Below are 81,435 nucleotides of genomic sequence, written 5' to 3'. Positions count from 1 at the left end.
TATGCCAATACATTGGTCTGTTATGCCAATACATTGGTCTGTTATGCCAATACATTGGTCTGTTATGCCAATACATCGGTCTGTTATGCCAATACATCGACCTGTAATCTTAAACTATCCTTTTTAAGCTTGCCCGATCTAAAAATTTCATCTTACTGATAAACTTATTTGTTTTAATGGGTACATTAAATGTACAACTTACTAAGTATGCATATATGCCTCCCCAAAATACAACCAACCGTTTGCGTCCTCTACTGATTAGTCAAGATATTGACTCATTCCACGGTTTACAAACCGTCAGCACTTACAATACAACTCGTGCTGATGCCTCATCTGCTAATTTACAGGAAGCTTATCAGGCAATGTTGATTTCTCAACAAACCGAAACTGAGAAACTAGCTTTATACCGTGCGGCTGCTGATGCTGCCCGATTAGCAGAGTGGGAATTTCATAATGCCGTATTAGCGATGAAAGAAGTTGTACGCGGGCAATATGGCTCGGATAGCGATCAAGCTCAAGCTGTGGGATTGAAGAAAAAATCAGACCGCAAGCGTCCTTCGCGGAAAAAGACAGTTGCGATCGCGTAACTGCCTGCTGGAAGCGATCGCATTTGCAGTATTCGGCGTTGTATGCAATTAATCTCTTGCGCTCATATTTTGCATTTGCTGATTGCTCGATCGCTCCAACTCCAAATCTTCCCAAGAAACTGGATCTTCTACAGGTTCCAAATGAGTTGTAACGTGGGTTGAAGGTAGCACTCGAACAATAGCAAGCTCAATTGCTTCGCATAAATCATGCCCTTGTTGCACTGTCCAAGATCCAGGTACAAGAACGTGAAAGGAAACAAAGCGACGGGTTCCAGCAGCGCGGGTTCGCAAGGCATGAAACTTGATGTCTTGACCTTTGTACTCGTTAAGGATGCTCTTGATTGCGTCAATTTCTTTTTTAGGTAAAGCTGCATCCAGTAAGGCGCTACTGGTTTCCCGCAGTATACGAAATCCTGTCCAAGTAATATTTGCTGCTACTATCAGTGCAATAATTGGATCGAACACGAGAGCGCCTGTTAGCTTGACGAGAAAGATTCCAACTACTACACCTGCCGAAGTTACTACATCAGTAAACAGGTGATGAGCATCAGCTCTGAGTGTAATGGAACGCAACCGTCGCCCTGCTCGTAACAAGATAAAGGCAACAACGCCGTTGATTGCGGTTGCAAAGAGGGAGAGCGCCAACCCTAATCCTAGCTGTGTTAATGGTTCTGGATGCAGCAAGCGTCCCCAAGCTTCAACAGCAATGCTGATAGCGGCTATTACAATCAATGCACCTTCTGCACCACTGGAGAAGTATTCGGCTTTAGAATGCCCAAAGGCGTGTTCGGCATCGGCTGGTTTATCAGCATAGGTCAATGCCCATAGAGCAACCAATGCTGCCACGAGATTTACAATTGATTCAATAGCATCTGAGAGCAAACCTACTGACCCGGTTAGCAGGTAAGCGCCAAACTTTAAGGCAATAGTGATGATTGCTGCTGCAATCGATAAGAAAGCGTAGGATCGGGCTGTTCGACTACTCATCTCGGTCGCGGACGTAATTACAGTGATTCCGAGATAAGAGTACCAAATTTTACTTGAGCGGTCATCAGTCCTGAGTCTTCGACTGATTGGTATTTCAAGACGCGATAAATTTAAGACGCGATAAATCGCGTCTCTACAAGTGTTGCGATCGCCATATCTACAGCAGTTTATCTAAGGTAATTGGCAAATCGCGGATGCGCTTACCTGTGGCATGATAGACAGCATTAGCGATCGCTGCCGCAGTGCCGGTAATCCCAATTTCACCAATTCCCTTAACGCCAAGGGGGTTGATATGTGGATCGCGTTCATCGACAAACAACACCTGAATATCGGGAACGTCTGCATTCACTGGTACGTGATACTCAGCTAAATCATGGTTGACAACGCGTCCTAGATTCGGGTCTATGAGCGTGTGTTCCATTAGCGCCATACCAATACCATAGATAATCCCACCAATCAGCTGACTGTTGGCTGTTTTAGCATTGAGGATGCGTCCGACGCCAAAAGTTCCCACCCAACGCGATATTCGCACTTCGCCCAAATCAGGTTCAACGCGCACTTCGGCAAACTGCGCTCCAAATGAGTGCATTGAGAACTTTTTTTGTTCCTCTCCAGGCTTGGCATCTGCACGCGCTTCGAGCATTTTCATCCCATGTCGTGCCAAGATTGCCTGATATGTTTCGCTGGCGGAGGATTTATTTTTTAAGAAAAAGCTGCCATTTTCGGCAATCACATCCTCAGCCTTTGAACTATAAAGGGGAGATTTTCGATCGGCAAGTGCTAGTTGTAAAAGCTGACTGCGTGCTTGATTTCCCGCTAAATGCACGGCTGAACTGACACTGGCGGCAGTTTGCGAACCACCAGAAATGGGGGTTTGTGGCATCTTGGTATCGCCTAATTCAAACCGCACTTTCTCAACTGGTAAACCGAGTGCCTCAGCTGCAACTTGAGTCATCACAGTATAAGTTCCCGTACCAATATCTTGGGAACCGCTTCGCACCACGGCTGTACCGTCTGCCATAATTTGAGCGATCGCTGATGCTGGAGAACGGTTAGTAGGATAAGTAGCTGTCGCCATCCCCCAACCAATTAAATAGTTGCCATCTCGCATCGAACGAGGCTTGGGATTGCGCTTTTGCCAGCCAAACTTTTCTGCTCCCAATTTGTAGCACTGGATAAGTGACTTGCTCGACCAAGGGAGTTTTTTACTGGGATCGACATCAGCATGGTTACGCAGACGCAGTTCCACCGGGTCGATATTAAGCGCATAAGCTAGTTCGTCCATTGCCGATTCTAAGGCAAACGACCCAGATGCTTCACCTGGGGCCCGCATATAAGTTGGTGTTCCTTGATCGAGCTGAACCAGATGATGGCTAGTTTCGATATTCGGGCTAGCGTAAAGCATCCGGGCGCTTTTACCAACAGGTTCGATAAATTCATCGAAAGTTGAAGTTTGCGAAATCCCGGTGTGTCGCAAAGCAGTCAATTTGCCATCGCGGGTTGCACCGAGAGAAACTTGTTGAATTGTCTCCGGTCGAAAGCCCACAGGCCCGTACATCTGTATGCGTCCCAAAACTAATTTCACTGGGCGCTTAACTTGCTTTGCGGCGATCGCCGCTAGCGGCACGTGCGACCAAGCCGACCCTTTGCAACCGAAGCCACCGCCCACATAGTAAGACATAATGCGGACTTTCTCAGGCTCAATTCCCAATACCTCCGCAACTTTTTTTTGAGTCGAAAAAATTCCCTGAGTTGCGTCATACAGCAGCAGTTCATCGCCTTGCCAAACTGCTGTTGTGGCATGAGGCTCCATTGGATTGTGATTTTCCACTGGGGTGGTATAGGTTTGCTCGACGCGGACAGCCGCCGCCGCTAGTCCCTGGCTGACATTTCCATGCGCTAAATCGGGCGGCTCATCTCTAGGGATTTTACCTTTAGGTAAGTATGCCTTTGTGAGATTCTCCCGCATATTAATGGTTGGTTTCTCTTCCTCATAGCGAACTTGTACGAGGGAAGCAGCATACATCGCTCGTTCAAAGGTATCGGCAACCACAACACCAATATGCTGACCGCTATACAGCACAACGTTATCTTGCAGGACTTGCACCTTATGACCGCCGCCCTTTTCTCCAGAAGCTTTGGGCGCGTTCAGGTGGGTAATTACTGCTAATACACCCGGTACTTGTTCCGCCGCCTTGGTATCGATTTGGGCAATTTTACCTTTAGCGATCGCACTTTGAATTGTCACGCCATAAGTCATTTTTGCTACTGGAAACTCAGCCGCGTAACGTGCGCCACCAGTTACCTTCAGGTATCCATCAACTCGATTGAGCGGTTTGCCGACAACTGTATTTTTATCCCCTGTATTCATGCCATCCCTCCCACTGTTGTCAGCGCCTTAACGATTGTGCGTTTAGTCAGTTCGACTTTAAAGCCGTTGTATTTTTGAGGTTTAGCGCCGGCGATCGCAGCGTTTGCAGCTGCTTGAAATGTTGCCTGATTGGCAGGCTTGTTCAAAAGTATTTTTTCCGCTTCCAAGGCACGCCAAGGCTTTGTGCCTACGCCACCAAGGGCAATCCGTGCCGCGCGAATGATGCCATTTTGAATATCTAATGCAGCTGCAACCGATGTCATCGCAAAGGCATAGGAGGCGCGATCGCGGACTTTTAAATAGTGCGATCGCCTTGCGAAGTTTAAAGCAGGTAAATCAACGGCAACAATTAACTCTCCGTGTTCTAGAACGGTTTCCCTTTCTGGAGTTTCGCCAGGTAAAAGATGAAAATCTACCAGCGGAATACTGCGCTCTCCCCTCGGGCCGCGTGTTTGCACAACGGCATCGAGTGCGATCATTGCCACCGCCATATCAGAAGGATGAGTGGCAATACAGCGATCGCTACCGCCAAGAATCGCGTGAATCCGGTTGTAGCCCTCAATTGCCGGACAACCTGAACCAGGAACGCGTTTATTGCAGGGGAAGGCGGTATCGCGGAAGTAGTAACACCGGGTACGTTGCAGCAAATTTCCGCCCACTGTCGCCATGTTTCGCAGTTGCGGTGATGCCCCAGACAGCAATGCCTCTGATAGCACAGGATAACGCTCTTGAATCAGCGGATTATAAGCAACATCGCTATTGCTTGCCGTTGCTCCAATCCGCACACCGTTACCCTGTACTTCTATCTTGCTCAGTGGCAGTGGGTTAATGTCAACCAACTCTCTTGGGTTCTGGACATTCAGCTTCATCAAATCGATAAGGCTAGTACCACCAGCTAGATATGAGGCTTGAGCATCTGGAGTAACCAAAGCCACGGCATTCTCTGCCTGTCCTGCTTTCTTATAGCTAAACGGCTGCATCTTTTTTTCCCTCTAAGACATCGCGGACAGCAGCCACGATATTTGGATAAGCACCGCAACGGCAGATATTGCCGCTCATTAATTCGCGAATATCGGCATCTGACTTGGCGTGTCCCTCGTTCACCAAACCCACCGCCGAACAAATCTGTCCTGGCGTGCAGTAGCCGCACTGAAACGCATCGCGGGCAACAAACGCGGCTTGCATCGGGTGCAGATTATTTCCTTGTTCCAACCCTTCAATAGTTGTAATTTTTGCGTCGGTGTGCATAATTGCAAATGTCAGGCAGGAATTAATTCGTTGCCCATCAACCAGCACCGTGCAAGCACCACACTGACCATGATCGCAACCTTTTTTAGTACCAATTAATCCTATGTATTCCCGAAGTGCATCAAGTAAGGTAACACGCGGTTCAATTTGCAAACTATGAGGTGTTCCATTCACTTGTAGCGTCACCTTCACAGTTTCAGAAGTGGAAGTTGCCAGCATTGGGGTAGTTTTTTTTACTTGAGTTTCTGCTACAGCTTTCTCTACAAAATTAGCGATCGTAGCCGCTACTGTGCTGAAGACCATCAATTGACCCAGCTTGCGGCGTCTTAAGACAAACCTCATTTGTTCGCTCCATTCTGTTTTTGTTAAAAATATTGAGTAATTATCTCTGCTGAAATTATTGATAGAAAACCAGACTTGCCAAAAAGCATTTTCTCTAAAAAGACATTGTTAATAGAATACAATTTCGTCTTGTTCTGTCTCTCTATCAGAAGATTTATGCCATAAGTATTATTTATAATTATCAAAAGAAAATTAATATCAAGTCCGGGTAATTAGTTATGATTTTCCCCAGTCATTGCACCCCACCCTAACCCTCCCCTTGTAAAGGGGAGGGAACTAGATTTGTTTTTCCTCCAATATATCGGGGGGATTAAGGGGGGTAAAAATCACAGCCGAATACTTTTAAAACAACCCCTAAGCTGCAAAGGCACAGTAAAAAGGAGAGCAATATTCTTGTTCCCCTACGAATGCTTTATATTCCATGTCATTGAAAGTGGCTATAGGTTTTTAGCGAGCGATCGCAAATCAGTTTTCGTCTCGCCCGTGAACTTGCGCAGGTGGACTAGTTGCTTCAACAGCAGTAAATGATTCTAAAATTTTATAGGTGTGACTAGCTCCTTTTGGTACTACCCAAGAACTCCCAGGTTCTAGTAAAATCGTTTGCCCTTCAAGATGCAATTCTGCACGACCAGTAATTACATAACCAACAGTTTCATATTCCCGTGCTGTTGGCTCTTTAGGTTCGTTCGGTTCCTCATTTTCCCACAGGCGCATGGAAATGGTTTTGCCAGATGCAAGATATTTCTGACCAAGTTGGCCTTTAGGAGAATTGCTAGAGTCTACTTTGATAACGGTTGTATCAGACATATTTTTTGCCTCTTTTACTTTTAAACTTTGATTGTTTTGCCAGTGCGAGCTGCTTGGTAAATTAGTTGCATCAGCCTGACATCTTGCAAGCCTTCCTCACCGGGAGTTTTGGGCTGTTTATTCGCCATGATGGACTCGGACAAATGATCCATCTCTAGAGCGAATTGGTTCTTTTCCTGAATATTCTGTTCTTCACTACTGTTTTTGCGTTTGATTGTCAAGCGATGTTGGTAGTAGTCGGTAGCTGGATCTAACTCTAAGACTGCATCTGAACCAAAAACTTGGATACGCTTGGTATCTGCATAGCCGTAGCTTGACGTGCAGTTAGCAAGCACACCACTAGGAAAACGCAAAACGAAGTTGACATTTTCCTCAACTTCCCGAAAGCGGGGGTCGCCAGGGGTGCTGTACATCATGGCGCTAATTTCTTGTGGTTCTTCGCCTGTAATGTATCTAGCAGCATTCAAGCTGTAGATGCCTATGTCATAAAGAGAACCGCCGCCAGCTAGTTTTTTTTGTGCCCGCCAACGATCTGCGGGATCTTTGGGGTCGAGGTTGCGTCCGTGGTCAGAGGTTATAGTTTTTAGTTTACCGAGTTTGCCGCTTTGTGCAAGTTCGATCGCAGCCAGGTTGTAAGGTTCATATTGAGCGCGGTAAGCAATCATCAATTTGCGATCGCCTTTTTTGGCAGCAGTAATCATTGCTTGGCATTCCTCGACAGTAATAGCCATTGGCTTTTCGCACATGATATGCTTACCAGCTTGGGCACCACGAATACTGTATTCGGCGTGTAACCCATTAGGTAAAATGATATAAATAACATCAACCTCCGGGTTATTGCGGATGGTATCGTAGTTCTGGTAATTGTAGATATTTTTTGAGTTAACCCCGTATTGCTGGGCTATGCCTTCAGCTTTGGCGCGATCGCCACTGACTAACGCTACCAGCTTTGAACGCTTACATTCACCAAACGACGGAATAATCTGTTGCGTAGCAAATTTTCCCAAGCCAACAATAGCCCATCCTAACTTTTTTTCAGGAGGCATAGATGGTTCTTTGCCTGGTGCTGGCCCAGCTTGGGCTAAGGTACGATTAGGTTTAAAAATAGTACCTGCTACCCCAAAAGTACTGAGTGTAATTAACCCAAAACCTGCTTTGTGTAATATAGTACGACGCGTAAATTGTGATTTTAGTAAATCAAACATGGAAGGTTAAGTGTTAAGTGTTGGGGCACTGGGCATTGGGAAGAGGCACAGGGGTAGGGTGAAGTTTGCAGAGGGGAAAGAAGGTAATTTTGTATTCTCCCCCTTGCTCCTTGCTCCCTGCTTCTTCCCCATTCCCCACTACGGTTTGAGTACTACTTTGATGCAGTTATCTTTCTTGTGTTTAAAAATTTCGTAGCCGTGCGGCGCTTGTTCTAGAGGTAAAGTATGGGTGATAATAAACGTTGGATCGATATCACCGTTTTGGATGTGTTCTAGCAAAGGTTTTAGATACTTGTGGACATTCGTTTGTCCCATTTTGAAGGTTAATCCCTTGTTCATGGCAGCACCCATCGGGATTTTATCTAAAAAGCCACCGTACACACCCGCAAGTGATACGTGACCACCTTTAGCAGCAGATACTATTACTTGCCGTAATGCTGTCGGACGGTCTGTTTCGAGACGTACTGCTTGCTTTACCTGGTCGTACATCGCCATAAAATCTGTACCATGTGCCTCCATTCCCACTGCATCAATGCAAGCATCGGGGCCACGACCGCCAGTCATTTCTTTGAGTGCTTCGCCTATATTCACTTCTTCGTAGTTGAGAACTTCTGCTTTGCCGTATTCTTTAGCCATTTGCAGACGTTCGGGAACCCGGTCAAAGGCAATTACCCGTTCCGCACCTAGCATATATGCGCTTCTGATGGCAAATTGTCCGACTGGACCACAACCCCAAACGGCGACAATATCACCAAGTTTGATGTTGCAGTTCTCGGCTGCCATGTAGCCTGTGGGGAAAATATCTGTTAAAAATAGTACTTGCTCATCCGTTAAACCATCGGGAATTTTGAACAAGCCTACATCGGCAAAAGGTACTCTTGCATACTCTGCTTGACCGCCAGCGTAACCGCCTAATAAATGAGAGTAGCCAAATAGACCTGCTGGCGAATGTCCCATTTGCTTTTCTACTAACCAAGCATTGGGGTTAGAGTTGTCGCACAACGACCATAAATCCCGATTGCAGAAAAAGCAGCTACCGCAAGATATAGTGAAGGGAACAACAACGCGATCGCCTATGTTCACATTTTTAACTGCACTTCCCAGTTCTACGACTTCCCCCATGAATTCATGACCAAGGATATCGCCCTTTTGCATGGTGGGAATGTAGCCATCATAAATATGCAAATCTGAACCGCATATTGCCGTAGAAGTAATTTTAACAATGGCATCGCGTGGGTTAAGAATTTTGGGGTCGGGAACTGTATCAACCCGCACATCGTTTGCTCCATGCCAGCAAACTGCTTTCATAATATTTAGTCCTTAGTTATCATTTCTGGCTCGTTAATATCAAGATAAATCGAGTATTTATCTTAATTTTGAGACGCGATAGTTATCGCGTCTCAATAACTGCTAAAAAGTTATTCAAGCATTCGACTCAAGATTTACTAACTGTTTAGCTGCTATCTCTGAGTTAGTTCTTAGAAGGAGTGCGATAATAACCTTCTCTACTTCCTTCGTATGATGAAGTTTGATCTCCGCTTCTATTTGTACTAGGATCGAAAAACTCTTTTGTAGCTTCAGGAGGTTTTTCATCCAAGTTTAACTTTTCGCGGATATTATCAACAGCACCTTTTATTGGATTTTGTGATTTCTGGGTATTATTGATTTGGGTATCGTTTCTAATTTCACCTTGCTCATTTGGTACTCCTTTGTAATAAGTACCCTCTGGAGTGTTAACATTAGCCAGTGCAATGTTAGTGTAGCTAAAAGCTTGACCTAGTAAGAACATAAATCCTACGAGGAAAACTACAAGGATTTGGGAAATGCGAATATTTCGTAACCAAGAACTTAGTCGATTCATAAAAAACCTCATTTGCATTATGTTGGGTATACAATTCAAAACCTTAAATGACTATTGATCATTCAGGGTTTAAGAACAACTTTGATACAGTTATCCTTTTTTTGTTGAAAGATGTGGTAGGCGTGAGGTGCTTGTTCTAGAGGTAATTGATGGGTGACAACGAAGGAAGGATCGAGTTTTCCATCCAAAACCATCTGCAATAACAAATGCATATACTTCTGTCCATGCATTTGTCCCATTCTGAAGGTTAGGCCTTTATTAAAGGCTGCACCCAATGGTATTTTGTCTACAAAACCACCATAAACACCCATAATTGAAAGAGTCCCGCCTTTACGACAGGCGACCATCATTTCCCGCAGAACGTGAGGACGGTCGGTTTCCAATCTGAGCTTTTGTTTTGTCTGGTCGTAGAAGTCTTCTAAACCAACGCCGTGTGCTTCTAAACCCACTGCATCGATGCAAGCATCAGGCCCACGACCACCAGTCATCTCTTTCAACGCTTCGCCAGCATTAACTTCTTCGTAGTTAATCACTTCTGCTTTGGCAAACTTTTTCGCCATTTCCAGGCGTTCGGGAAAGCGATCTATTGCGATCACTTTTTCGGCTCCCATCATGTAGGCGCTAATCATGGCAAACTGTCCAACAGCACCGCAACCCCAAACGGCTACAGTATCACCCGGTTGGATATCGCATAATTCTGCACCCATATAACCTGTGGGAATAGCGTCGGAGATGAATAACAACATCTCATCCGGCAAATCTGGCGGAACTTTGACGACACCCACATCAGCAAAGGGTACACGGATATATTCGGCTTGTGCGCCTGCATAACCACCCAACATATGGGAGTAGCCATAAATGGCTGAGGTAATATTGCCAAACAATTTTTCTTGAATCCAACCATTGGGATTGGAGTTATCGCACAACGACCACATATCACGTTGGCAATAATTGCAATTACCACAGCCAATTGTGGAAGGAACAACAACGCGATCGCCTATTTTTAAATTGTTGACTCCTCTACCAACTTCCACGACTTCCCCCATGAATTCGTGACCAATAATATCACCCTGTTGCACTGTAGGAATATAGCCGCCATAAATATGTAAATCGGAGCCACAAATCGCCGTGGAAGTAATTTTAATAATCGCGTCGCGGGGGTTAAGAATTGTCGGGTCTGGTACTGTCTCCACCCGCACATCATTAGCACCGTTCCAGCAAACTGCTTTCATAATTATTAGTCCTTAGTCATTGGTCATTAGTCATTGGTCACTTGTACTGAGCAAAACCGAATTATTAGTCATTGGTCATTCGCTTTAGGCAAAGGACAAATGACAAAGGACAAAGAACAAATAACTAGCTGCGTCCAGAAGGTTGACCTTCGGTGGTGGCAATTTCACCTGCTTCCATTAGCATTTTGAAGCGGCGCAATTCATCACCAATTTGCTGTTCTGGTTCTTCGCCAAAAAGTTTAGCTACGGTAGCTGCCAATGCTCCACCTGGTGGGTTATACTCCAAAACAACCTTGACTTCCGTGCCGCGATCGCCTGGTGCTTTTTTAAAGCGAACAAAACCAGAATTATCAACATCTGCACCTTCTACAGAAGCCCAAGAAATAAATTCATTTTCTCGGTCTTCGAGAATATCTGCATCCCATTCTACTGTATTATCCAAAGGTGCATTGGCAATCCAATGAGAACGTTTTTCGTTGTACACCTTGACAGATTTAAGATGTTTCATAAATGTAGGCAAATTTTCAAAGTCGTGCCAAAAGCGATACAATTCTTCTGCCGATTTATTGATAGTTACCGTCTTTTCAACTTTGATAGGCTGGTTTAGACCTATTGCTTCCTGTGCTTTCTGGATTGTGCTTTGCTTGGTTGCACCTTGATAAAGCAAACCGCCACCAGCTAAAGCCGTCAGCGCTCCTCGCAATGAACCTTGCCTTAAACCCATCAGCACCATCGCACCGCCACCGATAAGGGATGCCCAACGCTCTACTTCACTAGCTTCTGGCTGGTTTGTACTTGATTTATCCCCTGATGTTGAAGTCACTTTTTATATCTCCATTACTGTAAATTCACCATAGAGGCGCAAATACCCTCTTCTTTCTTGTGTGTTATTTGCGCCTCTTCGGTAGCCGTCTCAAAAAACCTTACATTGACACAGCAGCCTCTGTAGTCGGCTTAGGAGGCTGTATCTGCCCACCTATGCGCGCCCGATACAACTGTGCCAATCGCTGTTCGTATTTCAATAAATCCTGGTAAATTTCTTTGAAAATAGCTGTTGCTACTGGGTCAGTGTACATTGCACACAAATTGCCAATATCGCCGATACCAGTTTGCACATCCCCCAACGCAGAACGTAACTGATATATATCGTCACTTCCTGTCAAAGCAGTTTTTACCTTGGCATACTGATTAGCAATATTTGCCCCTAAAGACGGTTTTTCACCCAATAGCTGAAGAGAAGTTTCCAGTTTTTGAATGTGGCGCTGTTTATTAGTAATTATTTCTTGAAAGACTGAGTTAACTTCGTTATCTGATTCCTTTTGCAAGTAGTTTTCAAATGCTTCTAGCGAATAACGTTCGCCAGTAAGGGCAGTATTTAAACCTTTGACGATCTCACCTTTAGTTGAGCCACCCCAAGCATCAGCCAGTTTCCACCATTCAGCACTTGTGTCTTTTTCATTTGGTAATGCCGCATCTTTGCCACCATAACCCAAACGGCTTAATATAGCTGTGGTGAAAATTGGCAAGTCTCCAGGTTCGCGGGATGTAATCAAATTCCCATCAACTACCAATGGCTCATCTATATATTTTGCGCCTGCGTTAATCATGTCTTTGGCAATAGCGCTAAAGCCAGTGGCTTGTTTACCTTTGAGCAAGTCGCCTTCAATTAAAACTTGTGGCCCGTGACAAACAGCGGCGACTAATTTTCCTTGTTGGATAGCTTCTTGGACAAAACGTACTGTGTTGATGTTCCGCCGCATTCGATCGGGAGCCATCCCACCGGGAATTATCACCGCGTCAAATTCGGCTGCGATCGCTTCCGTTGTGGTACCGTCGGCTTCTATACTAAGTTTGCCTTGTTTACCCTTATATTTTTCATTCATTCGGGAACCAAGGACTACTACCTCCATTCCTGCTTGTTTTAATCCATTATATGGAACTGTAAATTCTGCATCCTCTACTGCTTGTTCGATTAGGATAGCAACTTTTTTATTACCGGAGTTATTGTTATGTTCAGTCATAAAATGGAATTACGTTTTTATTTCTCTAGTCTTTCAACTAACTACAACAAAAGTTAAATAAGCAGATTATTTATTGAATAAATAATTTTAAATTACTTATCAATCATCCGATCTGCCTTTACTACTCAAATAAGTTTGAGTGTTTAATTGGTTGTTTAGCATTTAGATAAAAAGTATGAATACGAGTGAAAATGCTAAACTTATCATCAAAATTTAATTTTTGTTTGCCTATTTTTGCCAAACAAGAAATAGTTATGAGTGAAAAGCTCGCCAATGAATAATTTCGGTTTAATAACTTTTCACTCATAACTTCAACTACAAGTTCCTTGACCATGAATTCATAGCTACAATCTTATGGTGCGATCGCTAGTTTTGCGTCGTACCCAAGGGATAGATTATTTTCTTAGCTATACACCTCTAGTTAGACAAATTTGTAACAAAAAAACGTTATTGTGAGAATGCAGAAAGGGCTAGTATTATGGCAGAAAAAAATCATAATGACAAAATTAAAAGTAATGATTTGCCACAAGAGATTACCGAATCCTACGGTACTGGTGTGAAAGACTTGCCAGGATACAATATTGGCGGACGCTCTATGCAGGATGAAAGAGACGAGTACACAGAAACTAGTCCCGAACTGACTGGTGGGGATGTCGATGCCTATTGGCAAGATGCAGATGCAGTTGGAGATGAAGCTGTTGGTGGTAGTACTTCCACTCCCGATCAAAATGTCACAGAAGACCTAGAAGCAGCAGTGGGGCTAGAAATGGCTGATTCGGAATTTCTGCATACCAACGATATTTTAGAGGATCGTGATGGCGATCGCTGGGAGTTAGATCCAAAGTCTTCTGAAGATTATCAAGACCGCAGAGAATAATTACCAATGACAAGAAGCAACCAAATTAGCCACTATCTCAACTAGTTCTTCTGGAGCGATCGGTTTAGATATATGAGTGTCAAAACCAGCTTCCAAAGCACGGATACGAGCCTCACTATCAGCAAAGGCTGTTAAAGCAATAGCCGGGATTCGTCCACAACAATTATTTGCTTTAAGCGCCCGGAATTTGGAGATGAAAGTGTAGCCATCCTCCCCAGGCAACCCGATATCACTAATTAAAACATCGGGTTGCAATTCAGACAATACATTGCGTGCATCTGCTGCTGATATCACTGCTATAACTGTTGCTCCATCCATTTCCAAGACAGTAGTGATAAAAAAGCGAGTATCATCATCATCCTCAACGACTAAGATATCTAAACCAGTAAGAGTTCCAGAAGTTTGCATAATAAATGACATTTTATCTATCCTTACTTGCTATATTCGTAATTCGTAATTAAGAGAGTACAGAGCAAGCAGTGATTACAACTACGAATTACGTTAGCGAGTCCGCAAGCGTCATTATCAATTACGAATCATTTTTTACACCCATTAGAGCTTCTTTTAGAGCAGATTTTAGATTTACAAAAGTAGATTGATGTGCTCGGAGTATTGATGAGATACCGAAGCAGGCTCTTTTAACAAGAAATGATTTAACACCATAATTTCAAACATATAGCTTGATGGTTACTACTCCTTTATCTATTTTCCTACTGGAAGACCACTTCGTACAAATGAAATTCAAGCGTCTTTAGAAAGTCTTTACTTATCTCAATTTTCAGCATAATTCAGAATTCAGGAGTCAAAATTCATTCTGAATACTGATTGACAAAATGCGCTTTATCTTATTATACTCTCACCGATGCCCCATACCACAGTCGGTTTGTACCCCAACAAACTGTTTGTCTTCTTTAAGCGAAGATTGGGTTATCAGTCTTCTCGATTCAGCATCAATCGCCTGATAATAATATTTCCTTATTTGATTTTGCGATGCCTTGCATCCGACGATTGTGACCTCCCAGATCCAGCAATTAGGAGAAACCGATTTGTCTTTGTCTTTGGGATATTCAGACCATATCACAAAGCGTTTAGAGATGGTAACAAATGGATATCTGACGCGAGTAACTAAAACTAACTGGTTTATCAGTTCTTCTTTGGATCTGTAACTATTGCCAGGAAAATCATATTGGGGAATAGATGCAAGCGCAGGATAAAATAGTGAGGTTACGATTGATCGGGATAGAACAATTTATTTAAGCATACAAACAAAAAAAGCCAATCATATTGAAGAAGTTTTCAAATATGCTGATACTGTAAAACTACAGCAAAGATTAAAATTGATTCCCAAGCCCAGTTAATTCCGTTTCGATTGAGGATAAAAATGATAGAGGCTGACTCATATTAGCAGCAAAACCTAAAATTCCTGGATCTCGATGTTCGTAAAGTAACTGGCCTTTGGTATCAAACAGAAAAGTTCCACCACGCTGAGTTAAGTAAGCAGAATTAGGTACATAAGTCTGCCAATTGCTGAGAACTTCAACCATATTCCGTAGCCGTAGAGTAGCCAATTCAAAGGGACGTTGAAACCCACTTCCGCCAGCTAATTGAAAAAACGACCCTTTAAAAGCAGGTAGAGGAGTACCTTGAATAATTTCATCATCTTCAATGAGTTGAGGGGCTTGACGATCTCCCCTGTATCCCCGAAAAACTTCTCTTAGCGTTCCAGGACTTCCAAAGCCTGCACACATTAACACTAAATTTAGCCAAGCTTTCTGAGCAGGGGAAAGTCCAGGGAGAGGAAAATTGAGACCTGAATAAAGTTTGAGTTGGTGATGTAGTTCTCCATTAGGTTCAACAAATAAATTTTCCGGTGGAAATCCTGTATATTCACAAAATCTTATTCCAGAGGCGCGATTACCAATTCCCACTGCACGAATAGCGAGTTTTTCATCTGACAATTTTTTAGCTTCGCGCTGTAACCACCACGCATATTCAAGACTATCAAAATCCCCAAGTTGGGGCCAGACTAAAACAAGGATATATGAGGCAGGTTCGCAATTTTCTAGTAGGGGGCGGGTCATGCCATCACTAACACGCTGAAGTCCTGTCTGATTAAGGATAGTGTAAGGATTCATTACAAATGATTACTCGGATATTTGGGGTATCAGTGACACAGGATGTACTAAAGCATTAATATGCGATCGTCTCACGTTTGTAAATATTTTGTTATACTAATTAACATAAGTTCATATTTAGTTTGATACCGCTAAGTAAGGCAATACTCAGTAGGTCGCTTGATGAGTGTATTACTGCTAACAGCAGCTAGGTATGAAAGCTTCTTCTCAAAATTGTCAATATTGACCCTTTAGTTTTCGCCTAGTTGGGCGATTGATCCTGCGATGAATCAACCCATTACATTATCTTTAGAACAAGAATTTCGCCTTAGAGCTTTTGCAGACGTTGTGCAACAGATGTCCCGCGAACAAGCTCAAGAGTTTTTGCTTATGCTCTATAAGCAGATGATAATTCGGGAAAATACTTACCAAGAATTGCTCAAACATCAGTTGGAACTTGATTCAGACTCAATTTTGGGCTAAAGCATACAAGCAAATAAATGTCTTGAATTTTTAGCAGCGACAAAGAAATATTGCTAGAAAAGCTGTGTCGCTGGGAGCTTAGGAAAGTGCTGGAATATACCAGCAGAAGTCCCTTGGGACTCCAATTGACCTGATGTCTGCGTAAAAGTGACTCTACAGCAGTTTTCATGTATTTGAACCACACCTGTACACCTGTCATAGGGGCGCAAGGCCTTGCGCCCCTAGCGCCTGCTCTATTGGCAATCTTTCCAGGACAAGGATCTGAACTGTATCAAGGTTTAGGAATATGCCTTAACCGGAGGTTTAGCATTTTCTACAAGTTAAGGCATTTACCAAGGCTTTCCTGACAATAATTGCTCAGATATCACAGATATGCTAAAAAGTAACTCCAATCTTTACTGCTGTGATTGCGGTGCAAACTGTGCAAATACCTCCGCCCCTGTTAGATTCTTGGTTTCATTGGCAAAACAGTAATATTTGGGCTTTTCATCTATGAATATCTGACGATCGAAAACAAGACCTTCACAGCTATCGAATAGTCCAACGGGTATGAAATGCTGGTTATTTTGTTTGAATTTGTAAAATAGATGGCTACCACACTTCTTACAGAATGCACGCTCTGCCCATTCTGAAGATTGATAAACTTCGATATATTCTTCACCAGAGAAGCTAACATCATTTTCACAGTCAACTACTAACAAAGGTCCTCCACCCCAGTTGCGACACATACTACAATGACATGCTTCTACCCGATCGCTCATACGGGTTGTAGAAACGTTTACTACTCCGCACAGGCAGCTACCTTTTGCAATGTTCACATTAGACATATTGTTTCTCTGCTCCCAAAAATGCGCTTCAATTTGACATTCTTTTTTGTTTTATGCTGGAAGTCTCTGCACTATTGAGTTTAGAGGCTGATACAACTAATTTAGTCGCTTTTTGACGCTGATTTAAATCAACATTGATGTTACATCTCCAATTTAAAAATATGGAGTTTTGCGTCGATCGCGTGGACTGTAACTCAATGGATGGGCTTAGTACCTCAGCCCATCCTACCGTGCTTGAGTGCAAACGTCTTATTTCAGTTTGCAGCTTGCGGTAAGTTCTAGATTGTAGAAAGTCCCTGGTTTGGGATTAATTGAACGCAACTGCTGGACAAAAGCATTAAATGTTGCATTGCTGATCCCGAAGCCAGCTTCAGCACAAGCAGATAAACCTCCTTCGATGGGAATAGATCCAGCCCTGGGACTATATACAATGAATTTATCGACGGTACTAGTGCCGACAGCAGACCCGATAACCTGACGAACTGTTCGCAAAGCAGCATTATCTAAGGAACCACCAATACTGCCAATACTGATATTAACGGCACGACTTTCAGCCACAGCCGGCGCACTAATCGACAATATTGCCCCCACAATCATCAAACAGCTGAACTTCTTCATTTTCCTCTCCTTCAAAAAATTGAAAAACTAATAATTAGGTTTCGATATGGATAAAGTACATCAGAGACTTTACCATGTAAGGTTTTCAGACACTAGAGTGTGTGTAAACTACAAAATCTATGATTCTGAACTTTTGGGTATTACTTCAGCATTAGGTCTTTCCTTTTCTGAAAAATGTTAATCTCTTAAAAATTCTTGATAAAATCGCCTTTGTAGGTCCTAGCTGTCTAATTGGTGTTGGTTACAGGAAAGCTGAAAAAACATCTAGCAACAGCTATCCCAGCGTGAGACTGACTAACTCAATGTAGAACAGACCAGTGCTGTGGAGTCCTTGCCTGATTCGCAACTTCAGCCGCTTATATCCTTCAATAACAATATCAAGTAAACTTGGCAGTGAATTTAGATATCGCAACTAACTGCCATAAATCCTCTTTTCATAACCTATCCATTCTTTTTCTCGTAAAAGATACTTTTGAATTTTACCAGTACTAGTTTTTGGCAGAGTCGTAAATTCAATTGTCGTAGGGCATTTAAAAGCAGCAATTCGATCGCGGCAGAATTGGATTAATTCTTGTGCTGTAACTTGCGCGTTTTCTTTGAGGGTAACAAAAGCTTTTGGCACTTCACCACGCTTGGCATGAGGTACAGCAATGACTGCACATTCTAACACGGCTTCATGGCGGTAAAGACATTGTTCAACTTCAATACTAGAGACATTTTCTCCATTTGTAATGATGATATCTTTCATGCGATCGCGCACCTCAATATAACCGTCAGGGTGCATTACTGCTAAATCACCGCTATGAAACCATCCTCCGCTAAATACCCTTTCAGTTGCTTCTGGGTCATTATAATAGCCTGTCATCACCATATTTCCCCGCATCACCACTTCCCCCATTGTTTCACCGTCCGCCGGGACATCATGCATATTTCGATCTATAACTCGCAAACCATCTGCACCGATATAAGGTACGCCTTGGCGTGCTATAAGTTTTGCTTGTTTTTCAATATTTAAATTATTCCAATCTGATTGATATTCACAAACACTATATGGGCCATAAACTTCTGTTAAACCATAAACGTGAATAATTTTTGCGCCAATTTTAGTAAGTTTTTCAATTAATATTGGTGATGGTGGTGCGCCTGCTGTCGTGATAGTTAGAGGTTTTGCTAATAATTGCGGACAGTCTGGATGATTGAGGAGAGAAATTAAAATTACAGGTGCAGCATTTAAATGAGTTACCCCTTCTTGTTGAATTAACTTCCAGATATTACCAGGGTTAAACTTACGCAAACAAATATGAGTACCACCAATAGCAGTTACCGCCCAAGTAAAACACCAACCATTGCAGTGAAACATCGGCAGAGTCCATAAATAAACCGAGTTAGGTGTTAGTGTTGTTTCAATTATTTCTCCTAAAGAGTTAATATATGCTCCGCGATGAGAATACATTACACCTTTGGGTTTACCAGAAGTTCCACTAGTGTAATTAATAGAAATCGTATCCATTTCATCTGTAATTACCCAAGGCAAAGGAGTAGGATCGCCAGTTTGGATAAATGCTTCATAATCTTCTCCATTTATCGGTTCAAATCCTTGATTATCGCTGATATTGATTATATACTTAACAGTTTTGAGACTATTTTGAATAGGCCGAATTATATTTGCTAACTCTGTATCAATAAAAAGAAATTTAGCACCGCAATCATTTAAAATATAAGCAACTTCTTGGGAAGCCAAACGAGTATTAATAGATACGAGAATTCCACCTATTAAAGGCACAGCAAAATGGGCTTCTAACATGGGTGGAGTATTGAAACAAAAAAAAGCGACGCGATCGCCTTTTTCAAGTCCAGCATGATGCAGTGCTGAGGCTAGACAATTGATCCGCTCTGCAAATTCCCTGTAAGTGAAGCGTTTTTGATTATATATAATAGAAACTTTATGACTATAGACTTTAGCATTACGTTGAATAAAAGTTAGAGGTGTGAGAAAGCTGCGATCAACTGCTTCAGGGTTCATGGCTAATGCTAACAGTAATTATTTACTGCACGAGCATACCATACGGTCATAAACCACTACATGATTTTTACAGTACTTAGTTATTGCGATCGCATTCAATTAGACTAGACTCAGAGTCAGGCTCAGTCTACCTTGAGATTCCGGTTACTTGCAAATGGTACGCACTCAAGGTTTTTTCTCACAGAGATGCCAGTATCATTTTTACGTTCGTGACTGCATTTATTATGGGTTTGTTCCAGTGGTGACGATCGATTAAAAAATTTAAATTATACAATTAATATCCGGAAAACCAAGGTGAAGTTAGGAAAAATAGTGAAGATATGATTGTAAATTTCTTTGATTAAGTTAATATAAAAGGTTTTCACAATGGTTACTACTCCTGTACACTATTTGCAAATTCTGGGCAATCCAAAAATTGAAATTTCTCAAGATGAGTTGCGATCGCTTTTAGGAGAAATAGAAGTGCAACTGCATCGTAGCCGAGTTTATCGACGTGCTTTAGCGATTGTGCAGAAGTTAATAGGTTCAGAAACAGATCGAGCTCAAGATTTATTAAAAGCCGTAGGTAGAGAAGCGATCGGTTTAGCATTTCGACAATTTGCCCAACAAGATCAAAAAGTTGAAACAGCTACAGATACGAAGCAAGCCACGGAAACAGTCAATTCTTCATCAGAGATACAGCAGGAGTATTGCACTCAACAGGAGCAATCCTCTAAAAATGCAGCAGAAAACTCGCTGTGGAAAAAACCACTGCAATTGCTGAATCATCAGAGAATTTCTCAAGCAGAACTTGCCTTGCAAGCAGACCAACAACGTATGGTGTGCCTACGTCAAATCGGGCAACAACTCCAAAAAACCCGTCAGTCTAAAGGGCTTTATTTGGACCACATCCAGCTTTCCACTCATATCCGAACTGAACTGATAGATGCATTAGAAAACGGTAACTCGAAAGAATTGCCAGATGACATTTTTGTACGTGGATTTATACGACGTTATGGAGATGCTTTAGGACTTAATGGTGTTGCTTTAGCTGCTTCTTTGCCTGTACAAGCAGCTATACCAGTAACTCAGCCTCTTTCGTACCAATCTAAAAAAGGAATGGGATTGGAAATTCGTCCGACGCATTTATATGTAGGTTATACAGCTCTTCTTGCTGGTGCAATGGGAGGATTAGCTTTGATGTCCCAGCAACAAGCAAATACCAATATATCAACTGAGCAAGATAGCTCTTCTTCTGTTTTACAATCGTTAAAACAACAATCCCCTACTGTTAAACCGGGGATTAAATCTATTAATAATACTGGTGTGACTGTCGGATCTGATATTTCCCCACCAGAAGGATCGTATTAAGGAACTGTACCACAATCCAATTACATCTTAATGCCGTCCTCGCCACTCCATTCCAATCATGAGTGGTGAGTATAGTCTACGTAGGCAAAAAATATTGTGTAAAAGCTAAAAAACTGTAACTGGGAGTTAATTGATCTGACTTTTCACGGTATCTGAAAAACCTCTCTCTAAATCTCTCTCCTAAAAGGAGAGAGACTTTGAATTTTTCCCCTTCTTGCGTCGGAAAGGAAGTTAGGGGGTTAGGTTTTTGGTAGACTTTTCCACATAACGTGAAAAGTCAGGTTAATTGATATATTGGAACCTTTATGAAAGTCAGGTTAAAATCGCAAGCAAAGTGTAAATCTGAAGTGAAACTATGAAAACTGCTGAAAAATTAGCTGCCGGTTGGCTACTGACACTCGGATTCATGTTTGTAACTCTATCAGCAACAGCGGCACTAGAAAAATTCGCTACACCTAAAGCCATCCCAATACCGGCGGGTGAGTATGACTTTAACGCACCCAATGCCCCTTATGAAGATAATAATGCTGCTGTTGGTGGTCTAATTTTTGGTGTCCCTACCCTAACACTGGGCACGTGGTTAGCATTGGGATTGTACCGTCAAAGTCGGCAGGAGAAAAAGGCAATTAATCAACAAGTTAGCGATCGCCTGCAATCGATTTTTTATGAGATGCTACAAGAAAATCACGGGCGCGTAACTGTTTTAGGCTTTGCCATCCAGTCACAATTACCCGCAGCCCACGCCAGACAATATTTAGATGAAAAAGCTAAAGAATTCAATGCAAATTTTAAGGTAAACGAAGAAGGGGCTGTATCATATCATTTTGATGTCTAATTGTCATTAGTCCTTTGTCATTTGTTATTTACTAATGACCAATGACCAATGACGATCTTTAACTTACGGCTAGGTCTAATGACGCAGATTTTTTTGAGCGTAGCTGCCATTTTAGGCGGTTTGTCGGTTGCTGCTGGTGCTTTTGCTTCCCATGCCCTGCGGGAAAAGATTAGTGAGCGATCGCTAGAAATTTTTGAGACTGGCGCTCGTTACCAAATGTATCATGCTCTGGCACTTTTTCTAGTAGCAATACTAATTAGTCGTACTGAGTTGCCTCAACCCACACTCGTAGCTAGTGGATGGCTATTTATCATTGGCATTGCTATTTTCTCAGGTAGCTTGTACGCCCTTAGCTTAACCGGTATTAAATCCTTGGGAGCGATCGCACCACTAGGCGGCACAGCCTTTCTCGCAGGTTGGGGTGTTTTAGCTTTTGCTGCTTGGAATTTGAAATTGTAAAAAAGTTAGGAGTTAGGAGTTTTTAACTCTTAACTTCATTTTTTAGAGACTCATTTATCTTGTCTTTACAGTATATTTTCAACAAAAATATTTCCAAAAAGTAAAATTGGTCAATTGATAAATCATAATTTTAACAAGGTGCATACAAATAAATTAATCCCGTTACCTATAAATAACGCATAATTTTTAATTTCTAAATTTATTTTTTTTTAAAAGGCTAGTAGTGAGGAGTTCAAAGGTTATTATTTATAGCTCTTTGTTCTCAGGCGTATTAACAAATTATCCAAATCTGCATTAGCTGAAGGTGCTTCAGGTAATGAGCTAGATTGATATGCATCTTGTAACTCATTATGCAGACGTTCGTATTCTCTTTGATAAAAAGCTACATTAGCATCTGATAAAATAGACTTTTCTGTATCTGTTAATTTTTGGGAGATCAAATCAGAAACATAGGGTAAATTAAAAACCTCATTTAGCTTAACTAAATTAGACTCAACTACTCCTGTTTGCATCAGATAAATCCCAGTTAATAGAACTCGGTAAACATAAAGTAATGGTTTAATTCGATGTGTATGTTCTTTCTCAAAAAGTTTCCATTGTGTTGCGGCAAAACCAATATAATGGTAGCTATGATGACGGGTAATACAATTTTTAGCAATAATTTTCAATTCCTCATGCTCAGGTGAGGTTATTAATATTAAAGGAGAATACAATTGTTCCAACACATAACCATTCTTTTTAAGTAGCATCAAAAAGAATTTTTTGACATCATGAGTTACCAGATCAATTTCTAAAGATTCGCGAACTTCTGAAACTTCAATAGTTTCATTTCTAGTCTGTAATCCCACTACTTCTTGAACTGGTAAAATATGCACACCACGCAAGTCATAATCAGAATCTAGTGAGGGAAAGCCATATAAGTGGGAACCACTAATGATGGCGAATAAAAACGGGTAAGGCTGTTGCCTAATAATTGTGTTAAGAGAAGTTGGAATATTCATAATGTGCCGTTTACTTGCTTACCTCGGTTCGCCTATTTATTTAGAACATATTCTATATAAACCAGAACACTCACTCATCGTCCAGAGTTTCATTAGTGTGGGAGCAGACTGTGAGATTCAAATTGAGTAAATTTAGTGTGAAAGAGGCTATTTCTCCAGCTTCCGATGAATATCGCTCGAAAACTTTTGCGCTATTCCAGGATATGACGAAGCCACATTCTTTAGTCAACCTCATTCTGACACGATCTGCTATTTGCTGGTACTTGGGAGATATTGCTGATATCAAAATCTTTATCGCTGCGAGAACATAGTACTTAAGCACTTACTTGCTACTATTTTAATGAGAAAATGCTGAGAAATAGCTTGAAAGCTTGAGCTATATTGCTCAAACATGATTTTATTAACTATGGCTATGTGTTTCACTGATTGGAGTAAAGGTCTGCTATCAAAGTAACCTATTACGCCAAGCAAACGGAGGTTTCATGTCGATATCTAAAGCTGTTAACAGCAAGGTTACTTCTCAAAGCAGCGTTGAAAAACGCTTACAGATAGAGCGTTTGATAGGAGCGACTCAAATAGTTGCACCTAGTGCTGGGAGTGATGTAGTGAAGGGATTAACTCAAACACCTAAATCTTTACCCCCTTGTTACTTTTATGATGACCGTGGTTCCGATCTGTTTGAGCAAATCTGTGATTTACCAGAATATTATCTTACACGCACAGAAACAACGATTTTACAACAGTATGCTGGTGAAATTGCCAAGATAACTGGCGTTTGTGAATTGGTAGAACTTGGCAGTGGTAGTTCTAGTAAAACCCGCATTTTACTAGATGCCTATCAGCAACTAGGCTATCCTCTGCATTACCTACCAATTGATGTGAGTGCAGGTATGTTGGAAAATAGTGCCAAGCAGTTATTGGGAGATTATCCTTTACTCCAAGTTTATGCACTAGCGGGAACCTATGAATTAGCCCTTGCAAAACTCCTACCGACGCAATTACCCAGTCGGATGATTTGTTTTATTGGTAGCAGCTTAGGTAATCTTACCACCGATGAGTGTGATGTGTTTTTCTCTCAAATTACCAATGCTCTACAAGTAGGTGAGTATTTTTTATTGGGGATAGATTTACGAAAGCCAAAAGAGATTTTGGAACCAGCTTATAACGACAGCCAGGGAGTAACAGCTGCATTTAACCTCAATATGCTAGAACATTTAAATCAACGGTTTGAGGGTAACTTTGACACCACCCAGTTTGAACACCGAGCATTTTACAATGAAAGCGAGCATCAAATAGAAATGCATTTACGCAGCTTGCGATCGCAAATTGTAGAATTACGCGCTCTTAATCTTAAGGTTAATTTTGCACAAGGTGAGACTATCCTCACCGAAATTTCCCGCAAATTTGACCTTGATCTTATCAAAGAGCAACTAACTGCACAAGGTTTACTACCTCTTCATGTGTGGAGAGATCCAAATCAATGGTTTGGCTTAATCCTCTGTCAGCTGCAAGCATAAAGCAAATCAGAGTATGCCTCATATATATAGTGGTTCTCAGTGAGTCCAATATATAGCTAACAAAAACAGCCCTTCCCTACAAGCATTAGAGAGTAACAATTCAAAGCCTCTCTCCTTTAAGGAGAGAGGTCAAAATATATGAATGCAAATTTTAATCGACCCAAGCAAGTAAACTAAATGTTTAATCGCTAATTATTGCTGCATCGAAGGTGTAGGAAAAATTCTGCTGAATATAGGAACCCGTGGACGAGGTTTATTTGCTGTTATATTGGTATTAGTAGCAGAAGAGTTATTAGTTACCTCAGAAAGAAGAGATGGTTTGCTATTAGTAGAATTGGTAAAATCACTTAATTGGGTAGCCGAAGGTGAACTTGAAGATATGGAAGTAACATTCTTAAGATTTTGATTGTTGGTTTTTACCGGAGTTTGAGCTTGAGATGGAGTAACAAGGAAAGTTGAACTTGTTCCTAATACCAGTACGAGCAAATGAGAAATATATTGTTGCATAGGGATTGAGATTGATTATATGCGTTGAGAAGTATTCAAAGCTTAAAGAAGTTGTGTTTGTTCTCAGTTAGAAATAAAACTGCAATTTTTCCATAGAGTCATAACGCTGTTGTCCAATAAACTTGAACACAGCGATTTCAAATGAACAGACTATTAATGCTTAGTACATTAATTCGCTAACAACAATCTACTTTTCTCAATCAATAGGAAGCTCAACTCTCTTTTATAAAAGAAAGAGAGCAGTTATTTTAAGACTACTGAATCTGTCTGAAAAAAGTTAGCAAATAGATACACCTGGAATAATTGACGTTTTTTAATCAACTAAGCCAGCACAACTTTTAATATTGTATTTATATTTAACTTTTTAATAAAAGAGGAATGTTACTGAATTTTAAAAAAAAACTGATTTATCTAAAATCAACTCTCACTCGCATATTTAACTAACTAAAGCAAAAAGTATATGAATTTTTAATAAAACTAAGTTTGATAAAGTAGTTTTCAGAACGCTTTGCTGCAATTAAAACAGAAATATAAATAACATCATTAGGAAGATTAAGGGATGCCTACGTAAGAGGAAAGGGGGCAAGAATTAGGGAAATTACAGCATCTTGCTTCCCTTCTCCTTGCTCCCCTATCTCTCTAATCTGAATTATTATCAAAAAGCTTTACAGCTTGGTGCCACACTCAGCGCAAAAATTGTGAGTGGGAGCGTTTTTGGCATTGCAATGACTACAATACACTGGCTCGGCTGCCGCTTTCGGTGGTTGCTTCTGTAAGCCGACCATTTGAGCGTTGCTTTTACCAGGAGCTACCATTGGATAGCAGTTTTCGTCTCTGGTGACGTGGACATTTAAGATTACTGGCCCTTTGTGTGCCAGCATTTCGGCGATCGCATCTTTTAATTGACTGCGATCGCTAATTACCATGCCCTTGATGCCATAAGCTTTTGCCAATAACTCTACGTCTGGCATCCCTATTTCCATGTCGGAGCATGAGTAGCGTTCACCATAGAAAGCTTGCTGCCACTGGCGCACCATCCCTTGCCAGCCGTTGTTGATAATTATTGTCTTGACATTTATGCCATACTGTGCAGCCGTTCCTAGTTCCTGCAAACACATTTGGAAACTAGCATCACCGCTAATACAGATGACTTCTTCATCAGGAAACGCCACTTTCGCGCCAATTGCCGCAGGTAAGCCAAAACCCATAGTTCCCAAACCAGCGCTAGAAATCCAACGCCTTGGGCCATTCTTCAGGAATTGTGCTGCCCACATTTGATGTTGTCCGACATCTGTGGTGTAGAAAGCTTGGGGTGCTTGGTTATTGACTTCTACAATTACTTCTTGGGGTGAAATGCTGTCGGGATGCTGCGGCACTACCAGAGGATACTCATCGCGCCAACGGTTAACTAGATTTAGCCACTCTTGGTTTTGATTTGGTGTAGCCTTAATCCCTGCTTCTTTGCAGCGACGCAACAAGTCTATCAACACATTCCGTACATCGCCGACGATGGGCACTTCGGGAATACGGTTTTTGCCGACTTCTGCGGGATCGATGTCGATATGAATTACTTTGGCGCGGGAAGCGAATTCGTCTAACTTACCTGTAACGCGATCGTCAAATCTAGCGCCGACGCAAATCAGCAAGTCACAATCACTAACAGCGAAGTTAGCGTAAGCAGTGCCGTGCATTCCCAACATTCCCAAAGCGAGGGGATGATGTTCGTCAAAGGCACCGATCCCCATTAAGGTTGTGGTGACAGGGATATCGAATAATTCAGCTAGTTGTTTGATTTCTTCATGGGCACCAGCTGCGATCGCACCACCACCCACATACAATAGCGGACGGCGACTTTCAGTAATCAACTGAATCGCGGCATGAATTTGTCGCGGATTTCCCTTCACCGTGGGACGATAACCGCGTAACTTGACTGAACCTGGTTTTACAGGTACATAGTCAAATTCTTCTAAAGCGACATCTTTGGGGACATCAATTAAAACTGGCCCCGGACGCCCAGTGCTAGCGATGTGGAATGCTTCGGCGACAATTCGCGCCATATCTTTGGGATCGCGCACCACATAGGAGTGCTTGACGATTGGGAGGGTAATCCCGTAAATATCAGTTTCCTGAAACGCATCTGTACCAATCGACGGACGTGCTACCTGTCCCGTGACTACAATCATCGGGATTGAATCCATGTAGGCGGTGGCGATGCCTGTCACCAAGTTAGTTGCTCCTGGGCCAGAAGTACCAAAGCATACTCCTACTTTGCCTGTAGCACGGGCATAACCATCAGCAGCGTGGGCTGCGCCTTGCTCGTGTCTCACGAGAATGTGCTTCATAGCACCAGTTGCTTCCACCTTATATAGGTCATCGTAAATTGGGAGAATTGCCCCACCAGGATAACCAAAAATATAATCAACGCCGTGGCGATGAAGGCTGTCAAGCAGAGCAAAACCGCCAGATGCACGTTTGGGCACGACTGGCGGACTAGAAGCACGAGACTGTTTGTGATTCTCGATTTGTGGGAGACTAATTGGGGAAAGCGATCGCACGGTCAAACCTCAGACTATAGCTAAAGTTAATGCTGAATTCTGTAGTTAAGATTTCATTTTAATGGAAAAGTCCAATTAAATTCTGAGAATTTTATATATTAGATATAAAGCTAGATTATTAGCCTACATTAATTAAATTACGTCTTGCAAGACATTGCGGGTATTTTTCCAAGCCCAAACACCGACAACCACGACAACAATACTGATTCCTACTAGTACAAATCGCAAGCCCAGAGCATCAGTTAATGGCCCAGTAATCGCCAGAGGTAATGCCAGAGCAATGTTGACGGCATGATTTTGAAAGCCAAATACTTTACCGTGCATGGTCGGTGGTGTTTGCTGTTGAATTAAAGTTTGCATGGGGACACCAATTAAAGCAGCACCTATACCCAAAAATGCACAGAGTCCTAGCGCCAGCAACAAGTTGTGCGTAAAAGTGAACACTCCTAAAACTAGTGCCATCATCAAAAATCCAATTAAAGGTAGAGGCTTGCGATGCAATTTATCACCCCAGTGACCTAAAATTGCCGCACCAAAGACCATACCTACGCCTGCTGCTGCCAAGAAAAAGCCAAACTGTTTTTCTTTTAGACCAAACTCCTCGGCTAATCGAATCGTCAGCACTGTTAAGGCTGCAAACACACAATATAAAGTTGTCAGTTGCAGCATAGCGTTCAAGATCAAAGGGTTTTTCTTAAGATAGCGGAGGCTCTCTGTGAATTCAGCCCAAAGGTGATTTGATGCCCGATGTTCCCGGTGAGGTTTGTCTTCTTTAAACTTAATTGGCTGCATAATTGCAGCCGATAATATGTATAATCCACCAACTACAAGCTCTTGACCGTATTCTTCTCCCATCCAGCTTTTCGCCAAACTCAAAATCGGCTCTCCAATGGCAAAACCAACAATTAAAGCTCCCATCATCGTGCTGCTAAACAGCGCATTAGCTGCCAACAAATTTTCTCGCTTCACTAACAAGGGAATTGCTGCTTGCTCGGCTGGTGCAAAAAACTGCGTCACCGTGGAAATAGCAAAAGTCAGGATTAACAAAATCAGGAATTGTCGTGGTAACAAGGGAAGACACAGCGTTAATATTCCTCGCACGACATCTGAGCCGACCATAATCAGCTTTTTTGGCAAACGGTCAACAAAGATGCCACCAGCAGAGCCGAACAAAATTGCTGGGATTGTAAAGGACAGCATCAAGGTTGAGTACATTGAGTTTTGTGCCAACCCAGGAAGCGGTGGGTAGTTCTCCAGCAGAGCAATCAGCAAAACGAAGAAGACCTTATCTGCTAATTGGGACAGAAGTTGCCCAATCCACAGAAGCATAAAACCACGGTTTTTTAGCAGTGCGCTAAACCCGTTATTAACAGCAGCCGGTTCAGTTGGAAACATTAGATACTTTGGGTAGATGGGGTATGGGGTATGGGGCATGGGGCATGGGGCATGGGGCAGAGGGTAGAATAAACGCTAACTCCTCACTCCTAACTCCTAACTCCTCACTTTTAACTCCTGTTTACTTACTTCATTGTCCGGATTAATTTGCTTCATAGTGCTTTAACAGCATAAGCAAAAATTCACTTGCTGTCAGACGACCTTTGGGTGGAATAATCTCGATGGATGAATCTACCCACCAGCCTTGTACAGTTTGGGGAGATTTCCAGATGGACAAATGATCGACTGCTGGTTCTGCATAAAAGTTATTTTGCCCACTACCAAGTAAATATGAACTCCAATGAGTGAAATAATCATGACTTATCCGATGAATCGGGAAATTTCCCTGTAGTGGTACTCCCCATCCATCTATAGCAATAAACGTTTTCACACGACCACCCAAGAGTTGCCACAAATGTGCTGCCCCTATTGCCCCAACTACGCCAGCACTAAAGCTAATGAATATGATTGGTGATTTTAATGAGTTAGTCAAGCAATCGCGCAAAAACTGCAAAATGTGCAATGGTGATAAAACCAAAACATCTTTACCCGGATAAACCAGTATATTTGTGGGGTTGTGTGCGATCGCGCCATTAGAAACCATATCTAATAATTCGATTTTAAAGCTTTCAGTTAAATCTGGCTCATGAATTCCAGGGCAAATAATTATACTCATCTGTCTATTCTGATTGGACGTTGGAAGATAAATTTTTGTGCATACACGGTCTGATGTATATAGTACTAGCAGCTTTTAGTATTAATAACTTAAATCTGCTATGTGGCAATCCTAAATCATTCGTGAAAAGTTAGATTCCCAACTTCTCAAAAAAGTATGGCATCTAGACAACACTAATTTTAATAAAATAAATATCTCCTTATTTTTACTGAGCAAATATAGCTGCTTCACATATTTTTTAGAGAAAATACTATTCTAAGATAATCTTAAATTAAGTTATAAATAATATTAAAATAACTATATCAATTAAATGTTGACTGCTGTAATTATTTTTATAATTCTATCGTTGATTATATTTATTGCTTTATACAATAGCTTGATTTATAAAAAGAATCAAGTTGATAATGCATTTTCTGGTGTTGATGTAATTCTGCAAAAAAGAAGTGATTTGATCCCTAGACTTGTTACTTTAGCTCAAATATATATGCAATTTGAGCAAAAAACATTGATAGAAATTAGCAGGCTCAGAAGTACTATCACTTCAAAAAACTTAAGCAATAATAGCCGAGTTGCCGTAGAAGACCAAATTTCGAGAATGTTAAACAAAATTATCGTAGCAGTAGAAGCATATCCCGAATTAAAAGCAAACGATCATTTTATCCAACTACAATATTCGTTGAGTGAAGTAGAAGAACAACTTTCCGCCGCTAGAAGATTTTATAACTCTGCCGTAACTGAATATAATAATGCTGTAGAAATGTTTCCGACAAACATTATAGCTTGGTGGATGAAATATCAATTAAAATTGCAGTTTCGAGCTAATTTACAAGCAAAAAGTAACGTAATTATTGAAATAAATCATAAATAAATTTAAAAATCATGTCAAAATCAAATTCTGCACAAAATCACCAATTATTACACGGAATAAGTAAACTATTAGAATATAAAAAGTACAACTTAGCACTTCAGGAATTGGAAAACTTTTTTCAAAAAAATACAGAATCCAATACAAAAGAATATTTATATGCACAAGTATTGCTCTTAGACGCCTACCTCTATAATGGACACTTTGATAAAGCAATTAACTTATGCCAAGAATTGAGCAATAGTAAACATCAAACAACTCAGATATTAGCACAGTACTATCTTGCCGAAATATTTCCAGAAGCTAAATCTACAGAACAAAAATCATTACTAAATTCACCTAAAAGTTCACTTACTCCTGCACAAGCGACTGAACTTTTAAACACTGGATATGAAGCTATTACGAAAAAATGCTATCCAGAAGCAATTCAAGCACTAATTTATTTTTTTCAAGCTGCTTCTCCAGATACAAAAGAATATTTAAAAGCACATAAGTTGCTGATAAAAGCATATCAAGGGAATGGGCAAATTAATCATGCGATCGCTCTTTGTCAGCAACTCCTGATTAATGAACACGAACCAACAAGAAAATGGGCAAGGCAACTTTTATTTACAGACTTATTTACAGATAATATTATTGATATTGATGTGTCTGCGACTCTACTAAACCCCACCGAATCACAAGTTAAGTTACAACCACCAAGCGAAAACTTGCCAGAAGAACCCGAACCAGCTATTGAAAAATTTACACCAAAAACATTAAAGGAATTCAAAGTATTTTGTCAGGAAAATCTCTTGAGTGAATTAAAAGTATTTGAATCTCGGAGAAAACAAGTTTTATTATCTATTGTTATTGCTCATTTACTTTTTTTATCTTTGGGAATTGCACTACTCATATTTTTCCCAGTTATCTCTTCTAATATCGAGGTTTCTAATGGAAATACTTTGTTTTTTCAAATTGGGTTTTTGAAAATATTAATACCATTTACTTTTATTATTTTATTCTTTAATTATTTAGTAGTTGTTATGTTAATTACTTGGTTTTGGATCTTGTTTTATACTAGTGCATTTGAAACATTCTCTACAGGCTTTCAATCAAAAATAAAAACAATAATATTTACTTTTATAAATCAAAATAAAAACCTAAAATATGTAACTTTTTCTTCACAAAAACAGGCAAAAAATAGTCTACATTCTTTTCAGCATAGTCAACTATTTAAAGGACTTATCATACCGAACAAAATTGTACAAGATGATTATATTTATGGCAAAGTCAATGGTGTTGATATCTGCTTATCGAATATTTGTGCGGAATTAGAACTAAAGCATTCTTGGACAAATACTTTAGATATTACATTTTTGATGAGTTTAAAAAAGGAAAAAATAATTAATCATGAGTCTCCCATACAATTTATAATTTCAATTATCCGTATTTTTTACTTTTTTACTTTTTTCTTACCGTTTACATTTTATATTTGTTTTTTAATTTTTCGACTAATTAAATTAGTTCCATATATATTTAATAATATTTTACGCGGCAAGGCTGTAGAATATAAAAAAATCGAAGCTGAAATTTTTAGAAATGAAGTCACTCGTACAAGTTTAATATTTAAAGGATTATTCTTTAAAGCTAAATTTAACAAAAATCTGCGGACTGTTACAATTGTTCAACCAAAAGCTATCAACGCTAATATTCATGCTCTCAATCATGCTAAGAAACAGGTAATTAAATTAGAAGACCCAGAATTTGCTAAACTCTTCACTGTTTATGGTGATGACCAAATAGAAGCACGCTATGTCTTATCTACTAATTTAATGGATAAAATAGTTACCTTTCGCAAGAAAACCAATAGAAATATTTATATTTCCTTTGTAGATGACATGATATACATAGCTATTGAAGAAGCAGTAGAAAATAATATAATTGACCCTAATTTATATAAAAGTGTATTAAGCTTTGCTCCTTTAAGAGAATATTTTGAAACTCTCAACTTGATGTTGGGCATTGTTGAAGATTTAAATCTTGATAGACATATTTGAGACAAAGCTGCACCATATTAATTTCACTGAGCAGCTTTTCAGCATCTTCATAGCTTTCGTTATTCCAGCGATATAGCTATTTTCAATTGAATGAGGTACGCAGATAGACCTAACCCCCTTCCCGACGCGGGAAGGGGGAAGTAATTTAAAGCCTCTCTCCTTTTAGGAGAGAGGTTTGGAGAGAGGTCAAAAGTACAGTTTTGATTCAATTTCCCATACCCAATGCCGTACAAAAGTCTTACTTTTGATGTATTATTTGAATTTTATCACCTATCCTATCCCCCTGGATGGGATAATAAGTTACAAGTAGGGAAAATGTGCAAACTGTTCCCTAACGTTATATTTCTCTGCACTCTGGTTATATTGAGGAATTAATTGTGGTTGCCACGCCGGAAAAAGTACAACACACCCACGAGCATCTATCAGGTAAAGACCGTGTAGCCGTATTGCTTATGGGCTACGGCGAAGTCGAAAGCTACGAAGATTTCGCCAACTATAACGAACAGGCTTTAAATCTACTGACAGCAAAATTCGCACCAGTACCAACCTGGATTTATCCGCCTCTGGCAAAGCTTTTGGCTCTATTTGACCGCCATGAGTGGGGACACACACACCACGATTTTATTTCCCCACACAATGCCATCTTTGAACAGCAACGGGCTGGAATTGAGAAGAATTTACAAGAAAAATGGGGCGATAAGGTTCAAGTTTTCAAGGCTTTCAACTTCTGCGCTCCTTTTCTACCCAATCAAGTCTTGGCAGAAATCAAAAACCAAGGCTTCGAGAAGCTGCTGATTTACCCACTGCTGGTTGTTGATTCTATCTTTACTAGTGGGATTGCGATCGAGCAAGTTAACAATGCTCTGGTTGAGTTGACTGATGGTGAGGAACACTGGGTTAAAGCACAGCGCTACATTCCTTCTTTCTTCAACGAACCAGCTTACATCGATTTAATGGCTCATCTGGTTGAAGAGAAAATTGCTGAGTTAGCTGGAGCTTATTTACCTTCTCAAATCGGTATTGTGTTAATGAATCACGGCTGTCCCCATAAAGCTAAAGGCTTTACCTCTGGGATTGCCGAAAGTGAAGCAATGTACGACTTGGTTCGGGATAAATTGATTAACCGCTATCCGTTAATCTCGGTGGGTTGGCTCAATCATGACACACCCCTAATTGATTGGACGCAGCCAAATGCTGAGCAAGCTGCAAATAACCTGATTCAATTGGGTGCGAAAGTAGTGATATTTATGCCAATTGGCTTTGCTACAGAAAACCACGAAACTCTATTGGATGTACACCATATCATCCATGCTTTAGAGAAACAGCATCCTGGTACGAACTACGTGCAAATGGCTTGCGTCAACGATCGCCCAGAATTTTTGGCAATGGCGGCGCAATGGGCTGATGCTCATATAGCAAAGTTGTTGTCAGAGCAACCTTTAGCAGTTAATTCCCAACTAGCTGGCGATCTCCATCATCACCATCATCATCATTAAGTTTTGAGTTTACGAGGGTGGGCAAAGCTAGACCCACCCTAAAATTAATTTACGCCCCGCAGCTTGCGAGTGTTATCAACTAAACTCTGAGCAAATTGATCGAATCTTTGAGAGAGCTTCTCATCTACGAGTTTGCCTTCAGGACTGAAAGCACCCCAAGCTTGTCCGATCGCAATTTGTTCGGGAATCACCCAACCGTGAACCCAACGGATAATTAGCCGTAGGTCATTTAGAGCGTTGCTATTAGACTGACCACCCAAGACACTAATCAATCCCGTCACTTTATCAGACAGTTGGTCAAAACTCATCAAATCTAAGGCATTTTTCAGGACACCACTAACGCCACCATGATACTCAGGTGTCGCTAAAATTAACCCATCAGCCTGACTAACTGTTTCTTGCAACCTTTGAACATCTGGATACTCTGGATACTCCTTTGCGCCAGTGCAAAATGGTAGCTGCAACTGCCGTAAATCAAGAATTTCTACTTCTGCGCCTACAGCTTCAACCCTTTGCGCTGCGACTTCTAAAGCAAGCTGGGTATAAGAGTTAGGTCTTAAACTACCACCAATGCCAATAATTTTCACCATAATTAACCCACAAACTATTAACTAGCTACTATCGTCAGATTTCTTAAAAAACGGAATCGTTATGACTATGTTTATCTTAGCGATTTGTGCCGAAATGTGTCAAATTAATATCTACTGGAGATTGAAGAAGCAGGGGAGCAGGGGAGAAGTAGGAGGAAGTTTTCCCCTATCTGCGCACCTTTGCCTCTTGTACCCAATGTCTAGTCTTAACAACTGCATAAATCTAGATAGCGATCGCTCAACTTTATGTAATAGCCTGAAGAAACTTGGGAATGCTTTTATGTGGAAGTTAGACTAGATAAGAAAAGTGTAATTTCCAGTTATTACAATTTTTGATAGAAGAATAGGCATAAAACCAGCGCTTAACTTGTGCCAGCAGACAAAGGGTAATTATTATGACAAATTCGGGAAAAAAAGCATTGATAAAAAGGCAGTCCTCAAAGCGCGTTGCTTGGGTTAGTGCAATTGCTGCTAGTTTGATTATGTTGCCAGGAATTTTCGGAAGTACTCCTGTCATGGCACAAAAAGCAGAAACCACCTCGCTAAATTATGGTGATTTGATCAAGAAAGTGAAGGCGGGAGAAGTCGAGAAAGTAGAGCTTGACGAAACCGAACAGCTAGCAAAGGTTTATCTCAAGGGGCAAAAAGATAATACACCACCCCAACAAGTGAGACTTTTGGCGCAAAACACAGAGTTAGTCAACATTCTCAAAGATAAAAATGTGGATTTTGGCGAAGTTTCCTCTGCTAACAGTCGAGCTGCTGTTGGACTGTTGATCAACTTGATGTGGATTTTGCCACTGGTGGCTTTAATGCTATTGTTCCTCCGGCGCTCTACTAATGCTTCTAGCCAAGCGATGAATTTCGGCAAATCCAAAGCTCGCTTCCAAATGGAGGCAAAAACTGGAGTTAAATTTGAAGATGTCGCCGGGGTTGAAGAAGCAAAAGAAGAACTCGAAGAAGTTGTGACTTTTCTGAAACAGCCAGAAAGATTTACTGCTGTGGGCGCACGGATTCCCAAAGGAGTGCTTTTAATTGGCCCTCCTGGTACTGGTAAAACTTTACTAGCAAAAGCGATCGCAGGTGAAGCCGGTGTGCCATTCTTCAGTATTTCCGGTTCAGAATTTGTGGAAATGTTTGTAGGTGTGGGTGCATCTCGCGTGCGCGACCTTTTCAAGAAAGCCAAAGATAATGCCCCTTGTCTAATATTTATCGATGAAATTGACGCAGTAGGCAGACAACGGGGTGCTGGGATCGGTGGTGGTAACGACGAGCGCGAACAAACCCTCAACCAACTGCTCACCGAAATGGATGGTTTTGAAGGTAACACAGGTATTATTATTATTGCTGCCACAAACCGCCCAGATGTTTTAGATACAGCATTACTCAGACCGGGACGCTTTGACAGACAAGTGATGGTCGATCCACCCGATCTCAAAGGGCGACTAGAAATTTTGCAAGTCCACGCGCGGAATAAGAAAATCGATCCTAGCGTATCATTAGAAGCGATCGCTCGCCGCACTCCTGGTTTTACTGGCGCAGATTTAGCTAACTTACTCAACGAAGCCGCCATTCTCACCGCTAGAAGACGTAAAGAAGCCGTCACTCTTTTAGAAATTGATGCTGCTGTAGACCGAGTTGTTGCAGGTATGGAAGGTACCGCCTTAGTAGACAGCAAGAGCAAGCGCTTGATTGCCTATCATGAAGTTGGACACGCTTTAGTAGGCACATTGCTCAAAGACCACGATCCTGTGCAGAAAGTTACATTGATTCCACGGGGACAAGCACTGGGATTAACTTGGTTTACTCCTAACGAAGAACAGGGGTTAATTTCCCGTTCCCAACTCAAATCGAGGATTACTGCTACTTTGGGTGGTCGCGCCGCCGAGGAAATTGTTTTTGGGAAGCCAGAAGTGACCACAGGTGCAAGTAATGACTTGCAACACGTAACAGGAATGGCGCGGCAGATGGTGACACGCTTCGGGATGTCAGAATTAGGCCCATTGTCACTAGAAAATCAGAGTGGAGAGGTATTTCTAGGACGCGACTGGATGAATAAATCAGACTATTCTGAAGAAATTGCTGCCAAAATTGATTCACAAGTGCGCGAAATTGTTAGCAATTCCTACATTAAGGCCAAGGAACTTTTGCAAGAAAACCGCGTAGTTTTAGAGCGTTTAGTAGATTTGCTAGCAGAACAGGAAACAATTGAAGGTGATGTATTCCGCAAAATTGTTACCGATCATGTTCAGGTAGCTGATGAACAACTGGCTGTACCTCATTAAAAATATGAGTGGGGAATAATGTAGAGACGTAACACTGCTACCTCTCTACAAGGGTTCTGGATAACGCATCTTTAATTTCACTCCTATGTCTATTAAGGAATAGGCAAAAGCTAATAGTCCATCAACTTCAGGCTACTGAAAATCCAAAGGTTAAGATTCCCAACTTCTAAAAAAAGTTGGGAATTTTGTTGTAAAAAAATTACAATACTACTTCAGCGTTCCGAGAAAGTAGCACATTTAACAATTCAAAATTCAAAATTCAAAATTCAAAATTCAAAATATTTTTAGTTGGGGATTTAAACCCAGACTCAAAATATGCTACGTGTATGGTTGGGGTCTTAAACCCTTGAATGTGCAATAAAGTCTTGTCACTGTAAAGCTTAGGCTATTGTATTATATATACCCAAATAATGTATTACAAGTTAACATAAACATGATGAAATATAGATTTTGGGCAAGTTATCTGCTTGCTGCTTTAGCATTTCTCCCCTTCGAGTCTGTAAGCACTACTCAAGTTTTGGCAACATCAGTTTACCAACTGGCACAAGCAAAATCTGCTTACACTCAATATATGCAGCTTGGTTATAATGAAACCAAACGAAGAAATTATAGAAAAGCTTTATTGAATTTTCAGCAAGCAGAACGGCTACGTCCTGGAGATAGATATGCTACTGCTGCAATTAGAAATGTTACAGGTTATATTCAACGCGGTAACAGTAGAAATCGGATCGCCTTTGTCCCAGGTAGACCTGGTAGGGTAAGGTCGGCAGGAACACGGGGAAGTTGCTTTCAAACTGGACAATATCTTATTCCCTTGACACCAACAGATAAGGAAGCTCAACGAACCACAGCAGAACGTCCGACATTCTTTTTCTACATTCCTCAAACCTCGACAACAGTGCAAGCACTAGAATTTGTTTTGCGGGATGGTGATAGCATTGACCCATTATATAAAGGAACTTTCAAACCTGTTGGGCAGAATGGTATTGTTAGCGTAAATGTACCTGTCGATCGGCCATCTCTACAAATCGGCAAAGAATATAATTGGACTTTTTCGATGATTTGTGATATGAATAACCGCGATAAAGATTCTTATGTAGAAGGTACAATTGTGCGATCGCAAGATGAAAACCTATCTCTTCAGCTAAACCAACCAAACACAGACTTAGATCGGGCAGTTTTATTTGCCACAGCCGGATTTTGGGAAGATGCTCTGAGAACTTTAGCTAATTTGCGCCGCCAGCGTCCTAACGATCCCGAAGTTCAGAAATATTGGGAAGATTTGTTGAATTCAGTAGACATAAAAGATGTTGTAAACAAGCCTTTATTGCCCTGTTGTACTGCTCAGAAATAAATTAATAATTACTTAAAAACCCGGTTTTCATAGAGAAGTTGGGTTTTTTACTCTTTAATTTAAGATTAAGCGATCGCAAATACTTATGGCGTGGACGGTATCAATTTTCGCTAATTACTGCTGTAAGTAAAGCTGTAGAGAGAACAGGAAGTGCGATCGCTAGGCTGCTTTTTTGGGTGAGATTGTCGCAGGTTACAATAACAAATAACTACAATTGATAAATTTTTCTGATAGTGATTTAGCGATAGCAATCGCAAAAGCTTCAATGAGTGCTTTCAGTAAAGGTGTTATACTACTGATTGCTAATCTTGTTGAGCGACTATATCTTCTGAAAGATATAAACATAATATGCAGATGCAGGGTACATCAAATAATAAGCAAAAAATTTTGCTTGAAGAGGCACTTAAAACTGCGCTTAACAAAGGTGATATAAGCGTTTTAAAACAATTGATTCAGAATGGAATTAACATCAATATCCGACTTGATGACGAGCAGACTTCTCTCATGGAAGCAGTACGTGCAGGAGATATTAATATTGTTCGTATCCTTGTTGAAGCTGGAGCAGATGTTAACGCTCAAGATAACAGTGGACTTTCGGCTTTATGGAAAGCTGCTCACTGGGGACTAGAGGAAATTTTTGATTATCTTACACCTCTAACTTCCCTAGACTTAAGGCAGGAAGCTCAAGAGATACTGCCTAAAGGTTTGGTATATCGTCAAAGAGCAGATGATAATTTTACAGAAGATTTCATAGCATCAGCTGCAATCGGAGATAGCAATGCAGTTGAAGCTGCCATCAGGGAAGGAGTAAATGTCAACGCTATTAGTAGTAATGAAACTCCAGCCCTTGTAGCATCAGCTTTCTGGGGTCATATACCTGTAGTTAAGTTATTGCTGAAGCATGGAGCTAATGTAAACTGCAAAAAAGAAGATGAGCAAAAAACTCCATTAATTGCAGCAGCGGAGGGAACGAGCCTTGCACGATATGCAAAATTTACCTTGGTTACAACAGATGAAAATCAGATTACTGTAATTAAACTTTTACTTGAAGTGGGTGCAGATGTTAATGCAAAAACAAATGAAGGTAGAAATGCACTCATGGTAGCTGCTAATGTTGGTAGTATAAACGCTGTTCAATCATTAATTGAAGGTGGCGCAAATATTGATGCCAAGGATAACAGGGGAGATACAGCTTTAAGTTTTGCAAAACTAGCAGGACATACAGATATTGTTCAACTTCTGCTAATAGCAGGAGCAAAAGAAGGTTGAAATATCAACATAGAACATAGAGAACGCAGTTGCTATGATCAAACGCCTACTTGTAGTAGAGTCTCCAGGAAAAGTCAAAAAACTCAGTCAAATTCTGGGTGCAGATTGGAAAGTTCTCGCAAGTTGTGGTCATATCCGAGAACTCAGCAATGAAGGAGACGATTCCTTGGGCTTCGTCATGGATGGCAATAATGTCCGATGCAACTACATCCCGCGTGACCAACGAGCGAAAGAAACAATCCAGAAGCTCAAGTCTGCGGTGAAGCAGGTTGATGAAGTTGTCTTAGCAACTGACCCAGACCGGGAAGGCGAAACAATCGCTTGGCATCTCAAAGAAACGCTGGGTTTAAGGGAACCAAAACGAGTAATTTATACTGAGATTACAGCATCAGCGGTACAGAGTGCGATCGCTAATCCCAGAAAGCTAGACCAAAATTTAATCGGTGCTGGGTTGTGCCGAGATTGCCTAGATAAGTTGGTAGGTTATAAAGGTAGTCCTTTAGTTTGGGCATTGAATAACGGTGCTAAGAGTGTTGGCAGAGTCCAAAGCGCCACATTGCACCTGATTTGTCAGCGAGAAAACGAAATCTTGACTTTTGTCCCCCAAGATTACTGGAGTGTCTGGGTAGATTATGCGGAAGGATTTCGGGCTTTTTACAAAGGTACGGTCGATTCTGCAAAAGATGCAGCAGAACAAGAAACTGAAACTCATGATGATGCGAAAGTGGGTAATAGTCCAGAAACACCAGAATCCAAACGTGTTCTTTCCGAAGCAGAGGCGACACGTTTAGTAGAAGAAGCACAGCGACATCCTCATCAGGTGATTCATTTTGAAGGAAAAATCGTTAACCGCCAGCCACCTCCACCTTTTACAACTTCCAGCCTTCAGCAAGCAGCCGGTTCAAAGCTGAGGTTTGCTCCTGATAAAACTATGGTTGTTGCCCAAAAGCTGTATGAAGCAGGGCTGATCACATATATGCGAACAGACTCAGTAATGCTGAGTCCAGAATTTTGTGCCAGCGCCCGTAAATGGTTAGAGCAAAACGATCCGCCGAATGTACCGCCGCAAGTCGCCAAGCATCGCAGTAGCAAATCGGCTCAAGAAGCACATGAAGCGATTCGTCCCACCGATGTATTTCGTCCCTCAGTTCAGTTGCGTTTAGAACTTCCTGATGATGAGTTTAATTTGTATGTGATGATTTGGAAACGCTCAATTGCTTCTCAGTGTCGTGCTGCCCAATTGCGTAAAACTTTGGTGATTACTCAGTCTGGTTCCCTACTGTGGTCAGCTAGAGGACAAGTGATTGAATTTTATGGTTATGCTCGGTACTGGAACAATCTCAGCAAGGATAGTGTTTTACCTTCACTACAACAGGGACAAGCATTGAAACTAGAGAATGCTGGACATGAAAAGAAGCAGACGCAGCCACCACCCCGTTATAGCGAACCAAAATTGGTGCAATTGATGGAACGTAAAGGAATTGGTCGCCCAAGTACTTATGCTCCTACTGTTGCTACTTTAAAAAAACGAAATTATGTGGAGTTGAAAAAAGACCATCTGCAACCGACAGCGTTAGGGTTAGAAGTTGATGCATTTTTGCTCAAAGCACTGCCGGATTTACTAGAGGCAGAATTCACAGCGAAAATGGAAGATGCCCTTGATGCCATTTCTGAAGGAAAGAATTCTTGGCAGCATTATTTAACTAGTTGGAATCAGAATTACTTTATACCAGCGCTTTCCAAAGCTAAAACTGTAGTTGCGAGTTACCCAAGAGGTAAAGCTAATGTGATAACTGAGTGCAAATATGAAACTTCCAAAACGCGATGCCCTGAATGCAAAAATTTTCTCGCCAAAATTCCGAGTACTAAGGTCAAAAAGAAATATTTCCTCAAATGCACAAAAGGCTGTGAAAATGTCGTGCTATTTTGGAGCGATTTTAACAAAACTTGGCAGCCACCACAAGCAAAAACAGTCCAAGCTGAAAATCAACAAAAGCCTCCCGTGAAAATGACGGAATACCCCTGCCCAGTATGTAAGAAACCTCTAGAGGAGTACAGTTATATCAAAGAGGGGCAGAGTAAGACAATGTTGCGATGTTCTAACCCACAATCCCGTAAGGATACCAAACATAAAGATGTGGCTTATTTCAGTACGCAAAAAGGGTGGTGGAGTCCTAAATTTGGGGAGTTAGGAATTAAAAGTTAGGAGTTTTGAATTAATAACTCATCACTCCTAACTCCTAACTCCTAACTTTATTTACCTTAGCTGCAAGTTCTGCGGGGTTCATCTGCTCGTAATGTTCAAAAGGTTGATGAATCCAGGGGTTATCAGGTAGATAATCAACATAATAATTGGGTGCTATAACTGAACAAGCTTTATACCAAAGAACGGCGGTGCGAATTTCCTCAATGGGGAAATCAGTATTTTGCTTGAGCCAAGGTATAGTTTGCTGGAGTGTTACCCCAGAGTCTACTAAGTCATCCACTAGGAGAATGCGCGAACCTAACTTTTCGGCAGTCATTGTTAAATGACGGGAGAAAATTAAATTACTTCTTTCTTGCTTGCTAGTGCCACTGTAATAAGATGAGGTTGCTAAAATTGCTAGCGGCTGCTGGTATATCCGGGAAATAATATCTCCGACTCTTAGTCCTCCTCTGGCAAGACAGATAATCTGGTTGAATTCCCAACCTGATTGATAAATCTGAATAGCCAGTTGTTCAATTTTTTGGTGATAATCTGACCAAGAAACATAAAGGTCTGGCATAAGTCTAACGGGAGTGGTAGATGGCTAGTATTGAAGGCGATTGCAGATTTTTTATTTTAGTATGAGTGCAAAGTTTTATGAATGATTCTGCTGCTGATGGTGATGTTCAACGAAATCCTCTCAGTGAAAAACTTGACCTGAAAACAAAGCTGGCTTACGGTGCAGGGGATTTAGGCCCAGCAATTACTGCAAATATCTCCGTCTTTTTTCTGCTGGTTTTCTTTACCAACGTCGCTGGTATCCCTGCGGGTTTAGCTGGGAGTATTTTGATGATTGGCAAAATCTGGGATGGGGTAAACGATCCGGTTGTCGGGTTTCTGACTGATAAAACGAAATCTCGTCGTTGGGGTCGTCGTCTTCCTTGGATGTTTTATGGGGCTATTCCCTTTGGAGTTTTCTTCTTCTTGCAGTGGATTGTACCGCGATTTAGTGCAAATCAGAGTGATAATATTTGGCCGCTGTTTTGGTATTACGTAGCGATTGGGGTGATATCTCAGGCGTTTTACACGGTTGTGAATTTGCCTTATACGGCAATGACTCCAGAATTAACTCAAGATTACGACGAACGTACCAGCCTTAACAGCTATCGGTTTACATTTTCCATTGGTGGCAGCATTTTATCGTTGATTTTAACGCAAATTGTTTTTTCTCAAATTAGCGATCGCCAACAACAATATCTCGTTTTAGCAGCCATTTGTACGGTAATTTCGATTTTAGGATTATATTGGTGCGTTTTTGGAGTCCGCGATCGCATCTTAGCTTTTGAGGCTAAACGCATCCAAACCGAGGAACCTGCATCTCTCCCCTTCTTTGAACAGCTAAAAATTGTTTTTAGTAACCGACCTTTTTTATTTGTTATTGGTATATATCTTTGTTCTTGGCTAGGCGTACAGGTAACAGCCAGCATTATTCCCTATTTTGTAGTCGATTGTATGGGACTTAAAGAATCAGATGTGCCCACAGTGATGATTGCAGTCCAAGGAACTGCTTTGGTGATGCTATTTGTCTGGGGAGCGTTGAGTAAAAAAATCGGCAAAAAAGTTGTTTATTTTCTAGGAATGAGTTTGTGGATTATAGCAGCAGCCGGACTATTTTTCTTACAGCCTGGTCAAATAGTTTTGATGTATGTGATGGCTGTGATGGCTGGTATTGGTGTCTCCACGGCTTATCTAATTCCTTGGTCAATGATTCCAGATGTGATTGAATTAGATGAACTGCAAACCGGACAACGCAGAGAAGGCATTTTTTATGGCTTCATGGTTTTGCTGCAAAAATTTGGTTTGGCTTTGGGACTATTTTTGGTGGGAAATGCTTTGCAAGTATCTGGTTTCAAAGAATCTGTAGCCGGAAGTCCACTACCCATCCAACCGGAATCAGCACTGTTTGCTATTCGCGTTGCCGTTGGCCCCATACCGACAGTTTGTTTGATTTTTGGCTTAATATTAACGTATTTTTACCCAATTACCCGCGAGATGCACGCCCAAATTATGCTGAAACTCAAAGAAAGGCAAGAGAACAGGGGGAGTTAAAAAGCGGAAAGTAGGGGGCAGGGGGTTTTAGAAAATCATTTTCCTCATCGCCAAAAGAGTCTGAGAGCAACTTAGCTCAACTCTATCCAAAATTAAGAACTCGGTTCTTTATCCGACAAAAACCCTGGCAATACTTGTCGGGTTTTGGAGAAAAAAGAAAGAAAAAAACCTTTACCCTTTACCCTTTACCCCAAACTCAATTCCGAGTTAAAAATGCACACAACGAGTGATATTAGGCATAATTGTTTCTTGAAGATTTACGCCGCTGAGGTTAGCTCCCCGAATATCGGCTCCTCTAAGGTTAGTTCCTCTAAGATTCGCCCCTGCCAAATTCGCATCTCTAAGGTTAGTCCAACTCAAATCAGCTTGACTCAAATCAGCTTGACTTAGGTTAGCCCGCAACAAGTATGCACCACTTAGGTGAGCCTTGGTCAGATTAGCTTTGTATAGGTCAGCTTTGTATAGATAAGCTCCTAAAACCTCTGCTTCGTACAAACTCGCCTCGCTGAGGTCAGCCGCAATCAAGTTAGCTTCAATCAGGTTGGCAAAAGAGAGGTTAGTCCGCATCAACTTTGCTGCACCTAAATCGGCATCTCTCAAGTTAGCGCTTTTTAAGTCAGTACCAATTAGGTTAGCAGATGCGATCGCAGCACCTCTAAGATCCACCCCGCTTAAGTCAGCTCCAATCAAATTGGCATAACTCAAATCTGCCTGCGTAAGTATAGCACCACTCAAGTTAGCAACACTGAAGTTAGCTGTACTCAGGTTAGCTTCATTCAGGAGGGCTTTATAAAGGTTGGCACTACTGAGGTCAGCACCACTGAGGTTTGCCCGCACAAGTAAAGCATTACCCAAATCAACTCTTCTCAAGTTTACCCCTTGGAGGTTTGCACCTCTGAGGTTATCGCCTTGCAAATTCGCGGCGCTCAAGTCTGGTTCAATCTGGGGATTTTTCTTTCTCCACTCAATCCATTTAACTGCACCTGCTTTGAGTAAAGTTAGATGCTCTCGATTTGCCATTTTCTCTCCTTTACTCCTGACGCCCACCCAGAGAATTTACCCGACCAGCGACACTTTCAATAGCCGTTAATGCTCCTGCTGCTCCTGCTAGGATATCCTGTTCTTGTCCACCTAAGTAAAGCCGTCCAAAACTACCTACAGCTTGAACTTCTAAAATGTTAATCCTCGCTGCTTTTTCCGCTTCATTGGCAGCTAGTGCAGCGTAAGCAGCAGGCTCCACTTCTAATACATACAGCGTTTGACCTGCTAGTAGTAGCTGTCCTCGACGCGTGCGATTAATCAGTTGGGTTTGATAAGCATCGATGTTGCGGATAATCTGACTAGAAATAACCCGCGGTTTCAGACATTCCTCTCTTCGGACTCCCAGTGCCGCCAAAATAGCTTGACCAGCAGCTCTGGTTTCGCCTTGAGAGCTAGAATGAACTTCTAGTAATCCGTATAGTCGTTCCACTACCTGTACTCCCGGACGGACTGAGGCAGATTTCAGTGCTATATCCGTAATTTTATTAATTTCGATACCAGGAGATATTTCAATCCACAGTGATGTATCTCCTGGTAATGGTAAGAACCCTTGGGCTACTGTTCCCATATATGCTGCATGTTGAGGTTGCAGGCTGTCGAGAAATACGAAACTGCGTAATTCTATGCCCAAGATTTTGCTCTCCAGTCGTGAGGGTAAAAGTTATCTATATGCGAGATATAAGTGCCTAATTTGACAATATAGGGTATAAAAAAGCGCAAAATCTGTTAAACGGATCTACACCCGTGTGTCAAATGGCAATTATAGAAGCTAATGCTTATTTAGAAGACCATTGTCGTCTTAGGATAAAATCTACTTTGAGCGGACGACATAATTTTTATTTAACACGATTGCTTTGTAAACATCTTGACTCTTTTACATTACCCCAGTTTTACCCCAAATATTTCCTCAACATCTCCCAACCGGAACTGCAAGGATTAGATACCAATAAATATGGCTCTTTCTAGCTCAAGTTGTTTTTATTTTCATCCCTATCCTCTCAATCAGTTAAGTAAGCACATACAAAGCGCTTAGACACCTTGCCGTGGTTTGGGATTTCGGCGCGATCGCCAATATTCGGCAAAAGGAGCGATCGCGATTTTTCTGGTTAATTTATCAGGTACTGGGCAAGTCCCCTTCTGGTAAGACATTATCTATGCTAAGTACCCACGGTATACCTTTGTCAATTGGAGAACTGACAGTAATTTTAGCTCTATTGGCAAACTGTTTTAAGCGATCGGCAAATTGGGGAACAGTTTTCATGATATTGCGATAACTTTCCATGTTATTACAAATCAGGATCAACGTCAAAACGCCACTATTGATTTGGAAATACCAATGACAACTCGATAACAAAATCCGTGTCATGCGATCGCACGTTAGGAAAAAGCTTTTTTTCGTTGCTTCTTCAAGCTGTCGAAATAGTATTTCACTCAGTTTGATTGTTTGAGATGAAGGCAAATCATCTGGATGTAGGCATGGTTGATTCATAAGGTTTTGGCAAACTTCAAAAGTAACGAAGCTGCGGTGAAGATTGGTAATTTGGATTTTTTGCAGATTGAATATTACAAAAAAATCAGGTTTACTAGGTTATTGCTCTTGAGTGACAATCCACAGCAAGTCTAACCACAACTGGGGATAAGCTTGCTTGATATTTGAGAGTGGATCGCGCATCAAGTTATTGGCATTCAAGCAAACAACTTCAACTAGCCCTAAATATTCTGCTACTTCTTTGAGTAGGTTTTTTTATTCTACGACAGCACCAATTAGTCTATCAGGGCAATAAATACCAATGTATTTTGTATGGCGGATGCATGTTTTTATATTCACTCTTGTTAAATGAGGATGAGGATTGATTATCTTCACATAACATTGGCTTAACAGTTTCCATACACGTGGGTGAGTGTGTTCAATAATTACATTAAATTGCTGGGCTAAGTCTTCTTCGGTAATCATTACTCTCTCCATTGCTTTGTTGCCATCTGCTGCATACTTTGGCAAATACCTAATTGATTGTGCAAAAACTTCAAACAGCAATTATTTGCTGATGCTATGTGCATATTCACTTTAGTCAAATAGGTAATTTTTCGTCAGGGCAAAATTTACCCCAAAAAGCGAAATTGGTTGATATGTTTTCTACTGTTTGTGTTACTTGTCTATCAAGCATCAAAGCTGAAACTAATCCCTAAAACTGTATTGAATACTACTTTTTACCAATTTAGTTGGTAAAAATTTTCTGCAAAATAAATGCTCTGTTTATTGGAGTTTGGGGCTTTTAAGCCAAAAAAGCAGGTAAAAAACAATCACCTGCAAAAATAATTTGCGCTTGGCAAGCAAATTGGCAATTTCTGTGATAGTCTTTTTATATGGGGAATCAAGACAGCGAAAGTACAAAAAGTCTTCCAAGAGAAATGATATAAACTCAAAGACTACACTTTCGCCTTGGCAGATATAAGTTAAATCCGCTACGGCTTTTTGAAACCAAGAGACAAAGCCAATGAAGCAGGATAGTGACCTCCGTAATAACTTGAAGTCAATTAGAACTCGCTTAGGCATGAGCCAACAAGATTTGGCTAACATCGCTAATGTGACTCGTCAGACAATTAGTGGTGTAGAGTCGGGATTATATGCTCCCTCAGTAGCTATAACACTTCGCTTGGCCAAAGCGCTTGGCTGTCAAGTTGAGGATCTATTCTGGTTAGAACGAGATTTACCTGAAATTGAAGCAGTCCTTGCCAAACCGATTCCTAATGATCGGCAACTACGAGTTAGCATGGCTCGTGTGGGCGGACAATGGATAGCTTATCCCTTGATTGGTAAGGATGCTTTTCGCCAAGATATGATTCCGGCTGATGGTGAAAGTACAAGCCTTACAGGTACAAATAAGGTTCGAGTCCGTCTTTTAGACGATAATCTCGACACACTTCACAATACCGTTGTGATTGCTGGTTGTGCCCCTGTGATTTCACTATGGGCAAGAGCCACTGAACGCTGGCATCCCCAACTGCGAGTCCAATATAACTTTGCCAATAGCATGGCTGCATTGCACAGTCTATGCAGAGGTGAGGCACACATCGCTGGGATGCATTTGTACGATCCTGAGACTGGTGAGTATAATACTCCCTTTGTTCGAGATGTTTTGGCTGGCAGGGAAGCAGTTCTGATTACCCTTGGTGTTTGGGAAGAGGGACTTTTGTTAAAGTCTGGGAACCCAATGGGAATTAGAACAGTTAGTGATTTAGTTGCAGGGGCGACTATTGTCAACCGCGAAATCGGTTCTGGTAGTCGGATGCTTTTGGAACAAACACTCCAAAAAGAGCAGATACCGTTCGATGCTGTTCAAGGCTTTGACAATGTACTCAAAACTCACCAAGATGTCGCCCAAGCCGTAGTCAGAGGAGTTGCCGATGCTGGTATGAGTACGGCATCTGTAGCTACCGCCTTTGGACTGGGATTTATCCCTTTACATCGGTCACGATATGATTTGGTGATTCTTAAGGAATATTTGGAAGAAGCACCTGTACAGCAGTTGCTCAGTACTTTGGGACATCGAATGGTTCACTCCCAATTTGAAATTCTTGGCGGTTACGATATCAGCAAAATTGGGGAAATTGTAGCGACTGTTTAGAGTGGATTGCAATGGTTGGTTGTGTGGTTAAAGGAAAACTTGGCGTAAATTGAAATCCTGCTGCAACCACTCTTTAGGTATGAGCAACCTTCAGGAGATTACAATAACTGATAATGCTGAATTCGTAATTCGGGTTGAATTTGAGTTTCCAACTTAGAATCTGTAGCTTTCTTTTTCCAATTGGTATTACTACCGCCAGAGAAATCATTTGAGTGAGCGGATGGTAATACTTGCAATATTCCTTGAGTGATGTCTTATCGCTCTAACCATTAGTCAGAAAAAACAATGACTAATGGCCAATGAAAACTGACTAAAACTTGAATATGTTCTTTCTTTGGACTCTTTTTGGTGTAGAACGAGCACCTCCAACAACGTTCTACATAAGGTCGTTGCTGTAATTTTACAGCACGAGTACCTCCGGCACAATGTGTCAACGCCTCATCAACTGACAGACCCACCAAACAAACAATTGCAGGATAAATTATCATGTCCGACGAAAGAATTAGACAGATTGCTTTTTATGGTAAAGGTGGTATTGGTAAATCCACCACTTCCCAAAATACCCTTGCTGCGATGGCAGAAGTGGGTAAACGCATCTTGATTGTCGGATGTGACCCGAAAGCTGACTCCACTCGTTTGATTTTGCACTGTAAAGCTCAAACTACCGTGTTGCACTTAGCTGCTGAACGGGGCGCTGTAGAAGATATCGAACTCGAAGAAGTGGTAATCACTGGTTTCCGCGATATCAGATGCGTAGAGTCAGGTGGGCCGGAACCTGGTGTAGGTTGCGCTGGTCGGGGTATCATCACCGCTATTAACTTCCTTGAAGAAAACGGCGCTTATTCAGATGTAGATTTTGTATCTTACGACGTATTGGGCGACGTTGTATGCGGTGGTTTTGCGATGCCAATTCGTGAAGGTAAAGCGCAAGAAATTTACATCGTTACCTCTGGTGAAATGATGGCAATGTTTGCAGCTAATAACATTGCTCGTGGCGTTCTCAAATATGCTCACACTGGTGGGGTACGTTTGGGTGGACTAATTTGTAATAGCCGGAAAACTGACCGAGAAGACGAACTGATTAGCACCCTTGCAGCCAGATTAAGTACCCAGATGATTCACTTCGTCCCCCGTGACAATATCGTGCAACACGCCGAATTGCGTCGGATGACGGTGAACGAGTACGCGCCCGACAGTAACCAAGCTAATGAATATCGCACACTAGCAGACAAGATTATCAACAATACAAATCTTGCTGTTCCCACACCCATCGAAATGGATGAGTTAGAAGATTTGTTGATTGAATTCGGTATTCTTGAAAGTGAAGAAAATGCTGCCAAACTAATTAGCCAAGCAGATGCTGCTAAGAAGCAAGAAGATGCTGAAGGTGAAGCATTAGAAGCATTGAAAAAAGGAAACGTAGAAATAGTTTCTGGTAGCGAGAAGAAGTAAGGTTCTTGTTTAGACTTAAGTGCTAAACACAGAGTAAATATCAGGTGGGCAAAAATAGCCCACCTCTCACAGAAACAGTGCTTAGTGTTGAATAACGTTAGCGGATAGCTAAGGTTTAGTCCGTGCTGAGTAAAAAGTAAAATTAGACCGACTAAGCATCAAATTAGTTTTGAGTAGCGAATGTCTCGGCTAACAGTGGTAAGATTAATTAATACTACTTATTCATTACTTTTTACTCAGGACTCAGCACTCATCACTCCTGAAAAATCCTTTAAAATGGAGGTAATTGAATAGCCAATTTTAACTTGTGTTGGTTTCAAGTTCACCGTGCTAACACTAATTTTTCAAGGTCTACACAGCAACATTAATACTTGAATAGTCTAGTTCTTGTTTTTGTTTTTTCCTTCTCTAACCTAGTTGGTGTTTATGTTTTAGGGGATGGGAAATTCTCTTTCTCATTCCCTTTTATTCCATACTTTAAATACACGGTTAATAAATTAAAATTCGCTGAAATTTTAAAATTCACTTAACACCTAATAACTTCTACCTATTGTCACCAAACAAATGAATCCTACCCCAGGAAAAATCAACGATTCACTCAGTAACTCCAATTCTGAAGATGCTCCTCAGCAGAAACTGTATAAAAAGAAGTCCTCCACACAATTACCTCAACCTGGAACTACTCAAGGGAGTTGTGCTTTTGATAGTGCGATGATTACCCTAGTACCAATCACCGATGCTGCTCATGTAGTTCACGGGCCAAGTGGCTGTGCTGCCAGTATTTGGGGAAGTTACAGCAGTCTCTCTTCTGGTTCGATGTTGTACAAAATACGCTTTACCAGCGATATAGATGAGAACGATATCATTTTCGGTGGAGCCAAAAAACTGTACAAAGGCATTTTAGAATTAGCAAGACGCTACAAACCATCGGCGGTATTTGTTTACTCCACTTGCATCACCGCCTTGATTGGAGATGATATCGAGGGAGTTTGCAAAAATGCCAGCGAGAAAACAGGAATACCTACTATCCCTGTACATTGTCCTGGCTTTATTGGGAACCAAAATTTGGGCAACCGTGTTGCTGGTGAAGCAATGCTAGAACACGTTATTGGAACAGCTGAACCAGAGACTAGTACACCATACAACATCAATCTAATTGGTGAACATAACATCGCAGGTGCAATATGGAATGTTCTACCGTTATTGGAGAAATTAGGTATCAGAGTTTTGGCAAAAATTACAGGCGATGCTGTGTACAAAGAAGTTTGCTATGCTCATCGTGCCCAACTTAACGTCATACTCTCCTCCAAAGCACTCATCAATGTAGCAAAAGGGATGGAGAAAAAATATGGCATTCCCTATATTGAAGAGTCTATCTATGGTATAGAGTCAATCAATCAATGTTTAAGGAATATTGCTGCAAAGTTAAGTAATTCTGATTTGCAGGAACGTACAGAAAAGCTAATCGTAGAAGAAACTGTTGCAATAGATGAAAAACTTGCTCTGTATATTACCCGATTGCAAGGTAAGCGTATTATCCTTTCTATTGGAAGTTTCAAGAGTTGGTTGATTATCTTTGCTGCTAAAAAATTGGGGATGGAAGTTATTGCTATTCTTACGAAGAATAATACTGATGAGGATCAAATTAGAGTCACAAGTTTGCTGGGTCAAGATGGCATAATTTTAGAACAAAATAGTCCTGAAGAAATTTTACAGTTAATTAACGAAAATCAAGCTGATATGTTAATTGCTGAGAAACGCCATCAAGACACCTCTCTCACTGCGAGAATTCCATTTCTAGATGTTAATCAAGAACGCAATCATGCCTATGCAGGCTATATAGGAATTTTAGAAGTAGCACGAGAACTGTATGCCGCTTTTTACAACCCTGTGTGGGAGCAAGTATACCAGTTAGCCCCGTGGTCAGCAGGAAATTCTTCTGAGGAGGAAATTTGATGGCGATTATTAGCGTTACGAGTACATCAGTTGCAGTTAATCCCTTGAAGCAAAGCCAAACTGTGGGCGCAGTTTTAGCCTTTTTGGGTTTGAAGGGAATCATGCCTTTATTGCACGGTTCTCAAGGTTGTACTGCTTTGACTAAAGCGGTATTAGTACAACATTTCCGTCAGACGATTCCCCTTTCCAGTACAGCGATGACCGAAGTTGCAACCATTTTGGGTGGCGAGGAAAGAGTTGAACAAGCAATCTTGACTTTAGTGCAGAGATCCAAACCAGAAATTATCGGTCTTTGTAGCACTGGACTGGTGGAAACCAGAGGCGATGACATGGTACGTTTTGTCAAGGAGATTCGCCACCGTCACCCAGAACTAGATTATCTACCAATTGTGTTTGTCTCTACACCAGATTTCAAAGGTACATTACAGGATGGGTTTGCTGGTGCAGTTGAGAGTATAGTCAGGGAAATTCCTCAAAAAAGCTCCAAAAAAGACCCTTATCCCGCACAAATCACTATTTTGGCGAGTTCTGCCTTCACACCAGGGGATGTACAAGAAATCAAAGAGATTGTCACTTCTTTTGGACTCGTACCTATTGTTGTACCCGATCTTTCTGGCGTACTAGATAGTCATATAGAAGATTCCTCTAGTGCCATAACAGCTAATGGCACAAATGCAGCACAGTTGCGCTCAATTGGTAGTTCTGTATTTACTTTGGCACTAGGTGATAGTATGCGGGGTGGAGCGCAAATTTTGGAGCAGAGATTCAATATACCTTATGAGGTATTTGGTGAACTGACTGGACTAGCAGCAGTAGATAAATTTTTGCAAGCTTTGGCGGATATCAGTGGTGTCAGCGTACCAGAGAAATACCGCCGTCAACGCCGTCAGTTACAATATATGATGTTGGAAAATCACTTTTACTTTGGGTGCAAACGAGTTTCTTTGGCGCTAGAACCAGATTTACTATGGTCAACAGTTGCTTTTTTACGATCGCTAGGAGTTGAAATTCACGCAGCAGTGACAACAACACGCTTTCCTTTGCTCGAAAAACTGCCGATCAATAGCGTTACTATCGGCGATTTGGAAGACTTTGAGCAATTGGCGGTTGGGTCTGATTTACTCATTACCAACTCTCATGGAGTGGCGATCGCTCAACGTTTAAAAATTCCTCTCTACCGTCAAGGGATTCCGATTTTTGACCGTTTAGATTGTGGTCAGTTTACCAAAGTTGGCTATCGAGGTACTATGCAACTTTTATTTGATATTGGCAATCTGTTTTTAGAGCAGGAAACAAAGGTTAAGCATTAATATTATTTATCATGCCAATGTTTCCTTCACTGACACAGACATTTTAAATCATGATGAAAAGGTTTGTAGAGTGGTGTGTTGAGTTTTCTTCTTGGTGGAATATTCGCCAGAGTAGAAAGTCTCTTTTGTTTATGGTTATGCTTACCTTGAGTGCGATCGCGACGCTGATTTTGTCGTTCCCTTTGAACGCTCAAATAAATCTGCCGTCAACGCCAAAAGCTGAGTTAAGGGGAGTGTGGTTAACAAATATTGATAGTGATGTGTTATTTGAGCGCGATCGCCTTAAAGGATCTTTGCAACGGCTTGATGAACTCAATTTTAACACCATATATCCGGCGGTTTGGAATTGGGGATATACATTGTATCCTAGCAAAGTTGCCCAAAAAGTGATCGGGCGATCGCTCGATCCCACACCAGGACTTAAAGGGCGAGATATCCTCAAAGAAATTGTCGATGTGGGCCATCAAAAAGGGTTAACAGTAATTCCCTGGTTTGAATTTGGCTTTATGGCACCAGCGGATTCTCTATTAGCTAAAAATCGTCCCCAATGGCTCACCAGTCGCAGCGATGGGACTCGGATTGTCAAAGAAGGTACACATAATCGCGTTTGGCTAAATCCCTTTCGTCCAGAAGTACAACAATTTATTCAAGATTTAATCGTTGAAATTGTTAGAAACTACAATATCGATGGTATTCAATTTGATGACCATTTTGGCTTACCATCAGAATTAGGATACGATGCTTATACAGTAGCACTTTACAAAAAAGAACACGGTGGTAAAGCTCCCTCGAAAAACTTCAAAGATCCAGAATGGGTACGTTGGAGAGCTAATAAAATCACCGAGTTTATGAAGCGGGTATTTACAGCTATCAAAGCTACTAAAAAAAATTGCCTGGTTTCCGTTGCTCCTAATCCTCAGCGTCTTTCCTACGATTTCTTTTTAGCAGACTGGCAGAAGTGGGAACGGCTAGGAATCGTCGAAGACTTAGTTTTGCAGGTATATCGGGATGACTTGAATGTTTTTATCAGCGAATTAGAGTATCCAGAAGTGAAAGCAGCCAAGAGTCATATTCCAGTGAGTGTAGGCATTTTGGCTGGGTTGAAAAACCGATCTATACCAATGCAGCAGATTCAAACACAAGTGCAAAAAGTACGCGATCGCAATTTTGCTGGAGTTTCTTTCTTTTTCTATGAAACCCTCTGGAATATGAGCAAAGAAAAGCCGCAAGACCGTCAAACTGGCTTCCAGAAAATTTTTCCCACACCAACGACTTACCCGAATTTGCTAGCAGGTTGGAAACCGTTTGGTTAATTTTCCTAACAAGCTATCGGTGAACATATCGCTTAATTTTAAGTGAAGGTTCACCGACAATCACTTAAGAATTTGTCTTGAAAGGAACTAAGTTTTTTAGTAAAAAAGCAACTGATTGGAGAATACCTGTATTTTTGAATTTCAGAGTTAGTTAAATTGGTAATACTTGTATTGTGTTAGCGGGGCATTTTACTACACTGTTTATATATTCTGGGTGAGAGGGTAGCGCATAACTTTCTTTGTTTCGACAGACAATACGTATTATTTTCAGTTGCTTGTCCCCATTCATGCGAACAGCAAAGACCGCTCCAGCATACGACCTAATTTCAAAGCCAAACATACCACCGCAGTCGTCTTGAACGGCATAGCTATAAACAGCATCAATAGTTGTTTGAGAGAAAACTTTAGTATCTGTTTCAGTATAGTATCGATAACATCTTTGTGTTCCAAAAATTGGTGGGAACGAGCCATAGTGAGTTGCTGGTTCGTCAGGAGATTTAAAAAAGGTTTTGTGCTTTAAGAAGTAGTTATTTTGAGTCTGAACTTTAGATATAATATTTTTTTCTGCTTCTTTCTCCAGTCTTGATATTTTCTTTTCTTGCACCTTATTTTCATCTTCCTTCTCACACCCACCAATAAGGAAACTTAGCATCATAATGCTAAAAAATAATAATTTTAGAGAAAGATAAATAAATTGATTACTAGAATTACAAATCGGGTTTAATTTTTCTAAGTATCGCATGTGCTTCACTCCTAACTCCTTTACAGAAGAATCTTTCATAGTAATTTAACTAGCTTGCTGTCCAAACCGTCTTTGTAAATCAGCCTCCGCTTCCTCAATTGTCATCGGTATCTGTTTTGGAGATTGAGCGCGTCTTCTGTCGATGTAGACATAGAATGCTTCATCGTCGTTGCGATGCTCCAAAATATAAGTTCTTAGCTGCTCTAAAGGCATTTGTTGAAAGTTAGGTTTTGTCATAACCAAAGAATTTCTCCAGTTAGTAGTACCTTAGCTTCGATTGAATTATTCGCCAAGATATAAACATTTTTAGTGCGCTCGTCTAACCTTACAAGGTCTATTCCTTTATAAACTCTGGTAAGTTGAGCGCACACCCGAATTGCGGATATTGCTTGTTTGGGTGTAGGCTCCATAAACACTAGACCTCTTGCAAAAGTGCTTTTTGCAAGAGGTGGAAAAAGGGACTCATGTTAAAGGGGAAAGGGAAAATACCAAACCTTTCCCCCTTTCTCCTTCCCCTTTTCCCTACTTCTGCAAGAAGTCTACTATCCTATTCCCAAACGCCCAGCCAAGCCAGGAGTTAGGGGTAGAAGCGTGGTAATCATCAAGAAGAGAGCCAAAAGACCCAAAGCGGCTCTAGCATCATCGGGTTCAGTAATTTCATTCAAGCTTGGGCGTTCTTGATCTCGTTGTAAAAAGAAAATTACGATCGCCCAATACATGGCAAGAGTATTACCGAGAGACACTAGCGCTAGTAAAATTAAAGTTGCGATCGTTGCTCGTCCTGCGGTTTTGCGTCCATAAATCGCCTGAATAATTCGCCCACCATCTAGTTGTCCTGCTGGCATCAAATTCAAAGCGTTAATTACTAACCCCAGCCAACCAATTATCACTAAGGGATGAACGCTTACCAGGGATGACTGCAATGCCGAACCAAGGACAACTCGCGCCAAGCTTCCCACCAAAATCGACCCTTGGAAAAACTGATTTGGCAATTGAAATAAACTACCTGGATGAGAAAGCAGCAAGCCCGTCACCAACATTAATAAAGAAACGATGCCACCTGTGGCTGGCCCTGCCAAAGCGATATCAAATAATACCTTGCGGTTAGGCAATAAAGATTCAAAGCGGGTAATTGCACCAAAAGAACCAATTTGCACTGCGGGGAGAAAAAAGGGCCAGCTAAGGCGAATTTGGTGACGCTGGGCAAGTAACCAATGACCAATTTCGTGAGCTACTAAAATCGCAAATATTCCCGCGCCTATGGGCAAAGCTTCTTGAAACCGCCCTGGATTGCCAAAGAAATCAAAATTCAGCAGTAATCCCGCAGCTTCTAAACTTGTGGCAATGGTCGCTATCAACAGAACACCTGCAAAGGCTTTTTGCGATAACAACATCGGTCGGGGATCGTTGCGGCTCGGTAGGACAATCACTACAGGTCTACCGTCTGTATTTTCCACTAAAAACAGACGATATTTATCGCCAAGGCGTTGTTGTAAACTTGTAGTTAGACGGTTGTGAGTCTCTTCTGGTTCTCCTCGTAGATTGCCTTTAAAAATGGCTCCATCTTGGTAGGCGATCGTTTCTGTAGCAAAAAATGTATCGATACCGAAAATACCTTTAACTGCATTCAAGTCTTCTTCTGGTATCGGCAAAATCTCTGGTTTGAGTTCTGCTACTTTTGGTTGTGGGGAATTTGCTTCAAGTGAGGAAGCAGCAGCGAGTCTTTCTGTGGCGCGTTGCTTGAGGATGGTATCTTGCCCAGCTTGGCGTAACTGTCTGCCCAAGTAAACGTATAATCCGGCGGATGTCACCACTAAGAACAATATACCCGCTATATTAATGTAAATCCCTGCGGCAAACAATCCAAAAAACAAAAGCCAGGGAGTCATCAACACCACCGACTGTAACCAGGCTAAGATTCCCAGTTTACCAAAAGGTCTGGCGCGATAAAAGCCCCAGCCCAAAATGCCTAAAGCTACCAGTAGGATTGCCGCCAGGATAGAAGTTTCTGATAAAGTAAACATCTCCAAACCTTTGCTATTGAGACTAAGCCAGAACAAGTCCGGTATTGCAGATACACTTAATAATGTATAACGCCGCCTGTCGTCTGCCCAAATTATCCCGTTTGGCGTAGTGATAAAACTTCATCTCAGCTACGCTGTTGTTGTTATTTATGTAAAACTAGCCCTTTCAAGGTGGGTAATTAACTTTCTATCGAATTTGAAAGGAGGTCAGCATAAACACCAAAAAATCTGGTGTTGCGCCGAGCCAAATCTTCCCAGTCCCCAGTTCAATACATAAGCACAAAGTTTTGTAACAATTATGACTGGTTCGTGTAAAAGTTGCGAGCAATACATGAGATATAGATGAGTTTGCAACTTGGTGCGTTCTGATTCGAGGTCTTTTATGAGTAATGACTGGAGAAAACAACTAGATGGACAACTTAAAGACTTAGCGATCGCAGCCCAACAATATACACACCTAACCAAGGAAAAGCGGATAGCTTTAACACGTTTGATTAATGCTATTTGGCAGTCAGGCAAGCTTGTTCGTCCTTACAAAGGTCAATTTCAACTACTTTATCAAGATATCTATGATGAAGCAGTACAAAATTTATTTTTCTATCTTTGTCAAGATAACAATATTAATAAGTATGACCCAGAACGTGGCGAAGTGATGACTTGGATAAATATGCTATTAACTAAACGTTTTTTTCCAGAGGCTATCCCCAAAATTATCGGCAAAAATGAAATAAATCTCGAAAACTCTCACCTAGAAAATATACCTTCATCTCAAACTATGTCTTTATTTGAACAACTAGTAGAATGTATAGAAACTGACCCAGAATTAATTTTTTGCAAGGAACATATCAAAGGTCATCCAGAGGCAAATTTTCAAGCTATAGCTAAAAGAAGATGTTATGGCATTTCCTGGAAAGAGATTTCGGGCGAATGGGGTATTGGAATCACATCTCTCCATAGTTTTTACCAACGTTGTTTGAAAAAATTTGCTACTAAATTTCATGAATACTTATATATTTAATGTTTAATATCATCTAATCAGCTAGGCAAAAATATGAGCAAAATCATCAAACATTTAACATTTTCAGCCCCGATACCTGTGGATGGAAGGCATCGAGCAGAAGAGTTACGCAGACAACAAGCCACACCAGCCAAAGGCGAACAAGTTTATCTCAATACTTTGTCTGTATCGTTCGTAAATTATTATCTATGTTGCATGGGATTTGAGACAGACTTGCATAAAAGTGATAGTTGGAATGTCATACAACAGACACTTATGGATATTGCTGATTTGTCGCTAAAAAACTTGGGCTTATTAGAATGTCGTCCGGTATTGTCAGATGCACAATTTGTTTATGTGCCGCCAGAAGTACAGTCAAATCGAATTGGCTATGTAGTTGTGCAAATTGGCAAATCATTTAGAGAAGCAACGCTGCTGGGATTTGTCAAGCAAGTACAAACTGATTTATTACCCATTAACCAATTGCAACCTTTAGACAATCTCTTGGAGTATTTAGAAGAACTTTCTCAATTCCAAGTTGCTGAAATAGCTGATAATTCACTTACTTTAAATCAGAGTTTAGTTAATTTGAAGCAATGGTTGGAAAATATTTTTGAAGCTGGTTGGCAAGAAGTTGAGACTCTTTTAGGCACTCAAAGTGCTAATCCAGCTTGGGGTATGAGAAGTAAGGCAGGTGCTTTTCTTAGCAGGGGTAAGTTGATTGATGTAGGAGATTTTTTGAGCAAACGTGCAGTGGTTTTAGTCGTTACCTTACCTTCAGATAACGAGCAAGAAATGGACATTATCGTAGAATTACATCCGACAAATAGACAAGATTATCTGCCACCAAATCTCCATCTAATGGTGCTGGATTTTGAGGGGGCATCTGTGATGGAAGCTCAAACAAGAAGCAGCAATAAGAATATTCAATTGGAATTTAGTTGTGAAGTGGGAGAACGTTTCAGCGTTAAACTTGTTCTGGGAGATATCAGCATCACAGAAAATTTTGTCATTTGTTAAGAACAACAGCAGGGGTGTTGCCAATGAGAAAGTTAGTTGTGCTGAAACTAGATGGCAATTTGCACTTAGGCGTGCAGGTAACGCTGGAGATTGGAGAAGAGGGCAAACGCCCGAATACAGAAATTACTGGCAAGCTACCCTCTAATCCAGATATGGCAACAGCAGTTGCCCAATGGCAGTCCACATATCGCAGCTTGTGGAAATCTACCCGCATCAAAGCCAAAAAAATTATTTACGATGGTTCTATTTCCCAGCGCCGTCAGGAGTGCAATACAAAAGCTAGTGAGGTACGAGAGCATCTGAATAACTGGTTGCTATCAGAGTCTTTTCGTGCCGTGCGGGAAAAATGGCTCAAACACTTGATGCCAGATGAAGAAGTGCGGGTGTTGATTCGCACTCATTGTTTGCAACTCAAAAAACTTCCTTGGCATTTGTGGGATTTGATCGATCGAGATTACCCCAAAGCTGAAGTTGTTCTCAGTGTTCCAGAATCAGAATTAGTAACAGCCACATTGCAGACATCCATAAGCAGAAATAAAATTAGAATTTTGGCAATTTTAGGCAATAGTGACGGTATTGATGTGGAGCAAGACCGCCAGTTACTAGAGAAATTACCTGATGCCACTACAACTTTTTTAGTAGAACCTGAATATTCAGACATCGACGACAATTTGTGGAAACAACCTTGGAATATCTTATTTTTTGCAGGTCATAGCAAAAGTGAGGGTGAAGCTAGTTGCATCTATATTAATAAAACAGATAAATTAACAATTGATGAACTCAGATATGCCCTGAGAAATGCTGTTGCCAACGGGTTACAATTGGCGATTTTCAACTCTTGCGATGGATTAGGATTAGCGCGAGAATTACAAGATTTACAGATTCCGCAAATTATTGTTATGCGGGAACCAGTACCAGATAAAGTAGCGCAAAAATTTTTAAAGCATTTTTTAGAGGTTTTTTCATCAGGAGAATCTATATATGCTGCGGTTCGCACTGCCAGACAAAGGCTTAAAGGAATAGAAAAGGAATATCCAGGTGCAAGTTGGTTGCCAGTAATTAGCGAACATCCTGCTGTAGTCTCAATGACTTGGGCAAAGCCCCGAATTCCCAAGATTCGCCGCCTTGGAACCTTGCTACTGTTGAGTCTGCTGATAACTGTTGGTGTACTGGGGGTAAGACATCAAGGAGGATTGCAAACATCGGAGTTGTTCTTATATGACAAATTTATGCGATCGCGTCCCCAGGAAAAGCAAGATTCGCGCTTATTAATCGTCACTGTAACTGAAGACGATCTTGACCTCCCAGAGCAGAAGCAAAGAAGTGGCTCATTGTCAAATCTGGCACTGGCGCGACTATTAGATAAACTTGCACAGTACCAAGCCCGAACCATTGGCTTGGATATTTATCGTGATGAATCGGTACAACCTAACCAGGCCGCTTTAACTACTCGTTGGAAAACTGATGACAATTTCTTTGCAATTTGCAAAGTTAGCGATCGCACCCAAAACTATCCCGGAGTTTCACCTCCCGAAGGAGTTCCACCAGAACGCCAAGGATTTAGTGATATTGTTCCCGACTCAGATAATGTTTTGCGTCGTCATTTATTAGCAATGCAGCCAGATAACCCTATATCTCCTTGTACTGCACGCTACGCGCTTAATGCCCAACTGGCATTTCACTATTTGGAGAAAAAAGGGATTTTTGCGAAATACACCCCCCAAGGAGATTTACAGCTAGGTAACATCGTTTTTAAACGGTTGCGATCGCGAAATGGCTCTAAAACAGAATCGCAAATGGGCGGCTATCAAAAAGTGGATATAGGGGGCTATCAAATATTGCTTAATTATCGCTCTTACCAAGGTTCTCCTTTAGAAATTGCACCTATTGTCACACTCACAGATGTTCTGAGAGGAAAGGTTAATCCCGAACAAGTCAAAGACCGAATTGTTCTCATTGGTACTACTGCCCAAAGCTTCCGTGATTATAGTCCTACCCCCTACATGACTGAACAGGGTTTTTCTCAGGAAGTACCAGGAGTGATTCTACAAGCGCAAATGGTGAGTCAGCTGGTGAGTGCTGCGATCGATGGCCGACCTTTGATATCAGTTTTGCCTGTTTGGGTTGAAGCGTTATGGATTTGGAGTTGGTCTGTAGTTGGAGGTGCGATCGGCTACGCCGTGTCGCAGACACTCGGCTACGCCGTGTCGCAGACACTCGGCTACGCCGTGTCGCAAACAGTTACTTGGCGCTATCAATCGAGACTATATCTATTAGTAACGGGAGGAGGCGTACTGGGGGGCTTATACATTCTTTGCTTAATTCTCTTTTACCAGGGCATTTGGGTTCCCCTGGTTCCGTCAATGTTAGTTTTAGTGCTTACTGGTGGCACAGTAGCGATTTACCTATCTACACAACAAAGTCAACCCCTTTGGGGAATTCAAAATTCAAAATTCAAAATTCAAAATTAATGATCGCCATAAATAAATTTAGGGGCTTGTATCCTTTTCGTTTTCGGTCAGCGACAACTGATTTCTACAAGTTGAGGTATAAAATAAATGAAATTGTTTGTGCAAAAGATTCAACTTTTCCTCGCCATTAGTTTATCACTCCTTAGCTGTATCCAAGTGCAGGCACAGCCTAAAAACCCCAAAGGACAATTAAATCAATCACTGATTTTCGCTGCGCCGCCTCCACCACCAGACATCGGCGAACCAGGTAAGCGAGGGGAAGCAGGTAGCCGTGGCTGTAGTCAGGATATAAATAAGCAGATGACTTCTTCTCAAAAGCGGCTCACAGCTTTAGTACCTATTTATTCAAACTCAGAATTGGTGTTTGGAACAACGATCAGAGAGCATCCTAGTTTCTTATTTTATGTTCCTTATGCATCGGATTTTGCATCTGGAGAGTTTGTGTTAGAAGATGAAGCACAAAATCAGACTATTTATAAAACTTCTTTAACGGGGACACCAGGAATAGTTAGCTTTCGTTTGCCCTCAAAAGCAGCACCCTTAGAGATTGGTAAGCGGTATCGTTGGTATTTCAACATTTACTGCGAGAAAGATAAGCAAATTATTGCTAATGTTGAAGGCTATGTAAAACGAGAGCAATTAAAGCCTGTTTTAAAAACTCAATTAGAAAAAGCAACACCACGCCAGCAAGTAAACCTTTATGCGGCTAATGGTATTTGGTATGAAGCGCTGAGTGCTGCTAGTGAATTGCGTCGCCCTAATTCGCAAGATCCTTCTTGGACGGCGCTGTTGCAAGCTGTTGGTTTGAATGATTTTGCAACTGAACCAAGGGTAGAGTGCTGCAATTTAGAGAGTGAGTAAGGTAAGCTCATTTATGCAGGTCGATGCAATGGGATTGTAAGGTGATGCGATCGCATTGTCAGTCGATACAATCGCATTGTTAGTCGATGCGATCGCATTGTTAGTCGAAACAATGGCATTGTCACCCAGTACAATCGCATTGTTAGTCAAAACAATGGCATTGTCAGTCGATACAATGGCATTGTCAGTCGATGCGATCGCATTGCAAGTTGATAAAAAACCAGATTGCAATCTAACGAATCTTAAATTACGAATTACAAATTACGAATTACGAATTGCTCTACAAGATGCAGGCTTCAACCAAGGACTATGGGACGTAGTGGTGGGAAGATTTGCTGTCAAGACGACTTCCCCTTTTTGGTTTAGCGCCAAACTAGTAGCTTCTATGATGCGTTCTGGTGCGGGGGTAGTTATTTTGCTGGGAACAAAGGGGCGATCGGGGTTATCACTGTTTGAATTGAGACTTACCAAATTTATCCCGCTTTTGTCACTCTCCGAAAATATTTGCCTTTTCTAAAATCTAGAGCTTTTGTATAGCAAGCGATTGCGCGATTCTTTTCTAATAACAAATATAAGACCAATTTTTTTTTAATAGTATAGCTTGTATTGATTGCCTCATCAGGCTTCTAGCGATCGCCCTCCCGGAGAGTGACAAAAGCGGGATATTTATGGAGACAGAAAAAGATTTATTTCGAGCGGAAAGTGCGAGAAGAAATAAGGCGTCCTTGTTTGAAACCCCTAAATTTATGATGTTGTTGGTTAACGCTCTTTTATTACTCTCGTCAGATCAAATTTGAAACCCTATTTTGGCGTTAGTCCGCGCAGGCAAACTTTCTTTGTGTAGCCGCGATTTCTAATCACTTGGATTATTCTCTCTCCAGAGTCATAGAAGAGCGTTAATTCGTAAAGGATCAAACCCCTCACCCTCGAAGCATTGATTTTGCGTTGTTATTTTGCCCACAAATAAATTTTCCTTTAACGCGGAGAATGTGTTTCAACGCACGAAACCTAATATAAATTTAACTGAGGGGTATGACCCCTCATTAATTCGCCAACAACATCATTTATTTATGGGATTCCTTCACCATAGCAGCATAGCTGCCTTCTTCATAGTCCAAGTCCAAGTACCGTTATTTTGCCCTTTTCATTGTCAATCAAAGCTGACTGGCTTAATAGGGGCCCGTTTAGTGTGATCAAGGAAGTGCCCCCCTTAATCGTCGCCAAAACTTCATCGTCCAGTTCTTGAAAAAGGTCACTGTTTAAGTTGCCTACCTTTATTTTGTGAGTATTGTTTGTTTTCATTTGTTTTTCTCCTTAGATGTAAGCACTAAACTACAGCTTATCAACAGCATAATCAAGGGTTAGTACAAAAGATCCTACTAAACCCACTTTTCCTACTTACTGCATAAGCATGCTGTAGCTAAATATACAATTATTGATTTGTTGCTACCTCTCCCAATCCACCAAAACCCCATCCACAATCGCAATACCCCACTGCGGAAACTTCGCCAATAGTTTTTTAATTACAATTTGCAAAGCCGGATCGTTACTCCAACACTCCTGCAAAAAGTCAAACCCTGCATTCTACCCTGAATTCGCTGCAACTTTGAGTTTCTGCATACGCTCTGGTCGAACCTGCGACCTCGCAACAATCGCCTCATATGACTACATTTCAGCATTTGACACGGACACGCGGAACTTTCACCCTCATGAACTGTTTTGACTTCTTCACCTGAAACTGAGTTTTCAGCCATCAACGAAGGGGGATTACCCTGTTCTAAAAGCTCTAGTGTTTGATTAGCATAGACGTGAAACGGCTTGTCGCTAGACATCGCTGAACTTGAAGAAAATTCATTTACGGCAACGGACGCGGCGGAACAAGTGCCTTCTCTACGAGACGCACCTTTAACTTTTTTATTTCCAACAGTCATTACCGTACAAAACTTTTTGAGTGCCATTTGGAGCAAACCGGACACACCAACCTTCGCCAATAACTAAGCCGTAAACAAAGCTGATTAAGGGTTGAAGAAGCCCAATAATGCTTAATCCAGTGTTGCATCATAATTCTCTGCAACCAGTTCTCTTAACTCTACTTCAGCATTTGTGAGATGGCAGAGATAGGTTCTGAAAATTGGGTTTGTTTTTTATCAAAGCTTAACCTATAATCATAAATCTCTAAAAAATTAAGATGCATTTAGCCTGCCGCCGAAATGTGAAATTATATTACATTATTAAATATTTTTGACAATTATTGTATTAAATAATTATGCTTCAGTCCATAAGTCCAAAAATCCTAAACACTATGAATGAATCAGAGAAAAAAGTAATTTTTAAAAATCCACTTTTTATAAATCCAATAGTTACGAATCAATTTTTTGATGGGCCATTTGTTGCAGATTCACGTATAGGGCATACCATGCCATCTGGAAAAGACTTTATTGGAGAAAAAGAATATGTTGATATGGAATTATTAATCCAAAATATAAAAAAATCGGATAAACAAATTATCTTAAATATTGGTGATTCATCAACATCGGGTTGGGATAGCAATATTGTTACTCAAAATAGAGAACGAGCTACTCATCATTTACCGCTCTTGCCAGCGTTCTTTCAATATAAAACCTATTCTGATTACCTTCGGGATAAGCTCGGTTCTGAATATATTGTTATTAATGCAGGCGTACCAGCCCATACGTCACTCCAAGGAAATATACGCCTTTCGCTTCTTTTGAAGCGTTTTGATGAAGAGGATTTACAAATTTCATGGGTAAGCGTTTATTATGGCAATAACGATTCAGTTTGGGATGGTTATCGTCAAGATAAGGAATGGGTTGGCAAAGACTCTATAATCATGCACAAAAATAAACCCGTTGATTCAATTATCATGCGTGTTTCGGTGAGTGATTATGAAGCAAATCTACGGGAAATTATCCAAAAATGTTACGATCGTAAGATTAACGTTATTCTAATTGAACCACAAACTCCTATTTACTGGCAACCAGGTACTCGTGTTTTAAATGAAGAGTTAGAAAGAAGAGATGGGAGTGGTGCTAAACAGATATACAGACTTTTAGATGAGTCACGACTAATATGGTCACAAGCTCTCAAGCAAGAAACATATTCAGATTTAAAGCGTATTGTTTTAGAAGAAGCACGCGAGAAAGACTATATTCTCCCTCGTATTAAAAAAGAACATTTACAGAGGTTAAGATCACTGTCACAAGAAATGAATGTGCCTTATGTGCAAATTGCATTGAATAGGGAAGAAGATGATATTCGGTATTTTATTGACTATTGTCATCCTATTGGAGATGCAAACTCAATGATTGCAAATAAAATTGCCGATATTATTTTAGAACCAATGTCAAAAAAGAATAATTTTGTCATGAAAAATAATAAAGCATCTGAAGTTTCTCAAACAATGATTGAAGATATGAGATTACCAACAGACCACTACACATTATTTTAATATAAATAAATTGGACGGATTTAAAGAGCTAAAACTCCAGGGCAAACGCATTTAAATTACTCTTGATCGCAACCAAGGTTAAAAACCAACGACAAAATCAGCATTTCTCGTTTAGTTTAGTTTCCAAGGCTTAAAGCGATCGCTAATCTTGTGTCAATAAGTAGCGATTAATGCGACTAATTTTGAGCTTGTTGAGAATATAATTTTTTTGTTGACATGATGCGGCCGCTCTGGCTAAAACTCTTGTTAGACAATCATGATTAAAACCAATATTAAAAGTTAATTTAAATCATTAATTAAAAATATAATTAATGATTAATAATTTTAATTTTCATGACTTTCTTCTCAAGAATTTAAACTCCTTTTAGGAAGCACTACTACCATCATATATATTTGGTAATGTTTTCAGCGTTCAAGTTTCATCAAACTTTGATTGTATTAGACTATGAAGACAAATCATTCTACCTGGGAAAATTATCCAGTAATCAATATTGATCGTTATCTTTCAGACAAACAGAATCCAAGTATATTGGCTTTCTCTTGTTATTTTCATGACAGTTCGGCCTGTATCATAAAAGATGGCAAATTAATCGCGGCTGTAGATGAAGAGCGTTTTAGTAGAAAAAAGCATGATGCAGGTTTTCCAAAGCAAGCGATTAATTATTGTTTGGAAGCAGCAAAATTAAGTACAGTCGACTTGGTAGCATTTTATGAAAATCCTGATGTCAAATGGAGTCGCATTGAAGAAACGCTGAAAGCTAATCCACCATCACCTGAAACACGCAGACATATTGGTAAAGTGTGGCAAGAAATAAAATCAAAGGAGAAGATACAAGAAGTTTTTACTAGAGAAACGAATTTAGATAATCGGATCATTTTTCTTGATCATCATCTTTGTCATGCAGCAAGCTCGTATTATATGAGTGGGTTCAATGAATCGGCTGTTGTGACAATAGATGGTGTAGGAGAAAAGGCAACGACTTCTTTTGGCACAGCAAAAGGTAGTGATTTGTCGATTAATAAGTGTATAAATTTTCCTCATTCCATAGGTCTTGTCTATACAGCAATTACAGTTTTTCTTGGGTTCAAAGCCAATGACCACGAATATAAAATAATGGGACTTGCACCTTATGGCATGATGGATAGAAAAGAAAATCTCTGTTATGAAAAATTGCGAAATGTTATAGCACTGTATGAGGATGGTAGTTTTGAATTAGATATGCGTTATTTTGGACACAACGGTTTTGAATCACCTGCTTGTACACAAGCGATGTGCGATTTACTAGGAATTAGCCAAAATAAAAAAGAGGGAACAATAACTCAAGAACATAAGGATTTAGCGGCAGCATTGCAAATGGTAACAGAAGATGCTGTATTTAATGTGCTAAATTATGTGCATCATGAAACAGGACATGACCAACTTTGTTTAGCTGGTGGTGTCGCACTAAATAGTGTATTGAATGGAAAAATATTCTCAAACACGAAATTTCATCGGCTATTTATACAACCGTCTGCTGGAGATAGTGGTACAGTTGTTGGTGCAGCAAAATACATTCAGCACAAAATTGATTCAAATATTGCCTGTGAACGAATGGCTCATTCTTCATATGGACCAGAATATTCATCTGAAACAATCAGGCAATTTTTAAAAGGAAACGGAATTGTTTATCAGGAACTTTTGACTGATGATGAATTGCTCGATCAAACGGCAAAATTGCTTCAAGAAAAAAATGTTATTGGATGGTTTCAGGGAAGGATGGAATGGGGACCAAGATCACTTGGCAATAGAAGTATTTTAGCAAGTCCGATGTATGAAAACATGATGGATATTTTAAATGTTAAAGTCAAACATAGAGAGGCGTTTCGACCGTTTGCTCCAGTGGTTTGTGTTGATGATGCACTAACGTTTTTCGATTGTGATGAACCAATTCCCGATCCAACAGATTATATGTTGATGGTGTATCCTATTAATCAAAAACAACAAGCAAAAATACCTGCTGTGACCCACGTTGATGGTAGTGGTAGATTGCAGACAATACGTGAAAATCAGAATCCGCTTTACTATAAATTGATCAAAAAATTTGGAGAATTGACGGAAGTTCCTGTTTTAATTAACACTAGCTTTAATATACGTGGCGAAGCCATTGTTTGTTCTCCCCAAGATGCCTATAGATGTATGATGGGTACACAAATTGACTACCTAGTTATGGGGCATTTTATCCTTAAACGGATGGATAATTTAAAAGATGCTTGGTTACCCACAGTGGATGATTGAAGGTAAGTTGTTCCTGGACGAAATATAGTCGAGCATTGGGGGGCATCCCAATTTGGCAAAAATAAAAGAATCCAGATTATTAGCGACTGGAGTTTAGACTAGTTCCCGGTGCGAAACCCAAAAACCTTACAGTGATTGAGGTAGGGGAAAATATACTCAATCGGCAGGCAGATTTTACGTGTTACAGAAAAAATATCATAATCAAATTTCCTATTCGTAAATTGCATAACTCTTAATTAATTATACCAAAAAACATTTTTGCAAGAGTTCTAATGGCATTGTCAGTCGATACAATCGAATTGTCACGCGATGCGATCGCATCTGCGTAAGTAAATGGACAAAAACTTAACTCCAACTCCTAGCCTCAATCCCACCGCTTCAAGTGGTGATGGCTCAAAGCCAATTTCCTAAAAGAACATAGGGGGCCCAAAACATGGGACGTTTGTATCTGGGATTTTGCAAAAGAGCGAGCTGGGCGCGACGGAGTACTTCAGCTTTAGTCAGGTTTTTGTTAGCTAACTCTTGGTAAAATTGACTCATCAACACAGCAGTAGACTCATCATCTAAGTTCCACAAAGAAGCGATCGTACTGCGTGCTCCTGCCTGAAAAGCGACACCAGCAATTCCTAGTGTAGCTTGTTCGTCCCCGACAGCTGTTTGACACGCACTAAGAATGAGCAATTCAATCGCTTCGGGTCTATTTTGTTCTAGAGTTCGCACTAACTCATTTAACTTTTTCACATAAATACGCTCATTCCAAGCGACAATAAATGTCTCTTCAGCCTTAGAGCTAAACTGACCATGAGTTGCAAGATGAACAATCGGGAAAGGTAGAGAATTAATTTGGTTTTGCAAAGCTTTGCTGGTAAATTCTTGATTCAAAAGGATGCTGCTAGGGACTTGAGAGCGGATTTCTTCTAATTCAAGTTTGACGTTGGGTAGTGCAGAAAATCCTGAATTTGCTTCACTCAATCCTGCGACTATTGCCTTTAATTTCTTCTCCAATGGTTTGGGTTCAATCAGTTGCAAACTGGGGGTGAGTGCAATGTTATACTTCTCAACTAGATACTGTTTGCCATCGTAGAGAACTGCCATCGGAATATTTCGCAACCAGCCATCCAGCACAAACACCAAAGTAGGAATTTTGCTTTCAGCTAAGGCAGCTTCCGCAGGTTGAATCAGCCATTTATAAACCTTTTGGGATAAAGATTGAATCTGTCGCAGCGTGTGTGGTTTGGGTAGATTTTCCTGTAGTTGCGCTAAAGTAGTTTCCACTTCCTTTTTAACTACAGGTGTAGTGTAATGCAACCAACGCTGTTGAGGCAACTTGATAATGACCTCTAGTCGGTCTGGCAAAATAAATGGATAAATAATTGCTGCCGTTGGATGTTTTTGTGGATTACGGATTTGAGCATTTAAACAGTTGTTGCGAAAGAAGTTTTCTAGTTCTGCTATTTGGAGTAATTCGATTGTATTGCTGGCTTTTTCGAGATTTTTAAAGCTAACTTGCGAGTTCCCCTGAGATTGTAAAATTAGATCGACCAACTGTCGATAAACTGGTTCAACTTCTTCTCGAAAGGAAAATTTCACCGCAGAATTGACAGCAACTAAATCACTGCGGAGGGCTTGGAGGTTATTAACTGCTTCTGTGTAAGCTGCTACTGCTCCTTTGATATCTCCCTTAGCTTTCAGCAAACGTCCCAGTTGCCATTGCCATTGATAGCCAATGTCTTTAGCATCGATAGCTTGAGCAATGAGTAAGGCTTGTTGGGTGAGGTTTTGGGCATCAGACCATTGTTGAGTTTGTTCGTAAACTTGCCCTAAGACACCAATAGCATAAGATTCTGTGCGTTTATCTTGCAAACTTTTTGCTTGCTCAATCGCAGTTGCTAGCAATTGGGCAATGTCCAACCATGAGAAAGCGTCTGCGGCGGTTTGCTTTCGGAATTGCATTAGACTTTGGGCAAAGTTAATCCGGGCAGAAATTGCTGTCCGACTAATAGGTAAGTCGTGAAGCTGAGTTTTAATTTCAGAAGACAATGTTTGGAAAGCTGACAATTGGTCAGTTTTCAGCAATAGTCTTAGTTGATTAGCTTGAGCTTGGATGCGTGTAGTCGGTGAGGTTGCAGTTTTGAAAGTTTGTTGATAATATTTTATAGCTGTTTGGGTGTCTTGCTGTACGCGGGCTGTATTACCAAGACTGAGGAGAATATCAGCGATCGCTTCCAAATCTTGCAACGATGAAGCTAATTCTAAACTTTGCTGCAATATCTGCCGAGATGTTTCTAAATCACCAGTGACTTGCACGACATTACCGAGACTATGCAAAGCTGCGACTTTAACAGGTGAGTTGGGTTGACTTTGGAGAATCTGGGTACTTTCTCTTAATGTCTTCTCGGCTTGCCGATAAAACCCTAAAGCTTGCAAAGCTTGCGCTTGGTTAATCCGATTTTGAATAACCGCCCTTTCATCGCCTATTTTTTTATAAATCTCAGCTGAGAGTCGCCAAGTATCCAGTGCATCTTCAGCTTTGCTTTGAGCTAATTGCAGGCGACCTTTGATATCTAGGACTTGGGCTAGAATTTGCGAGGAGTCTTTGGTGTTTATATTTTGAGTAGTTTGTAATAAGTTGAGACTTTGAGCGATCGCACTTTCTGCCTCTGACCACCGTCCCAATTGCTGATAAGCTAATGAGAGATTACCCAGTGCGATCGCTTGTGTAAGTTCATCCCCACGGCCTTTTAACGCAGAGATAGCCTCTAGCCATGTTGCAGTTGCATCATTAAACTGCTCGGCTTCATAGAATTTTCTCCCTTGTTTCACCAAGTTTTGGGCATCAGCCAAGCTTTGAACATTGGAGTTTTCCGCAGTTACATGTGCGAAAGTGGGGGGCAATAAAAGAGCGCCTAAGAACATAGCCAAAAGCAGCAGTACACTTAAAAAGCGTTTGATTATCCGTAATCTAGATTTTTTCCTTGCCATGTTTTTGCCCTCCTCGCACCGTGTCTTTACTAAAAATAGACAGTGGAAGTTGCTCAACCTCCCTGGTGTTGATTTAACGCACGGCAATCGGCTATCCTCTGCCAGGAAGAATGAGGCGTGATGGGTGCAGAATTAGTGAGAATTATATCGCCATTAGCAGCGATCGCCCAACCAGTAGCTTCTACTATGCGATGTGGTGTTGGGTTAATGGGATTTATTGAAACTGCTGGAGTAGAGGGTTTACCTACTTCTGGGTTGAGACTCACCAAATCTACCTGCACTGCGTCAGCGCTGAGGGCTTCACCCGGATTAGGTGGTAAACCGCCGCGTCCAGTGATGATAAATTGGCTTTGCGCTTGGGAGCTACCCGCACTACAGCCTTGTACTACTTGCGTATCAACTGGTATGGTGGGTAAGTTAATTAAGCCACTGTTAGGGTCAATATCGGGTGTATTGAGTGTTACAGTGCCGTTTAAAGTAGGACTTGTCTGGGAAATTGCTGTGATGTCATTCGTTGGTAGCCGTTGAGGGTCTAAGTTAGTTCCTAGCAGCCTCACCAAGTCTTCACGAGTACGCACTGTCATACCAAAAATACTAGTAGCGTTAATTGTGGCTCTCCCACCATTGCCACTATACGCATTAGCAGTGATATCGTTATTCTCCCTGGCTCTGGCAACAATGAAGCCATTGGGGGCATTGATGGTAATATTGCCGCCGTCTCCAGACTCTTGTTCAGTACCGGCGGTGGTGGATATCTGACTGTTGCGGCGCAGCAGCAATAAGTCTAAGTTTTGCAGCGTAATATTACCACCTTTGCCAGATGTAGTTTCGGCTGTGAGTTTTGCTTGATTATCCAGCCAGATGGAGCGAGCTGCTATTTCTAAGTTGCCACCTCTCCCTGAACCTTGACTGCCCACGCTTACTTCAGCACCATTTTGGACAACCAACTGCCTAGTAGTAATCTTCAAGTCTCCCCCTTGAGCGGTGGAAGTCTTAGAAGTATTGGCAAACAGACCACTTTTGCCAGTAAGGTTGACGCTTTCGGTAGCATTTATGGTGATGTTACCTGCCTTGCCACTACTAGCACTCGTGGTGCGAATTTCTCCATTATTGACAGCTTCTAAGGTATTAGTGTCAAGGATAATGTTACCTCCATTCCCCTTTCCAGAGGTAGTGGCACTCAACAGAGCACCATTGCTTACCGATAGCGATCGCGTCGTAATTTTGATGTCACTACCGTTGCCCATGTCTCTAGAAGCCGTAGCACTATATGCACCACTGAAAAATAACCCATTGCTTCTTGCTCCATCGAAAGAAACAGCATCTCTGGCTTGAATCGTTATACTGCCTGCATTCCCCTGCCCAAAGGTGCTAGCAATTAACTCAGCGCCATTGGTTACTGATAATGACCCGGTTGTGATACGTATGTCTCCCCCGTTGCCCACAGATCCAGCATCTACTGTACTGAATACCCCACTGGAGAATTCCCTCCCTTCTCCATCAAAGGAGACGGTATCACGGGCAGTAATCGTGACACTGCCGGCATCCCCCTGTCCCGTAGTACTGGCTACTAGTTCAGCGCCATTAGTTACTGAAAGTGACCCAGTTAAGATATCTATATCACCTCCCTTGCCTATTGCTCCAGCATTCACGGTGCTGAATATTGCACTTTCCTTATCAAAAGAGACGAAATTTGTAGCTTGAATCGTGACACTACCGCCATCTCCTTGCCCAGATGTACTGGCATTTAGTTCAGTACCATTTGTTCCCAATAAAGATCCAGTTATGATATTGATGTCTCCCCCCTTGCCCACGGCTCCACCATCGACTGTGCTTAGTACAGAACTCTCTTCAAAGGAGACTGTATCGCGGGCATTTATATTCACATTGCCTGCATTCCCTCGCCCTCTTGTACCGCTAGACAATTGAGCGCCATCTGTAAAATAAATCGACTCTGCCATGATGCTGATGTCGCCTCCCTTGCCTAAACCTTCAAGTTCTACTCCGCTAAAGATTGCACTTTGGTATCCATCGTTACTCCATCCTTGTAAAGAGACGGTATCACGAGCAGTAATGCTTATACTACCTGCATTTCCCTGCCCAAAAGTGCTAGAACTTAGCTGACCACCATTTATAAGAGAAAGCGATCCAGTCGTGATGTTGATGTTGCCACTGTTGCCTACGGCTCCCTTCAACACATTGCTTTTTGCGGCACTCCTATTAAAGTAGACCGTATTGCGGGCATTTATATTCATACTGCCTGCATCCCCCTGTCCACTAGTGTTGGTTTGCAGTTGAGCGCCATCAGTTAAGGACAAGGAATCGGAAAAGATAGTAACGTTGCCTCCATTGCCTATTGCTCGTAATGGCACATTATTAACGATATAGCTTTTTATAGCTTTGATTTCTCCTATGGCATTAAGGGTAATGTCTCCTGCAACAGTGTCAACTGACCCTAAACCTCGCCCAATGCCAGCGCTTAACACACTTGTTTCCAAAATATCTATATTTCGGGCGTTAAAGGTTATACTACCCCCACCAGCAGCTTCTACAAAAACACCAGCCCTATTAGTAAAAGATATATCTGCTCGCGTCACATTCTCAGGAAATATCAAGCTGAGATTATCGCCATCTACACCCAGCCCTACAGTACCAGGTTCGCCCAATCCTCCTAACTCAACTCGTCCACCAAAAGCATTTAATTCTCCCCCATCCATGCTGACATTTCCACCCACCAGCAGTAAACTTTTTCCATCTGGCACTCGTAAACCAGATGCGTTTAAGCCTGCTGGATCTTTTCCTGCGGGTGCAACTGAGTTATTTTGAATTGCTGCATTTTGATTAATCTGATTAAACACCAATGCTGAAGGATTAATAGTCAACAACGGTGAAGGGATATTTTGATCAGTTGCGCTAAAAAATCCGACATTTCCAAATTGCAGTGCATTCGCTGTACTCGCTACAAACGAACCACCAATATTTAATTGAGCATTCTGACCAAATACAATTCCATTGGGATTAATTAGAAACAGGTTAGCTGTACCATTAGCCCGAATTAACCCATCAATATTAGAAGCCGATCCACCCGTTACTCGACTGATGATATTTTGAATATCAAGAGCATTATTAAAGAAAGCAGTGCCGCCAGTGGGGACAGAAAATTCCCCAAAACTGTGGAATAAGTTGCCACCTGCTTGGGTTCCTCCTTCAATGGTACTGATGTTGTTTTGTGTTGTAACCCTCGAATTATTGGGTAGAGTGCTATCGGGGGTAATTTGGGCGAAAGCGCAATTAAAAGAGAAAGCGAATGTCTGCAATACACCTTCGCCGATCGCACCACCCATCACCAACCAACTTCTCAGGGCGAATTTCCAGCACCGATACTGCATATATCGCTTCATTCTAGACATTGCACCCCTTATATAACCAGCAAGTAAACTACACCCTCTTATAAGGATAGATAGAAAATCCACGGTAGGATTGCGAGAAATAATTACGAATAGTTACAATGCGATGCCTGCGGTATTTGCTAGCCAACGCGCTAAATGTCTGCAATCAACCTTGCTTTCCTCAGAAAGAATTGCATCACAGTCTCTTCTCTAGAAATAATATCAACCGTACCTTCCATTCCCAATTGCAGGGCACACAGGTGTTTGTCTCTACCTAGAGAAAGGCTTTCTGGCTCAATTGTTACCCCATAGAACGCAGCAACGCCTGCCATCTTTTGGTTGGCAGATGTAGTGTCGGTGGCATTAGCAGCATTCCCTTGAGGTGCGATTGCATCTGGAGAAATCGTCTTAACCTGGCCTTTGAGAGTACCATAATCTGGATAAGGACAAGCAGAAACCCGCATTTGTACCTTTTGACCTTGTTTCAACTTATTTTTATCTTGAAGTGCTACTGCTGCTTTAATCTCCAAGGGAGCATCACTAGGGACTATTTGGGCAATTTCCCCTCCAGCAGGCACTGTTTGACCAGAGTTTCGCAGGTTTAATTTAGAAATAATCCCGTCTGCTGTGGCTGTAATCACAGTTTGGCTGAGGTCGATATTTACTTGTTGAAGTTCGCGGGTATCGCTCTCTAGCTGTTTTTGAATTTCAATTCGTTGCTGGATTAGGCTAAGACGTTCTTTATTTAAAGTAGCAATGCTGGCTTGACCGGTAGCTTTTTCTTGGGCAATGCGATTATAAGCGATCGCTACTTGTGCATTACTAGGATTGAGAGCAGTTTGGACATTTTGCAATTTGGCTTTAGCTGCCTGGAGGGCTTGTTCTTGCTGGCGAACAGCTAGTTGTGCTTCCTCAAATTGATCTTGAGACAAGGCTCCGGCTTTGGCTACAGTCTCATAGCGATCTCGCTTTGACTGGGCTGCTTTGAGACCAGCATCCGCAGCTTTGACATTAGCATTCGCTTCTTGGACATCAGTAGCGGTAGTAATAAGTTTATCTTGATAGTTCCGACTGCGATCGCTTAATTCAGATTCAGCACCAGCAATAATCCGGTTGATGCGCTCAGTTTCAGCTAAAACCTGGCTATTAATGGCATTAATCTGGGCGTTGAGTTGAAAAAGTTGTAAACGACTTTGCCCAATATTACTTTGCAGTTGGCTCTTTTTGGTTTGCAGCTTCGAGTTGTCAATAGTGGCAATGACATCCCCTTTTTTGACAACTTGATTCTCTGCAACAAAGACGCGCATCACCTGACCTTCGGTAGCAGCTTGCACGAGCCGCAACTCACCAGCAGGGCGGACAACAGCTTGTCCTTTAACTGTCACTTTATATTTGATCGCAGAGGCGAGTGGAACGCCTAACCCCACAGCACAGACAACAACTAGTCCGCCCCAAGTAGTCCAACGACCAAGTGGCGGGAGAAACTCGTTGTCTTGAATTGGGGGCAAGTAGTCTGAGTTGGAATGGCTAATCATACTGTTTTATTTAGTGATTGCGCTGAATTTACCGTTAGAATTAGAGGATAATGGGAGTAAACCACTTGTAAATGGATCAACACCGTCTAAGAAGTCTAAGTGTTCGCCAGGTTGATGGCGTAGAGCTTCTGGAGTGCCTTGGATTTTCAAGCGCCCTTCTTCTAGCAGTACAATCCAATCAGCCCGCCCAATGACTTTGGGGCGATGGCTAATCATAATTGTGGTTTTGCCCTGGCGATGGTCAAGCAGTCTATCTAGCAGTTTGGCTTCACTTACTGGGTCGAGAGCGCCAGTGGATTCATCTAAAATTAATATCGGCGGGTCAGTAACTATAGCTCTAGCGATCGCTAATCTTTGTCGTTGTCCACCAGAAAGATTCGCGCCAAATTCACCTAAAACAGTTTGATATTTATCGGGAAGTTTACTAATAAACTCATCTGCACCAGCAATCTCGCAAGCTTGCACAATCTGTTCAAAGGCGATTTGAGGATAGCTGAAGCGGAAATTTTCAATAATTGAGCGACTCCAGAAATGAGGTTCTTGAGGTACTAGCACCACCTGTTGCCGCAGACATTCCATTGATAGGTCTTGCTGATTATAGATGCCATAGCGGATATTGCCAGATTGGAGTACATATAAACCAGCAAGCAGTTTGGCGAGGGTGCTTTTACCACAACCAGATTTACCAATCAGCCCAATGACTTGACCGCCAGGGATAATTAGCGAAAAATCTTGCAGCAAGTCAACTCTACCTGCGTGGTGGAAATTAAGGTTAGTACAAGTAATACCTATATTGCCCTTCAGTTCTGCCCAAGGCTTTTTCTCGTCTTTGTCGTCTTCTGGGGTAGCATCAATCACTTCAGTTAAGCGTTGGATGACAATCTGGGCAGTGATAAACTCATCAATTAAGCCGATAACTGAACCCAAAAAGCCGATAAAGTTGCTACTCATACCAGTAAATGCTAGCAACTGACCAATACTTAAAGTGCGATTAATCACTAAATATGACCCTAACCACAGTAAAGCAATATTCGTGCAAGTAGAAAAAATACTGGTGATTGTGCCACTGTAAAGCCCCAGTTTCATCGTACTCCAGCCCAAGTTAGCCAGCCGACCATAATTTGCTTGATACTCTTGCCAAGCTTGGGGAGTGGCTTGGGTAGTTTTTAGCACCTGGACACCGCGAAAAGTTTCAACGAGAAAGCCTTGGTTTTCTGTACCCAAGACGATCACGTTGCGGGTTTTCTGGCGCAAAGCTGGGAGAAAAAGCAGGTTAACGAGGGTGACAATAATAAAAGCAGCCAAGGAAGCCAAAGTCAATGCCCAACTGTAAAAGAGCATAAAGCCCAAGGAAACCAAGGCGATAAAAAATTGGCTGGGTAAACCAAGGACAATTTCGGAAACTAACTCATTGATGCGATCCACATCGGCAATCCGGCTGACTACTTCCCCACTGCGCCGTCCTTCAAAGTACGAGAGGGGCAAACGCAACAGTTGTCGCCCGTATTCTAGAATCAGTCCTAATTGCAGTCGTTGACCAAAGTGACCAATTAGGTGAGATTGTACCAAACCGATCGCGCTGCTAAATAGACTCATAGCGATCGCACCAATTGCCACCACAGTTAGCAGCTGGGTATCTCCCCGCACAAGTACGTCATCGGTGAGTAATTGCATCATTAAGGGAGAGACAAGGGAAAGTAGTCCGATGACGATGTTAATTGCGATCGCTTGAATTAGAATAGCGCGATAGGGTAGAACCCGCATCAGATAACGCTCAAAGCCGCCAATCTTATCATCTGATTGCTGATAAAAGCGGCTGTCGTCTGGCGTTAGCAGCAACATAATGCCATTACCCCACCCTTCGAGTAACTCCTCGCGGGTGAGATAACGAATACCTACACCAGGGTCAGCAATTACATATTTTTTCCCCTTTTGCCCGTACAAAACTACCCAGTGATAGCCTTTCCAGTGAATGATGGCTGGTAAAGGGGCTTTATGCAATTGGTCAAGCAGTTGTGCAGAGGCTTTAACTTGACGCGTATTAAATCCTAAAGTTTCTGCACCCCGCCTCAAACCCAGCAGACTGGTTCCCCGCGACCCTGTACCAACTACTTCCCGCATTCGACTGATAGCAAAGGTGCGTCCGTAGTGTTTGGCAATAGTAGCTAGACTTGCAGCACCACAGTCTTCTTCACTGTGTTGAAGTACAATTTGGTATCGCATCTTCAAGACCTGTACCTATAAATGGTTCGCTATTCCGACAGAGTGTGAATTGTTCTATTACAAGCAAACAAAAAATAGGGATGAAACATGTCTCGCCCCTACCAGATCAGAGCTTATATGTTCAGCTGACAGCCAACTCTAAAAATATTTCACAAATGATTTAGGACTGCTATAGTCCGCTCAGACTACTAGGCGTTAAGCTATCGCTGCAAAGCTGTAATCTAAACTATGAAAATTATTTAGCTTGCCTAGTAACCCCTCGTGCTTTCATTTTGTCTACTAGACTCTCCTGAGGTAACGGTTTGCCACCCACCCAATCGTTCGCCCCATTGTAAGTTTTTGAGTTTCAAATACAGTGAGCCGGCGGAACCCGCCTCTGACGATACTTGTCGCGTCAAGGATAGCGCCATTCAAGTAAGAGCCGATGATGTTGTTACCGAGTCTGGGAGTAGAACGAGCATTCAAACTTCCGCTGCTGAGAACCACCTTGAACTTAATGCCTCCCTGGACGGTAGCTGCTGCTTCGGGAGTCAACTCGGTCAACAATGGTTCCTGTTGAATAGTGTCCATCTCAATTTGTTTTAAGTTTTCTTTGGTGCTTAACATTGTCACTTTCCTTTTCTAGATTGATGTGGAATTAGTGATGTCTTGTCTAACTCCATTGAAATCTTCTGATATTAACTTGATAAAAACAATAGGTTTCAAGTGATTTTCTACGCATAAGTCAAGTACTTATGTTTTCATTATTTAAGTTTTTTAAATTGAAATTTAAAGGTATTTTTGTCTTGTAAATTAAAGTGTTTTGACGCTCTGAAATACTCCGATTCACGCACCTTGATACTGAAGCTATATCTTTGATTTCATCGTCACTTTTTTCTCGCTGCTTTTGACCAGTCACAGCATCAACGTTTGAAAAGCCTAACTTCTGACCATTCATCCAATAATTATGAACTTTTGTAACTAGCTGTGGAATTCCTGGACTTTTGATTCCGATAAGTAAGCGGAGGTTCGCAGTGAATATCCAGACAAATTTCTAGCTGTGCAAGTTATACAAAGAGGGTTGCTGTGGAAAATTAAGGACTTTACTTAACAATAAAAAATCCCATGTAGGAGCGATGGTTGTATGCCCCTACAGGTTTTTCATCTTTTTTCTCCTAGTTAAGAGCCTATTTATAGTACCAAACCCATTACACTGCTAAATAGATTGATAGCGATCGCTCCAATTGCCACGACGGTTAGCAAGTAGCTCCTCGTGCTTTGATTTTGCTACTTGACTCTAAGTTAATCTTATAAACCCACGTGAAGTGTTCAAGACGCGCTGGGTGAATTTAGCTGACACCCATCCTGTTCGTCCTAAGAGTTTGCGGAACCCGTTCGTGACCTTAGCTGACGCGTCAAAGACTTGCCCAGGTAGGAAATACCCGATCTTGTCGGACTTGGTGGTGGGACGCTCACGAATATTCAACCTGGTGGTAACTTGTTCAGTAGTGTACAGAAGGCCTCCCTCGACAGTAGCTGCTGCTTCAGGAGTCAACTCGGTGAACAATGGTTCCTGTTGAATAGTGTCCATCTCAATTTGTTTCAAGTTTTCTTTGGTGTTTAACATTGTCGTTTTCCTTTTCCAGAATGATGTTGATGTGGAATTAGTGATGTCTTGTCTAATTCCATTGAAATCTTCTGATATTAACTTGATAAAAACAATAGACTCAAAGTGATTTTTTACGCATAACTCAAGTACTTATGTTTTCATTATTTAAATTTCAAGTTAAAGGTATTTTTCTCTTGTCAATTAAAGTTTTTTGACGTTCTGAGATACTCCAAGTCATCCACCTTGATACTGAAGCTATATCTTTGATTTCATCGTCACTTTTTTCTCGCTGCTTTTGACCAGTCACAGCATCAACGCCTAAAAAGCCTAACTTTTGACCATTCATCCGATAATTATGAACTTTTGTAACTAGTTGTGGAATTCCTGGACTTTTGATTCTGATAAGTAAGCAGAGGTTCGCAAAGAAGCTAAACGAACTTTCAAAGAGTGCAAGTTCTACCAAGAGGAATCGTTATGGAAAATCCAGGTCTTTGCTTAATACCCTTTCAGCGCAGATACCTACTGAAAAGCTTAGAAACTGATTTACGTCCAGAATACCGCCGTCGCATTGAAATTATGCTGCTTTGCGATGCAGGTGAATCTCAAGCTCAAATCTGTGAAGCTTTGGGATGTTCTCAAGAGACTGCACGCTACTGGATTACGATCGCTCAAACAGGACAGGCTCACAAATGGAGCGATCGTTTAATGGGACGGCCTAAAACTGTAAATGAGCAATACCTCGTTCGCTTGAAAGAATTGGTAAACCATAGTCCGCGCCTGGTTGGCTATTCATTTGAACGCTGGACAGCACAATGGTTAAGCAAGCATTTGGCAAAAGAATTGGGAATTAAGGTTAGCAGTTGTCACATTAACCGTTTGCTCAAGGAAATGGGGCTTTCCACCCGACCAAAAGGCAATACAACTAACCAAAAAACCTCACACCAAAAAGATTTTAGCATTGCATACCGAGCCTAGAGCTCTTGTCATTACCAACATCTTTTAAACTGACTGGGTGATAAAATCAGCAGCCCA

Annotated in this window: 70 protein-coding genes and 1 pseudogene; 32 read left to right on the top strand and 39 right to left on the bottom strand. The window is 41.3% G+C overall.

Translation table 11 applies throughout. The features are described 5' to 3' along the window. Nucleotides 1-215 precede the first annotated feature (215 nt). Nucleotides 216-587 carry a hypothetical protein gene (locus RM368_RS05950; RefSeq protein ID WP_322693208.1) on the top strand — a complete coding sequence of 124 codons (372 nt, stop codon included), beginning with the start codon at nucleotides 216-218 and terminating at the stop codon, nucleotides 585-587. 48 nt (nucleotides 588-635) lie between these two features. Here RM368_RS05950 and RM368_RS05945 read toward each other — a convergent pair whose 3' ends face one another. The 11 genes from RM368_RS05945 to RM368_RS05895 all read right to left on the bottom strand — a co-directional run bounded on the left by RM368_RS05945 (nucleotide 636) and on the right by RM368_RS05895 (nucleotide 12,661). Further along, nucleotides 636-1,574, bottom strand: coding sequence for a cation diffusion facilitator family transporter (locus RM368_RS05945; RefSeq protein ID WP_322693207.1), 939 nt, complete (start codon nucleotides 1,572-1,574; stop codon nucleotides 636-638). Nucleotides 1,575-1,731: 157 nt separating this feature from the next. Then, complete coding sequence (locus RM368_RS05940) at nucleotides 1,732-3,945, bottom strand: xanthine dehydrogenase family protein molybdopterin-binding subunit (protein WP_322693206.1); 2,214 nt, start codon at nucleotides 3,943-3,945, stop codon at nucleotides 1,732-1,734. Then, nucleotides 3,942-4,925, bottom strand: coding sequence for a xanthine dehydrogenase family protein subunit M (locus RM368_RS05935; RefSeq protein WP_322693205.1), 984 nt, complete (start codon nucleotides 4,923-4,925; stop codon nucleotides 3,942-3,944). The genes RM368_RS05940 and RM368_RS05935 overlap by 4 nt, the downstream gene beginning before the upstream one ends. Next, nucleotides 4,912-5,535, bottom strand: coding sequence for a (2Fe-2S)-binding protein (locus RM368_RS05930; RefSeq protein WP_322693204.1), 624 nt, complete (start codon nucleotides 5,533-5,535; stop codon nucleotides 4,912-4,914). Before RM368_RS05930 ends, RM368_RS05935 begins: the two co-directional genes overlap by 14 nt. 465 nt (nucleotides 5,536-6,000) lie before the next feature. Continuing rightward, nucleotides 6,001-6,342, bottom strand: a complete 342-nt coding sequence (locus RM368_RS05925; RefSeq protein WP_322693203.1) for a cupin domain-containing protein — start codon at nucleotides 6,340-6,342, stop codon at nucleotides 6,001-6,003. 20 nt (nucleotides 6,343-6,362) lie between these two features. Next, nucleotides 6,363-7,547, bottom strand: coding sequence for a Gfo/Idh/MocA family oxidoreductase (locus RM368_RS05920; protein ID WP_322693202.1), 1,185 nt, complete (start codon nucleotides 7,545-7,547; stop codon nucleotides 6,363-6,365). 138 nt (nucleotides 7,548-7,685) lie between these two features. After that, nucleotides 7,686-8,855 carry a zinc-dependent alcohol dehydrogenase gene (locus tag RM368_RS05915; protein ID WP_322693201.1) on the bottom strand — a complete coding sequence of 390 codons (1,170 nt, stop codon included), beginning with the start codon at nucleotides 8,853-8,855 and terminating at the stop codon, nucleotides 7,686-7,688. Between the two features lie 163 nt (nucleotides 8,856-9,018). Continuing rightward, nucleotides 9,019-9,408: a hypothetical protein gene (locus tag RM368_RS05910; RefSeq protein ID WP_322693200.1), complete on the bottom strand. Its 390-nt coding sequence runs from the start codon at nucleotides 9,406-9,408 to the stop codon at nucleotides 9,019-9,021. 62 nt (nucleotides 9,409-9,470) lie between these two features. Further along, a complete protein-coding gene (locus RM368_RS05905; protein ID WP_322693199.1) occupies nucleotides 9,471-10,640 on the bottom strand; it encodes a zinc-dependent alcohol dehydrogenase in 1,170 nt (389 codons plus the stop codon). Between the two features lie 124 nt (nucleotides 10,641-10,764). Continuing rightward, nucleotides 10,765-11,463, bottom strand: coding sequence for an SRPBCC family protein (locus RM368_RS05900; RefSeq protein WP_322693198.1), 699 nt, complete (start codon nucleotides 11,461-11,463; stop codon nucleotides 10,765-10,767). A gap of 100 nt (nucleotides 11,464-11,563) precedes the next feature. After that, nucleotides 11,564-12,661 carry a DJ-1/PfpI/YhbO family deglycase/protease gene (locus RM368_RS05895; RefSeq protein WP_322693197.1) on the bottom strand — a complete coding sequence of 366 codons (1,098 nt, stop codon included), beginning with the start codon at nucleotides 12,659-12,661 and terminating at the stop codon, nucleotides 11,564-11,566. 478 nt (nucleotides 12,662-13,139) lie between these two features. Here RM368_RS05895 and RM368_RS05890 point away from each other — a divergent pair, with 478 nt between their 5' ends. Next, nucleotides 13,140-13,538, top strand: a complete 399-nt coding sequence (locus RM368_RS05890; protein WP_322686197.1) for a DUF6335 family protein — start codon at nucleotides 13,140-13,142, stop codon at nucleotides 13,536-13,538. Here RM368_RS05890 and RM368_RS05885 read toward each other — a convergent pair whose 3' ends face one another. Further along, a complete protein-coding gene (locus RM368_RS05885) occupies nucleotides 13,539-13,958 on the bottom strand; it encodes a response regulator (protein ID WP_322693196.1) in 420 nt (139 codons plus the stop codon). A 590-nt stretch (nucleotides 13,959-14,548) separates the two neighbouring features. On the opposite strand from RM368_RS05885, the gene RM368_RS05880 reads away from it, so the two are divergent. Then, nucleotides 14,549-14,704 (top strand): hypothetical protein, encoded by a 156-nt coding sequence (locus RM368_RS05880; protein ID WP_322693195.1) that lies wholly within the window; start codon nucleotides 14,549-14,551, stop codon nucleotides 14,702-14,704. A 165-nt stretch (nucleotides 14,705-14,869) separates the two neighbouring features. Here RM368_RS05880 and RM368_RS05875 read toward each other — a convergent pair whose 3' ends face one another. Further along, a complete protein-coding gene (locus RM368_RS05875) occupies nucleotides 14,870-15,673 on the bottom strand; it encodes a peroxiredoxin-like family protein (protein WP_322693194.1) in 804 nt (267 codons plus the stop codon). Nucleotides 15,674-15,937: 264 nt separating this feature from the next. Here RM368_RS05875 and RM368_RS05870 point away from each other — a divergent pair, with 264 nt between their 5' ends. Next, nucleotides 15,938-16,135, top strand: coding sequence for an NblA/ycf18 family protein (locus tag RM368_RS05870; RefSeq protein ID WP_322693193.1), 198 nt, complete (start codon nucleotides 15,938-15,940; stop codon nucleotides 16,133-16,135). 395 nt (nucleotides 16,136-16,530) lie between these two features. Here RM368_RS05870 and RM368_RS05865 read toward each other — a convergent pair whose 3' ends face one another. The 3 genes from RM368_RS05865 to RM368_RS05855 form a co-directional block, all read right to left on the bottom strand. Then, nucleotides 16,531-16,962, bottom strand: coding sequence for a GFA family protein (locus tag RM368_RS05865; protein ID WP_322693192.1), 432 nt, complete (start codon nucleotides 16,960-16,962; stop codon nucleotides 16,531-16,533). A 249-nt stretch (nucleotides 16,963-17,211) separates the two neighbouring features. Further along, a complete protein-coding gene (locus RM368_RS05860) occupies nucleotides 17,212-17,580 on the bottom strand; it encodes a hypothetical protein (protein ID WP_322693191.1) in 369 nt (122 codons plus the stop codon). A 412-nt stretch (nucleotides 17,581-17,992) separates the two neighbouring features. After that, nucleotides 17,993-19,603 (bottom strand): acyl--CoA ligase family protein, encoded by a 1,611-nt coding sequence (locus RM368_RS05855; RefSeq protein ID WP_322693190.1) that lies wholly within the window; start codon nucleotides 19,601-19,603, stop codon nucleotides 17,993-17,995. 366 nt (nucleotides 19,604-19,969) lie between these two features. On the opposite strand from RM368_RS05855, the gene RM368_RS05850 reads away from it, so the two are divergent. From RM368_RS05850 to RM368_RS05840, 3 genes are all read left to right on the top strand, one after another. Continuing rightward, complete coding sequence (locus RM368_RS05850) at nucleotides 19,970-20,953, top strand: helix-turn-helix domain-containing protein (RefSeq protein ID WP_322693189.1); 984 nt, start codon at nucleotides 19,970-19,972, stop codon at nucleotides 20,951-20,953. Nucleotides 20,954-21,308: 355 nt separating this feature from the next. Continuing rightward, nucleotides 21,309-21,788, top strand: a complete 480-nt coding sequence (locus tag RM368_RS05845; RefSeq protein WP_322693188.1) for a hypothetical protein — start codon at nucleotides 21,309-21,311, stop codon at nucleotides 21,786-21,788. A gap of 78 nt (nucleotides 21,789-21,866) precedes the next feature. Then, nucleotides 21,867-22,247, top strand: coding sequence for a DUF423 domain-containing protein (locus RM368_RS05840; protein WP_322693262.1), 381 nt, complete (start codon nucleotides 21,867-21,869; stop codon nucleotides 22,245-22,247). A gap of 242 nt (nucleotides 22,248-22,489) precedes the next feature. On the opposite strand, the gene RM368_RS05835 is transcribed toward RM368_RS05840, so the two are convergent. Then, complete coding sequence (locus RM368_RS05835) at nucleotides 22,490-23,248, bottom strand: DNA polymerase beta superfamily protein (RefSeq protein ID WP_322693187.1); 759 nt, start codon at nucleotides 23,246-23,248, stop codon at nucleotides 22,490-22,492. A gap of 1 nt (nucleotide 23,249) precedes the next feature. Here RM368_RS05835 and RM368_RS05830 point away from each other — a divergent pair. Beyond that, a pseudogene (locus RM368_RS05830) lies at nucleotides 23,250-23,339 on the top strand (class II glutamine amidotransferase); the annotation flags it as partial. 391 nt (nucleotides 23,340-23,730) lie between these two features. Beyond that, nucleotides 23,731-24,765 (top strand): L-histidine N(alpha)-methyltransferase, encoded by a 1,035-nt coding sequence (gene egtD, locus RM368_RS05825; protein ID WP_322693186.1) that lies wholly within the window; start codon nucleotides 23,731-23,733, stop codon nucleotides 24,763-24,765. Between the two features lie 192 nt (nucleotides 24,766-24,957). Here the strand turns inward: egtD and RM368_RS05820 are convergent, their stop codons facing one another. The 4 genes from RM368_RS05820 to RM368_RS05805 all read right to left on the bottom strand — a co-directional run bounded on the left by RM368_RS05820 (nucleotide 24,958) and on the right by RM368_RS05805 (nucleotide 29,937). After that, nucleotides 24,958-25,272, bottom strand: a complete 315-nt coding sequence (locus tag RM368_RS05820; RefSeq protein ID WP_322693185.1) for a hypothetical protein — start codon at nucleotides 25,270-25,272, stop codon at nucleotides 24,958-24,960. Between the two features lie 665 nt (nucleotides 25,273-25,937). Further along, nucleotides 25,938-27,833, bottom strand: coding sequence for a biosynthetic-type acetolactate synthase large subunit (ilvB, locus tag RM368_RS05815; protein WP_322693184.1), 1,896 nt, complete (start codon nucleotides 27,831-27,833; stop codon nucleotides 25,938-25,940). Nucleotides 27,834-27,959: 126 nt separating this feature from the next. Next, a complete protein-coding gene (locus RM368_RS05810; protein WP_322693183.1) occupies nucleotides 27,960-29,222 on the bottom strand; it encodes an MFS transporter in 1,263 nt (420 codons plus the stop codon). Between the two features lie 142 nt (nucleotides 29,223-29,364). After that, nucleotides 29,365-29,937 (bottom strand): hypothetical protein, encoded by a 573-nt coding sequence (locus RM368_RS05805; protein ID WP_322693182.1) that lies wholly within the window; start codon nucleotides 29,935-29,937, stop codon nucleotides 29,365-29,367. 310 nt (nucleotides 29,938-30,247) lie between these two features. Here RM368_RS05805 and RM368_RS05800 point away from each other — a divergent pair, with 310 nt between their 5' ends. The 3 genes from RM368_RS05800 (at nucleotide 30,248) to RM368_RS05790 (ending at nucleotide 34,337) form a co-directional block, all read left to right on the top strand. Further along, entirely contained in the window at nucleotides 30,248-30,805 is a 558-nt protein-coding gene (locus RM368_RS05800; protein ID WP_322693181.1) for a LemA family protein, read from the top strand. An 11-nt stretch (nucleotides 30,806-30,816) separates the two neighbouring features. Then, nucleotides 30,817-32,841, top strand: a complete 2,025-nt coding sequence (locus RM368_RS05795) for a DUF3137 domain-containing protein (RefSeq protein WP_322693180.1) — start codon at nucleotides 30,817-30,819, stop codon at nucleotides 32,839-32,841. A gap of 377 nt (nucleotides 32,842-33,218) precedes the next feature. Next, nucleotides 33,219-34,337, top strand: coding sequence for a ferrochelatase (locus RM368_RS05790; protein ID WP_322693179.1), 1,119 nt, complete (start codon nucleotides 33,219-33,221; stop codon nucleotides 34,335-34,337). Between the two features lie 44 nt (nucleotides 34,338-34,381). On the opposite strand, the gene RM368_RS05785 is transcribed toward RM368_RS05790, so the two are convergent. Then, nucleotides 34,382-34,927 carry an NADPH-dependent FMN reductase gene (locus RM368_RS05785; RefSeq protein ID WP_322693178.1) on the bottom strand — a complete coding sequence of 182 codons (546 nt, stop codon included), beginning with the start codon at nucleotides 34,925-34,927 and terminating at the stop codon, nucleotides 34,382-34,384. A 395-nt stretch (nucleotides 34,928-35,322) separates the two neighbouring features. On the opposite strand from RM368_RS05785, the gene ftsH reads away from it, so the two are divergent. The 4 genes from ftsH to topA all read left to right on the top strand — a co-directional run bounded on the left by ftsH (nucleotide 35,323) and on the right by topA (nucleotide 42,041). Then, complete coding sequence (ftsH, locus tag RM368_RS05780) at nucleotides 35,323-37,212, top strand: ATP-dependent zinc metalloprotease FtsH (protein WP_322693177.1); 1,890 nt, start codon at nucleotides 35,323-35,325, stop codon at nucleotides 37,210-37,212. Between the two features lie 433 nt (nucleotides 37,213-37,645). Next, entirely contained in the window at nucleotides 37,646-38,566 is a 921-nt protein-coding gene (locus RM368_RS05775; RefSeq protein ID WP_322693176.1) for a DUF928 domain-containing protein, read from the top strand. A gap of 387 nt (nucleotides 38,567-38,953) precedes the next feature. Further along, nucleotides 38,954-39,835, top strand: coding sequence for an ankyrin repeat domain-containing protein (locus tag RM368_RS05770; RefSeq protein ID WP_322693175.1), 882 nt, complete (start codon nucleotides 38,954-38,956; stop codon nucleotides 39,833-39,835). A gap of 34 nt (nucleotides 39,836-39,869) precedes the next feature. After that, nucleotides 39,870-42,041: a type I DNA topoisomerase gene (topA, locus tag RM368_RS05765; RefSeq protein ID WP_322693174.1), complete on the top strand. Its 2,172-nt coding sequence runs from the start codon at nucleotides 39,870-39,872 to the stop codon at nucleotides 42,039-42,041. Between the two features lie 34 nt (nucleotides 42,042-42,075). Here the strand turns inward: topA and RM368_RS05760 are convergent, their stop codons facing one another. Further along, the gene (locus RM368_RS05760) at nucleotides 42,076-42,600 is read right to left on the bottom strand and encodes a phosphoribosyltransferase (protein ID WP_322693173.1); all 525 of its coding nucleotides are present in this window, start codon (nucleotides 42,598-42,600) and stop codon (nucleotides 42,076-42,078) included. Between the two features lie 77 nt (nucleotides 42,601-42,677). On the opposite strand from RM368_RS05760, the gene RM368_RS05755 reads away from it, so the two are divergent. Then, complete coding sequence (locus RM368_RS05755; RefSeq protein WP_322693172.1) at nucleotides 42,678-44,129, top strand: MFS transporter; 1,452 nt, start codon at nucleotides 42,678-42,680, stop codon at nucleotides 44,127-44,129. Between the two features lie 207 nt (nucleotides 44,130-44,336). On the opposite strand, the gene RM368_RS05750 is transcribed toward RM368_RS05755, so the two are convergent. Then, entirely contained in the window at nucleotides 44,337-45,149 is an 813-nt protein-coding gene (locus tag RM368_RS05750; protein ID WP_322693171.1) for a pentapeptide repeat-containing protein, read from the bottom strand. 10 nt (nucleotides 45,150-45,159) lie between these two features. Further along, on the bottom strand, nucleotides 45,160-45,801 hold the full coding sequence (locus RM368_RS05745; protein ID WP_292856419.1) for a hypothetical protein: 642 nt from the start codon (nucleotides 45,799-45,801) through the stop codon (nucleotides 45,160-45,162). A gap of 122 nt (nucleotides 45,802-45,923) precedes the next feature. On the opposite strand from RM368_RS05745, the gene RM368_RS05740 reads away from it, so the two are divergent. Next, nucleotides 45,924-46,136 carry a hypothetical protein gene (locus RM368_RS05740; protein ID WP_322693170.1) on the top strand — a complete coding sequence of 71 codons (213 nt, stop codon included), beginning with the start codon at nucleotides 45,924-45,926 and terminating at the stop codon, nucleotides 46,134-46,136. Nucleotides 46,137-46,284: 148 nt separating this feature from the next. On the opposite strand, the gene RM368_RS05735 is transcribed toward RM368_RS05740, so the two are convergent. Together RM368_RS05735 and RM368_RS05730 are read right to left on the bottom strand one after the other, a co-directional pair. Then, complete coding sequence (locus RM368_RS05735) at nucleotides 46,285-46,659, bottom strand: hypothetical protein (protein WP_322693169.1); 375 nt, start codon at nucleotides 46,657-46,659, stop codon at nucleotides 46,285-46,287. A 255-nt stretch (nucleotides 46,660-46,914) separates the two neighbouring features. Next, complete coding sequence (locus tag RM368_RS05730) at nucleotides 46,915-47,205, bottom strand: hypothetical protein (RefSeq protein WP_322693168.1); 291 nt, start codon at nucleotides 47,203-47,205, stop codon at nucleotides 46,915-46,917. A 460-nt stretch (nucleotides 47,206-47,665) separates the two neighbouring features. Between RM368_RS05730 and RM368_RS05725 the strand changes: the two genes are divergently transcribed. From RM368_RS05725 to RM368_RS05705, 5 genes are all read left to right on the top strand, one after another. Further along, nucleotides 47,666-48,796: a substrate-binding domain-containing protein gene (locus RM368_RS05725; RefSeq protein WP_322693167.1), complete on the top strand. Its 1,131-nt coding sequence runs from the start codon at nucleotides 47,666-47,668 to the stop codon at nucleotides 48,794-48,796. Nucleotides 48,797-49,282: 486 nt separating this feature from the next. Next, nucleotides 49,283-50,248 carry a nitrogenase iron protein gene (gene nifH, locus RM368_RS05720; protein ID WP_322693166.1) on the top strand — a complete coding sequence of 322 codons (966 nt, stop codon included), beginning with the start codon at nucleotides 49,283-49,285 and terminating at the stop codon, nucleotides 50,246-50,248. A 564-nt stretch (nucleotides 50,249-50,812) separates the two neighbouring features. Then, on the top strand, nucleotides 50,813-52,204 hold the full coding sequence (gene nifE / locus RM368_RS05715) for a nitrogenase iron-molybdenum cofactor biosynthesis protein NifE (protein WP_322693165.1): 1,392 nt from the start codon (nucleotides 50,813-50,815) through the stop codon (nucleotides 52,202-52,204). Beyond that, complete coding sequence (gene nifN / locus RM368_RS05710) at nucleotides 52,204-53,514, top strand: nitrogenase iron-molybdenum cofactor biosynthesis protein NifN (protein ID WP_322693164.1); 1,311 nt, start codon at nucleotides 52,204-52,206, stop codon at nucleotides 53,512-53,514. The genes nifE and nifN overlap by 1 nt, the downstream gene beginning before the upstream one ends. A gap of 53 nt (nucleotides 53,515-53,567) precedes the next feature. After that, the gene (locus RM368_RS05705; protein ID WP_322693261.1) at nucleotides 53,568-54,827 is read left to right on the top strand and encodes a glycoside hydrolase family 10 protein; all 1,260 of its coding nucleotides are present in this window, start codon (nucleotides 53,568-53,570) and stop codon (nucleotides 54,825-54,827) included. A gap of 151 nt (nucleotides 54,828-54,978) precedes the next feature. On the opposite strand, the gene RM368_RS05700 is transcribed toward RM368_RS05705, so the two are convergent. The 4 genes from RM368_RS05700 to RM368_RS05685 all read right to left on the bottom strand — a co-directional run bounded on the left by RM368_RS05700 (nucleotide 54,979) and on the right by RM368_RS05685 (nucleotide 57,593). Then, the gene (locus RM368_RS05700; RefSeq protein WP_322693163.1) at nucleotides 54,979-55,608 is read right to left on the bottom strand and encodes a hypothetical protein; all 630 of its coding nucleotides are present in this window, start codon (nucleotides 55,606-55,608) and stop codon (nucleotides 54,979-54,981) included. A gap of 6 nt (nucleotides 55,609-55,614) precedes the next feature. Then, a complete protein-coding gene (locus RM368_RS05695) occupies nucleotides 55,615-55,806 on the bottom strand; it encodes a DUF6887 family protein (RefSeq protein WP_322693162.1) in 192 nt (63 codons plus the stop codon). Then, a complete protein-coding gene (locus RM368_RS05690; RefSeq protein WP_322693161.1) occupies nucleotides 55,803-55,979 on the bottom strand; it encodes a DUF6888 family protein in 177 nt (58 codons plus the stop codon). Before RM368_RS05690 ends, RM368_RS05695 begins: the two co-directional genes overlap by 4 nt. A 132-nt stretch (nucleotides 55,980-56,111) precedes the next feature. Next, a complete protein-coding gene (locus RM368_RS05685) occupies nucleotides 56,112-57,593 on the bottom strand; it encodes a site-2 protease family protein (RefSeq protein WP_322693160.1) in 1,482 nt (493 codons plus the stop codon). Between the two features lie 382 nt (nucleotides 57,594-57,975). On the opposite strand from RM368_RS05685, the gene RM368_RS05680 reads away from it, so the two are divergent. The 5 genes from RM368_RS05680 (at nucleotide 57,976) to RM368_RS05660 (ending at nucleotide 63,459) form a co-directional block, all read left to right on the top strand. Continuing rightward, entirely contained in the window at nucleotides 57,976-58,611 is a 636-nt protein-coding gene (locus tag RM368_RS05680) for a sigma-70 family RNA polymerase sigma factor (RefSeq protein WP_322693159.1), read from the top strand. 33 nt (nucleotides 58,612-58,644) lie between these two features. Next, nucleotides 58,645-59,610 (top strand): DUF1822 family protein, encoded by a 966-nt coding sequence (locus tag RM368_RS05675; protein ID WP_322693158.1) that lies wholly within the window; start codon nucleotides 58,645-58,647, stop codon nucleotides 59,608-59,610. Between the two features lie 23 nt (nucleotides 59,611-59,633). Then, complete coding sequence (locus tag RM368_RS05670; protein WP_322693157.1) at nucleotides 59,634-62,081, top strand: CHASE2 domain-containing protein; 2,448 nt, start codon at nucleotides 59,634-59,636, stop codon at nucleotides 62,079-62,081. 87 nt (nucleotides 62,082-62,168) lie between these two features. After that, the gene (locus RM368_RS05665; protein ID WP_322693156.1) at nucleotides 62,169-62,942 is read left to right on the top strand and encodes a DUF928 domain-containing protein; all 774 of its coding nucleotides are present in this window, start codon (nucleotides 62,169-62,171) and stop codon (nucleotides 62,940-62,942) included. A 55-nt stretch (nucleotides 62,943-62,997) separates the two neighbouring features. Further along, nucleotides 62,998-63,459, top strand: coding sequence for a hypothetical protein (locus RM368_RS05660; RefSeq protein WP_322693155.1), 462 nt, complete (start codon nucleotides 62,998-63,000; stop codon nucleotides 63,457-63,459). A gap of 590 nt (nucleotides 63,460-64,049) precedes the next feature. Here RM368_RS05660 and RM368_RS05655 read toward each other — a convergent pair. Then, on the bottom strand, nucleotides 64,050-64,244 hold the full coding sequence (locus RM368_RS05655) for a hypothetical protein (RefSeq protein ID WP_322693154.1): 195 nt from the start codon (nucleotides 64,242-64,244) through the stop codon (nucleotides 64,050-64,052). Nucleotides 64,245-64,760: 516 nt separating this feature from the next. Here RM368_RS05655 and RM368_RS05650 point away from each other — a divergent pair. The 3 genes from RM368_RS05650 to RM368_RS05640 all read left to right on the top strand — a co-directional run bounded on the left by RM368_RS05650 (nucleotide 64,761) and on the right by RM368_RS05640 (nucleotide 68,686). Further along, the gene (locus tag RM368_RS05650) at nucleotides 64,761-64,940 is read left to right on the top strand and encodes a hypothetical protein (RefSeq protein WP_322693153.1); all 180 of its coding nucleotides are present in this window, start codon (nucleotides 64,761-64,763) and stop codon (nucleotides 64,938-64,940) included. 304 nt (nucleotides 64,941-65,244) lie between these two features. Continuing rightward, nucleotides 65,245-66,411, top strand: coding sequence for an SGNH/GDSL hydrolase family protein (locus RM368_RS05645; RefSeq protein WP_322693152.1), 1,167 nt, complete (start codon nucleotides 65,245-65,247; stop codon nucleotides 66,409-66,411). A 445-nt stretch (nucleotides 66,412-66,856) separates the two neighbouring features. After that, nucleotides 66,857-68,686 carry a carbamoyltransferase gene (locus tag RM368_RS05640; protein ID WP_322693151.1) on the top strand — a complete coding sequence of 610 codons (1,830 nt, stop codon included), beginning with the start codon at nucleotides 66,857-66,859 and terminating at the stop codon, nucleotides 68,684-68,686. Between the two features lie 393 nt (nucleotides 68,687-69,079). On the opposite strand, the gene RM368_RS05635 is transcribed toward RM368_RS05640, so the two are convergent. From RM368_RS05635 to RM368_RS05610, 7 genes are all read right to left on the bottom strand, one after another. After that, nucleotides 69,080-71,668 (bottom strand): CHAT domain-containing protein, encoded by a 2,589-nt coding sequence (locus RM368_RS05635; RefSeq protein WP_322693150.1) that lies wholly within the window; start codon nucleotides 71,666-71,668, stop codon nucleotides 69,080-69,082. 53 nt (nucleotides 71,669-71,721) lie between these two features. Next, entirely contained in the window at nucleotides 71,722-75,078 is a 3,357-nt protein-coding gene (locus RM368_RS05630; RefSeq protein ID WP_322693149.1) for a filamentous hemagglutinin N-terminal domain-containing protein, read from the bottom strand. Nucleotides 75,079-75,209: 131 nt separating this feature from the next. Continuing rightward, on the bottom strand, nucleotides 75,210-76,592 hold the full coding sequence (locus tag RM368_RS05625) for an HlyD family secretion protein (protein ID WP_322693148.1): 1,383 nt from the start codon (nucleotides 76,590-76,592) through the stop codon (nucleotides 75,210-75,212). 6 nt (nucleotides 76,593-76,598) lie between these two features. Next, on the bottom strand, nucleotides 76,599-78,815 hold the full coding sequence (locus tag RM368_RS05620) for a peptidase domain-containing ABC transporter (protein ID WP_322693147.1): 2,217 nt from the start codon (nucleotides 78,813-78,815) through the stop codon (nucleotides 76,599-76,601). A 279-nt stretch (nucleotides 78,816-79,094) separates the two neighbouring features. Then, nucleotides 79,095-79,421, bottom strand: coding sequence for an SH3 domain-containing protein (locus tag RM368_RS05615; RefSeq protein ID WP_322693146.1), 327 nt, complete (start codon nucleotides 79,419-79,421; stop codon nucleotides 79,095-79,097). A gap of 670 nt (nucleotides 79,422-80,091) precedes the next feature. Then, nucleotides 80,092-80,385, bottom strand: coding sequence for an SH3 domain-containing protein (locus RM368_RS38705; protein WP_416212214.1), 294 nt, complete (start codon nucleotides 80,383-80,385; stop codon nucleotides 80,092-80,094). 190 nt (nucleotides 80,386-80,575) lie between these two features. Further along, nucleotides 80,576-80,866, bottom strand: coding sequence for a hypothetical protein (locus RM368_RS05610; protein WP_322693145.1), 291 nt, complete (start codon nucleotides 80,864-80,866; stop codon nucleotides 80,576-80,578). An 11-nt stretch (nucleotides 80,867-80,877) separates the two neighbouring features. On the opposite strand from RM368_RS05610, the gene RM368_RS05605 reads away from it, so the two are divergent. Next, nucleotides 80,878-81,378, top strand: a complete 501-nt coding sequence (locus tag RM368_RS05605; RefSeq protein ID WP_322693144.1) for a helix-turn-helix domain-containing protein — start codon at nucleotides 80,878-80,880, stop codon at nucleotides 81,376-81,378. The last annotated feature ends 57 nt before the right edge of the window (nucleotides 81,379-81,435 follow it).

Origin of the sequence: Nostoc sp. DedSLP03 (assembly GCF_034530815.1) — a bacterium.
GTDB lineage: Bacteria > Cyanobacteriota > Cyanobacteriia > Cyanobacteriales > Nostocaceae > Nostoc.
The sequence above is the reverse complement of the archived record's forward strand: the minus strand, read 5'-3'. Positions and strand labels throughout refer to the sequence as shown.

Coding starts and splice junctions, on each gene's coding strand:
- RM368_RS05840 (WP_322693262.1), top strand. CDS start 21,867: ATGACGCAGATTTTTTTGAGCGTAGCTGCCATTTTAGGCGGTTTGTCG.
- RM368_RS05615 (WP_322693146.1), bottom strand. CDS start 79,421: ATGTTAAGCACCAAAGAAAACTTAAAACAAATTGAGATGGACACTATT.
- RM368_RS38705 (WP_416212214.1), bottom strand. CDS start 80,385: ATGGACACTATTCAACAGGAACCATTGTTCACCGAGTTGACTCCTGAA.
- RM368_RS05795 (WP_322693180.1), top strand. CDS start 30,817: ATGTCAAAATCAAATTCTGCACAAAATCACCAATTATTACACGGAATA.
- RM368_RS05890 (WP_322686197.1), top strand. CDS start 13,140: ATGGCAGAAAAAAATCATAATGACAAAATTAAAAGTAATGATTTGCCA.
- RM368_RS05805 (WP_322693182.1), bottom strand. CDS start 29,937: ATGAGTATAATTATTTGCCCTGGAATTCATGAGCCAGATTTAACTGAA.
- RM368_RS05910 (WP_322693200.1), bottom strand. CDS start 9,408: ATGAATCGACTAAGTTCTTGGTTACGAAATATTCGCATTTCCCAAATC.
- RM368_RS05685 (WP_322693160.1), bottom strand. CDS start 57,593: ATGTTTACTTTATCAGAAACTTCTATCCTGGCGGCAATCCTACTGGTA.
- RM368_RS05750 (WP_322693171.1), bottom strand. CDS start 45,149: ATGGCAAATCGAGAGCATCTAACTTTACTCAAAGCAGGTGCAGTTAAA.
- RM368_RS05835 (WP_322693187.1), bottom strand. CDS start 23,248: ATGAATATTCCAACTTCTCTTAACACAATTATTAGGCAACAGCCTTAC.
- RM368_RS05640 (WP_322693151.1), top strand. CDS start 66,857: ATGAAGACAAATCATTCTACCTGGGAAAATTATCCAGTAATCAATATT.
- RM368_RS05895 (WP_322693197.1), bottom strand. CDS start 12,661: ATGACTGAACATAACAATAACTCCGGTAATAAAAAAGTTGCTATCCTA.
- RM368_RS05755 (WP_322693172.1), top strand. CDS start 42,678: ATGAATGATTCTGCTGCTGATGGTGATGTTCAACGAAATCCTCTCAGT.
- RM368_RS05785 (WP_322693178.1), bottom strand. CDS start 34,927: ATGGTGAAAATTATTGGCATTGGTGGTAGTTTAAGACCTAACTCTTAT.
- RM368_RS05920 (WP_322693202.1), bottom strand. CDS start 7,547: ATGTTTGATTTACTAAAATCACAATTTACGCGTCGTACTATATTACAC.
- nifN (WP_322693164.1), top strand. CDS start 52,204: ATGGCGATTATTAGCGTTACGAGTACATCAGTTGCAGTTAATCCCTTG.
- RM368_RS05820 (WP_322693185.1), bottom strand. CDS start 25,272: ATGCAACAATATATTTCTCATTTGCTCGTACTGGTATTAGGAACAAGT.
- RM368_RS05845 (WP_322693188.1), top strand. CDS start 21,309: ATGAAAACTGCTGAAAAATTAGCTGCCGGTTGGCTACTGACACTCGGA.
- RM368_RS05930 (WP_322693204.1), bottom strand. CDS start 5,535: ATGAGGTTTGTCTTAAGACGCCGCAAGCTGGGTCAATTGATGGTCTTC.
- RM368_RS05870 (WP_322693193.1), top strand. CDS start 15,938: ATGAATCAACCCATTACATTATCTTTAGAACAAGAATTTCGCCTTAGA.
- RM368_RS05620 (WP_322693147.1), bottom strand. CDS start 78,815: ATGCGATACCAAATTGTACTTCAACACAGTGAAGAAGACTGTGGTGCT.
- RM368_RS05935 (WP_322693205.1), bottom strand. CDS start 4,925: ATGCAGCCGTTTAGCTATAAGAAAGCAGGACAGGCAGAGAATGCCGTG.
- RM368_RS05680 (WP_322693159.1), top strand. CDS start 57,976: ATGAGTAATGACTGGAGAAAACAACTAGATGGACAACTTAAAGACTTA.
- RM368_RS05705 (WP_322693261.1), top strand. CDS start 53,568: ATGAAAAGGTTTGTAGAGTGGTGTGTTGAGTTTTCTTCTTGGTGGAAT.
- RM368_RS05735 (WP_322693169.1), bottom strand. CDS start 46,659: ATGAATCAACCATGCCTACATCCAGATGATTTGCCTTCATCTCAAACA.
- RM368_RS05625 (WP_322693148.1), bottom strand. CDS start 76,592: ATGATTAGCCATTCCAACTCAGACTACTTGCCCCCAATTCAAGACAAC.
- RM368_RS05670 (WP_322693157.1), top strand. CDS start 59,634: ATGAGAAAGTTAGTTGTGCTGAAACTAGATGGCAATTTGCACTTAGGC.
- RM368_RS05865 (WP_322693192.1), bottom strand. CDS start 16,962: ATGTCTAATGTGAACATTGCAAAAGGTAGCTGCCTGTGCGGAGTAGTA.
- RM368_RS05855 (WP_322693190.1), bottom strand. CDS start 19,603: ATGAACCCTGAAGCAGTTGATCGCAGCTTTCTCACACCTCTAACTTTT.
- nifH (WP_322693166.1), top strand. CDS start 49,283: ATGTCCGACGAAAGAATTAGACAGATTGCTTTTTATGGTAAAGGTGGT.
- RM368_RS05945 (WP_322693207.1), bottom strand. CDS start 1,574: ATGAGTAGTCGAACAGCCCGATCCTACGCTTTCTTATCGATTGCAGCA.
- nifE (WP_322693165.1), top strand. CDS start 50,813: ATGAATCCTACCCCAGGAAAAATCAACGATTCACTCAGTAACTCCAAT.
- RM368_RS05950 (WP_322693208.1), top strand. CDS start 216: ATGCCTCCCCAAAATACAACCAACCGTTTGCGTCCTCTACTGATTAGT.
- RM368_RS05925 (WP_322693203.1), bottom strand. CDS start 6,342: ATGTCTGATACAACCGTTATCAAAGTAGACTCTAGCAATTCTCCTAAA.
- RM368_RS05810 (WP_322693183.1), bottom strand. CDS start 29,222: ATGTTTCCAACTGAACCGGCTGCTGTTAATAACGGGTTTAGCGCACTG.
- RM368_RS05760 (WP_322693173.1), bottom strand. CDS start 42,600: ATGCCAGACCTTTATGTTTCTTGGTCAGATTATCACCAAAAAATTGAA.
- egtD (WP_322693186.1), top strand. CDS start 23,731: ATGTCGATATCTAAAGCTGTTAACAGCAAGGTTACTTCTCAAAGCAGC.
- RM368_RS05775 (WP_322693176.1), top strand. CDS start 37,646: ATGATGAAATATAGATTTTGGGCAAGTTATCTGCTTGCTGCTTTAGCA.
- RM368_RS05645 (WP_322693152.1), top strand. CDS start 65,245: ATGAATGAATCAGAGAAAAAAGTAATTTTTAAAAATCCACTTTTTATA.
- RM368_RS05905 (WP_322693199.1), bottom strand. CDS start 10,640: ATGAAAGCAGTTTGCTGGAACGGTGCTAATGATGTGCGGGTGGAGACA.
- RM368_RS05655 (WP_322693154.1), bottom strand. CDS start 64,244: ATGAAAACAAACAATACTCACAAAATAAAGGTAGGCAACTTAAACAGT.
- RM368_RS05800 (WP_322693181.1), top strand. CDS start 30,248: ATGTTGACTGCTGTAATTATTTTTATAATTCTATCGTTGATTATATTT.
- RM368_RS05665 (WP_322693156.1), top strand. CDS start 62,169: ATGAAATTGTTTGTGCAAAAGATTCAACTTTTCCTCGCCATTAGTTTA.
- RM368_RS05690 (WP_322693161.1), bottom strand. CDS start 55,979: ATGGAGCCTACACCCAAACAAGCAATATCCGCAATTCGGGTGTGCGCT.
- RM368_RS05695 (WP_322693162.1), bottom strand. CDS start 55,806: ATGACAAAACCTAACTTTCAACAAATGCCTTTAGAGCAGCTAAGAACT.
- RM368_RS05605 (WP_322693144.1), top strand. CDS start 80,878: ATGGAAAATCCAGGTCTTTGCTTAATACCCTTTCAGCGCAGATACCTA.
- RM368_RS05725 (WP_322693167.1), top strand. CDS start 47,666: ATGAAGCAGGATAGTGACCTCCGTAATAACTTGAAGTCAATTAGAACT.
- RM368_RS05675 (WP_322693158.1), top strand. CDS start 58,645: ATGAGCAAAATCATCAAACATTTAACATTTTCAGCCCCGATACCTGTG.
- RM368_RS05940 (WP_322693206.1), bottom strand. CDS start 3,945: ATGAATACAGGGGATAAAAATACAGTTGTCGGCAAACCGCTCAATCGA.
- RM368_RS05635 (WP_322693150.1), bottom strand. CDS start 71,668: ATGGCAAGGAAAAAATCTAGATTACGGATAATCAAACGCTTTTTAAGT.
- RM368_RS05915 (WP_322693201.1), bottom strand. CDS start 8,855: ATGAAAGCAGTTTGCTGGCATGGAGCAAACGATGTGCGGGTTGATACA.
- RM368_RS05875 (WP_322693194.1), bottom strand. CDS start 15,673: ATGAATCCTTACACTATCCTTAATCAGACAGGACTTCAGCGTGTTAGT.
- RM368_RS05860 (WP_322693191.1), bottom strand. CDS start 17,580: ATGAAGAAGTTCAGCTGTTTGATGATTGTGGGGGCAATATTGTCGATT.
- RM368_RS05630 (WP_322693149.1), bottom strand. CDS start 75,078: ATGTCTAGAATGAAGCGATATATGCAGTATCGGTGCTGGAAATTCGCC.
- RM368_RS05850 (WP_322693189.1), top strand. CDS start 19,970: ATGGTTACTACTCCTGTACACTATTTGCAAATTCTGGGCAATCCAAAA.
- ftsH (WP_322693177.1), top strand. CDS start 35,323: ATGACAAATTCGGGAAAAAAAGCATTGATAAAAAGGCAGTCCTCAAAG.
- RM368_RS05700 (WP_322693163.1), bottom strand. CDS start 55,608: ATGAAAGATTCTTCTGTAAAGGAGTTAGGAGTGAAGCACATGCGATAC.
- RM368_RS05740 (WP_322693170.1), top strand. CDS start 45,924: ATGGCAATTATAGAAGCTAATGCTTATTTAGAAGACCATTGTCGTCTT.
- RM368_RS05885 (WP_322693196.1), bottom strand. CDS start 13,958: ATGTCATTTATTATGCAAACTTCTGGAACTCTTACTGGTTTAGATATC.
- topA (WP_322693174.1), top strand. CDS start 39,870: ATGATCAAACGCCTACTTGTAGTAGAGTCTCCAGGAAAAGTCAAAAAA.